The following is a 111,073-nucleotide window of genomic DNA, read 5'->3' as shown; positions in this document are numbered from 1 at the left end:
GGCCCTGACTCGTCGATCGACGACCGGCTGCAGCATCCGGTCGTCCACATCGCGTTCGAAGACGCCGTCGCCTACGCCGACTGGGTGGGGATGCGGCTGCCCACCGAGGCCGAACACGAATACGCGGCGCGCGGCGGACTCGAGGGCGCGGCCTTCGCCTGGGGTGACGAGGCATACCCCGACGGTGTCGCGCAGGCGAACTCCTGGCTCGGCCGCTTCCCCTACGACAATCAGGGCGTCGGCGGCACGGCGCCCGTCGGCTCGTACCCGCCCAACGGCTACGGCCTCTACGACATGATCGCGAACGTCTGGGAGTGGACGACCGACTTCTACACCCCGCGTCACCTGCGCCTCTCGGACACCCCGGTCGATGCCGGCAAGCGCACGAATCTGCTCGCGACGGCCAGTGCGCAAGAGGGCTTCCCCGGCATCCCCCGCCGCGTGCTCAAGGGCGGTTCGCACCTCTGCTCGCCGGACTACTGCCTGCGGTTCCGGCCCGCCGCGCGCTCGCCGCAGGCCGAGGACACCGGCATGTCGCACATCGGATTCCGCCTCACCCGCTCCGAGTGAGGACCCCTGGGCGCAGGCCCGGGAGACTGCTTGGCTACGACCGAGGGCACGCGCCCGCCTCACCGGTCGAAGCTAGGAGTCACTCATGGCTGAGAAGCCCAACATCCTCATCATCTGGGGCGATGACATCGGCATCAGCAACCTCAGCACGTACTCCGACGGTCTCATGGGCTATCGGACCCCGAACATCGATCGCATCGCCGACGAGGGCGTGAAGTTCACCGACTACTACGGCGAGCAGAGCTGCACCGCGGGGCGGGCCGCCTTCATCACCGGCCAGAACCCGTACCGCACCGGCCTGACGAAGGTGGGGATGCCGGGGGCCCCGCTGGGCCTCCAGCCCGAGGACCCGACCATCGCCGACGCGCTCAAGCACCACGGCTACGCCACCGGGCAGTTCGGGAAGAACCACCTCGGCGACCGGGACGAGCACCTGCCGACCGCCCACGGTTTCGACGAGTTCTTCGGCAATCTCTATCACCTCAACGCGGAGGAGGAGCCGGAGCACCCGGACTACCCGACCGACGAGGAGTACCCCGGGTTCAGCGAGAAGTTCCGTCCGCGCGGGGTGCTGCACACCTGGGCGAACGGCGACGGCACGCAGCGCATCGAAGACACCGGTCCGCTGACGAAGAAGCGCATGGAGACGGTCGACGAGGAGTTTCGCGACGCCGCAGCCGATTTCATCCGCACGCAGGCGGCCGACGATACCCCGTTCTTCGTCTGGTTCAACTCGACGCACATGCACTTCCGCACGCACACCAAGGAAGAGAGCAAGGGGCGAGCGGGGCGCTGGCAGTCGAATTACCACGACACGATGCTCGATCACGACGATGTCGTGGGCAGTCTGCTCGACCTGCTCGACGAGCTCGGGCTGGCCGAGAACACCATCGTCATGTACTCCACCGACAACGGTCCGCACATGAACAGCTGGCCGGATGCGGGCATGACCCCCTTCCGCAACGAGAAGAACTCGAACTGGGAGGGTGCCTACCGGGTGCCCGCGATGGTCCGTTGGCCCGGGCACATCCCCGCGGGGACGACGCTCAACGGGATCGTGAGCCACAACGACTGGTTCGTCACGCTGCTCGCCGCCGTCGGCGACGACGACGTGGCCGAGCGGTTGAGGGCGGGCACCGAATTGCACGGCACCGAGTACAAGGTGCATCTCGACGGACACAACCAGCTCGACTACATCACGGGTGCGGTCGAGCACAGTCCGCGACGCCACTTCTTCTACGTCTCGGACGACGGCGACCTCACGGCGCTGCGCTTCGAGAACTGGAAGCTCGTGTTCCTCGAGCAGCGCGCCGCGGGAACCCTGCTGGTGTGGCAGGAGCCGTACATCGAGCTGCGTTTCCCGAAGCTGTTCAACCTGCGCACCGATCCGTTCGAGCGGGCCGACATCACGTCGAACACCTACTGGGACTGGGTGATCGACCGCATCTTCCTGTTCGTGCCGGCCCAGGCGTACGTGGCGCGGATGCTGCAGTCGCTCGCCGAGTTCCCGGCGCGGCAGGAGTCGGCGTCGTTCACGATCAACCAGGTCATGAAGAAGCTGAACACCACCGCCGGCAACTCCTGAGCACCGGGCCGTGGGCCCGTCGTCGCGTGCGGCGGGGTCACGGTCGCTCGGTCAGCCGCGGGGCGGCCCGGACGACTGACGGATGATGAGCTCGTGCGCGGTCTCGATCGTCCGCGCCTCATCGCTCGCGGGTCGGAGGATGAGCGAGACGGCGTGCTGTCCCATCTCGAACATCGGGATGCGCGCGGTGGTGAGGGCGGGGGCCACATCGGGGGCGACGGAGATGTCGTCGAAGCCGACGACCGACATCTCCTCCGGCACGCGGGTGCCGTGCTGTCGCAACTCGCTGAGGATGCCGATGGCCATGGCGTCGTTGAGGCCGACGATGGCGGTGACGTCGCGGTCGAGCAGCTCGCGGGCCCCGGCGATGCCGCCCTCGCGGGTGAACTCGTGCGAGACGATGACGAGTTCCAGGTCCGGATCGCTCGTGCCCTCTCGCAGCCCGGCGATGCGGTCGGCGACCGTGTTGAGGTCGAGCGGGCCGGCGACGACGCCGATCCGGCGGTGCCCCAGCTCGGCCAGGTGGCGTCCGACCGAGATGCCCGCCCGATGGTTGTCGGGCAGCACCGCGTCGACGGGAAGGTGGTGGCGGCCGATGACCGCGGCGCGGCCTCCGGACAGGGTGAAGTCGAGCAGTGCCTCGGTCATGCCCTGCTCGCGTCCGGGATCGGCGTACCCGGAGCCGGCGATGATGATCGAGCCGACGCGCTGGCGCAGCAGCGACTTCACCTGCGCGAGTTCGCTGTCGGGGGTGCGGTCGGCCTGGGCGATCTGCACGGATCGGTTCTCGAGCGTGGCACTGCGGATCACGCCGCTGGCGATGTCGGAGAAGTAGGGGTCGCCGATCTCGTGCACCACGAGGCCGATCGTCGGCACGAGCCCGCCGGCGAGTCCGCGCGCGTGCATGTTGGGTTCGTAGCCGAGCTGCTTCGCGATGACGCGCACGTGCGCCGCCACTTCGGGAGAGATGCCGGATCCGCCGCTCATCGCCCGCGACGCGCTCGCCAGGGAGACCCCTGCGGTTTCGGCCACATCGATGAGTCGTGGCGCGCCTTCACGCTTCACGAAACCTCCCCCTTGTGGAGCAAGATCAACGCTGATTGCGAGGTAGGTTGCTCTTCGTTCTTCGGTCCCACTATAGTGGCGGAAGCGCTTACGAAAGCGCTTTCGCTACGATGACGTAGGAGACTCGGATGACTGCACCCAGACACGGTCGACGGATCGCGGCAGCGATCGGAACGCTGTCGATCGCCGCGCTCACGGTTTCGGCCTGCTCGGCCCCCGGCGATGAGGCGGAGGGGGGTGGCTCCGACGATCCGATCGTCATCGGCATCTCGCTGCCGCTCACCGGCGACTTCTCCGAACCCGGCAAGGGCGTCGAGCGAGGCTATGAGGCCTGGCGCGACATCGTCAACGAGAACGGCGGCCTCCTCGGACGCCAGGTCGAGCTCAAGATCCTCGACGACCAGTCCAACGCCGACCGCGTCGTCTCCGACTACGAGTCGCTGATCGCGCAGGACGGCGTCGACCTCGTCTTCGGTCCGTTCTCGACCCGCCTCGTCGTTCCCTCGGCGCGCGTCGCCCAGGAATACGGCATGCTCTTCGTCGAGCCGGCCGGTGCGGCGGAAGAGGTCTTCGAGCAGGGTTTCGACAACCTCTTCTACGCGGCCCCCGCGATCGCGAACGACCACTACAACAACCTCGCCGACTACCTGCTCGCGCTTCCCGAGGAGGAGCGGCCCGAGACGGTCGCCGTCGCCGCGATGGACGACCCCTTCGCGCAGGGCACCGCCTACGGCCTCCGGGACAAGCTCGAAGAGGGCGGGGTCGAGGTCGTCGTGAACGAGGTCTACCCGCCGAACACGACCGACTTCTCCACGATCGCGGCCAAGATCGCGCAGTCGGATGCCGACATGGTCATCGGCGGCACGCAGTATCAGGATGCCGTCAACCTGATCATCGCCCTCCAGCAGCTGAACTATCAGCCCGAGCTCGCGGCGTTCTCGACCGCACCGACCAACCCCGAGTTCGCCGCCGCGATCGGCGGTGCGACCGAGGGCATCCTCGCCCCCACCGGTTACTCGCCGAAGTCGCAGTTCCCCAGCAACATCGAGTTCGTCGAGAAGTACACCGAGATGCACGGCAACCCGCCGTCCGAGGACGAGGCCAACGCCTACACGACCGGTCAGGTCGTCGCCGCTGCGGTCGAGGCTGCGGGCTGCGCCGAGCAGGGCGAGTGCCAGCAGGAGCTCATCGACTGGCTGCGCGACAACTCCGTCGACACCGTCGTCGGAGAGCTCAGCTGGGACGAGACGGGCAAGCCCACCGGCGCGCACCTCATCCAGCAGTGGATCGACGGCGAGATCCTGATCGTCCTCCCGGACGACGTCAAGGAAGCCGACTTCCTGTTCCCGAAGCCGACGTGGTGATCCGCACATCGTGAGTGGAGCACTGCTGCTGCAAAGCCTGATCCTCGGCATCCTGCTGGGAGGGCTCTACGCCCTCCTGGCGGCCGGGCTCACGCTGTACTTCGGAATCATGCGCGTCGTCATGATCGCGCACTCCGCCTTCCTCATCCTGGCCGCGTACCTCGCGTGGTGGTTCAACCGGGAGACCGGCATCGACCCCCTCGTGTCGCTCGTCGTCACGGTGCCCCTGTTCTTCCTGACGGGTGTCGTGATGCAGCGACTGCTCGTCTCGAGGCTCAAGCCCCTGACCCTGACCATGATGTCGGTGCTGCTCACGTTCGCCGTGGCGCTGATCATCGAGGGGGCGCTCGGGTTCTTCTTCACCGGGACCCAGCGCCGCATCCCGCTTCCTTATGCGAGTGCGAGCCTCGACTTCTTCGGCGCCCAGGTGCCGGTGGTCAAGCTCATCGCGTTTGGTCTGGCGGCGGTGGCCCTCGCGCTCCTGTTCGTGCTGCTGAAGTACACGAAGTTCGGGCAGGCGCTGCGGGCGACCATCCAGCACCCCGAGGCCGCGCGACTGGTCGGCATCAACACCGACCGGGTCGCCGGCTACGGGTTCGGACTCGGGCTCGCCACGGCGGCGATCGGCGGCACCGCGCTCTCGCTCGACGCCACGATCTACCCGTCGCTGCACTGGCACTGGATCGGCCCGCTCATGGCGATCATCGTCGTCGGCGGACTCGGCAGCATCCCGGGTGCGGCCATCGCGGCTCTCGTCCTCGGGATCGCGCAGAGCCTGCTCCAGCTCCCGCTGGGGCCGACGTGGGCGCAGACGGTGTTCTACGTCGCCCTGTTCGCCACGCTCATGTTCCGTCCGCAAGGATTCTTCGGAGGTCGTCTTGCCCAGCGTTTCTAGCAGAGAGCCGATCCCCACCGAAACGGTCGTGATCGCTCCCCCCGCCCCCGTGCGGCGCTCGTCGTCGAAGTGGGTGCGGATCGTCCTCCTCGTCGTGGGCGCAGCCCTCGTCCTCTCGTTCCCGACCATCGCCCCGAACCCGTACATCCTGTCGGCGGGCGTCGTCATCCTCAACTACGCCGTGCTGTCGACGGGGTGGAACTTCATGGGCGGGTTCACGGGCTACATCTCCCTCGGACATGCCGCCTACTTCGGGCTCGGCGCCTACGGCACCGGCCTCCTCATCAAGTACCTGGCGCTGCCCGGCTTCGTCGCCTGGATCCTCGCGGCCGTACTCGTCTCGATCATCGCGATCCCGATCGGCATCGCCGCCCTCCGGGTGCGCGGCGCCTCGTTCGTGATCGTCTCGATCGCCTTCGTGCTCATCATGCTGCTGGTGTTCCAGAGCTGGCGCGACGTCACCGGCGGCTCCGAGGGACTCAACGTCCCGCGTCCGTTCGACGTGCTGCGGCCCGAGCACCACCGCATCTTCTACTACCTGTTCGCGGGCCTCCTGGCCTTCGCACTCGTGGTCTGGTGGATCATCGACCGGTCCAAGTTCGGCACCGCGCTCAAGTCGGTGCGTGAAGACGAGGACAAGGCGCAGGCCCTCGGCGTGCCCACCACGCGGTACAAGCTGATCGCCTACGTGCTGTCGGCACTCTTCGTGTCGCTCGGCGGCGGACTCTACGCGCTGTGGTTCGGAGACCTGGATCCCATCTTCCAGTTCTCGATCCTCATCGGCTCGTACATGGTGCTGATGGCGCTGCTCGGCGGGGTGCGCAACCTCTTCGGTCCGCTGCTCGGCGCCGTCGTCGTCGGCCTCGCGCTCGAGTACTTCAAGCTCGAGTTCGGCGACACCCAGTTCCACCTCATCGCCACCGGCATCCTGCTCGGCATCGTCGTCCTGTTCATGCCCGACGGCATCATCCCCGCCGTGAAGGGACTGTTCACGCGGTCGTCGAACGAGGCATCGATCCGCGAGTTGACCGCCGGGCAGCTGCTCGAGCAGAACGAGAAGCGGGCAGCGGATGCTTCGGCCCGAACAGCGGATGCCTCGACGAAGGAGACGTCGTCATGAACGCCCCCACGGCACAGCCCACAACGCTGGAGAGTCTGAGCACGGTCGAGATGACCAAGTCGTTCGGCGGCGTCACCGCCGTCGACGGTGCGACGGTCAACTTCCAGGAGGGCAAGGTCAACGGTCTGATCGGGCCGAACGGCTCGGGTAAGACCACCTTCTTCAACTGCGTGACCGGCATGATCAAGCCCGACTCGGGCGAGGTGCGATACCGGGGGCAGGCGATCACCCGCAAGTCGCCCGACCGCATCGCCCGCGCCGGCATCGGCCGCAGCTTCCAGCTGTGCCGGGTCTTCCCTCGCATGACCGTGATGGAGAACCTGCTCGTGGCGGTGCGCAGCACGAGCATCCGCCAGCAGCTGCGCTCGGCGCACGATCCGGAGGAGCTGGAGCGGGCGCGCGGCTGGCTGCGGCGCGTCGGCATCGACCACCTCGAGCACGCCGAGGCCCGCAACCTCAGCTACGGCCAGCAGAAGCTGCTGGAGCTGGCGGGTGTGCTCATGGGCGAGCCCGACACGATCATGCTCGACGAGCCTGCCGGTGGCGTGAACCCCGCTCTCATCGGACGCATCGCCACCCTGGTGCGCGAGCTCAACGAAGAGGGCAAGACGTTCATCATCGTCGAGCACAACATGGAGATGGTCATGAGCCTGTGCGACCACGTCGTGGTGTTCGACCGCGGGCGCCAGATCGCCGAGGGAACGCCTGAGATCATCCAGCAAGACCCGCGAGTCCTGGAGGCCTACCTTGGAGTCTGAAGCGAAGAACCTGCTCGAGCTGCGCGACATCGAGGCCGGCTACGGCCGGGCGGCGCTCGTGCTCCGTGGGCTCACCGTCGAGGTGCCGCCCGGATCGGTGGTCTGTCTCGTCGGGCCCAACGGCGCCGGCAAGTCGACCGTGCTCAAGGTGGCCAGCGGCATGCTCAAGCCCCGCTCGGGCAGCATCCGCGTCGATGGTCGTGACATCACCGGCGAGGGACCGCAGTCGATGCTGCGGCACGGGCTCGCGCACGTGCTGCAGGGGCACAGTGTGTTCCGCGAGATGACGGTCGGCGAGAACGTGATGCTCGGCGCCTTCACCCTCAAGGATCAGAAGGTCATCCAGGAGCGCGTCGATTTCGTGCAGAACCTCTTCCCCATCGTGGGGGAGCGGTGGAAGCAGCTCGCCGGCCTGCTCTCGGGCGGTCAGCAGAAGCAGGTCGAGTTCGCGCGGTCGCTCATGGTGAGCCCGAAGGTCGTGCTCCTCGACGAGCCGTCGATGGGTCTCGACCCCAAGACGACCGAGAAGGTGTTCGAGCAGATCGTGCGTATGCGCGACGCGGGCACCGCCGTGCTGCTCGTCGAGCAGAACGCGCGACGGGCGCTCGAGACCGCTGATATCGGGTGCGTGCTCGACCTCGGCCGGGTGCACATCTCGGGTCCGGCATCCGAGCTCCTTGCGGATCCGACCCTCGCCGCGCTGTATCTCGGCGGCAAGCCCACCGTCCCCGACGCGGGATGAACCTCCGGCGGGAGGAGGCAGCGACTGCCTCCTCCCGCCTTTCTCGTCCATCCGACGAAAGCGCTTGCGAAAGCGTTTCCGCCCCCGACCGCAGTACCGTTCCACGCCTTCTCCGCTGCAGTGCCGCCCCGGAGAAGGCGGCACGACCCATCGGCACGACACCACACGACGACGACGTTGAGAGGTTTCTGATGCACGAACGATCCATGCGACCCGCGAGCTCGAGCACTCGATCGGCAGCACCTCCTCCTCGATCGGTCGGGGTGCGACGAACGGGTGCGCTGGTCGCCGCCGCGGCCGTCGTCGGAGCCTTGCTCACCGCGACCCCCGCTGCCGCGGCGGAACCCTTCACCGAGCTGGTCGACTTCGAGGCGTACGAGCGCGTCGCGCTGAACGGGCAGGACGGCTGGACGTCATCCGCGGCTCCGCGTGTGATCGCCGACCCGCTCAACGGCAACAACCAGGTCGTCGAGTCCGTGGGTGGCGGGCAGCAGTCGTATCGCGCGATCCCGGCCATCGCCGAGGGTGACACCGGCACGCTGTTCTTCCGCTTCCTGCGCACCGGCAGCGTCGACACCTCGTTCGGCCTCACCGATGTGGATGCTCCGAACGATTACGTGAACAGCCGCGCCTACGTGAACAACCAGAACGACGACGTGCTGCGCGTGCGCGACGGCGGAGCCTTCAAGCCCGCGGGCGTGTGGTCGAAGGACGCCTGGCAGTGCGTGTGGATCGTCGCCGACAACGCGACCGACAAGGTCACCGTGTACAGCCAGGGCGGCGCGTACGAGGAGCAGACCCGCCTCCCGGAGGGGACCGAGCAGCAGTTCGGCTTCCGCCAGGCGGTGAACGGCGCGCTCGACCGGTTCTTCTGGAAGAACGGCGCCACCAGCACAGGACGCCTGCTGCTCGATGACGTGGCCGTCGACAACACGGGGGAGAACCTCGCGATCGCGACGGGCAACCCCGGCGACTGCGCACCGGGAGGCACGGCGAACGAGCCGCTGCTCAACCCGCTGCCCGACCCCGCGCTCGCCGACCTCGGCATCGAGGTGACCGAGCTCGCTCAGCTTCCGAAGTCGCAGACGACCCCGGCCACGCAGGATCAGCGTCTGGTGCGGCACAACCGCATCACGCACCTCGACGAGGTGCCCGACGACTCCGGCCGGCTGATGGTCCCCGACAACAACGACATCCTCTATCTGGTCGACAAGGAATCGGGCGAGTACGTGCCGTACCTCAACGTCCGGAACGAGTTCATCGACAACTTCCACAACAGCGCAGGGCTCGGCACGGGTCTCGGGTCCGCCGAGTTCCACCCGGACTTCGCCGAGAACGGGCTGTTCTACACCGTGCACACCGAGGGCGGCACGGCGCTGACCGAAGACACCCCGGACTTCCCGGCCTTCGGCACCACCGCGTTCCACAGTGTGATCACCGAGTGGAAGGCCGACGACCCCTCGGCGGCGACCTTCGCCGGCACGCACCGCGAGGTCATGCGCATCCCGTTCGCGGGCCGCGTGCACACCGTGCAGCAGATCGCGTTCAACCCCACGGTGTCGGAGGGCGATACCGACTACGGCAACCTCTACGTCCTCGTCGGCGACGGCGGGAACGGTGTCGGCAACGGCAACCCGCAGGATCTGGCGACACCCCAGGGCAAGATCCTGCGCGTGAACCCCACGGGAGACGACAGCGAGAACGGAGAGTACGGCGTTCCTGCCGACAACCCGTTCGTCGATGACGCGGATGCGCTGCCGGAGATCTACGCCGTCGGCATGCGCGACCCGCACCGCATCAGCTGGGACACCGAGGGCGACCACACCATGTACCTCGCGCACATCGGCGAGTGGCAGGTCGAGTCGGTCTATGCCGTCGAGCCGGGAGACAACTTCGGCTGGTCGGTGCGCGAGGGCTCGTTCCTCGCCGAGAACCGGCAGATCTTCCCGCTGCCGAAGGACGATGCCGAGAACGGCTTCACCTACCCGGTGGCCGCCTACGATCACAACCGCGACCCCGGTCAGACCGGCGATGCGGGAGTGGCCGTGAACGGCGGATTCGTCTACCGCGGCGACATCCCCGAACTCCAGGGCCGTTACCTCTTCACCGATCTGGTGCGCGGCTGGGTGCTGTCCACGGATGCCGAGGAGATGGTGCGCAACGACGGCGACATCGACGACCTCGCCACCATCGAGGAGCTGCGTGTCTTCGCCGACGGCGAGGAGACCACGTTCCAGGAGCTGGTCGGCGACAAGCGCGTCGACCTGCGGTTCGGCTCCGACGCCGACGGCGAGCTCTACCTCGTCTCCAAGGCGAACGGCAAGATCTGGAAGGTGACGGGGGCGCGTTCGGTCGATGAGCCGAGCAACCCGTTCGTGCTCCCGGCGCTCGCGCCGAACCTCGTCACGCACCACGACTTCGACCACCCGGATGCGGCGAAGCCGACGGTCGAGGTCGATCAGGGCCGTTCCGGCACCGACATCTCGCTGATCAACGGCGGGGTCGAGATGCGGGTCGCCGACCGGGCCTACCCCGGTGCGGGCGAGGCGCTGCAGACGCAGCAGATGAGTCCGCGGACCGCGTCGAATGACGACTGGAAGGCCGGCATCTACAACGCGAAGGGCGTCGAGTCGCTGGACGCGTTCGCCGGCACGGACAAGGCCTCCGTCATGGGCTGGTTCAAGCCGACCGGCGATCACCCGGCCCTGAACTCGGGGACCGCGAACCCGGACGACGTGTACAACGCGATCGGTCTCGCGGGAGTGCTCACCGGCACCTCCGACGGACACGCCGTGCGGGCGCTGCTCGAGGTCATCACGGTCGACGGCGAGCTCAAGCTCGTGGCGCTCGGGCGTCGCGTCGACGGTGCCGGCTCCTGGACGTTCGCGGCCGACCTGCCGTGGAACGAGATCCTCAAGAAGGGGCAGTGGGTGCATCTCGCCGCGACCTTCGATTTCGCGGCGGGCGAGATGAAGCTGTTCATGAACGGCGAGCCGCTGGCGGGCAAGTACACCGCGGCGAACCCGTGGGGTGAAGGATCCACGTCCGACACCGCACCGGCCGGCATCAAGATCGGCGGCAGCTTCCCGCAGAACACGAAGGAGGCCAACCCGTTCAACGGGCGGATGGACGACATCATGCTGCTCGACACCGTGCCGACGGCCGAGCAGGTCGCCGCACAGTACGCGCTGTACGCCGTGCCGCCGGTCGAACCGCCGACGCCGCCCACCTGCACGCCCGACGGCGAGGTCATCACCGATGTGATGGCGGAGGGCGACTGGGCACCGCGGACCCCGGCCAAGTGGGACTTCCCCGGCGACGAGGTCGTGCTCACCGAGGCCGGCACCAACCCGAACGACGGCATCCGCCGACCGTTCGAGTACGCCGTCCTCACCGAAGGACCGGAGCTCGGATCGTTCGACCTCACCGGCCAGGTGCGTCTCGACGAGAAGGCATCCGTGAACAACCGCGACGTCATCATCGTCTTCGGCTGGAAGTCGGACACGGAGTACTACTACGCGCACCTCTCGCAGGACAACTCGATCTACCCGCACAACGGCATCTTCAAGGTGAACAAGGCCGACCGCGAGCGGATCGACGACCAGTGGGACGGCGCGGTCGGTGCCCCGCCGGCGGTCACCGATGAGGAGTGGCACGACGTGCGCGTGGTCCGCTGCGTGGACAGCGGCGACATCGCCGTCTACGTCGACGGACTCGACACCCCGCTGATGACCGCGAACGACAAGACGTTCCCCGAGGGTCGGGTGGGCTTCGGCTCGTTCGACAACTTCGGGCGTCTCCGCGACCTCTCGGTCACGGCGGCGGCGACGGACACCACGGCTCCCGTGGCAACCGTCAAGAGCGGCGCGGAGTTCACGGTCGGTCGTGACGGCGTCTACAGCAGGGTGTCGTTCAAGCTCCAGGACGAGGGGAAGATCGATCGGCTGACCCTCAACGGGGTCGAGAAGGATCTGACCGACAACGTCTGGTCCGACCTGAACCACGTGAAGCCGGGAGTGTTCGGCGCCGTGGCCGGGGCGAACACGCTGGTCGTGTACGACGTGGCGGGCAACGCCACCACGGTCACCTTCACGCTCGACGTCACGGCTCCCGCCGTCACGGTCAAGGAGGGTGGCCAGTACACCGTCGGTGCGAACGGCTCCTACAGCCTGGTGTCGTACAAGCTCAACGATGCAGGCAAGGTCGATCGGCTGACGGTCAACGGAGTGGCGAAGGATCTGACCGACAACGTCTGGTCCGACCTCAACTTCGTGAAGCCGGGAGCCTTCGGCGCCAAGGTCGGGGCGAACACGCTGGTCGTGTACGACGTAGCGGGTAACGCCACGACGGTGCCGTTCACGCTGACCGGCGCGGGCGGGTAGTCGCGATCTCGGACGGCGCGGCCTCGGGGACGGATCACCGTTCCCGAGGCCGCGCTGTGTAGGTGCGTCAGACGACGGCCGAGCTCGCGCGGGCGAAGAGCGTGGGCGTCATCGTGATCGTGCGGTGCGTGTGGTCGGCGGGGTCGGAGATCTCCTCGTAGAGCACCTGGGCGGCGGTGCGGCCCATCTCGTGTCCCGGCTGGCCCACGCTGGTGATCGGGATCGAGCTGTCCTGCGCGAAATGGTTGTTGTCGTAGCCGACCACCGCGATGTCCGAGGGCACATGCATGCCGGCCAACTGCATGGTCTGGATCGCGCCCGCGGCCAGGGCGTCTGCGGCGGCGAAGAGCCCCTCGGGGCGCTCGCCGACGGGTCGGGAGCTGAGCATCTCGCCGAGCGCATAGCCGCCGCGCACGGTGATGCTGCGCGTCTCGATCGTCTCGAGGTGGGCGTCGGCGACCTCGGCCACCGCCCGCTGCGCCCCGATGTGACGCTGGGCGATCGCGGAGAGCGAGAACGGGCCTCCGGCGAAGGCCAGGCGTCGTAGCCCCTGGTCGAGCAGATGCCTGGTCGCGAGGTAGCCGCCGAGCTCCTCGTCGACGACCACGCCGCAGGCGTCGTCATCTCCCGGCCAGTTCACGTGCACGACGGGCATGCCGCGGTGGCGGGCGGCGCGAGCGGCATCGAGCGGTGCGTCGAGGGGCGCGAGGAGGATGCCGGCCACCTTCGCCTCCTCGAACACGCTGATGTAGGAGTCCTGCTTCGCGAGGTTCACGTCGCTGTTGGCGAGGAGAAGTCGGATGTTGTGCGCGTCGAGCTCTTCCTCGACGCCGCGCGCCATGTCGACGAAGAACGAGTTGCCGACATCGACGACCACGAACCCGACGGTGTCCGCTCGCCCGGTGACGAGGGAGCGCGCGGCGTTGTTGCGCACGAACCCGAGTTCGTCGATGGCGTTCAGCACGCGCTCGCGCGTCTCCTGGGCGACGATCTGCGGATTGTTCAGCACGTTCGACACCGTGCCGAGGGCGACACCCGCGTGCCGGGCGACGTCTGCCATCACCGGGCGGGGCCGACTCGCGTCGGGGGAGGTGTTCATGTGTTCGTCGTCCGTTCGTCACGAATTGCCATTTGCATCTTGGAGCGCTTCAAGCGTACTATCTGAAGCGCTTCAAGTGTGTGATCAATGCGGCTCGCCCGTTTCAAGGAGGAAATCATGAAGCTGACCACAGCACGGCTCTGGAGACGCGGTGCGATCACCGCCATCGCCGGAGCATCGGCCCTCGCACTCACCGCATGCGGGGGCGGCGGGGGATCGACGGCGGGCACGGACTCGCTGTCCCTGTTCGTGAACGTCGAGAACACCGAAGTACCCGCCATCCTGGAGACGCTCGCCGGTAAGGCGTGCTCCGCCGAGGCCGACACCCTGCCGCTCGATGTCGAGACGGTGCCGCAGTCGAACCTCGACCAGCAGCTGCAGCTCAAGGCCGGCCAGGGCGACCTGCCGGTGCTCTTCAGCGCGGGCAACGCCCCTGCACTGACCAAGACCCTCGCCGATTCGGGCAACGTCGCCGACTTCGAGGAGATCCTCACCGACCTCGACGTGATCGACAACATCGAGCCCGCGGCGATCTCGACCATCGAGAACCTCTACGGCGGCTTCCGTGTGCTGCCCTTCGAATACAACGTCGAGGGCATCTGGTACAACAAGGCGATCTTCGCCGAGCAGGGCATCGACGAGCCGCAGACCTTCGACGAGCTCACCGCCGCCGCCGCGAAGCTCGAGGCGGCCGGCATCCAGCCGTTCTCCGCGAGTGGCGAGCAGGGCTGGCCGATCACCCGCCTCATCTCCGGCTACCTCTTCCGCGACCTCGGTCCGGACGCACTGCAGAAGGTCGCCGACGGCGAGGCGAAGCTCACCGACCCCGAGTACGTGGCCGCCGCGCAGGCGATCGCCGACCTCGGCGCCGAGGGCTACTTCGGCAAGGGAGTCGGCTCCATCGACATGGCCACCAGCGAGAACCAGTTCCTCAACGGCTCCGCGGCGATGTTCTACATGGGCTCGTGGTTCCTGAGCCAGGCGAACGACCCCGAGGTGAACCAGATCGGCGCCGAGAACGTCGGCTTCATGCCGTTCCCGGGTGTCGAGGGCGGTGCGGGCGACCGTTCGCAGCTCGCCGCCAACGTGGGCCTGCCCATCACGATGAACGCCAAGGCCGTGAACGACGACACCGAGGCGTGGCTGTCCTGCATCACCGAGAACTACGGCTCCGTGGCGCTCGAGCAGGAGAACCGCGTGTCCGGCTTCGCGCTGAACACCGAGGTCACCGATGTGCCGCCGCTCACGCAGCTCATCCAGGAGCAGGTCGCCGACACCGAGACAACCGTCCTCTGGTTCGAGGCGCTGTTCTCTGCGGAGGCCACGACCACGAGCCAGCGCAACGCTGCACCGCTGATCACCGGCAGTGTCTCCGCCGAGGAGTTCATGTCGATGATCCAGGCGGACCTCGACTAGCGAGAAAAAGAGAGGGGGCGGCGTCCCCGCGCGCCGCCCCCTCATCCTTCAGGAGAACGAATGCAGAACGTGCTGGGCGACCGCAAGGCGATCGCCATCCTTCTAGGCCCCGCCTTGCTCATCTACTCGGTGGTGATGCTCATCCCCGTGTTCTGGTCGCTGGGCTACACGCTGTTCGAGGGCAACGCCATCGTCGGCTTCGAGTTCGTCGGCCTCGACAACTTCGTCCGACTGGTCGGCGACTCCGAGGTGCACGCTGCGCTGCTGTTCACCCTGAAGTACGCCGCCGTCGTGACGATCGGGCAGGTCCTGCTCGGGTACCTGCTCTCGCTCCTCTACGTCTTCGCGCTCAAGCGCGCGTCCGGCCTCGTCCGGACGCTGGTCTTCTTCCCCGTCGTGATGCCGACGGTCGCCGTCGCGCTGCTCTTCCAGCAGCTGTTCTCGATCGCGCCGACCGAGGGTGTCGTCAACTCGATGCTGTCGGGTCTCGGCGGAGTCCCCGTCGACTGGTTCGGTGACGGCGCGAGCGCATTCATCGTGATTGCAATCATGGACATCTGGCGATCCATGGGCTTCTACGGTGTGCTGCTCTACGCCGGGCTGATCGACATCCCCGAGGATGTGCTGGAGTCGGCCCGCCTCGACGGCGCCAGCGGATGGAAGCTCGTCCGCCACGTGGTGCTGCCGCTCTCCGCCCCGGTGCTGATCTCGTCGCTGATCTTCTCGGTCAACGGAACCCTGAAGGTGTTCGACAGCGTGCTCGCCCTGACCAACGGCGGTCCGGGCACCTCGACCAGCCCGCTCACGATCTCCATGTTCGACAACGCCTTCACCTACGGCAACTACGGCTACGGCTCGACCATCGCGATGCTGCTCACCATCATCTGCCTCGTCGTGACCGTGTTCATCTTCCGTGCCAATGCCCGCACGGCGAAGAAGGGAGGCGTGGCATGAGCGCGTCGACACCCGTATCCCGCCGTGCGACGAGGATGCTGCGCCGCACACCCATCTGGCTGCTCGTCGCCGTGCTCCTGGTCATCGTCGGCTACCCGCTGATCTGGCTGCTGCTGGGCTCGTTCAAGAGCCAGCGGGAGTTCCTGGAGTCACCCACCTGGGCGCTGCCCGAGCAGTGGAACTTCGACAACTACATCGTCGCCTGGGACACGGCGGGTCTCGGCCAGTCCCTCTTCAACAGCGCCATCACGGTGCTGCCGTCGCTCTTCCTCATGCTGCTCCTGGGCACCGCGGCGGCGTTCGCCCTCGAGGTTCTCGTATGGAAGGGCCGCAACGGGGTGCTCATCATCTTCCTCGCCGGCATCATGGTGCCGACGCAGATGATCCTGCTCCCGCTGTTCAGCACCTACTTCCAACTCGGGCTCACCGGCTCGCTGTGGCCGCTGATCATCACGTACACGGCCACCGGTCTGCCGTTGACGGTCTTCCTGATGGCGACGTACTTCCGGGCGATCCCGCGGGAGGTGTTCGAGGCGGCGACGCTCGACGGCGCCAGCATCTACCGGCAGTTCTTCTCCATTGCGCTGCCGATGATGAAGAACGGGCTCTTCACGGTCGGTCTCGTGCAGTTCTTCTTCTTCTGGAACGACCTGCTCATCGCGCTGACCTTCGCCAACTCCGGCGACCTGCGCACCCTGCAGGTCGGGCTGCTCAACTTCAACGGCCAGTTCGGCACGACCCAGTACGGTCCGCTGTTCGCCGCCATCAGCATCAACGTGTTCGCCCTCCTGATCATCTACCTGGTGCTCAACCAGCGCATCCAGAAGGGCCTGACGGCCGGAGCGGTCAAGGGATGAGCGCGCCCACCTCTGAAAGGACGTTCGTGAAGGTCTCCGCTCCCCGGTTCGAGCACATCGACGACACCCTCGGGATGGGGGCTCGCACGCCGCGGCTCTCCTGGAAGACCGAAGCCCCGGAGGGCTGGACCCAGCACGGGTGGCAGCTCGAGTGCGAGCGCGCGGACGGCACGGTCATCGCCTCCGGTAGCACTCCCGATCAGGTGCTCGTGGCGTGGCCGTTCGAGCCGCTGGCTTCCCGCGAACAGGTGCGCGTGCGCGTGCGTGTCCGTGACGAGGATCAGCGCTGGACCTCGTGGAGTGAGCAGACGACCGCCGAGGCGGGGCTGTTGGATGCCGCCGACTGGATTGCCGCTCCGGTCGGTGCGGCGTGGCCCGAGACGCCCGACACCGATCGCCGACCGGCGCTCGTGCGGCGGACCTTCCGGCTCGACCGCCCGGTCTCCCGTGCGCGCCTGTACGTCACGGCGCACGGACTCTACGAGGCGGAGATCAACGGTGCGCGCATCGGCGACCACGAGTTCTCGCCGGGATGGACCAAGTACGACGAGCGTCTCGTGTACTGGACCTTCGACGTCACCGACGAGCTCGTCGAGGGCGAGAACACCCTGGGCGCGTGGCTCGGCGACGGCTGGTACCGCGGCCGCCTCGGCTTCAACGGTGGTTACCGCGACCTCTACGGCACGGACCAGGCCCTCATCGCCCAGCTGGAGGTCACGCACGACGACGGGACCACGACGGTCGTCGCGACCGACGAGAGCTGGTCGGCCGCGCCGAGCCCGATCCTGGTATCGGGCCTGTACGACGGCGAGAAGCACGATGCCCGCGAAGAGCAGCCCGGGTGGTCGCGCCCCGGAGCCGGTGACGACGGATGGAGCCCCGTGCGTGTCGGACATCGCGACACGGCGACGCTGGTCGCCCCGGCACTGCCGCCGGTGCGCTGCACCGAGGAGCTCGCGCCGGTCACCGTCACCCGCGTCGACGACACGACTCACCTGCTCGACTTCGGGCAGAACCTCGTCGGGCGATTGCGCGTCCGTGTGCAGGGGCCGGCCGGGCACGTGGTCGCGCTGCGCCATGCCGAGGTGCTGGAGCACGGCGAGCTCGGCATCCGTCCGCTGCGCCTGGCCGACGCGCAGGATCTGATCACGCTCGACGGTGGCGAGCCGCGCTTCTGGGAGCCGAAGTTCACCTTCCACGGCTTCCGCTACGCGACGGTCACCGGTCTCGACGAGATCGGGGACGGCGACGTGGTCGCCCGCGTCATCCACAGCGACATGCGCCGCACCGGATGGCTGGAGACGTCGAACCCCGACCTGAACCGCCTGCACGAGAACGTGCGGTGGGGCATGCGCGGCAACTTCCTCAGCATCCCCACCGACTGCCCGCAGCGCGACGAGCGCCTCGGCTGGACCGGCGATGTGCAGGTCTTCGCGCCCACGGCATCCTTCCTCTACGACTCGGCCGGCTTCCTCGAGAACTGGCTCACCGACGTCGCCTTGGAGCAGCTGCCCGACGGCACCATCCCGTGGTTCGTCCCGGTGATTCCCGGCGGCCCCACCTGGAACCCGATCCGGACCGGGGCAGTGTGGGGAGATGTCTCGGTGCTCACGCCGTGGACCCTCCACGAGCGATTCGGCGACCTCGACGTGCTGCGCCGCCAGTACGACAGCGGCCGCAAGTGGGTCGAGCGGATGATCACGCAGTCCGGACCGTCACGGCTCTGGCGCGACGGTCATCAGCTCGGTGACTGGCTCGACCCGGCGGCACCGCCGCACGATCCGGCCGACGCGCGCACCGACAGGTACCTGGTCGCCTCCGCGTACTTCGCCTTCTCGACGCGGCGGCTGGCCGACACCGCCAGGCTCCTCGGTCTGGCGGCCGACGCCGATCGCTACGCGCGGATCGCCGAGGAGGCGCGCGATGCCTTCCGCGCCGAGTACGTGCGCGGGGACGGGACACTCACGTCCGACGCGCAGACGGCCTACGCGCTCGCGATCCGATTCGGACTCCTGAGCGTGACCGAGGAGGCTGTCGCGGGTCGGCGTCTCGCCGCGCTCGTCCGCGAGGCCGGCAACCGCATCGCGACGGGCTTCGCAGGGACCCCGGTCATCAGCGATGCGCTGTCGCAGACCGGGCACGTCGACACGGCGTACGACCTGATCCTCGAGACCGAGTGCCCGTCGTGGCTGTACACCGTGCGCATGGGCGGGACGACGATCTGGGAGCGCTGGGACTCGATGCTCCCGGACGGATCGATCAATCCGGGCGAGATGACCAGCTTCAACCACTTCGCTCTCGGAAGCGTCGCGGACTGGATGCACCGCGTCATCGGGGGGCTCTCGCCGGCCGCACCCGGATACCGTCGCATCGAGTGGGCACCGCAGCCCGGGGGTGATCTCGAACATGCCCGGGTGGCATTCGAGTCGCCGTACGGACTCATCGAAGGGTCATGGGAGCGTGTGGCCGAAGGAATCCGGTACTCGCTCTCCGTCCCCACCGGTGTCGAGGGCACGATCCGCGTGCCGGGTCTCGACGAGCAGTACGTCGTCTCGGGCGGACGGTTCGAGACGGTCGTCGCGACAATCGACACGGTCGCCGCATGACCGGCCACGTCGAGGCGACGCGGCGTACGCCGTCCTGAGCGCGCTCAGTCACCGCCCGCGGTGGCCGCGATGCGCCGGTTGTGCAGGGCGAGCGCCACGAAGGCGATCCCGGAACGACGAGCACAATCAGCACCGGCCACCGCCAGCCCTCAGCGGTGAGCATCACGGCTCCGAAGACCAGGAGACCCGCGCCGATCGAACGCATCGCGACCGAGCCGACGGGGGTCTCGGCCGGGTTGCGCCAGAACGGCACCGTGCTCGTCGCATTCGCACGCAGCGTCATCGCCAGGGCGGTCAGGAAGAGGATCGAGCCGGCCAGGGAGAGGAGCACGCCGAACACATGCATGCCTCGAACGTATCAAGGACGTCACTCGTCCCGTGGAGCGACGATCGCCGCTGGGGGAGCCATCGCTCTGGTCGTGCTCAACGCGCGGGTGCCGCTCGGCGCGCCGCCCCGCGCCCGCTGACCGCTAGCCCCCGTAGGGGCGCACGCAGGTGTCCTGCGCCGCGCTCTGGCCATCGAGGTTCTCGGGGAGTGGGGCGGCGTCGGCCGGTGGTTCCTCCTCGGTCGCACCATCGTCGGGTTCCGAGCTCGGCGGGGCGGTGTCGTCGGACAACTCGCTGCCACGGCCCGTGCGGTCGGCGCTGATGTTCACCGTTTCGCCGGCCTTCACCCGGTCCATCAGCTCGGCAGCGGCGTGCTCGTCGGGGACCACGCGGTCGCCCGCGGGCAGGTGCGGGTACGACACGAACGCGATGTTCTCGAGGGGGAGGTCGCTGAAGACTTTCGCCATCGAGGTCAGCGTGCCCAGGTCGGCCAGCTGCGTCGACAGGGTCATGTTCCGCGTCGCCGCATCGGCGATGCCGTAGAGCTTCACCGGATCGGTGAGGGTCGACTGGTCGCGCAGCGTGCGCACGAGAGAGGAGAGGAAGACCTGCTGGGTGGAGATGCGGGCGAGGTCGCTGCCGTCGCCGACGCCGTAGCGGGAGCGCAGGAGCGCCAGGGCCTGCTCGCCGCTCAGGTCGTACGTCCCCGCGGCGGGGATATCCAGTCCGGAGTGCCGATCGTGGATGGGCCCGGCGAAGCAGATGGGGACGCCGCCGACGGCGTTCGAGGCCTCGATGACGCCCGTGAAGCTGATCTCCGCCGCGTAGGCGAGGTCGATGCCGGTCAGTGCGGTGACGGTGGAGGTGACGCAGCCCAGTCCGCCGCGGGCGAGCGATTCGTTGAACTGCACCCGCCAGCCCGCGTTCCAGGTGCTTCCCACCTCGGGATCGGTGCACGCGGGGATGTCGACGAGCAGATCGCGCGGGAAGGAGATGACGGTGGCGGCGTCGTGCGCCTCGTTCACGTGCAGCAGGAGGGTGACGTCGTTCCGGCTGCCTTCGACATCGCCGCCCTCCCCGTACTGGACGCCCTGCCCGGCGCGGCCGTCCGATCCGACGAGCAGCACGTCGAACTCCCCGTCGAAGTCGGCCACGGCGGGAGGCTCCTCGCTGTCGCGTACCGGCTGCAGCTCGACCGTGGTCACGTTATGGGACAGCCGGATCGCCGCGATCGCGACCGTGCCGCCGGTGATGACCAGGATCGCGACCGCAGTCAGTGTGAGGAAGCGCCGCAGGCGTCTCCGGCGTCGTCGGCTCGGAGAAGGGGGAGGGAGGAGACTCATGGGAAGACCTCTCGACGTGGGCGAGCAGCCATCGTCGAGGACGAATGTCACGCGAGTGTCACAGGCGAGGGAGAGTCACGCGGAACGTCGCGCCGGGGGATCGGGGGAGCAGCACGAGCTCCCCGCCGAGGAGCCGCGCGTTGTCGCGGGCGATCGCGAGCCCGAGCCCAGTGCCCACACCATCGGAGCGCGAACGGTCGGTGGTGACGAAGCGGTCGAACACCCGTTCGGCATCGGGCTCGCCGATGCCGGGGCCGTGGTCGCCGATGTCGATGTGCAGCATGTCGCCGTCTTCGTGCACGCGGACCGTGACGGGCGGGCGACCGTGCCGGGACGCGTTGGTGAGCAGATTCGCCACCACGGTGTGCAGCCGCGACGAGTCGGTGCGGATCCGAAGGTCCGGGGCGACCGACAGTTCGGCGACGTCGACTCCGGTCGCATCCACGACGTCGGTCAGCAGCTCCGCGAGCACGACGGTCGTGCGGTGCACGCGCGCGACCCCGGCATCGAGGCGGGAGAGTTCGAGCAGGTGCTCGATCAGGGAGTGTAGGCGGCGCGTTCCGGCGCGCACGACCGCAGCGGCGACCGCCCGCTCCTCCGCGGTCGCCTGCTCGTCGTCGTCGAGGAGCTCGTCGACCGCCAGCATCGAGGTGAGCGGTGTGCGCAGCTCGTGGGCGACGTCGCTGACCAACTGCCGGGACTCCGCCTCACGGCGCTGCAGCTGCCCGATGGTGTCGCCCAGACGCTCCGAGGAGAGGTGGAGGGCATCGGCCACGCGGTCGACGTCGTCGAACGACGGCTTCCATTCCGGCGGGCCTTCGCCGGATCCGACCGCATGGGCGGTGTCGACCAGGCGTCGAAGCGGGCGCGTCAACGCACCGCCGAGCAGACGCTCGAGCAGGACGACGAGGACCACGACGCCGCCGCTGAGGAGCGCGCCCGAGACGATGAGCTCTCGCACCTGATCCTGCTGCGGCTGCATCGAGTACGCCGTGACGACGGCGAGGCGAGCGCTCGGATCCTGGGGGAGATCGTCCCGGACTGTCGAGACGAAGAACACTTCACGACCGTCGAGCGTGGTCATCAGCGAGGTCAGATCGCCGGAGCGACGGCTGTCGTCGATGCCCAGCGTGTCCGGCACCTGGCCCGGACGGAGCTCTCCGGCGCTGCGGCCGCTGTCGAGGTCGATGATGACGGTCTCGCCGGGGAGGATCTCGGCGTAGTACTTCCACGTGTCCTTCGGGGACACGGTGGAGATGGAGGTGAAGAGGGCGTCAGCGGTCGTGGAGAACTCGTCGAGCAGACCTTCCTGCCGCGACTCGTACACGATGCGCCCCGCCGTGAACACGACGACACCGGTGACGAGCACCGAGACCGCGATCGTGCTGCCGACGAGAGCGAGGGCGATGGCCGTGCGGAGGGTGGGGCGACGACGACGTGCGGTCATCGCAGCCGGTATCCGATCCCCCGCATGGTCTCCAGCTGTGGCGTCGCGACGTTCGCCGCGGTCAGCTTCGCACGCAGCCGCTGGATGGCGGTGTCGACCACCCGCGGAGTGTCGGGTGGCGACTGCGCCCAGACCGCGTCGATCAGGCGCGAGCGGCTCAGGGCATGACCGTCGTTCAGTGCCAGCTCATGCAGCAGGCGGAACTCGGTGGGGCTCAGTGGCAGGGCCTCGCCGTCGGCCAGTGCCTCCGCGGAGTCCTCATGCAGCTCGAGTGTGCCGACCCGGAGCGGCTCCGCGGTGAGGCGGGAGCTGCGGCGCAGGACCGTCCGCAGGCGCGCTTCGAGCACGGCCACACTGACCGGCTTCGTGATGTAGTCGTCTGCTCCGGCGTCGAGGCCGATGACGACGTCCGCATCCTCATCGCGCGCCGTGAGCATGACGGTCGGGAAGCCCCATCGGGTGCGGATCTCGCGGCACAGCGAGAACCCGTCGCCGTCGGGGAGCATGACGTCGATGATCGCGACGTCCGGAGCGATCCGTTCGGCGAGCACGCGGGCAGAGGCGACATCCTCGGCGGTGTCGACGGTGTGACCGCGGCGCCGCAGGGCGGTCGTGAAGCCGAGGCGGATCTCCGCATCGTCATCCACGAGCATGACCTTCATCAGGCGCCCACCTCCTCGGCCATCGCGCGCTTGCGATGTTAGACGCCTGCGCCCGTGGAAGTGCTCCATACGGCGACCGGCATGGGTCGCAGGAAGGCGCCAGGTCGAGCCGCTACCCTCGGGGCATGCGCCGATTCCTCGTCCTCCCGCTCGTGCTCGCCGCCGGCCTCATCCTGGCGGGCTGCTCGCAGGTGACGCAGATGGCGGGCGATGCTCTCGGCGTCGACGTGCAGGCTGCCTGCACCAGCATCGACGACGCGTACGGGCAGTACCAGACGCTGCTCGATCAGGGGGAGCTGTCGGCCGAGCAGGCGGATGCCGCGCGCGACGACCTGGTCGCCTCCCTCAACGGGCTGGCCGAGAACACCGACGGTCAGCTGGGCGACCTCATCCACTCGGGTGCGGAGAAGATCGGCGGGATGACAGACCTGCAGGCGCCCGCGACGGTCGAGGCGATCGAGCAGCTCAAGAACTCCGCCTCTGCCTTCTGCGGCTGACCGCGAGAGGTGCTCGCCGATCGCATCGGTGTCAAGGGGCGTGCCACTGCGCCTGCACCGTCGTAGCGTCGGACCGACATGGACGCCGTCCCGCATTCGCGGAGCCTGCGGCGTCTGCCCACGGGAAGGAACGCACATGAGTGGTGGAAGCGACGACATCCGCACCGACCGGAACGACATCAGCACGGAGCCGGGCCCGGGTGCAGAGGAGAACGACAACCTCGGCGCCGAGGACGGCAAGGGGAACCCGCCCACGGTGGTCCCGAGCGACGGAGGCGACACCGACGACGCCGATGTCCTCGCGGAAGACCCCGAAGACGGCTGACCGCGCTCCTGGCCGACGCCTCAGTTGAGACGTTCGGTCAGGTGGACGGTGACCTCGTCGCCGTCCGTTCGTCCGATGCGCCGGCGGATCGCGGCGGTGACAGGCAGCTTGTGCGTGCCGTCGCCGAGAGCCATGAACGCCCCGCGGAACGGCTCACCGTCGACGGTCCCGGCGACCTTGACGAGTCCGCGAGTCCCGAAGATCGTCGCCGACTCGGGGAGTTGGACGCAGGTCCAGGTGTCGCCTTCGCGCACCTTGCCGAGGACGGCGGTGAAAGTGATGTCGAGTGGCGTGCTCATGGCGTTCTCCTGTTCCCCGAGTTCAGACGAAGAGGCCGATGATGGCCCCGATGACGGTGAGCTTGATCACCCAGTCGAGCAGGTGGACGGCCGCCACGGAAGGCGCGGTGTTCTCGTGCACGACGCCGCCCAGGAGCAGGATCAGTGGCAGCACCGAGAGTGCGAGGCCGAGCAGCGCGCCGGCGGCGGCACCGTGCCAGGACGCGGCGACCATCAGCCCGGCGACGAGGCCGGACGCGAGAAGGCTGCGCAGCACGACCGAACCCATCTGGGCGGCGACCGACAGACCGGGCCGCGGGGTGCTCGTGCGAGTGACCAGAGCCGAGACCGGCGGGAGAGCGTAGAGGACGGCGCTGGCGATGAACGAGACGACGGTGGCGATGGCGATGCCCCAGATGATCATGGCCGCTCCTTCTTTAGTACTGGTTAGTACTGCTGATGTTCAGGGTAGATCGTGGTTTTAGGACTGTCAAGTACTAAACTCGGGTCATGAGCACCGACCTCCCCACCCGCGGGCGTCCGTCCGGCCTCACCGGTGCGGAGCTGATCGCCGTCGCGCGCGATGTCTTCCTCCAACACGGCTACCGGGGGGCATCCATGGACGAGGTCGCCAAGCGTGCTCGCATCTCGAAGGCGTCGCTCTACCGCGAGCACGCCTCGAAGAGCGCGCTGTACGCCGCCGTCGTGCACCACTGGACGCTGGCCGGTCGCGATGCGATGCGCCCCGCCCTCGATCGGCTGCGCGGGAGCGAAGACCTCCGCGCGGGTCTCATCGAACTCGCCGAGACGATGCAGGCCGGCATCCTGAGCCCCCCGGTGGTGGCGATGCGCAGGCTCGTGACGGCCGAGGCGCGCGAGCAGGCGCAGGTGGCGGCCACTTACCTGGAGGAGAGCTGGAACACCAACATTCAGAACCTCGCCGATGCGCTGAGCGCGCTCGCGGCCGAGGGGCGGCTCCGCCTCGCCGATCCCCGCGCCGCCGCTGAACAGTTCACCTGGCTGGTGATCGGTGCACCGCTGAACGCCCGCATGCTCGGCGATGAGCGGCGGCCCGGTGCCGTGGACGGAGCCGTCGACCTGTTCCTCGCAGGCTTTGGCGCCCCGGACCGTCGCGACGGATCCGAGGCGCCGACCGGCTAGGCCGTGACCTGCGAGGCGGGGGAGCCCGCCCGCCGCGCGACCGTCGGCGTCGCCCGCCGCATCGCATAGGCCCAGGTGGCGAGGCCCAGGAGCGGACCCCAGAGCCAGAACGGGAACATCAGAAGCACGTACACGGAGTTCTCCACGTTCCCCACCCCTTCCAACGCGAACTGGATGCCGGCGGCCGTGAACAGGACGCTGACGAGGCTCGCCGGGACGACCGCCAGCCCGGGCGGCACCGATCGCCCGCCGAGTCCCGCGAGGAAGCGGGGGAACCGCTCGCCCCAGGGCAGGATCAGGCCCAGGGTGAGCACGCCTCCGGTGAGCATGGCCGCGCCGAGCGCAAGACCGAGCACGCGGACCGAGGGGTCTGCGGCGAACATCTCCGCGCTTCCGCCGAACAGCGGCCAGGGCGTCAACCAGCTCGCGCGGGCGAACGCGTAGGGGAGAGCGCACGCGGCCGCCACGATCGTGATTGCGCGGCGGTGCCGGAGCACCTCGCGCGCGAATCGGCTTCGTCTGGATGACGGGTCGGCGATCATCCAGATCAGCAGCCCGGCGGCCGCGGCGACATGGGCGAGCGCGAGACCGGCCTGCGGGAGGATCATGCCGTAGCTGCCCAGGATCTGGGGGACGAGCGGCCCGGCCCCGAGCCCGATGGCGGCGTAGGCGAGGGCGCCGACGACCACAGCGGCGACCAGGAGGCCGACCAGCGGACGGCGCAGCACTGTGAGGATGATGAGGACCAGGGCGCCGACGATGACCATCATCGCGAAGGTATAACCCGCCGCGGCGATCACGCCTCCGGGCATCGTGACGGCGAGGAGCCCCCCGGCCACGAGACCGACCGTGTGCAGGAGCCACTGCGGCACGGCGCGGTTCGCGAGGTCACGAGTCGCCAGTGCGGACACGGATACGAGGAGCGCAGCGAGCGCCCCCGTGAGGGCGAGCGCGAGTTCGACCCCGTGGCCGAGGTTGCCGATCAGGCTCGAGGGCAGTGCGTCGGTGCCGGGGGTGAGCATCCTCACGAGGCTGGTGACGGTCACGGCCAGGGCGCCGACAGCGGCGGCGAGGAGGACGATGATGCGTGTGGGAATGGACATGCTTCCACGCTAGGAACGCGTTCCGCCGCCGACTTCAACCGCAGGGGTCATCCTCCTCACCCGCAGGAGTGAACCTGCCGGCGCAGAGCGGTCAGCGTCCCGGGCGGAGCAGACCGTTCTCGTACGCCCAGATGACGACGTGCACCCGATCGGGAACGCCGAGCTTCGCGAGCACGGCCTTCACATGCGTCTTCACCGTGTTCGCTGAGAGGAACAGCTTGCGCGCGATGTCGTCGTTCGAGGCGCCGGTGGCGAGAGCGCGGGCGACCTCCTGCTCGCGAGGGCTGAGGGCGGCGAGAGCCGATGCCGGATCCGTTCCGGGGGCGCCGTCACGGACGAAGCCGATCAGTGCTTCGGTGGCGCGCGGCGACATCACCGACTCGCCGGCAGCCACCGCGACCGCGGCATCCGCGAGTTCCGCCGGGCTGGCGTCCTTGGTGAGGAAGCCACTCGCCCCCTCGCGGATCGCGGCATACACGTACTCGTCCAGGTCGAAGGTGGTGAGGATTAGCACCCGGGTGGCCGGGCGGAGCCGCAGCACCTCCCGGGTGGCGGCGATGCCGTCCATCCCCGGCATCCGGATGTCCATCAGAACCACGTCGACGGTATGGGCCCGCACATGCTCGATCGCTGCTTCGCCGGACGAGGCGGTGGTGACGTCCGACAGGCGCGGATCGCGCGAGAGCATCAGCGCGATGGCGGTGCGGAACAACTCCTGGTCATCGACGATGAGTACGCGGAGGGTCATCCGTTGCTCCTCTCGGTCGGAAGATCCACCGTGACGATCCATCCCCGCGGATCCCGTCCGTGCGCGGTGAGCGTGCCGCCGGCGAGCCGCACCCGCTCGGTGATCCCGACCAGCCCCACACCGCTGCCGAGATCGGTCACGACCGGCCCCGACCCGCCGTCATCGCGCACCGCGGCATGCACGGAGTCGGGTCGCCAGTCGAGGCTCACCTCGATCTTCACCGGGGAGGCGTTGTGTCGGACGGAGTTCGTGAGCGCCTCGCGCACCGCATGATGCAGTGCCAGCGCGGCGTCGGCGCGAAGCGGAACCCTGGTGCCCGATTCCGTCAGCCGCACGTCGGTCGAGGGAGTGCGCACGCCCTCGACGAGCTCCTCCAGGGAGTCGATCGTGGGCAACGGCTGGCGCGGGGCATCGTCGGCGACGACCGAACGCATTCCGCGCAGAGCCTCGCGGCCGGTGTCCACGACGATCCCGAGAGCAGCGTCGCTCCGGTCGGGGTCCTCGGCGCGCACCGCACGGGCGACCTCGGCCTGCGCGATCATCACCGTCATCGAGTGGGCGACGAGGTCGTGCAGGTCGCGGTTGATCCGTCCGCGCTCGTCCGCGATCGCCTGCGAGACGCGCGCCGCCATCCGCTCCTCGGCCTGGTCGCGCCGCACCCGCAGGACCAGTCCCAGCGCCCAGGCCGCCGCGATCGCGCCGCTGAGTCCGAGGAACGCACCGAGGCGGAGTTCCGGATCGTCGAGGCGCAGTTCCGTGAAGGCTATGAGGCCCGCGCCGAAGATGCCGCCCGCCAACGCCGCGATCCGCACGGTCGTACGCGTCTGCGCGGCGACCTGGCCGATGACCAGCAGGTAGGCCGCGGCCGATGGCAGGAACGCCCCCGACGCCGCACGCATGCCCGGCACCAGGACGAGAGCGCACATGACCGCGTTCGCGATCACGAGGGCGACGACCGGATGCCGCACGGCGAGCAGCGTCGTGAGGTGCAGCACCACGTACAGGGCGATCATGAGCGCGAGGACCCAGGGCTCGGGTCGGGTGGCGGGTTCGGTGAGGATCGCGATGCTCGACGGCAGCAGGATCACGAGGGCGATGAGCGCCACGATGACGTCGACACGCAGCCAGGCGTGCCGACGGGGACTCGCGACAGAGGCCTCGGACCGCATCGCCCTCATGCTCTCACGCGGCTTCCCGCGGCCGGATCACCCGTCCGGGTGAGGTGAGAGGGGACTGTTACGAGGATCGGGAGGGCGCTACCATCGGCAACCACCGGCGGAGGGCCGGTCCCGGTTCGGCGCGAGGGGGCCACATGAACCGCATTACTGCTGCACCTCGGCACCGCCCGCTGCTCGTGGCGGTGGTGCTCGCTGCGGTCCTCGGAGCCGGTGCGATCGCCTCGTCACCGGCCGTGGCGGCACCGAGCATCCGGGGCCCCGTTCCCGCGCTGCTGGCGCCGACCGACCTGGAGACAGGCGATCCGGAGCCGCCGGACGACACTCCGGTTCCGGACGGCCTGGACGAACCGTCGCCTGTTCCGGATGAGACCGTCGTCGAGTTCCCACCCCCTCCTGGTCCGAATCTGATTCCGAACGCCAACACCGTGCGGATGGCGTGGGTCGGGACGCCCGCCCAGAGACCGGCCGACAGCGCGCTGCTCACACTTCAGGCGGCGATCAACGCGGCACCGGCGGGCGGGGTCGTCTCCTTCGACCCGAGCGACTACGCCTTCACCGGAGCGCTCACGGTCACGCGCGCGGTGACGCTCGACACCAGCGCCGCTTCCACGCTGTACACCCGGTTCACCGTCAGCGCCGGGGGACTGCAACTCGCCGACGATGTCACGGTGGGGGTCGCATCGACAGGGGCCACCATCTCGGTCACGGGCGCCGATGTCGCGATCCGAGAGGTGACCGTGCGGAATCCGAATGCGGTCGCGAGGCCCACCGGCATCCAGGTGGGGGCGGGGCTGACGGGCATCGTCATCGACGGTTTCACGATGGATGGCGGCGGGGTCGTCTCGTCGTACGGCATCAATCTGACGACGGGATCGGCCACGATCACGGATGCCGAGGTCAGCGGTGTGGCGACCGGCGTCGCGGTGACCGCGGCATCGACCGCCGGCGGGATCGTCGTCACCGGGGGCAGCTTCACCTCCGCGACCGCGGGTATCTCACTGGGGGCTGCGACGGCTCCGCAGGTCTCGGGAGTCGAGGTCACCGGCACCGCCGGCACCGGTACCGGGATCGATCTGGCGAACTCGAACGGAGCACGCGTCGAACTCGTGAGCGTGGACGGCTTCGCCCGCGGCATCGGCACCGCCACGACCAACGCATCGGCCGGTGCGACCATCACCGACGCGACCATCACCGGGGCCAGCCGCGAGGGCATCGCGCTCGGTGCCACTACGGGCGCGAGCATCGTCCGCGCGGACATCACGGGCACGGGTGCCGTCCAGTCGACGGGCATCCTGACCCTCCGCTCGACGAGCGTCAGGATCGACGCACCGACGATCACCGGGATGATGTACGGCATCACGACGCACGTGGACAACGACGGTGAGGGCCCGGAGATCATCGCCCCGCGGATCACCGCGTTCGGCGGGATCACTCTCGGTTCGACGCAGCGGGCCTCGGTCACGGATCCTGTGCTCGACGCCGCAACGTGGGGCGAGAGCGGCACCGGGATCAACCTCGTCAACGCCGGTCGCGTGACGGTGACAGGCGTGCAGGCGACCGGGTTCCTCTACGCGATCGGTTCGCAGTCGTCGTTCACCCCGGAGTCCGATCGCGCGGACATCAGGATCTCCGATGTCCGCGCCGACGGCGCGCCCGATGCCTCGAGCGGCATCTACCTGCTCGGTGTGACGAACGCGACGATCTCGGATGTCGATGCCGAACTGACCGGCGCGGCGCTCGTCATCCACCAGTCCATCGGTGTGCGCGCGCAGGACATCGTCGTCCACGGCCGCTCCGGTCTGACCCCGGTGACCGGTGCGGCGATCCTCCGGGCATACGGCTCGCAGGATGTCCACGTCGATCGCGCATCCATCGACGCCGGCTCGTACGGGTTCTTCTACTCGGCGACCTCCGGAGCGACGGTGCAGAACGCCACGGTTGCCGGTGTGGTGGAGCGCGCGCTCTACGGTCGCAGCGTTTCGAACCTCGATGTGGGTTCCTCCACCTTCACGGGCAACGCCGCGGTCGGGGCATTCGTGGTGACGACACCCGAGAACGGCATCAGCCACGACATCGTCATCCACGACAACGTCATGACCGACAACGACGGCGGGATCCACGTGCTCCAGGGGACGACGGCCACCCAGGTCGTGCGCAACACGGTGAGCGGCCAGTCCGACGTGGTGACGGCCGGAGGAGCGCACGATCTGCTCGTCGCGGAGAACGACATCGACCACGCGGCCGACAGCGTCGGGGTGCGGGTCGCACCGCTCTGGGAGGACGGCGCGGAGCCGGGTTCATACTCGTCCTCCGAGGTCCGCGTGCGCGACAACGTCTTCGCCGGAGTCGGCACATCCGTGGTCGTCGGCACCGCGGATCCGGCCAGTCCCGAAGGGGAGCGGCGGACCCTGCGGGATCCGGTCCTCGTCGTCGGCAACACCTTCGATCCGGACTCCACGGCGGTGCGGACGTTCCCCAATGCCGTCGTCGGTGCGGATGCGGCAGCGGGTGTCGAGCGCTCGCTGCCCGGAGATGGCCCCGTGGCGGTGGATGCCCGCAACCACGACGACCCCAACGACTGGGGCTCCGAGTGCCTGGCGACCGGATACCTCGATGACGCGCTGTTCTACGACGGGGGCGGGGCCGCCGTCTACGAGCTGACGGAGGCGCCGGTCCTCTACCCGATGAACTGCATCGACCTCTCACTCCAGCAGACCCTCGAACTCGACGACGATCAGGTCCTCGCAGCGGGCGACACCCTCACCTGGACTCTCACGCCGCAGAACATCGGACCGCGGGCGGCGCCGGCCGGGTGGTCGATCACCCAGCTGCTGCCCGACGGAGTGGAACTCGTGTCGATGTCGGGCGACGGGTACACGGTCGACGGACTCACGGCGACGGCCGCCGAAGAGCTGCCTGCGGGCGCCGACGGGCCGGTGCTGTCGGTCGTCGTCCGGATCGTCTCCGTGCCCGCCGGCACCGAGACGATGCGCAACGTCGCCTACGTCGCACCGGCGGGGATCACCGACCTCGACGGCGATGGGTTCGACGACGTCGTCTTCGAGCAGCTGAACCCGCTCGAGGTGCCGACGATCGACACCGACACCGAGGCATCCGCCACGGACAACGATGCGCAAGGGGTCTGGGCTGTGCGTGCGGGCTCGGATCCGTCGGGAGGTGGAGGCGGCGGTGGTTCCGGTGGCGGAACCGGCGGTGGGCTGGCGTTCACCGGGGCGGATGCGGCACCGGGTCTGGCTGCGGGAGTGCTGCTGCTCCTCGCGGGACTGACGCTGGCGATGCGCCGGAGGCCTCGCGTCTGAGGTCGGGAGCTGTCGGCGCTCGCGTGCCGACTACTCCGCCGACTTCCCCGGGATCTGGAGGGTCTCGGCGACCGTCTCGGCGACGATCCCGCTCGCGCGGACATCGAGGTGGATGCCGTCCGGATGCCGTGTGACGGATCGGCGGGTGACGTCGAACACGTCGATCAGGTCGACCCCCAGCCTGCTCGCGACGGTGCGCACGATCGGGGCCACCTCGTCGGCGATGATCCGCTCGTGGACCCCGCGGCGATTCGGGAACGCGACAGGCGGAGTCAGCAGGAACACGGTCGCTCCGCGCGTGCGGTAGCGCTCCACGAACGCAGCGAGCTGGGTCTCGTAGCGCTCCGCGTTCCAGTTGTCTCCGCGGGCATCGTTCGAGCCGAGCATGACGAGCACGATGTCCGCTCCGGCCTGCAGAGATGCCGCGGCCTGGGGAGTCGCGTCGTACGGCCAGTCGCCTTCCTGTTGCAGCGTGCACCGATTCACGCCGTAGTTGAGCACCTGGTATCCGTCGCCGAGGATCCGCTCGAGCTGCGCAGGATACGAGTTGCGCTGGCGGCCACGGAGCAGTGCGCCGGCCCCGTAGGTGTTGCTGTCGCCCACGGCGGCGATGGTGATCCGTGCCTCGCGTCGACGCGGGAGCGGCGGAAACATGATGCGGCGGTAGACCACCGTGCCGACGCCGACCAGCACGGCGAGCGACGCGGCGAACGCTCGCGCGACCCCCGCGCGGGATCGTCGTTCCCGGGTCACTTCGCTTCCTCGAAGACTTCGCGCGCGGGGCGACCGATCCCCACCCCCGCCGCGATCAGCTGCGCACGCAGGTCGTCCACTCCCGCGAAGAGGTTAGTGTGCATCGACAGGCTCTCCGCTCCGACCAGCTTGCCCGCGGAGTCGTCGGTGAAGAACACCTCCGTTGCCGAGACCTCGAGCGCACCGAGCACATGCTGGAACGCGCGCGCATCGGGTTTAGCGAAGCCGATATCGGCGGAGTTGAAGACGGCGTCGAACCGGTCGGAGATGCCGTGGGCAGCGAGCTCGGCGGGGAGGGTGTCGGTGCCGTTCGTGAGCACTGCTGTGCGGAGCCCGGCGGCGCGGAGCTCGTCGGACAGATCGAGCACGTCCCCGTCGACCATGGCCGGGTGGGCGCCCCACTCCGTGGCAGCCGCCGCGTTACCGATCCGTTCGCCGATCCGGCGCACCCACTCCGCGCGGGTGATCCGCCCGGTGGTGACCTCGTCGATCAGGGGAGCGGCAAACGCGGTGCCCGCGATGATTCCCGAGTCGAGGCCGTGGCGGCGCTCGATCTCGGCGACGTGGGCAGGATCGAAGTGACGGATCACGCCGTCGAGGTCGAACAGCACAACACGGATCATCCGTCCATCCTCTCTCAATCGCCGTCTGACGGGGCTGCACGCGGGAGACTGTCTCCGACCCCCACACGCACGACAGGAGAACGATGACGACCGTCTTCCCCCGCTCCGTCTCCGTGGTCATCCCGGTGCGGAACGACGCCGTCCTTCTGGAGCACTGCCTCCGCGCTCTTGAGCGGCAGACCCGCCGACCCGACGAGGTCGTGGTCGTCGACAACGGCAGCACGGATGACACGGTGGCCGTCGCCGAGCGGTTCGGTGCACGCGTGGTGACCGAGCCCGTGCAGGGCATTCCTCGGGCCTCGGCGGCGGGCTACGACGCGGCGACCGGCGACATCATCGCGCGATTGGATGCCGATTCGCGCCCGAGGCCCGACTGGATCGAGCGGATCGAGCGGACGTTCCGAAGCCGCGACGGCCTCGACTTCCTCACCGGCGATCCGAGCTTCTACGGCTCCACACCGCTGGTGCATTGGATGGGGGAGCACCTCTACATCGGCGGCATGTACACGGTGCTCACCCCGCTGCTCGGGCATGCACCGCTGTTCGGCTCGAACATGGCGATGCGCGCCGAGACCTGGCGGATGCTGAGCGGCGAGGTGCACCGCGAGGAGCAGAACATCCACGACGACTTCGACCTGTCGTTCCACGTGCGCCCCGAGATGACCGTGCTGCGGGACCGGAGTCTGGTCGTCGAGGTGTCGGCGCGCCCGTTCCGGGACTGGGCGTCACTCCGGCGTCGGCTGAGCTATGTGCTCCCCACGGTCCGGCTGCATCTGTCGCACGAGCCGCTGCGCGTGCGGCGACGGGCGCGGCGTGAGGCTGATGCGGAGGCCCTCCGCGGTTGAGTCAGCCGTCGGCGCGCGTGTAGAGATCGAGCAGGTCGGCCGTGAGTTGATGCGGAGTGGTCTCGCTCGGGCTGTGCCCGGTCGCGTAAGCGCGGAAGTCGGCGCCGATGTCCTGGGCGTAGCGTTCATGGGCGGCGAGCGGCCACAGGTCATGCGAGCCGGCGACGACCAGCTTCGGCATGTCCAGTGCCCCCACGCGGCCGCGCACATCGGGTGCGGTCATCATGAGCCCGACGATCTCGTCGACGCTGCGCCTGCTCGTGAGCGCGAACCGGGAGCGGACGAACTCGAGCCTCCGGGGTGGGACGCGGTTCTTGTTCGTCACGATCCCCCAGATCATGAGTCCGGCGCCCCGGCGAGGGCTTGCTATCGGGGCGATCGGGCCCAGCCACTTCATGGTCGCGAAGACGTTGCCGACGCCGGGGGGAGTGGTCAGGAGCGCCAGGGAGAGCACGAGGTCGGGGCGACGGACGGCGACCAGCTGCGCGACCGTGCCGGCGAAGGAGTAGCCCAGCAGATGAGCGGGGGTGCCGGCTTCGAGGAAGGCGATGAGGTCGCCGATGAACAGCTCGTATGTGTAGCTCGTGTGCGCCCCGGCGGCATGTGATTCGTACTGTCCGGCGAGGTCGAACGACTGCACGAAGAAGCCCGCCTCCGCCAGGAGTGGCAGCATCAGTGCGAAGTCCTCCTTGGAACCGGTCGCCCCCGGTACCAGGACCACGCGCGGATGCGCGGGATCGCCCAGCGACACCACGGCCAGCTCGCCGCTCGGCGCCGAGAATCGCGAGGCCGTCGACTCGGGCGGCGGCACCGTCCAGTCGACGTCGCCGAGCGCCGCGTCGAGGTCTGCCGGGGCGATGTGCGCCCGTTCACTCCGCGAATCCGTCGACACGCTGAAAAGCTACTCCCCGATGGACCTGCGCAGAAGGATCACGCGCGGGATGAGGCGGATCAGCGGGACGGTGAGAGAAACCCCCGGTCCTGCATCAGCATCGTCCCGGCCAGTGCGCGTGCCGTTTCCCACGGCGTGCCGAACGTCTCCATGCCGACGGTGACGATGGCACCCTCGTAGAGCAGCATCAGGGCCTTCGACATCAGGTCGGGGTCCGCGGCGCCTGCCTCTCGGCACAGCTCGGCGAAGAGGTCGAGCAGCCAGGCCTTCTGACGGGCCACTTCGGGGAAGACCGGGTGGCCGTCGTGGCCGTCGCCGATCTCGGCGCGCGCGTTGATCGCGCTGCACCCCTTGGGGCTGTTCTCGTCCGACCAGGTGATCGCCGCGTCGAACACGGCGAGCACGCGCTCGATGCCGGGCTCGGGCACGCGCGAGAGGTGCTCGGCGACGTGTGTCCGCCATCGTGCATCGCGGTGCTGGAGGTAGGAGACGACCAGCGCCTCCTTGGAGCCGAAGCGGTCGTAGAGGGTCTTCTTGGTGACGCCAGCGGCCTCGGCGATCGTGTCGACGCCCACCGCGTGGATGCCGCGCTCGTAGAAGAGCAGCGACGCCGCGTCGAGCACGCGGGAGGCGCCAGGGGTGAGCGGGGCGAGGTCGGGAACGGGGACGGCCATGACGCCGAGTATACCAACCTGTATAGTCGGAGGAATGGGTATACAGATCGGTATAGTTCGTGTCGGCGTGACGATCGCGGCATCCGTGGCCTTCGTCGTCACCTGGAGCTCCGGATTCCTCGTGCCGGCGATCGCCGCCGTCGAGGTGCCGCCGCTGACGCTGCTCGTCTGGCGCTTCGTTCCCCTCGCTGCGATCCTGCTCGCGATCGTGCTTTTCGCCGGTGCTGCTCGCGGCGTCACGCGGCGCGACCTGGGCCGACAGGCGGTCATCGGACTCTTCGCCCAGTTCGGCTACTGCACGGCGGTGTACATGGCCATCGCCTCGGGCGTCGCCACCGGCACCACGGCGCTGATCGATGCCGTGCAGCCCCTCGTTGTCGCAGCGCTGGTCGGGCCGCTGCTCGGGCTCCGCGTGCGCGCGGCGCAGTGGGCTGGACTCCTGCTCGGGGCCGTGGGGGTCCTGCTGGTCGTGTGCTCGCAGCTCGAAGGTTCCGCGGCGCACCCGATCGCCTACCTGTGGCCTGCCCTCGCGATGGCGTCCCTGATCGTCGCCACGTTCCTCCAGCGCCGCTCCGAACCGCGGACGAGCACCCTGGTGACGCTGACCATCCACGTCACGGTGACCGCTGCCGCCCTCGTGCCGGTCGCCGCAGTCTTCGGTGCGCTCGCGCCGCCGGCATCCGCATCGTTCTGGATCGCCGCCGGATTCGCCGCTGTCTTCCCGACGCTCGCCGCGTACGGGCTCTACTGGTGGTTGCTGCGCCGGGTCGGCATCACGGCTCTGAACGCGCTGCTCTTCTTGATCGCTCCGACGACCGCGCTGGCCGGAGCGCTGCTGCTGGGTGAGCCGCTCACGGTGCTCACCGTCCTCGGCTTCGCCCTCTGCGCGGGCGGTGTGGCCGCGGTGCTCGTGAGCGAGACGCGCGCCGTGCATAACTCCTCAGAATCGTCGGGAGATTCGCGATCTGGGGCTCTGGGGGCGGTTTCGCGCGCGTTCATCGAGGAGTTGTGAACATACTCCGATAGTTGCGCTTTCGCAACTATCGGAGTATGGTTGACCTCGATCAACTTTCTACGCAGGAGCGTTACCCCCGTGACAAACACCACATCCTCAGCACCCGAAGCCACCCGCTCGGCCCGCGAGGTCTTCACCGCGATCTCCGGACTCGTCGTCGGCATGTTCGTCGCCGTGCTCTCGGGCACCGTCGTGTCGACCTCGATGCCGGTCATCATCGCCGACCTCGGCGGCACCCAGTCCCAGTACACCTGGGTCATCACCGCGAGCCTGCTGGCCACCGCCGTCTCGACCCCCATCTGGGGCAAGCTCGCCGACCTCGTCGACCGCAAGGTCCTCGTGCAGATCTCGCTCATCCTCTTCACAGTTGGCACCGTGATCGCCGGCTTCTCGACCGACACGAACATGCTCATCGCGGTTCGCGTCATCCAGGGCATCGGCGTCGGCGGCCTGATGTCGCTCGTCATGATCGCCGTGGCCCTCATCATCTCCCCGCGTGAGCGCGGCAAGTACATGGGCGTCGTCGGCGGCATCATGGCCCTCGGCACCATCGGCGGCCCGCTGCTCGGCGGACTCCTCACCGACGTGTGGGGCTGGCGCTCCAACTTCTTCGTCGGCGTGCCGTTCGCGATCCTCGCCCTCGTCCTGCTGCAGTTCACGCTGCACCTGCCCAAGCCGCAGCGCGACAGCAAGGTCTCGATCGACTACTTCGGCATCGTGCTCCTCGCGGTCGGCGTCTCGACCCTGCTCATCTGGGTCTCGATGGGCGGCAGCCAGTTCGACTGGGACTCCTCGACGAGCATCATGCTCGCCGTCATCGCCGGAGTCGCGATCGCCGCCTTCATCACGGTCGAGTTCTTCGTCAAGGAACCGATCGTGCCGATGTCGCTGTTCCGCAACCGCACCTTCACCCTCTCGGTCATCGCGTCGATCGCCATCGGCGTCTCGATGTTCGCGACCTCGGTGTTCCTCGCGCAGTACTTCCAGCTGGCTCGTGGCGCCACGCCCACCGAGTCGGGCCTGATGACCATCCCGATGATCATCGGCCAGATGGGCGCGTCGATCATCATCGGCCAGCTCGTGAGCCGCTTCGGCAAGTGGAAGGGCTGGATGCTGACGGGCTCGGTCCTCGCCACCATCGGCGTCAGTCTGATGGCCACCCTGCGCTACGACACCCCGTTCCCGCTGGTCGCGGTGTACATGTTCATCCTCGGCGCGGGTCTCGGCATGGTCATGCAGAACCTCACGCTCATCGTGCAGAACGACACCGCGCCGCAGCAGCTGGGCGCCGCGTCGTCGAACGTGAACTTCTTCCGCACGATCGCCGGCACCATCGGCGTCACGGTCATGGGTGCGATGCTGTCGACCAGCGTCGCGTCGTACATCACCGACTCGCTCAAGGGCTTCACGCCGACGACCCCCGCCGAGGTCGATGCACTCAAGCACCTCGCCTCGGGTGACGTGCCGAAGGTCGGGCAGCTGCCCGACACGATCCGCACGATCGTCGAGGGCGCTTACGGCCACGGCATCGCCGACTCGTTCATCATCGCCATCCCGCTCGCGGTGATCGCCATCATCGCGATCGCGTTCATCAAGAACAAGCCGCTGTCGACGAAGAACGCCGCCGAGCAGATGCTCGAGCAGGCGGAGGAGTCGATCATCGAGGTCTCCGAGGCCGAGGTCGGCGCGTCGCTCTCCACCGGGGCCATCCGGCTCGGAGGTGCGGAGTCCGCGTCGCCCGCGACCGGTTCGGTGCGCGTCCTCGAACGCGAAGATCGGGACCAGGAGCGCTGAGATGCTCGCCCCCGAAGCGGTCGAGCCGGCAGATGTCGACAGCGCGCTCGGTGACCTCCAGGCGCACCTGAACCTCATCTTCGCGAGGACCAGGTCGCTGTGGAAGGAGTCTGCAGCTCGGGTGCACCCCGAGCTGCAGGTGGCCGGGTACAAGCTGCTGACGTTCATCGCTCGGGCGGGCACCGCGAACGCGCATGAGTTGGCCGAGCGGTTCGAGATGGACAAGTCGGTCATCAGCCGTCAGGTGCGGATGCTGGAGGAGGCAGAGCTTCTCGAGTCCCGGCCGGACGAGCGGGACGGGCGACTGCGGGTGCTGAGCGCGACCCCGTCGGCCTGCGCAGTGCTCGCCGAGGTCCGCCGCGAGTACGGCACCCGCCTGCAGGCCGTCGTCGACGAGCTGACGCCCGACGAGATCCAGGCCGCGTCCAAGGTGTTCCGACTCCTCGCAGAGGTCTGAGTGAAGCCCCGCTGTCGCGTTCGACAGTGGGGCTTCGCCGTACACTGGCGAGCATGAGCGCCTCGTCCGACGCCCCCGCCGACACCCCCGCATCTCCCTCTGAAGAGGGTCGTCTGAGCGGGGCGGATCTCGACCAGGCCGTCACCAGGGTCGAGCAGGAACTCGGTCGTCTCTTCGCGCGCATCCGCATCAGCTGGCGCGAGGCCGCCGCGACCGTCCACCCCGAACTGCAGCCTCTCGGATACCAGGTGCTCACCTCGATCGCGACCGGCAAGGCGACCTCGGCCGGCGCGATCATCGAGCACCTGCAGACCGACAAGTCAGCGGTGAGCCGTCAGGTGCGCCAGCTCGAGCAGCTCGGACTCGTCGAGAGCGTGCACGATCCAGAGGATCGCCGCGCGCGTGTCCTCGTCGCGACCGACCTGGCGCAGGAGCGCATCGCCGTCGCCCGCTCCCGCTACGAGGGCCGCATCGGCGAGCGGCTGCGCAAGTGGACGGCCGCCGACCTCGACCACTTCGCCGACCTTCTGTCCGCCCTCGGTGGCAACTGAGGGGGAATACGAGGCTCGTCCCGAGCCTTACCTCCCTCTGTGACTCTCTTCGATCCGGCCGTCTTCGGCGCCCTGCAGCTGTCCAATCGCGTCGTCATGGCGCCGCTCACCCGCACCCGCGCGGATGACGACGGCGTGCCCACCGAGGTGATGGTGGAGTACTACCGGCAGCGCGCAGGGCAGGGCCTCATCGTCTCCGAGGGCACGTGGCCCGCGGCCGAGGGCAAGTCCTACGCGGGCCAGCCGGGCATCGTCACGCCCGCGCAGATCGAGGGCTGGCGGCCCATCGCCGATGCCGTCCACGAGGCCGGCGGCACCATCGTGATGCAGCTGATGCACGGCGGACGCGTGGGGCACCCGGAGATCTCCGGGCAGCCGCGCGTGGTCGCCCCGAGCGCGCTCGCCGCACCGGGCCAGACGCACACGCCCGTGGGCAAAGCCGACCTTCCCGTCGCCCACGCGCTCACCTTCGATGAGATCCCCGAGGTCGTCGAGCAGTTCGCGCAGGCCGCACGCAACGCGATCGTCGCCGGCTTCGACGGCGTCGAGGTGCACGGTGCGAACGGCTACCTGGTCCACGAGTTCCTGTCGCCCGTGTCGAACATCCGCGACGACAGCCACGGCGGTTCGCCCGAGAACCGCGCCCGCTTCGCGATCGAGGTCACGGCCGCCGTCGCCGCCGCGGTGGGAGCCGACCGCACCGGCATCCGGCTGTCGCCGCAGCACAACATCCAGGGCGTGCTCGAAGAGCATGACGCAGACGTCCACGCGACCTACGCCGCTGTCGCCCAGGGGCTCGCCCCGCTCGGTCTCGCCTTCATCGACGTGCTCAGCGCCACGCCGACGAGCGAGCTCGTGCAGCACATTCGGCGCACGGCAGGCGCTCCGCTGATCGTCAACACCGGCTTCGGCGTCGCCACGACGCGGGAGGATTCCGAGGCCCTGGTCGCTGACGGATGGGCGGATGCCGTCGCCGCGGGACGCCCCGTGATCGCCAACCCCGACCTGGTCGAGCGCTGGCGTGAGGGGGCGGAGCTCAACGATCCGCGCCCGCAGCTGTTCTACGGGCGCACGGCCGAGGGGTACACCGACTACCCGTCGTTGGAGAGCGTGCGCGCCGGGGTCTGAGGGCTCACCGAGACGCGCCCTCCTCGGCGGCTGCCGCCGAGGCGACCCGGAGACTGACGGCCGTCCACGAGACGGGCGGCAGCTCGACGACCGCGACGCCATCGGCGATGACCAGTGTCTCGTTCTGTCGAAGAGTCACGCGCTCCGGATCGTCGAGCGTGTTCACGGCGTACACATCATCGTCGCTGAGGGTCCGCGCGGACGCTTCCAGTACCGTGCCGAATTCCGCGACGTCGAAGGAGAGGGTCACCGGGTCGGTCTGCGAGCGGTTGACCATGAACAGGCCGACGCTGCCCGTGGGGGAGTCGAACGTCGTCACGGCATCGACGACCGGCACGCTCCCGTAGGTGTCGGTCTCATACCGGTCGCACTCGATATGAGTGGGGATCGACAGCCCGGTCGCGAGTTCGGAGGTGACGGCGAACGGGAAGAAGGTCGTCTGCTTCCAGGCGATCCCGCCCGGCTCCGTCATGATCGGGGCGATGACGTTGACCAGCTGAGCGAGCGAAGCGCTCGTCACCCTGTCTGCCCGGCGCAGCAGCGAGATGAGGAGGCTGCCCACGACCACGGCGTCCGCCACGGAGTAGGCATCTTCGAGGAGTCTCGGCGCCGTGGGCCAGTTCTGCGCACCGGTGATCTTGTCCACGGTCTCGAACCGGGTGTTGTACCAGACGTTCCACTCGTCGAAGGAGAGGTTCACGACATGGTCGCTGCGCTTCGTCGCTTTGACGTGGTCGACGGTCGCGATCACCGACGAGATGAACTCGTCCATGTCGACGGATGAGGCGAGGAAGCTCCCGAGATCGCCGCCCTTCTCCTCGTAGTACGCGTGGCAGGAGATGTAGTCGATGTCGTCGTACGTGTGGGAGAGGACGACGCGCTCCCATTCGCCGAAGGTGGGCATCGAGCGACTGGAGGAGCCGCAGACGACCAGCTCGAGTGAGGGATCGAACATCCGCATCGCGCGAGCGGTCTGCGCGGCGAGCTTGCCGTAGTCGTCCGCCGAGCGGTGCCCGAGCTGCCACGGGCCGTCCATCTCGTTCCCGAGACACCACATCCGCACGTCGAACGGCTCGGTCCGGCCGTTCGCGGCGCGCTCCGCCGCCCGTGCCGAGCCAGATCGCAGGTTCGTGTACTCCAGGAGATCGAGTGCCTCCAGCGTGCCGCGTGTACCCAGGTTCACGGCGAGCATGAGCTCACTGCCGACGGACTCCAGCCACGAAGCGAACTCGTGCAGCCCCACCTCGTTCGATTCCGTCGAATGCCAGGCGAGGTCGAGCCGGGCGGGACGCTGCGAGCGCGGACCCACACTGTCCTCCCAACGGAACCCGGAGACGAAGTTCCCACCGGGGTAACGGATCGCGCTCACCCCGAGCTCGGACACCAGCGCCTTCACGTCGGAGCGAAATCCCTCGGCGTCGGCGCTCGGGTGCCCGGGCTCGTAGATGCCGTCGTAGACGGATCGGCCCAGATGCTCCACGAAGGAGCCGAAGACACGGCGGTTCACAGCCCCGACCGGAAGCTGAGTGTCGAAGGTCAATCGTGCGGCGGTCATTTCTGCCTTTCGGTCAGGTCTTCACGGTGCTCACGAGCGGGTCGCGGCCGACGTGCGGATGGTCGGTCTACTTGAGCCCGGTGCTCGCGACGCTCTCGATGAAGCGTCGTTGGACGAAGAGGAACATGATCGCGAGCGGCACCACGGCGATCAGGGAGCCGGCCATCATGACGCCGTAGGGGATGATCCCGCTGGGCCCCGTGAGCAATGTGAGCCCGGAGGTGATGGTCCCCATCTCCTGCTCCGTCGTGAAGACGAGCGGCCACAGCAGATCGTTCCAGTTGTTGACGAACGTGTAGATGCCCAGTGTGAGAAGGGCGGGGACGGCGTTGGGGAGCACGACGCTGCGGAAGATCCGGAACTCCGAAGCCCCGTCTATGCGGGCGGCGTTGTCGAGATCGCGCGGGAGGGAGAGGAAGAACTGGCGGAGGAAGAAGATCCCGAAGGCGTCTGCCGCGCGGGGGATGATGAGGCCCCAGAACGTGTTCACCCAGCCGAAGTCCGAGACGAGTTGGTAGATCGGGATGAGGGTCGCCTGGAACGGGATCATCAGGCTCGCCACGATCACGACGAGGAGTACGCGACTTCCGCGGAAGTCGATGCGGGCGAGCACGTATGCGGCCAGAGAATCGAAGACGAGCGCACAGATCGTGACTCCGCCCGCGAAGACGAAGCTGTTGAATATCAGCCGGGCGAACGGCAGATCCGTGAAGATCCGCTCGAAGTTGTCGAGTGTCCACGTCCCCGGAACGAGCGAGGGTGGGAAGGCGTTGACCTCGGACACCGGCTTGAAGGCGGTGAAGACGATGATGAGGATCGGCAGCAGGATCAGGAGTGTGACGAACAGCATCGCCAGGAAGTAGAGTCCGCGACCGACGCGCAGTCGTGTCGGGCGGCGTCGGGAGAGGGCGATGTCGGTCATGCGGCGTCCTTCGCTCGACGGCCCGAGAGGGCGAACTGGACGAGGCTCAGGACGAGCGTCGCGATGAGCAGCACGTACGACACCGCGGAGGCGAAGCCGAGTTCGAGGTCACGGAATCCGGACTGGTAGATCTGCATGACGATCGTCTGCGTGCTGCGATACGGTCCACCGCCGGTGAGCACATAGATCTGGTCGAAGGCCTGGAGCGCGGCGATCGTCGCGATGATGAGCACGAATCCCGTGGTGTTGCCCAGCAGGGGGAGGGTGACGTTGCGGAAGCGGGCTATGGGGCCGGCGCCGTCCATGTTGGCCGCCTCGTACAGGCTCTTCGGTATCTCCTGGAGCCCGGCGAGGAAGACGATCATGTAGAACGCGAAGTTCTTCCACACGGCGACCAGGACAACGGTCGGCATCGCGAGTACCGGATCCTGGAGCACGTTGCCGATGCGGATGCCGAAGGCCTGCAGCCAGTAGTTCAGGAGGCCCACCTGCGGGTCGAGCAGATACTGCCAGGCGAACGCGGCGACGGCGAGGGAGACGATGAACGGCAGGAACAGCCACGTGCGGAACATGCCTCGCAGTGGCAGATTCGGGCTGTTGAGCGCGAGGGCGAGCAGGAGCGCGAGCACCACGGCCACCGGCGTGAAGAGGACGGTGTACAGCACCGTGTTGCTCATCGCCTGGAGCATCTCGGGGTCGGTGAAGACCTCGACGTAGTTCGCGAAGCCCACGTACTCCTCGAGTCCGAAGCCGCTCGCATCGGTGAACGAGAGCCTGAGCGCAGACAGCATCGGCCAGAAGACGAACAGAGCGAGGATCGTCAGAGCCGGCACGAGGAAGGCCAGGATCGTCAGGCGACGCTTCGCTGCGCCTCCGATCGGGCCGCGCCCGCCGAGCTGCGCCGGCGGACGGCGGCGACGGGTGGGTGGGGAAGTCGTGGCAGTCATCGTCACTCTCTCTACAACGTTGTAACCCACACAGTAAGGACCTCGGGGGCGGCTCGTCAACTCGTCGCCCCGGTGTCGGATGATCGCGAGCGGGCGACCATGGGGGCGGTCGACTGAACAGCTTGACTTTTTGCGGGACATCGAGAACCATAACCTCTATAACGTTTACTTACAACGTTGTAAAGCGATGATGAGGACACCCGTCCTCCGCGCCGACAGAGTGGTCGAACAGTGGAGGTTCCCCTGATGAAGAAAGCACTACCCGCAGCGTTCGCGAGCGTCCTTCTGCTCGCCCTGGCCGGCTGCTCGTCGGCCGGCACCCCCTCCGAGGAGGGCGGAGTGATCGAGCTCGACTTCTGGCACGGCTACACGGAAGCGGATGGCGAGGTGCTGAACGACCTCGTCGCCGAGTTCAACAAGTCGCAGGATGAGGTCAAGATCACGCCGTCGGTCAAGCCCTGGGCGACACTCCTGGACTCGGCTCTGCCGGCGCTGACCGCGAAGAAGGGGCCGCAGCTCATGGCGATCCCTCCCGAGAACATCCCGGTCTTCGCGTCGAAAGGTGCACTCCAGCCCCTCGACGACTGGTACGAGAGCGACAGTGCCTCGGACGTTCTCAACCCCGGTGCGGTCGATACCGGCATCGTCGACGGCGAGCGCTTCGGGGCTCCGCTGAGCTTCACCCCGCTGACGATGTTCTACAACACCGCGATGTTCGAAGCGGCCGGCGTCTCCGTTCCGACGACGTGGGACGAGTGGGTCGCTGCCGCGACCGCGCTCACCGTCGACGCGAACGGAGACGGTGAGCCCGAGCAGTATGGACTCGCCCTCCAGGACAACGCGACCGTGGGCAACGGCGTCTGGCCGTCTCTGTTCAAGAGCGGCGGTGGCGATGTCGTGACCGCCGACGGCGACGTCGTGGTCGATTCGCCGGAGAACGTCGAGACCCTCACGTATTGGTCCGATGCCGTCGCCGCCGGGAAGTTCTCGCCGACCGGCATCACGGGCGCCGACGCCGATGGACTCTTCAGTGCGGGGAAGGTCGCGATGACCCTCGGGGGTCCGTGGCTCGCCACCGTCTCCGAGGAATCGGGCATCGAGTACGGCATCGCTCCGCTCCCGGCCGGGCCTGATGGGATCGTGGCCTCCGCTCTCGCCGTCGACATGAGCATCACCGCTCAGGCATCGGCGGAGGAGAAGGCGGCGGCCGAGAAGTTCTTCACGTGGTTCTATCAGAAGGAGAACATGGTCACGTGGTCGCTGGCTTCCGGCTGGCCCCCGCTCACGTCGGAGGTTTCGGCTGAGGATGTCGCGGAGAATCCGGTCGTGTCTGCCCTCACCGAGCAGTCCCAGTACGGTGCCGCACTCCTGCCGGGTGTCATCCCGTCCACGGATGTGCTCACCGCGCTCGACACCGCCACGCAGAAAGCGCTCGCCGGCGGCGACCCCGCGGAGTTGCTCCGCACGGCGGAGCAAGAGATGGAGGCGGCCCTGGCGGGCTGACTCCGTTGCACGACCACCCGCACCGACGCTCCCGATCGGTGCGGGTTGCCGTGTGTCGGGCGCCCGACACCCGGCTGAGAGAGCCAAACGGATCCTCGGATCCGAGAAAGAGGACGACGACGTGAACTGGTTCGAGGACGGACGCCTGCGATTCGCGATGGGAGTGGAGGACACCTTCATCCCTCAGACACGGCCGGGTGAGCGTGCGCTGGATGAGTACGAACTCATGCAGCACTACCGCTTCTGGTCGGAGGATCTCGGCTACTGCGCCGAAGTCGGAAGCGAGATGGTGCGGTGGGGGATCCCCTGGTATCGCGTCAACCCGGCGCCGGGAGAGTGGGACTGGGAGTGGCTCGATGGAGTCATCGACCGCTTCGACGAGCTGGGGATCGAGCTCATCGCCGATCTCGTCCACTACGGGACACCGCTCTGGCTCGAGGATCAGTTCGTCAATCCGGAGTACCCGGAGCGCGTCGCCGAATACGCGGCCGCCGTCGCAGAAAGGTATCGAGGTCGGATCCGGCACTACACACCGCTCAACGAGCCGCTTCTGAACATCATGTACTGCGGCGAGTTCGCGCAGTGGCCGCCGTACCGCTCCGGGGATCGCGGCTTCGTCGGGGTTCTTCGAGGGATCTCACGCGGGATCGTCACAACGCAGCGGGCGATCGCTGCCGTCGATCCGGATGCCGACTTCGTGCACGTCGAGGCCTCCTTCCGGTTCGCGGGCGACACCGCCGCGCACAGCGACACTCATGAGCACCTGCGGCATCGCGCATACATCGTGCAGGACCTCGTGATGGGACGCGTCGGCGGCGATCACCCGCTCGTGCCGTACCTGCGGGAGAACGGGTTCACCGACGAGGACTTCGCCTGGGCCAGCGAGAACACGGCGATCCCCGACGTGGTCGGCGTCAACTACTACCCGCAGCACTCCACGGAGGTCTTCGAAGCAGGGGTGGTGCACACCGGGGGTCCCCGCGACCTCCGGCCGCGCCTCGACGCCGGCACCGAAGGGCTGGCCGACGTCATCGAGTCGTTCGCCGCGCGCTACGAGCGGCCCGTCTTCCTGACCGAGACGAGTTACACCGGCACCGTCGAAGAGCGGATCGCCTGGATGGATGCGTCGATCGCAGCGGTGGAGGATCTTCGTGCGACGGGTGTCGACGTCATCGGATACACATGGTGGTGCATCACGGACATGGTCGAGTGGTCCTATCGCCCGGGAGACGGCAAGCCGATGGACTACCGCCTCTCCATGGGACTGTGGGCGCTCGAAGAGGACGGCGATGGTGTGCTCCAGCGGTATCGCACACCGGTGGCGGACGCGTTCCTGCGGCATACCCGGGCCTGATCGTCGCGGCTCTTGACTGATTTACAACGTTGTGCAATTCTCCATTTACAACGATGTAAATCCTGATGGGGATCTCCGCGTCAGGACCCCAACCTCGGAGGACGCAATGAAGCGGTTATCGGAACAGAGATCTCGCGGGAGGCTGGCAGGACTGTCCGCCATCGCCGCGACGCTGGCACTCGTGGCGACGGGATTCGTCGCGACATCGGCTCAGGCGGTGACGACGGGCAACGGATCGCTCGTGTACGCCCCGCCGAACGGTTCGTCGTTCAACGATGAGGGCGGAGACGCGACCGGCACGGCCTACGCCAAGATCATCGCCCTCAAGCACAACGGAACCTCCAATGGGACGCTCCTGAACACGTTCGACGACGGGCGTCTGATCAAGGACGTCAACCCGAGCTCCAACCCCACGACCGACACGCAGGCATGCCTCGCGAACCCCGCCCTGGCATGCCACCAGGAGTGGCCGATCTTCCGCAGCACCAACGACGGCACGAGTTGGCAGAAGATCTCGGCGGTCAACCCGGGGCTGCAGTTCCCCGGGACCGCCGGACAGGAGAGCACGACGCAGCTCGACCGCCTTGCACAGCCGTTCCTCTTCGAGGTTCCGCAGACGACCGGAAACCTCGCGGCCGGCACGATCCTGCTCACCGGCCAGATCAGACCCGCTGACCGCAACGCCGCGTCGTCGGTGACGAAGCTCGTCGTCTACAAGAGCACCGACCGAGGGGCCTCGTGGAGCTACGTGAGCACGATCGACACGGGTGGGCCGGCGATCTACGACCCCTCCTCGACCTCCACGACCACGACCGTCTGGGAGCCGACGCTGGCGATCGATGGCGGGGGCGGTCTCGTCGCCTACTTCTCGGATGAACGGCAGAAGGCGAACGGCGTTCTCCAGGCCGTCTCCTACCGGCGCTCGCTCGACGGCGGTCAGACATGGGGCGCGCTCTCGAACGTGTCCGCACCGACCGACTCCACGCATCGCCCAGGGATGATCACGGTGGACAAGCTGCCCGACGGCTCCTACATCGCGACCTACGAAGTGGTGAATGCTCAGGGATACGCGTTCTCGAACGCCTCGCCCGTGTTCTTCAAGAAGTCGCCCGATGGCCTCAACTGGGGAACGACGACGAGTCTGGGAACGCCGGTCGAACTCGCCGACGGTCGCGGAATCGGATCGTCCCCGACGGTGAAGTGGGTGCCCACCGGAGGACCGAAGGGAATGATCGTCGTCGCCTCGAAGTGGGGACTCGACGCCGCCGGCAACCTCGACGGGGGCCAGAACTTCTTCGTCAACTACAACCTCGGCGCCGGACCGTGGGAGCGACTGCCCTTCGCCGTGACGTTCAACGGGCCGAGCTCGATCACCGGCTTCGCGCAGGGGATCGACTACAGCCCGGATGGTCGCACGCTGTACCAGGCGGTGAACGTCGACAACTACCGCGCGAATCCGTCGAACCCCAGCCAGACCTACCTCTACAACGACATCCGGGTCGGGACGATCCCGCTCACGGCGACCGCCTACGAGGCGGAGAACGCCGCGCGGACGAACACCACTCTCGTGACGCACGGCGACGCCTCGAACGGGAGCAAGGTCGGCAACATCAACTTCGCGGACAGCACGGTGACCTTCACCGTCGATGCTCCGCAGGCGGGTACATACGACCTCAATGTCCGGTACGCCAACGGGATGGGGTCCACGAGCGGTCATGCGGTGTCGGTGAACGGAGGGACGGCGACGAACATCAGCTATCCCGCCACGGCTGATTGGGGGCGCTACCTCTGGGCGCAGAAGTCCGTCACCCTCAATGCCGGGTCGAACACCGTGCGGTTCGCGTACTCGGGCACCTTCGCCGAGCTCGACCAGATCCAGCTCCACAAGAGTGGAACCACCCTGCCGGCGACATTCCAGGTGCTGAACCGCAACAGCGGCAAGGTTCTCGAGATCCTGTCCGCGCTCACGACCGACGGTGCCCCCGCCGGGCAGTGGGGGCCGACAGCGAACGCCACGCAGATCTGGAAGGTGCAGCCCGCGACGGGGGGAACGTTCGAACTCGTGAACAAGAACAGCCGGAAGCTCCTCGAGATCCCCGGCGCCTCCACCGCTGACGGCACCGACGCGGTCCAGCGGTCGGCGAGTGGCACCGCCACGCAGCGCTGGAACCTGGCGCCCAACAGCGCGGGCTACTGGACCATCGCCAACGCGAACAGTGCGAAGCTCCTCGAGATCGGCTCGTGCTCGACGGCCGACGGGGCGGTCGCGCAGCAGTGGGGTCCGACCGGGGCGGCGTGCCAGGAGTGGCGCCTCATCAAGGAGGGCATCCAGTGATGAAGGCGTGATGCGGGGCGCGGGGCGGTCGGAGACATCGGCCGCTCCGCTCCTGTGTCCCGGCCCGGGTCAGTCCGACGGGACGGCGGACTCGCGGACGACCACCTCGAAGTCGACCAGCACCTCGCGGGGGTCCGACGGCCGACCGCCGCCGTCACGGATGCGGGTGAGGAGCAGCTCCACGGCGAGAGCGGCGATCTGCTCCCGACCGGGGTTGATCGTCGACAGGCTCGGGAGCGTGTACTGGGCCTCGTCGATGTCGTCGAAGCCCACGACCGAGACGTCGTCGGGAATGCGGAGGCCTGCCTCCTGGAGGGCGCGCATCGCGCCGAGCGCGAGCGCGTCGTTGAGCCCGAACACGGCATCGAACTCGACGCCGTCATTCAGAAGGTCGCGGATCGCCTCGGCTCCGTTCGACCGGTGCCAGAGCGTCGTGTACCGCACGAGCGACTGATCGACCTCGATGCCGGCGGCGGCGAGTGCCTGCTCGTAGCCCTGGGTGCGGAGGGCTGCGGATCCCACATCCTCATCGACGTGTGCGCCGACGAGAGCGATGCGTCGTCGACCGGCCTGAAGGAGCAGTTCCGTCGCCGCCTGCGCAGCTTCGACGTTGCGCATGGTGACGTGATCGACAGGTCCCCCGAAGATGCGCTCGCCGAGCAGCACCACCGGGAAGTCGACCTCGAAGTGCTGAGCATCCGCCTGACCCATGCCGAGGGGGCTGAAGATGAGCCCGTCGGTGAGCTGCATGCGTGGGCTCGTCAGGACGGCGATCTCGCGGTCACGGTCGGCGCCGGTCTTCTCGATGAGCACCACGAGACCGTGTCTCTCCGCCTCGGCGATGACCGCGTCGGCGAGTTCCCCGAAGTAGCTGAGGCTCAACTCGGGAAGCACCAGCCCGATCACGCCGCTCCGTCCGGAGCGGAGAGAGCGTGCCGAAAGGTTCGGCTGGTAATTGAGCTCTTCGATCGCCTGGCGTACGCGGGTCCTCGTCGACTCCTTGACATGCGGGTAGTCGTTGACGACGTTGGAGACGGTCTTGATCGAGACGCCGGCGAGATTCGCCACGTCGTGGAGGGTGGCTGCCATACGACCTCCCAGACGTCATCACCGTCCTTGATGATACAACGTCGTAATCACCTCGCAGCCTCAGGGGTGAGGCTCCTGGGGTGGCGTCGAGAGGCGCGTGAAGGAGAGGTCGACGAGGGGCAGGGCGTCCCGCGGCACCACCGCCGTGCACACCACATGCTCGTCGACGCGGAAGCCGATGCTGTAGACGAACGGGTCGGTGTCGATCTGCAGCCCGGGGCGGTGTTCTCCGTCGACGTCGAGCGAGGTGTCCGATACCGCGGTGATCGTGGCGGTCCACGCATCGTCGTCGTCGCGCGGATCCCGGGACAGGCCGAGCTCCTCGCGGAATCGGTTGCGCAGGATGTGGTTGGTGTGCGCGACGAGCTGATCGGAGAGGGTGCTGCCCTCGCGAGCGCGGGAAGCGCGCCAGGTGGTGCGCACCGCTTCCCACAGCATCGGATACCGGAAAGCCTGTACCTGCTCGATCAGCCAGGCCGGACGCCCCCATGGCGGTTCGTCTTCGAGGGAACGCCTCGTCGCCTCGTCCAGCTCGATCTCATTGCGGGGATCGGTGTGATCGTCGGGGTACCGCCACAACGTGTAGCTGAACTCCGCTGACACCTCGTCGGTGCCCGCCGGGCCGCCGATCTCCGTGAAGCCGGTGATCGACATGCGCGTGAGCGCGGGCTGCGACCGCAGCTCGAAGACGGGGAAGGGAAGACTCCGCAGCCGGGCCTCCGCCTCGATGCTCGGGTCTGGCGCGTCCGTCGGGACCACTCCGCTGAACTCCATCGGTCCAGTGTGCCTCCTCAGCCCGCATCACAACAGGATGTCGTCCGCAGCGCCCAGACTCCGCCACCCCGTCTCGCGGGCTCCGGGCCGCTCCTGCACATCCGCTTCCGGCAGTGGTCCCAGGTCGATGCCGGTCAGGGTGGCGATGTCGGCGACCGGCACCTGGAACGTGCGGAAGGCGCCCAGCGGCGGTACGGCGAGAATGCCCTCGCGGGTGTCGACGAGCTCGGACTGATCGAGAACGAAACCAGCGGCGGCGAGACCGTCCGGCCCCTGCCAGGCGGCGATCTTCCAGAATCGCAGCGGGATCCGGATGCCGCGGTACGGCGGGTCGTCCGCGGCGAGGATCGGCGCGGTGAAGACCGAGACCCGCTGATCCGTGGTCTCGGCATACGCGAGCACGTGGTCTTCGAGGCCGAGCCAGAGCTCCTTCGACTGGTTGAAGCCGGCGGCCTGCGGTGCGGCGTTCGGGTAGAAGAAGGTCGCCTCGGTGGCGGCGCGAGCCACGTCGACCGGCCCCCATCCGGGATCGCGGCGGCGCACGAGGTGCCCGCGGTCGAGGTCGTTGTGGGCATACACCTCCGGCCCGGTCTGCTCGGCGGCCGGCACGCGCTCGTCGAGGCGCCAGTCGCCGGTGCGCGGGAGTTCCTGCAGAGAGCCGCCGTCGATGTTCACCGCGGTCACCGCGGCGAGCTGCCGCACGGGATCGAGCAGCACCGTGAAGCGTGGATAGGGGAGTGGGCGCACTGTTTGCGCGGGGCGCGGGAGGGGGAGAGTCGCTCCGAGGAACTCCGGATCGTAGCCGTCGGTCATGCCCTCATCGTGCCCGGTGCCACCGACGCGCGCACGGGTCAGGTCGACTCAGCCCACGATCACATCGAGCGCGACGGTGGGGCAGGCGACCCGCGGCAGGTCGGCGAGACCGCTGCCCCGCACCGAGTCGCCGGTCGCCCATCGCGGATCGGTCGACACGACCACGCGTCCGACGCCGTTCGTCAGCGTGACCTCGCTGCCCAGCGCGGCGAACCGGTGGGTCAGGTCCCGCTCGACCGCCGACACGAGCAGGTCGAGTCCGGCGACGCCGATCCGCTGTCCGTCCACGTCGGCGGGCACGGCGATCGTGATCGTGTACTCGTCGCTGCAGAGGTAGTCGACGTAAGGGCCGGCCACATGCGGCTCGCCGGTGGTCATCGGCACGCGGTACCACTCGAGCGCGCTGTAGTCGATGTTCTCCTTGTTGAGCGACTGCGAGGCGAGCACGAGCTGCCGCCGGTCGTCGCCCTGCCACCACGCCAGGTGGCTGTGGGCGTCGGCGAGCAGATCGATCGCCGCGATGAACCCGGCGCCGTAGACGGGCACGCCGCGCAGGTCGAGTGTCTTCAGGGCATGCGGGCGCACCAGGGCATCGATCTTCGAGCGGGTGAGCGGCCCGGTGGCCCTGGCCTCGGCGACCTGGGTGGCGAACGGGCCCACCCAGTCGACCAGGGCCCGCACGGGCGCGGAGAAGTAGTCCTCCACGATCGCGGCCGCGGCCTGGGTGGCGGTGTCGGTTGCTGTGTTCATCGCGTCCTCCTGTGCACGTCGATGCGGGTCTTCGGAACTAACCGTTCGCGGCCTGGAGCCGGATCAGCGCGTCGATGGTCTCGGCGGCCATGAGCTCGGTCCTCGCCCCGGCGGCGTCGGGGTCTCCGGCCTCCACGGCGTCGATGACGGCGGCGAGGTGCGCGCCCTGCCGTCGAAGATTCTCGGTCTCGTGCGCGACGAGACGCAGGTACGGCGAGAGCTCTGCCTGGAGCTTCATCTGCTCGCGAGTCAATCGCGCCGACTGGCTGAGCGCGACGATCTCGATCTGCACGTCGTCGAGCAGCCGGCGCTGCGCCTCGGTGTCGAGTTCGTCGATACGGTCCATCCGACGACGGACCCGCTGGGTCTCGCTGGGGTCGGCGCGCCTCGCCGCGAGGCGGACGCAGGCACCGGTGATGGCGGCGTAGTGCGCGCCGAGATCGCGCAGGGCGACGCGCGAGGTGCGACGCACTGCTTCCCGCGCGAACGTCAGGGGATCGGCGTGTGCGGCGACGAAGCTGCCGCCGTTGCGCCCGCGTCTGGTGACGACGAGACCGCGACCGCGCAACGCGAGAAGCGCCTCGCGCACGGTCACCGGAGCGACGCCGAGGCTCTTGCTGAGGTCGGCCTCGGAGGGGAGGCGCTCGCCGGCACGGAGGTGGCCGCGGGTGATCGCGTCGACCAGGCGGCGCTCGACGAGCTCGGCCCTGCCCTCGTCGCCGATGGGCTGGAACAGCGCGCCCTGAAGGCGGTGCGGTTGCTCGTGCTCCGCGTCGGGGGAGGGGTCGGCAGGGGCGTGCGTCGGATGCGTCGTCGAGCTCGATGCCATTCTGCGATTCTCCCTTCCGCGCTCACCATACCCAAGAAACTCGCTGTTGACATATTACCTCTGGGTTTATATGTTTTGGGAATCTTCCGAGTTCGACGATGACCGAGGAGCGCGAGATGATCGCCACGGCACCCGCAGCACCCGCAGCCTCAGAGGCCGCCCGTCCCGACGGGACGGTGACCCTGAGCGGCGTCACGAAGTCGTTCGGCGAGTTCACCGCCGTCCGGGACCTCGACCTCGAGGTCGCCTCGGGGGAGTTCCTCTCGATGCTCGGTCCGTCGGGCTCGGGCAAGACGACGGTGCTGCGCATGATCGCCGGCTTCGAAGACACCACCTCCGGCAGCATCCGCCTCTCCGGCGTCGACGTGACCAGGACCCCTCCGCACGCCCGTCCGGTCAACACCGTCTTCCAGGACTACGCGCTGTTCCCGCACCTGACCATCGCCGACAACGTCGGCTACGGATTGCGCGTCCGCGGCGAGGGCAAGAGCGCCAGGGCCGCTCGGGTGCAGACCTCGCTGGAGCAGGTGCGGCTCGACCACGTCGCCGACCGTCTGCCGCACCAGCTCTCCGGCGGGCAGAGGCAGCGGATCGCCCTGGCCCGCGCCCTCATCCTGCGCCCCCAGGTGCTGCTGCTCGACGAACCGCTCGGCGCGCTCGACAAGCAGCTCCGCGAGCAGATGCAGATCGAGCTCAAGCAGATCCAGCGCGAGGTCGGCATCACCTTCATCTTCGTCACCCATGACCAGGAGGAGGCCCTCACCCTGAGCGACCGCGTCGCGGTGTTCAACGGCGGCCGGATCGAGCAGGTCGGCACCGCGCGGGATGTGTACGAGCGCCCGGAGACCGAATTCGTCGCACGCTTCCTCGGGCTCTCGAACCTCATCGGCGGAGAGCTGGCTGAGAGCCTGACCGGCGACCGGCGGACCATGAGCGTGCGTCCGGAGCGGATGCGGCTGACCGGACCGGATGCGGCGCTCGCCGCGGGCGAGGTCTCGCTCACCGGCACGATCAGCGAGATCGTCTACACGGGCCCCGCCACCCGCTACCTCGTGACGACCGACGCGGGCCTCGACCTCATCGCCGAACGCCCGAACGCGCGCCACTCCGCCGACGACGATCTCGCCCGCGGACACCACGTCCGTGCCGTCTGGTCACCCGACCACGCGGCCCGGCTTCCCTGAAGAACCGCACCTGAAACACCGCAACACCCGAACACCTGAGAACACAGCAGCACCGATCACGAAGGAGCGATCCATGCGTAAGAAGATCCTGGCCGCCGCGGCGATGACCGCGGTCGCCGCCCTAGCCCTGTCCGGCTGTTCCACCGGCGGAGAGGAGACGCCGGCCGAAGGGGGCGGCGGACTCCAGATCGACGTTCCCGACATCGCCATGCAGGAGGAGCTCGGCGACTACGAGGGCGAGGTCAACATCGTCGCCTGGAGTGGATTCGTCGAGCCCGCCTGGAGCGATGCCTTCACCACCGAGACCGGCTGCGTCGTGAACCGCCGCGTCGCCGGCACCAGCGACGAGATGGTCCAGCTCATGCGCACCGGCGACTATGACCTGGTCTCCGCCTCGGGCGACGCGAGCCTGCGCCTGATCGCGGGTGGCGACGTGCAGCCGTTGAACCTCGAGCTCATCCCGAACTTCGGCGACGACATCGTCGAGGGCATGAAGGGCCAGATCTACGACACCATCAACGGCAAGTCCTACGGCATCCCGATCGGCCGCGGCGCGAACATCCTGCAGTACAACAGCGATGTCGTGACCGAGGAGCCCACCAGCTGGGACATCGCGTGGGAGAAGGACAGCCCCTACGCGGGCAAGGTCATCGCCTACGACGCCCCGATCTACATCGCCGACGCCGCGGTGTACCTGATGGCGCACGAGCCCGACCTCGGCATCACGAACCCGTACGCGCTCGACCAGAAACAGCTGGATGCGGCGATCGACCTGCTCAAGCAGCAGAACGACATCGTCTCCGAGTACTGGTCCGACCCCGCGGCGCAGATCACCTCGTTCGCGGGCGGCACCACGGTGCTCGGCACGTCGTGGGAGGTGCTGCGCAAGCTGACCGAGGATGACAAGTTCAAGAGCGTGCTCCCGGAAGAGGGCTCGACCGGGTGGTCGGACGCCTGGATGATGGCGACCGAGTCGAAGAACCCGAACTGCGCTTACGCGTGGATGGACTACTCGTCTTCGCCGGAGGTGAACGGCGCGATCGCGATGAACTTCGGCATGGCGCCCGCGAACGCCGCCTTCTGTGACACCAGCGATGAGGCGAAGGCGCACTGCGACTACTTCAACGCCACCGACGAGGAGTACTTCAAGAACGTCTGGTTCTGGACGACTCCGATCGAGCAGTGCATCGACGGCCGCACCGACGTCACCTGCACGAACTTCCAGCAGTGGACGGACGCCTGGCTCTCGGTCAAGGGCTGAGCCGCATCGAGGGGCGGGTCGTCCGGCCCGCCCCTCACCTCCGCAGATCTTCCGCCACCACGAACGGGATCGACATGAAGCGCCGCCTCCGCATCGCCGGGCTCCTCGCTCTTCCGATGAGCTGGCTCATCGGGATCTACATCTTCTCGCTGGTCATGCTCCTCGTGACCGCCTTCTGGATCACCGACCCCTTCACCTCGAAGGTGAAGCCCGGTTTCACGCTGCGCAACTTCGAGCAGCTCTTCGTCAATCCGGCCTACCTGTCGACCTCGCTGCGCACCCTCGGGATCGCGCTCGCCGTGACGGTGCTCGCCGTGCTCATCTCCGTCCCCCTCGGCATCTTCATGGCGAAGGTGGCCTCGCCCTGGCTGCGGGCACTCCTCGCGGTCTCGATCACCCTGCCGCTCTGGGCCGGCTACCTGGTCAAGGTGCTCGCGATGCGGATCACCTTCACCGAGCAGGGCTTCGCGAACTGGCTGCTCGCACCCCTCGGGCTCTCCGGCCCCGGCTTCAGCATCCTGACCGTCGTGCTGACCCTCACGTACCTGTGGCTGCCGTACATGGCGGTCCCGGTGTACACCGCGATCCGACAACTGCCGCCCAACCTCTTCGACGCCTCCGCCGACCTCGGTGCCGGATCCTGGCGCACGATCGTCTCGGTCGTGCTCCCGCTCATCAAGCCCGCCCTCATCGCGGGTTCGGTGTTCACGTTCTCCCTGAGCCTCGGCGACTACCTCGTCGCCCGGTTCGTCGGCGGCGACACGCAGATGATCGGCAGCGTGATCGCGTCGAACATCAACCTGAACCCGCCGCTGGCGGCCGCGTACTCGCTCGTGCCGATCGCCTTCGTCGTCGTCTACCTGGTGAGCGTGCAGCGCACCGGTGCTCTGGAAAGGATGTGAGTCGCGCATGCTGAGACTGTCCCGCACCTCCAAGGTCGTGCTCGGAATCATCGTCGCGATCGTGCTCGCGTTCATGTACATCCCGCTCGCGCTCGTCGTGCTCAACTCGTTCAACTCCGCGCGCATCGTGAGCTGGCCGGTCACCGGGTTCTCGCTCGAATGGTGGGGCAAGGCGTTCACCAGCGAGCCGGTGCGCGCGGCTCTGCTGAACTCGGTCCTCGTCGCCTCCGGTGCCACCGTGATCGCCGTGATCCTCGGAACGCTCGTGGCCTTCGCGCTGCAGCGGTACTCGTTCTTCGGTCAGCGCGCCGTGAACCTCCTCGTGGTGCTGCCGATCGCCCTTCCGGGCATCGTCACCGGTGTCGCCCTGAACAACACGTACAACCAGATCCTGGAGCCCATCGGCATCCAGGTCGGGTTCTACGGCATGATCATCGCGCACGGCACCTTCTGCATCGTCATGGTGTTCAACAACGTGCTCGCGCGGCTGCGACGGATGAACCCCGGCATCGAGGAGGCGTCGAAGGACCTCGGGGCGAGCCCGTGGCAGACATTCGTGCTGGTGACGCTTCCGCAGTTCCGCAGCGCGCTCATCGCCGGCGCCATCCTCGCCTTCGCCCTCAGCTTCGACGAGGTGTACGTGACGATCTTCACGGCTCCTCCCGGCGTCGACACCCTGCCGCTGTGGATCATGAACCAGATGGCGCGGCCCAATGAGGCCAACGTCGTCAACGTCGTCGCGACGGTCGTCATCGTCGCGTCCTTCATCCCGGTGTGGATCTCACAGCGGCTCGGGAAGGAGGTCGACGAGCGCGACTGACGCGGACGCGGGCGTCGCCGGATGCGACGCTCACTCAGATCTGGGGGACTGCAGGGGGCTGCAGTCAGGCACACAGCAGTTTTCGGTCTTCCACGATCAAAGGAGTTCGTTGATGGAAAAGCGCATGAGTGACGTCGTCTTCTCGCGGCGTGCAGTGCTGGGCGGGATGCTCGGGGCGGGCGCGATCATGCTCGTCGGGTGCGGGCCGGATGAGGCATCGCCCTCGCCGTCCGCAGGGAGCGGAGGAGGGTCGTACGACGTCATCGTCATCGGGGCGGGCTCCGCCGGCATGGCCGCCGCGCGGGAGCTGATCGACGCCGGCAAGAAGGTGATCGTGCTCGAGGCGCGCGACCGCGTGGGCGGACGCCTGTGGACCGACCGCACCCTGATGAGCATCCCGCACGAGCGCGGCGCATCGCTGTGTCACGGCGGCCCGGACACCGAGACCTGGGCCTGGGCGCAGAAGCTCGGGATCGAGGGGCGGAAGTTCGAGAACAAGTTCTCCCGCTACAGCCCGAGCACGCCGTGGGTCGGCTGGGACACCCCCGACTTCTACGCCTTCCCCGAGGGCACGCCTGCGCTCGCGGTGCCGCTGCCGGAGCCGACGGCGAAGGAGTCGGCGCTGCAGTACCTGGAGCGCCTCGGCATCGCGCCGACGAACTACCCGCTCGCGCTGTTGGGCATCCAGGTCGACACCGAGCAGTTCGCCGTCTACCCGGCCTACGGTGTCGTCGACACGCTGACCGCCTGCCTGACGGTGTCGAAGACCGGGGTGATCGAGCCCGACGGGTACGCCGGTGACTACAAGCTGCTCGCGCCGTACGTCGACATCCTGAACGCCGTGGGGGAAGGCGTGGAGGTGCGGTTGGAGACGCCGATCGAGATGATCGACTACTCCGGATCCGGAGTGAGCGTGCAGGCGGGATCCGAGACGTTCGAGGCGGATGCCTGCGTCGTCACGGTGCCCATCGGGGTGCTGCAGAAGAAGTCGATCACCTTCTCGCCGCCGCTGGAGGACGACCGGATGGCGGCCATCGACGCGGTGAAGCAGACCGTCGCGTACAAGACCATCCTCGAGTTCGACCACCCGGTGCGCCCGGAGAGCTTCGACATGGTGAACCAGCACGACGAGGGGCCCTGCCAGTTCTGGGACGAGTCCACCGGGATGCCCGGCTACGACGGCCAGCTCATCGTGGCCTGGGACACCGGGGATCGCGCGCGGGAGCTGCTCGCGCTTCCGGAGAAGGAGCGGTTCGACGCGGCGCTCGCCGGAGTGCGCAAGCTCGCCGGCGACCAGGGGCTGAACTACGTGAACGCGTCGAACTACGACTGGCGCGACGACGAGTTCGCCCTCGGGGCGTATGCGACCGGCGAGCGGGATCAGGACACGATCTACCGGCCGGCGAAGGACACGCTGTTCTGGGCCGGGGCGATCAAGAGCTCGGTCGCGAGCGCGCACTCCAGCGGGCTCGAAGCGGCGCAGGCGGTGCTGGTCGCGTCGTAGCGGCGCGGGAGTAGGGGAGGAGCGGGGCCGGTGGAGCAGGTCCCGCTCCTCTGCCGCCTCGGTGCCACTTTGACATAGGTCAAAATCTCGAATAGCGTCGAGCCATGGCTCAGGCACGCGATCGCGACGACGTCTCCGACCGCATCGCGGGCGCCACCGCCGCCGAGATCTCGGAGAGCGTGCGCGATCTCGTCGATCGCGGCGAGCTCGCCCCCGGCGATCACCTCCCCTCGGTCCGGGCCCTCGCCGCCCGCCTCGGCGTCAACCGCAACACGGTGCTCGCGGCCTACCGCTCGCTGGTCACCGCGCGCGTCGCGATCACGGGCGGCCGCACCGGCACGACGGTGCTCGGTCCCGCGCAGAACCCCGACGAGGGTTACACCGCGGGGACGGTGCTGCGCGACATCGGCAGCGGCAACCCCGATGCCGCGCATCTTCCCGACCTCGCCGCCGCCTTCGCCGGTGTCGAGCCCGCCCACGTGCTCTACGGCGAGTCCGTGATCGACCCCGCACTGGCCGAATGGGCCACGGAGTGGATCGCCGCCGACCACCCTCGTCCGTTCCGTCTGTCGATCACCGCCGGGGCCGTGGACGCCGTCGAGCGCCTGCTCGCCCAGAGCCTGGTGCAGGGCGACCGTGTCGGTCTCGAAGACCCGTGCTTCCTCTCCAGCATCCACACCGCACGCCTCGCCGGGTACGCGCCCGTCGCGATCCCCGTCGACCGCGAGGGGATGACCGTCGAGGGCCTGCGCACCGCCCTGGAAAGCGGCGCCCGCGCGATCGTCTGCACGCCGCGCGCGCACAACCCGACCGGGGTCGGCATCACCGCGGCACGGGCGATGGCGCTTCGCGAGGTTCTCGCCGAGCACCCGCACGTGCTGGTCATCGAAGACGACCACTTCTCGTTGCTCTCGACCACGCCGTACTCCAGCATCATCGCGCCCACCCATCAACGATGGGCGCTCGTGCGCTCGGTGTCGAAGTTCCTCGGACCCGACATGCGCCTCGCGGTCACGGCATCCGATCCGGTCACCGCGAACCGGCTCGCCCTGCGACTCAGCCCCGGCACGATGTGGGTCAGTCACGTGATGCAGAGGCTCGCCGCCGGGATGCTGCGCGATGCCGCCACGCAGAGCCTGATCGCCGACGCCGGCACACACTATGCGGCACGCAACCGCGCGTTCGTCGCGCAGCTGGCCGCACGGGGAGTGCACGCGCAGGGCGACGACGGGCTCAACGTCTGGGTCGACGTCCAGGGCGATACCGCCGAGGTGTCCCGTCGTCTCGCGTTGCGGGGCTGGCTCGCCCGCTCCGGTGCGGAGTTCGCGCTCGATCCTGACGGCTCGTCCGGTGACACGCACCTGCGTCTGACCGTGCACGACCTCGACGAGGCCGACACGCAGCGCCTCGTCGACGACCTCGCCGGTGCCATCGCCGGCACCCGCGGGACGGGAGCGGAGTCATGAGGGCGGGTGGGATGGCCGAAGCCGAGTATCGAATCGGACGCTCCTCCCGGCTGGAGGGTGTGCTGTACGACCTCCGCGGCCCCGTCGCGGCACGCGCAGCCGAACTCGAGCGCAGCGGTGAGTCCATCCTGCGGCTCGACATCGGCAACCCGGCGCCCTTCGGATTCGAGGCTCCGCCGGCCATCGTCGAGGCACTGCGCTCCGCGCTCCCGCACGCGCACGGGTACTCGGAATCGGCCGGCCTGCCCGAGACCCGCGAGGCGATCGCTGCGCACTACGCCCGCCGCCGCGGTTTCCCCGCTCTTTCGATCGACGACATCACGGTCGGCAACGGCGTCTCCGAGCTTGTCGGACTCACTCTGCAGGCCTTGCTGGAGCCGGGCGACGAGGTGCTGATCCCGAGCCCGGACTATCCGCTGTGGACCGCATCGACCGTGCTCTCCGGAGGGCAGCCGGTGCACTACCCCTGTGTCGAGTCCGAAGGCTGGATGCCCGACCTCGCGGCGATGGAGTCGCTGATCGGCCCGCACACCGCGGCGATCGTCCTCATCAACCCGAACAACCCGACGGGGGCGGTGTACGGGCGCGAGGTGCTCGAGCAGATCGCCGAGCTCGCGCGACGACACGGGCTGCTGCTGCTCTCCGATGAGATCTACGACCGGGTCGTCTATCCCGGGTTCGAGCACCTCTCCACCGCCCAGATCGCGCCGGATGTCCCCTGCGTCACGTTCGCCGGGCTGTCCAAGACCCACCGCGTCGCGGGCTACCGTGCCGCCTGGATGACGGTCACCGGGTTCCATGCCGATGACCAGTTCCTCTCCGGCGTGCGCCTGCTGGCGTCCATGCGGATGTGCGCATCGGTTCCCGCGCAGCACGCGATCACGGCCGCGCTGACGCAGGATGACTCGCTCGACGCACTGGTCGCATCCGATGGCCGGCTCACGCGGCAACGGGATGCGGCGCTCGACGCGCTCGACGCGATTCCGGGTGTCCGCACCCAGGCCGCGGGTGGGGGGCTGTATCTCTTCCCGCGACTCGATCCGGAGCTGCACCGCATCGACGACGACGAACGGCTGGTCCTCGACCTCCTCGACGCGGAGCGCATCCTCCTCGTGCACGGGAGGGCGTTCCATCTGCGTACCCCCGATCATGTGCGGATCGCCTTCCTCCCCCAGACCGACGTGCTCGCCGACGCGCTCCGACGCTTCGGCTCCTTTCTGAGCGGATACTCTCCGCCAGGGCGCTGAGCGCCTCCGACCCGGTGGAGTGACCGAGTGGCCAGGTCGCGGTCCGCAAGACCGTGCACGCAGGTTCGATTCCTGCCTCCACCTCAGACCGGGCTCACGAGAGCCGACGCCGACGAAGGGCCTTCCGCCATGGACAGCGCATTCATCCCCGCAGCCAAACCGCTCATCGGTGACGAGGACGTGGCGGCCGTCGAACGCGTGCTGCGCAGCGGGATGCTCGCCCAGGGCCCGGAGGTCGCCGCGTTCGAGGCGGAGTTCGCCGAGCAGTTCCTGCAGGGCCGCACCGCGGTGGCCGTCAACTCCGGCACGAGCGGGCAGCTGCTGGGCCTGATCGCGTCGGGGGTCGGGGCGGGCGACGAGGTGATCGTGCCATCGTTCACGTTCGCTGCGGTGGCGAACTCCGTCGTCCTCGCGGGCGCGACCCCGGTCTTCGTCGATATCGAGCCGGTGCACTTCACCCTCGATCCGGCACGGGTGCGCGCGGCGATCACTCCGCGGACGAAGGGCATCATGCCGGTGCATCTGTATGGGCACCCCTTCCTCGTCGACGAGATAGAAGCGGTGGCGGCCGAGCACGGCCTGGCGATCTACGAGGATGCGGCGCAGGCGCACGGGGCTGCCTGGCGCGGTCGTCCGTCCGGCACCATCGGCGCGTTCGGGATGTTCAGCCTGTATCCGACCAAGAACATGACGGCCATCGAAGGCGGCATCGTCGCGTGCGCCGACGAGGACATGGCTCGCACCATGCGGCTGCTGCGAAACCAGGGGATGGAGACGCAGTACGCGAACGAGATCGTCGGGTACAACAACCGCATGAGCGAGGTGCACGCCGCGGTGGGTCGCGTGCAGCTGCGGAAGGTGGGGGAGTGGACTCGGCAGCGTCAGCGGAATGCGGCGCTGTTGGATGAGGCGCTCGCCGGCATCGACGGGCTCACGATTCCGCGGGTCGCCGACGGCGCCGAGCACGTGTATCACCAGTACACGGTGCGCATCGCCGGGGGCGAGCGCGACCGGGTGCGGGATGCCCTGCGCGATGAACACGCTGTCGGAGCGGGCGTCTACTACCCGATCCCCAACCACCGGCTGCCCTCGCTGCAGCGGTACGCCCCCGAGGTCGACCTGCCCGAGACCGAGCGGGCGGCACAGGAGGTGCTCTCGATCCCGGTGCACCCGTCGCTCTCGCGTGAAGACCTCGACCGGGTCATCAACGGTCTCGAGGCCGTGATGTCGGCCGGCGGGTGACCGCCGGGCTCGCGCTGCGTGGTCAGGCGGCCAGGGCGAGCCACACGCGCGGCGAATGGCCGATGCGCTGGGCGAAGACCCGCGAGAACGCCGAGGCGCTGGCGTAGCCGAGCTCCGCGGCGACGGTGCTGACCGACATCCCGGCGCGCAACTGCTCCTGCGCGACGGTGAGACGCCATTCGGTGAGGTGGTCACCGGGCGATCGCCCGAGGACGTCCTTGAACCGTGCGGCGAAGGCGCTCCGCGACATGTTCGACCTGCGCGCCAGCGACTCCAGGTTCCACGGATCGCCCGGCGCCTCGTGCATCGCGACCAGTGCCGGAGCGAGCCGCTCGTCGGCGAGACCGGGAAGCAGGCCCGGGGGGAGGTCGAGCCGACCGCTGTTGTCGAGCATCCATCGCAGCAGCTGGATCAGGACCACTTCGAACATGCGGTCGGCCACGAGCGGGCGTCCGCAGCGGACGTTGTCGACCTCGGAGAACAGCAGGTCGAGGGCCGGGGCGAGGGCGGCGACCTCGTCGAGGGGCAGCACGATCACCGACGGCAGCGTGCGCACGAGCGGATGGGTGGCACCGCCGTCGAAGTCCAGCGTCGCGCACGCGAAGTCCGACTCGTCGGTCGGCGCGTTGAGGAAGGTGTGGTCGAGCGGACGCGGGAAGAACAGCAGGCTCGGCCGCGTGATGACCTCGCGCTCGGTGCGGCCGTCGGGGCGACGGTGGGTCACCTCCATCTCTCCGCGACGCAGCACGTGCAGGTAGCCGTGACCGCTGCTCGCCGGGAAGACCGTCGTGCCGCACAGGGGGCCCGTGTGGAACAGGCGCGTGCGCACGCGGAAGCGCTTGAGCAGCGGAGTGAGGCGGTCGACAGAGGGCATGGTTCCAGTATCTGGACGATCGGTCATGAATGCAAGACGTTCTGGTGCGCATCGTGCGGTGATTCCCGGAAGACTCGAGGGGAGGCCGATCGGCCTCATCCTGCTAACGAAGGAGCATCACATGCCCAACGTCTCTCTCATCGAACGCGAATCGGCCACCGGACCCGTCAAGGAGCAGCTCGACCAGATCGCCGGCGCCTTCGGAACCGTGCCGGCGATGTTCCGCGCCGTCGCCCACTCTCCGGCTGCCCTGACGAGCATGTGGAGCGCATTCGGCGCGTACGGGGGCGGCACCCTCGGTGCTGCGCTCAGTGAGCAGATCGCCGTGGCGGTCGCCGACCGCAACTCGTGCAACTACTGCCTCGCGGCGCACACCGCACTCGGCAAGAAGGCCGGTCTGACGCGCGAGACGCTCGCCGCAGCACAGGTCGGCGAGTCCGACGATCCGCGCACGGCCGCGTTGCTGGCATTCGCGCTGAAGCTCGTCGACGCCCGCGGACAGGTGTCCTCGGCCGATGTCGACGCGGTCCGCGCGCAGGGGTGGAACGACGAGCAGATCGTCGAGACCATCGGTCAGGTGGCGCTGAACCTGTTCACGAACTACGTGAACATCGCCCTCGATGTGCCGGTGGACTTCCCGAGCGTGGCACTGCGCCGCGCGAGCTGAACCGCCACCGACGAAGGGCCGGGACCATCAGGTCCCGGCCCTTCGTCGTGCCGTCTCAGTTCGCGTCGGCGTGGTGTGCGGGGCTGTCGACCTCGTCCAGCCACGCGGCGATCGTGGTGCGAGCGGCGGTCTCGAGCCGCGGGCCGTGGAGCCTGGCCTGCTCGCGGATCGTGCGCGGGTCGATGCCGTGGTGGTGCAGCTCGTGCGCGTGCCCGATGAGCCAATTGCCGATCGTGCGATGGTCGGCCTCCAGGTGGAACTGCAGCGCGAGCACGGTGTCGGTAGCGAACGCCTGGTTCGGGAAGTCCGGAGTGCGGGCGAGATGGCGGGCGCCCTCAGGGATGGCGAAGGCATCGCCGTGCCAGTGCAGGACGGGCAGCCCGTCGAGGGAGCGCAGGGGAGAATCGAGCCCCTCGGCCGTGAGCTCGAGCGGCGCGTAGCCGATCTCCACGGACCCGGTCGGAGCGACCACTGCTCCCATCTCCTCGGCGATCAGCTGTGCGCCCAGGCAGATGCCCAGCATCGCCCGGCCCTGGCGCAGTCGGTGCGCGATCGCCTCCTTCGACGCGTGCAGGAACGGATAGTGCACGGTGTCGTACACCCCGATGGGACCGCCCAGCACGATCAGCAGATCCGCTTCGTCGACCCGCTCGATGTCGATCGCCCGCACGCCGAGGTCGACATACTCCACGTGATACCCGCGCTCGATCAGGAGCGGCTCGAGGATTCCCAGATCCTCGAAGCGGACGTGCCGGAATGCGAGGGCGATGCGCGACCGCGAGGAATCGATCGTCATGGTGTCCGTCCTTCTGCGACGTGCGCGACGAGCTCGGTGAGGCGGTGCGAGTATCCCCACTCGTCGTCGTACCAGGCCGAGATCTTCACCTGGGAGCCGGTCGCGCGGATCAGCGTGGTGTCGAGTATCGACGAGTGCGGGTCGATGACCGAGTCCGAGACGGCGATCTCATCGTCGGCGCAGCGCAGGACCCCTTTGAGTCTTCCCTCCGAAGCCGTCTGGAAGGCCACCCTCACCTCGTCGGCCGTCACGGTCTGCGTCGCCGTGACGGTGAGATGCGTGATCGACCCCCTGAGCGTGGGAGCCCGCAGCGCCGTGCCCTCGAGTCGGCCGTCGAGGTGCGGGAGGACGCGGGTGACGGCCTCGGCGGCGCCGAGGCTGCTCGCGCTGATCCTCGCGTCTCGGGTTCCCGCGGGCAGCAGGTCGGCGTGCGGGATGTCCTGGAGGCAGTCGTCGACGGAGCCTGCGTGGACCGTCGTCATCAGCGCCGCGTCGATCCCGAACGCGTCGTCGAACACCTGCAGCACCGGCGCCAGACAGAGCGTGGTGCACGACCCGCTGGAGACGACGTGGTGTCGGTCGGGATCGTACGACCCCTCGTTCACTCCGAGGACCAGAGTCCCGTCATCGCCGGCGGCGGGCGAGGTCATGATCACCTTCTCGGCTCCGGCGGCGAGATGCTCCCTCGCGGCGTCGGCGCGGATCGCCTGGCCGGTCGACTCGATCACGATGTCGACGCCGAGTTCGTCCCACGGCAGGGATCGGCGGTCGTGTTCGGAGTACACCCGGATCGCGTGACCGTTGACGAAGAGATGCCTGTCGTCATGCCGCGCCCCGCCCGCAGGCCGGCCGCCTGCCCGGTCGCTCTCGAGGAGCTCGGCGACCGCGCGTGCGCCGCGCGGGTCGTTCAGCGCGACCAGCTCCAGGTCGGACCTGCGCGCCATCAGAAGGCGGAGCTGGTTGCGCCCGATCCGCCCGAGTCCGTTGATGGCGATCTTGGCGGGCATGGAGCTCCTTCAGGGGGTGGTGAGGATCCGGAGTGGTCTGTGAGGATGTTCGGTCGAACGCAGATCAGGCGAGAGCCGTCAATGCGCGATCGATCACATCCATCGCGATGTCGAGCTGCTGGTCCGTGGTGGTGAGCGTCGGCAGGAAACGGATCACGTTCGCGTCGCTGCCCGCGGTGAGAAGCAGGATCCCCTCCTGCGCCGCGAAAGCCGCGACGGCCGAGGCCGCGCCGGCCGCCGGACGTGACGTACCGGGTTCCGTCAGCTCGAACGCATACATCGCACCTCTTCCGCGCACATCGCCGATCAGCGGATGCCGCGCGGCGAGGTCGTTCAGCTGCTGCTCGAGCCTGTCGCCGATGCGCAACGCCTCGGCGAAGAAGTCACCGTGCTCGAGCTCATCGAAGACGGCCAGGGCTGCGGCGATGGATACCGGGTTGCCGCCGAACGTGCCGCCGAGAGTGCCGGGGTCGGCGGCATCCATGATCTCGGCACGACCGGTGACCCCGGCGAGCGGGAGGCCGGCCGCGATGCCCTTGGCGGTGAGCACGAGATCGGGCACGACGCCGAACTGCTCGCTCGCGAACCAGGTCCCCGTGCGGCCGAGGCCGGTCTGGATCTCGTCTGCGATGAACACGACGCCGTTGCGGGTACACCACTCCTGCAGCGTGGGCAGGTAACCGTCTGCGGGCACGACGAAGCCGCCCTCGCCCTGGATGGGCTCCGCGATCACGGCCGCGAGGTCGGTGACGCCGATGCGCTGCTCGAGGTGCGCGATCGTCCGCTGCGCCGCCTGCTCGCCGCTGAGGCCGTCCCGGTACGGGTACGAGTTCGGTACGCGGTGGACGTCCGGTGCGAAGGGACCGAAACCGGTGCCGTACGCCGCCTTGTGGTTCATGGCGAGCGTAAGGTTCGTGCGCCCGTGGAAAGCGTGGTCGAGCGCGGCGACCGCGCGGCGGCCGGTGTGCCTGCGGGCGATCTTGACCGCGTTCTCCACGGCCTCTGCACCGGAGTTGGCGAAGAAGGAGCGTTTCTCGTGGTCCCCGGGAGTCTTCTCGGCGAGGCGCTCCGCGAGCCGCACGTATCCCTCGTAGGGGGTCACGGTGAAGAGGGTGTGCGCGACCTGTTCCATCTGCGCGGCCGCTGCGGCGATGGCGGCGGGGTTCCCATGGCCGATCGTGGTCACGCCGATGCCGCTCCCCAGGTCGAGGAAGCGGTTGCCGTCGACGTCGGTCACCCACGGGCCGTCCGCGTGGTCGATGTAGATCGGGAGCACGCTGCCGACCCCGCGGGCCACGGATCTCTGACGCCGCTCGTGGATCGCGCGGCTCCGCGGCCCCGGCACCTCGGTGCGCAGGGAAGGGGCGGATGAGCGGTCGGGAAGCACGTCGAGCGGGGACATGGTGGCTCCTGTCGGGTGTGGCGCGAGGCGATCCAGCCTCGCATCAGATCGGCCTAAGACTATGTTAGCCTTTGACCTATGTCAAAACCAGAGCAGCCGAGCGGGGTCGACGATCGATACCCCACGGCGTTCACCGTCGACGACTTCCACCACAACGTCGCAGCCGTCCGCACACGCATCGACGAGGCGGCCCGTCGCGCCGGGCGTCACCCGCACGACGTCACGCTGCTTCCGGTGAGCAAGACCGTCCCCACCGAGCGCGTCAGGGTCGCCATCGAGTCGGGCATGCGGGTGCTTGGAGAGAACAAGGTGCAAGAGGCGGTGCGCAAGCACGGCGAGACGAGCGACCTCGACGTGTCCTGGTCGATCATCGGGCATCTGCAGACCAACAAGGCACGGGACGTCGCCACCTTCGCCACGGAATTCCAGGCCCTCGACCGGTTGCGTGTCGCCGAGGCGCTCGATCGGCGCCTGCAGGCGGCAGGACGCAGCCTCGACGTCTTCGTGCAGGTGAACACCTCTGCCGAGGATTCCAAGTTCGGGATGCCGCCGGCGGAACTCCCCGCCTTCCTCGAGGCGCTGCCCTCGTATCAGAGCCTTCGCGTGCGCGGACTCATGACGCTCGCCATCCTGACGCCCGACGACCAGCGGGTGCGCGAGTGCTTCTCCCTCCTTCGCACGCTGCGAGACCAGGCCAGGGAAGACGCCCCCGACCTCATCGGCTCCGGCGAGCTCTCGATGGGGATGTCGGGGGACTACGAGATCGCGGTCGAGGAGGGGGCGACCTGCGTGCGTGTCGGTCAGGCGATCTTCGGCGCCCGCGCCCTCCCCGACAGCTACTACTGGCCCGAGGCCTGAACCGCGACGACGTCGGCGCGGCGATCAGTCGTCGGTGCGGAAACCCGCCGCCTTGTGGGTGCCGTCGCAGAACGGCTTGAGGGTCGAGAGCCCGCAGCGGCACAGGGCCACGGTGCGGCGATGCGGCTCGATCGGCTCACCGTCGGCGGTGCGCAGTTCGACGGCGCCGCGCACGAGCAGCGGTCCGTCGGGATACGGCGTGATCGACGGCGGCTCGGTCCGGGCGCTCATGACGCCACCCGCGGCCGGAGCGACGAGGTGCCCGCCTGCCAGGACTCCAGGATGTGTTCGCCGCCCCAGCCGTCCATGGTCAGGCACGCCGCCGCGCCGAACAGGATGTCGGGCAGCAGCTCGGGGTGGTCCTCGGCGAGGCTGCCGGCCAGGTCTCGCGCGGCGATCTGCTCGTGCACCGCATCCGCCTCGACGTGCTCCTCGAAATAGGCCGCCACATCCGGGTCGAACCCCAGACGATGCAGGCCGTCGGCATACAGGCGGCAGGGGATGGACGAGGTCATCTCGAATGCGGCCAGGTGCCCGACGATCGCGCCGACGAGGCGGCGGTTGAGCCCGAACATCGACATCATGTTGTGCGAGGCGAGAGTGATCGCCGGCACATCGTCGACGTACGCTCCATAGGTGGCATCGAGGCCCGCGGCACGCATCGCGCGGGCGAAGAGCTCGGCATGCACGCGCTGCGGTCGCCCGCCGCCGTACTCGTCCGACTGGATCTCGACGAGGGCGGCCTTGGCGCGTCCTTCCAGGCGCGGGATGGCCCAGGAATGCGGATCCGCCTCGCGCAGCGTGTATACCGAGCGCTGGATGAGGGTCTCCTCCGCCTGCTCCCTGGTGGCCTTCTTCGCGATGTGCCGCGAGAGGCTCGGTCCCGTGTCGGCGGCGGCCAGGGCGAAGAGCGCGCGGCCGACGGCATCCACGGTCGGCTCGGGGGACTCCGGCATCGGCACCCTCGCCCGCAGCGCGCTCTCGAACGCCTCCTCGAGGATCCGGCGTGTGGTGAGAAGGGCGGGGTCCCACTCCAGGTCGGCATCGAGCTGCGGGAGCGATCCGTAGGACGAGGCGTAGAGGACGAAGAGCGCGAGCTGGATGTCGTCGTCGCGCACCACGTCAGCGCTCGCCGCCACGGCAGCGGTCGCGAGGCCCGTGTGGTCGGAGGCAGCGGCGTCGTCGCCCGTCAGGTGCGACATGACGGCGTGACTCAGCGGCCCTCTGTCGGTGAAGGGGAGGGTTGCGGCCGGGGCGGATGCCGGGGCGGATACGGTCATGAACAGGGCTCCCATCGGTGCGATGCTTCGCATCCTGCCGCGTGTGGATCATCCGCTCCAGGGACTTGACGCAGACGGGCGTGCGGGGCATACGCGCCGCGGCGCGGGCGGGGTGTCGACATCCGCTCCGCAGGGGCGGTCAGCGAACCGGTACCGTGGGGGCATGATCCCGGCCGTGCGCACCTTCGGGCGCCTCCTCGCACGGCACGGCCTCGCGCTGGCGGCCTGGTATCTCGCCGGCGAGGCACTTCACGAGATCTTCGTGCAGCTCGCGGGTTTCATAGGCGGACTCACCACGCTCGGCGGGCTCCTGCTCCTGCCGCTCGCCGTGGCCGCGCGCCTGGTGTCGTACGTCGCCATGTACCTCACGGTGCAGCGGTCGCTGCCGCACAGTGCATCCGACCACCGCCCGGGCTACCGGCAGTTCGCGCAGACGACGCTGGTCGCCATCCTGCCGTTCTTCGCGTTCTATGCCGCCTGGGGAATGCTCGACGTCGACATCAAGGCGTTCTTCAACATCGCGAGCGGCATCGCCCTGCGCGACGCCAGCTACGACGCCGCCCAGCTCGGTGACCGCGGCGGCCTCATCGCGGTGGGCGTGCTGCCGGTCGCCGTGCTGGTCATCGCGCTCGTCGTGCGCGTGCTCCTCGCGCGAATCGGCGGGAGACTGCCGACATGGACGCTCGCGCTCGCCGCGTACGCCGAGGTGGTCTGGACCTTCATGCTCTTCACCCTGGTGGGCCAGTGGTGGGCGCAGGCCAAGGAGTGGATCGCCGATCGAGCGGGCGTCGCCTGGTTCGAGGGCATCGGCGACTGGTTCGGGGCCCACGTGCTCCCGGTGGCGGCGCTGTGGGAGACGGTGCTGTGGCTGGTCGGGCTGGTGGTCGCCGCGGTGGTCGTGCCCGCGGCATGGTTGACCGTGGCCGGCGTCATCTACGGCACGACCTTCGACGCGACTCCGGCGGTGCTGGGGCGTATCGAGCAGGCGCCCCCTGGTGCGGTGTCGAACCTCGCGCGAAACCTCGCACTCCGCCTCGAGGGGCTGTGGGCGGCACTGGCCCTGATCTGGCGCGGCGGCCCCGTCGTGTTCGGCTGCACGGCACTGGCGTATGCCGTGTGGTCGTGGGCCGAGCAGGTCGGTTCGCGCGGTCTGCTCCAGCTCGTCGGCGCGCACGACACCGCGTTCTGGTCGGGCTTCTTCCCGCTTCTCCTCGTCGCCGTGGCCGCCGTGGCCGAGCCGCTGCGCGTCGCGATCGTGGCGACCGCCTTCGACACCGTGGTGGGTCGCCCGGAAGCGAGGATGGGCACGCGCGAATCAGGGTTCGATGGGGAAGCGCGCGATCTCGTCGGTGCCGGGGATGTCGAGCGCGAACGGCCCGTCGGCGTCGTCGGGGAGCAGGAACACCGCGAGGATGGCATAGGAGCCTGACTCCTTCTGGCAGCCCGACTCGCCCTCGTCATACGGCACGTCGAGCGCGGACCGGGCGTTGGTCCAGACGCGCGCGCCCTCGGTCTCGGCGAGGGTGAACATCCCGCATCCGGCGGACTCGCCCTCCGCCCTGGCATCGATCCGGATGCTGAGCGTGCGCGATCCCGCCGGTGCCTCGAACTCATCCCAGCGGGCGGAGTCCAGACGGAGTTTCTGCCCGGCGACCTCGGCCCTCCCGTCCTCCGCATCCTGCACCTGCGTACTCTTCGGGGCGGCGGGCAGCACATCGAACCAGACGTGCACGGCGATCGCGGCGGCCGCGGCCACCACGAGCGCCACCAGTGCGAAGCGCTGTGTCCGCCACCAGGTCATGGCGCCCCCAATCGCGGCTCGTCGAGTTCCCTGTCGGTCTCCTGCGGCACCTCATCGAGCGAGAGCGGGAAGGTGATGACGTCGTCGAGACGCGGCGTCGGGTACTCACCGGTGAGTCGCAGCTCTCCGTTCCCGGTCCGTAGGCCCTCCGGAAGCTCGAACGCCAGTGTCCCGACGGTGTCGGTGCCCACTCGCAGCTTGGCCCGGAGCAGCGATGTCGGCGGACGCTCGCTCGCCAGGAAGACCTGCCCGTCGATCACGAGGCTCGCGACGCCGATCACGGCATCCTCCTCGGTCGTCGGTGCGGACGCGGCGAGTTCGATCACGAGCCAGTTCCCCTCGGCCTCCCACTTGTCCGCCACCGTCAGCCGGTCGGCGAACGAGGCCTCCTGCACCGCGGCGATGAGAGTACGGGAAGTGGCCGTGTCGGCGACGGCCGCCCTCGTGAAGAAGGGATCGGTCAGCGCATCCTCGGGCGGTGTGACCGCCGTCACCACGCCGGCCGCGAGGACGAGCGCGATACCCGCGGCCCACGGAATCCATCCGCCGCGCGCGCTCACGGACCGACCTCCACGGGGGTGCGGGCGATCAGGTCGGTCCGTCGCCACGTGATCGCCGACGACGAGAGGATGACCTGGCCGGACTGCTCCCTGGCGTCGTACACATCGAGGTGGGCCTCGTGCTCGTCGAGAGCATCGTCGGCGACGGGGAAGGCGATGCGCACATCGGCGGGGACGCCGGGTTGCAGCACCACCGCGCGCAGCGAACCGTCCGCCCGCCAGGAGCGCGCGGTGTCGGTCACGGCCACGCCCGAGAGTTCGAGAAGCGGTGCGCTCGAGGAGAGCAGCCGTGAGGCGACCTGGTCGGCCGTGCCCTCCACCCCGACCGCGCGGTCGGAGAGGTTCTCCAGTCGCACCGTGACGATGAGCAGGGTCTCACCCGGCTCCGCCTCCAGATACTGCTCCTCGACCTCGTCGGTGACCTCGGCATCCATCACGGTCACGGCGTACAGCGAGGTGCGCGCCTCGCTGCCGGCGGGGACGAGCGACGGCTGCGTCGTCGCCGGGGCGAGGCCGCCGAATGCCACGAACGCTCCCAGCAGGCCGACGATCGCGACCACGGCGGCCCAGAGCGGCACCGCCGCACGGCTGAAGGCACCCGAGGCGGCCTGGCGTACGGAATCGACCACTCCGCCTGTCCTCGTCACGCAGTCAGCCTAGCGACAGGTCTCGAACACGTAGTCGTCGTCGGTCGGGGTGACCAGGTCGCGGTCGCGGAGCACCATCGATGCCGGGGAGTCGTCGTCCGCACACATCTCGGCGAACGGGCGGGGCAGCTCGTCGGCGTATTCGATGTCGATGACGTGATCGCCGTAGACCGCGGTGTAGGCGCCGCACTCGGCGTAGACCGCGCACTCCTCGGTGACCGCGAAGTCGAACCCGGCCTGGTCGTGCAGCACCGCCGCATCCTCGGCAGTGTTCTTCTGCCCGGCCGCGAGGCCGGCCGTATGGGCCGCATCGACCAAAAGTGTGGCCAGCGCCAGGTTGTCGTCGAAGGAGAGCGCCCCGTCAGACCGGGTGTACGAGTCGAGGTTGTCGAACTCGACGGCGTCGAAGCCGTCATCCCCGCACCCCTCGATCCACGGGATCACCGTGGCGGCGATCCGGTCGCGGCGCTCGGCTGTCGACGTGTCGAGCAGTGCCTCGTCGGGCCAATCCGGGTCGAAGACCACCTCGCCGTCACTCTGCAGCAGCAGGTCGCGGGGCCAGGAGTCGAGTTCGTCGGGCTGCGTCTGGAATCCGTTGACGTAGCAGATCGAGTACACGCCCTCGGCCGGCTCCGCGCTCCGGTCCCGGCCGACGATCCCGACCTCGGACGCCGGTTCGTACGCACCGCCGAGCTGGTAGTCGGGGGTCGCGCCGGACGGCGGAAGGCTGAACGACGCGGCGGGTGCCGACGATTCGCCGGACGCGGGGGGAGCGGCGGGCGCCGCGCATCCGCCGAGCGCCAGCACCAGCATGGCGGCGGCGAGCGGCGTTCCGCCCCGGCGCGTCCTCGTGGGCATGGTCACTGCGGGGCGCCGGACGCGGCGACGTCGGCCGGTGCCGGTTCGGCCGGGTTGCGGCGGATGCCGATCCACGACACCACGCCGCCCACGACGAGCAACGCCGCCGTGACCCAGGCCGCATTGTGGAACCCGTCGAGGTCGAGCGTGCCGCCGACGATCGTCGAGAGCATCGCGACGACGAGCAGACCGGCGACGCGGGAGATCGCGTTGTTCACCGCCGAGGCGATGCCGGAGTGGTTCTCATCGATCGCCCCGAGGATCGCCGCGGTCAGCGGCGCCACGGTGAGCGAGAGGCCGAGACCCATCACGATCATCGCGGGCAGCACCTGCCACCAGTAGTCGAAGTCGTCTCCGACGAGCAGCAGCATGAGTGCGCCGACCGCCATGATCAGCGGACCGATGGTCATGAAGATCCGTGGCCCCCACCGGCCGGCCCATTGTCCCGCGCGGGAGGAGATCAGGATCATCAGGATCGTCATCGGGAGGCTCGCGAGCCCGGCCGCCGTGGCGCTGAGACCCGCGCCCTGCTGCAAGTACACGCCGACGACGAAGCCGTTGAGCGACAGCGCCGCGTACACGAAGAGGGTGGCGAGGTTGCCCCAGCCGAAGTCGCGCACCCGGAACAGCCACAGCGGCATGAGCGGCGAGGCCGAGTGCTGCTGACGCCACAGGAACAGGGCGAACAGGGCAGCGCCCACGACGGCGGGGATCCAGATCGCCGGGGACTGCCACCCCATGTTGGGCTGCTCGATCAGGGCGAACACCACTGCGCCGAGGCCGAGCGCGCACAGCGCACCGCTCCACCAGTCGACCTTGATGCCGCGCGGGTGCTCCGGAAGCTTCAGGCGGGCGAGCAGCAGCAGGGTGATGCCGATGGGGATCACGTTGATGAGGAAGACGAAGCGCCAGGACAGGTAGTCGACGAACAGGCCGCCGAGCAGCGGGCCGACGAGCTGGGCTCCGGTCGTGAAGGCGGTCCACACACCGATCGCCCGGGACTGCACGTCGGCGCGCATGGTCGCGGTGATGAGCGCGAGCGAGCTCGGCACCAGCAGCGCGCCGGCCGCACCCTGCGCGGCCCGGGCGATGATCAGCATGAGCGGATCGAAGGCCGCGGCCACCGCGATGGAGGCGATTCCGAACGCGATCAGGCCGATGCGCATCACCAGCACGCGGCCGTAGGCGTCGGACACCGATCCGGCGAGCAGGATCAGCGCGCTCAGCGTGATCAGGTACGCGTCGACCACCCACTGCTGAGTGGTGATGCCGCCGCCGAGTTCGCGGCTGATCGCGGGCAGGGCGACGTTCACGACGGTGCCGTCGAGGAACGTCACGAACGAGGCGAGCACGGCGATCGAGATCACGAGCCGCTGGAGAGGGGCGAAGGAGGAGGCCACAGGCCGACATTACTCCCGGCGGTGGACACCCGGGCGGCGGCGGTCAGGCTGCGGGCGCGGGCGCGGGCTCCTGTCGTTCCCCGTGCGGATCGGGTCGAGGCGCAGCTGGTGCCGGGTGAGGTGCCGGCGTTCCGGCGCGGAGGAGTCGCGCGAGCCCGGCCGTCCCGTCCTGCTCGACGCTGCGGCGCTGCCGAGTGGCGCCGGTGCCGTCGGTGCGCAGCCGGTTGAGCCCGTCGTGCACCCACTCCTCGTCACCGAGTTCACGAAGCGCCGGGGCGATCACGGCCTGCATCCGCTCGGCGACGGTCCGCGCGTCGTCGATCTCCCCGGTCGTCGGGTCGATCACGCGCGCGTCCATGCCGCGGCGAGCAGCGGTCCACAGCGACGCGTCGATCACATCCGCGCCGATCGCGGCGGGAGGCTGGTCGTCGGTCAGCACGATCGCGCGGCTGAGCAGCGCGGCGAGCACCGATTCCTCCGGAGTCAACTGCGCGTCGAAGACCCGCACCTCGACCGTCGGGTAGCGCTCCGAGATGCGCACCGCCCAGGAGAGCGACGCGGCATCGGCGATGGCCCGCAGATCGATGAGTCGCTGCACCCCCGAGCGGTAGTCGGTGAGATCGCGGAAGTGCGGCGGGCTCCACGAGCCGGGCAGACGACGGATCAGGATGCTGCGCCAGCTGGCGAAGGAGGTGTCGCGGCCCTCCACGAACGGGCTGTTCCCGGTGAGGGCCAGCAGCACCGGCAACCAGCCGCGCACCCGGTCGAGTGCGCGCACCCGCTCTTCGTCGTCGAGCACCTCGACGTGCACGTGCAGGCCGTTGACCTCGTGATCGTGGGTGAGATGGCCGAGCTGCTCGGCCACCACGTCGTAGTGCGGGGACGGGGAGACGCCGGAGGAGCGCGTCGTGGCGAACGGCGTTCCCGACGAGGCCGCGATCGCCTGCTGCTCCTGCGCATGCCAGCCGATCAGCTCGCGCAGGTGTCGCAGCTGTGCCTCGGCATCCGCGCCGGTCGAGACGGGCTCGGTGAGGCACTCGATCTGCGAGGTCAGATACTCCTTCGTGACCTCGCCGCCGGTGCGGAGCCGCGTGATGCGCTCGCGCGTGCCGGAGGCCAGAGCCACGGGCACCAACGAGTGCTCATCGAGGAAGAGGAACTCCTCCTCGATGCCGAAGCGGGTCATCCCCGGCCTCAGTGATTCCTGAGGGCGGAGATCAACTCGGACTTCCGCTTGTGGCTGTAGCCGGTGAGTCCCAGTTCCTTCGCGCGTTTGCGCAGCTCCGGAACGGTCCAGTCGTCGTAGTCGCCGTGTTCTCCGCCACGGCGACCGACGGCGCTGCGGCCTTCCTTCGCGGCCGCGTTCGAGATGCGCGCCGCCTTCTCCTTGGACGCCCCGTCGTCCCTGAGCTCTTCGTACAGCTCGGGGTCCTTGAGCGAATTGTTCCGTCGTCCTGGCATGGGCTCATCCTTTCGCGCACTCGGAGGGTGGAAGTCAACCCCCTCTGGAAGATGGCTCCTGAGAGCTAGCGTGGTGTCACCGCAGTCGGGCGTTCGCGCCCCGAAAGAAGGGAAAGACCGATGAACATCCTCCTGATCATCGTCATCGTCGTCGCAGTGATCCTCGCGATCACCGGAGGACTGGTGCAGTCGCTCCAGTTCCTCCTGTGGGTCGGACTCGTCCTCCTCGCGATCGCTGTGATCGCCTGGTTGATCCGAGCGATCAGCGGCAGCCGCAAGGTCTGACCGAGGTCTGATCCCGAAGAGGTGGGGCCCGCCCGATGGCGGGCCCCACCTCTTTGCCGTTTCCGGGCGACTCTCGTCCTACTTCTTGTCGAACGCGTCGCGCACGCTGTCGCCGGTCTTCTCGGCGGCGTCCTTCACGTTCTGACCGGCCTGCTTGGTCGATGCCTTGACCTGATCTGCCTGGCCCTCGGCCTCGAGACGCTCGTTGTCGGTGAGCTTGCCGACGCCCTCTTTGACCTTTCCTGCGGCCTTCTCGGCGGCGTTCTTGACGTCATCTGCAGCACTCATGTTCTGCTCCTCTCCTAGGGCGGATTCGATTGATGCCGACCTTTCCACGCGGGCGCGGAACGGGCCACGGGATTGACAATCCGGCTCGCTCATGTCAGCGTTCCGCCCCATCGACGCGGGGTCCCCGAGGGACTAGCCTGGCGCCAGGCGGGTGGTCCTGCCCGCGGACCTCGAAGGAAGCGGTGAGCGATGGACTCGATGATGATGGGCGCCATGTCGAAGAACATGGAGTCGATGCCCGACATGGGCATGATGGACATGTCCGTCATGCAGGCGTGCATGGATGCGTGTGCCGCGTGCGAGCAGGCGTGCACGGTGTGCTCGACGCAGATGATGGACTGTTCGCCGGCGTGCATGAACTGCGCCGACATGGCGAACACCATGATGCGCTCGATGATGCGGATGCAGGGCATGACGCCGGCCTCGATGATGGCCATGCTCAACGCGTGCATCGCGATGTGCCAGGTCTGCATGGACGAGTGCATGCGGCATGCCGACGACAGCGACGTGTGCCGCATGTGCGCTCAGGCGTGCCAGGCGTGCATGGATGCCTGCATGGCCATGAAAGACATGATGATGGCGAGCGCCTGACGGGCGATCGCTCTCGACGGCCCGTCGGTGACGGGCCGCGTCAGACGGTGGCGACGTTGAACTGCGTGCGCCCGACGGCGAGTACGCCGTAGCGGGCATGCAGTGCGACCGGTGTGCCCGGTGCTGCTTCGAGCGCCGCGCCGGATCCGTTCCACAGCTCGTGGACCTCGCCGTCCAGTGTGCGCACGACGAGGTCGCCGGCGACGGCATCCGTCGTCACGACCAGCGCGTCGACCCACCCCGCGGGCGTCGCCGAGGCGATGCGCGCCTGGATCAGATGCAGCGCGTGGCCGGGTGCGAACGAGGAGCACCGGTCGCCGTGGCTGCACATGCACGCTGCACGCTCACGCACCGGGAGGGGCGAAAGGCGGTTCAGCGGCGTGGACACGGTGGTCTCCTTCAGGATCGACGTTCCGGAAAGACTAAGTCGGGTTCCGGGTCGGAGCCAGGCGGGCCGACACGGAGTGAAACAAACGGGTGTAGTCTCTCGGGGTGCTGTCGTCGATGAGCGCCCCTCGGGCGCAGAGCGGAGCTGCAGGCGCCTTCCGCGCCGCAGGCAGAGGCTGAAGACCGGCCGGAGGCGGAACTCCCGTCCCCGGTGCTGCGTCATACCCCGGCATCCGTCCCGGGCACCTCATCCGATCGACTCGCCCTCTGCGGCGACCACTCCTGAAAGCACTCTCATGCGTCCCATCGACGAGCGCGGCATCCGCGCCTCCTTCCTCAATGCCTCCCGCAAGGAGGTCTCCGACCTGACCCTCCCGCCCGGCTTCGCCGAGATCGACTTCGACCGGCTCGACTTCCTCGGCTGGGTGGATCCGAAGATGCCCCGCCGCGCGTACGTCGTCACGTGGGTCGACGACGCCCCGGTCGGTGTGTTCCTGCAGCGCGCCGAGCAGCGCGTGATCGCCCGGGCGCAGTGCTCCTGGTGCGAAGACGTCACGCTCCGCAACGACGTGCAGCTGTTCGTGGCACGCAAGGCCGGTGCTGCCGGACGCAAGGGCGACTCGGTCGGCGTGCTCACGTGTGCCGAGTTCGGCTGCAACCGCAACGTGCGCATCCTCCCGCCGCTGGCCTACCAGGGCTTCGACCGCGAGTTCGCGCGCGATCTGCGCATCCTGCGTCTGCAGGAGCACGTCGCCGGCTTCCTCGCCGAGGTGGCGGGGCCGACGGCCTAGCCGACGCGTGCGCGTCCGGTCGTCCGGGCGCGCACGTGCTCGCGGGCGGGAGCGGCCAGCTCAACCGAGAGCCGCGCGAACTCCTCGAAGCTGCGTCGTCCGGGCCAGTCGGCCGGCAGCATCGACGGCGGAAGCCCGGGGTCGGTGTAGGGCAGCACCCGCCAGCGGTCGATCAAGTGCACGTACGCGGCGAACGGCTCGGAAGGCAGCGCGGTGAGCTGGTCCTGGAAGTCGAGGTGCTCGGCGCGCAGGGCCGCGAGATCCCACCACTGCGCGGCAGCTTCGACGAGCGTGCCGGCCGGCGCGGGGGCGGATGCCTGGAACAGGGTCGCCCGACTCCGGGCGTCGAGCTCTTCGAGGATCTGCTCCACCTCGTCGTGGAGGTGCCCCGGACAGATCCACAGCGCGGGGGACACGACGCCGGCGCCGATCCACTGCAGGCGGCGGCGCAGCTGGTGGCGGATGCTGCGTGCGCTCTCGGGAATCGAGAACGAGATCAGGCACCAGGGGTCGGCATCCGTCATCTCGCGCATCTCGAAGATGCGGCGGTCACCGCGCTCGAGCATCCCGACGGCGGCCGGGTTGAGGCGATAGCCGATCCCGGCATCGCGCTCCGCGAGCAGGAGCCCCTTCTGCTTCAGACGTGTGATGCCGGTGCGGGCGGGGCCTGCCTCGATCCCGAGGTCGCCCGCGAGCGCGACGAGGTCGGCCGCCGAGATCCAGCCGCCGAGCGGGCGCAGGAACACCCCGACGAGTGTCCGCAGCAGCGAGGCGGTACTGCCGGGGCGTGCGTCGATGTCATCGAGCACGGGCGCGGCGGCGAGGTCAGAAGTCACCGGACTCCAGGGCGTCGCGCACGGCCAGGACCCCCGTGATCGTCTCGACGTGCGAGGTGCTCAGTGGGGAGAGCCCGAGGCGGATGCCGTCGGGGAAGCGGAAGTCGGGGATGATGCCGTCGGCCCACAGCCGCCGCGTGACTTCGCGGAAGTCCGGGTGGCCGATCGTCACGTGGCCGCCGCGGAGGTCGGCGTCGCGCGGGCTCAGCAGCCGCACGCCGAGAGGTGCGAGCACCTCGTCGTATGCGCGCACCGCGAGGTCGGTCAGCGACTGCGACTTCGCCCGGACTCCGGCGATCGTGGACTGCTCGATGAGGTCGAGCATCCCCTGCATCGCGAGCATCGACGTCACCGGCGGGGTGCCGCTCAGCAGCTGACGGATGTCGCCCGCCGGCACGTACTCCGGCCCCATCGCGAAGATGTCGGCCGCGCTCCACCAGCCCTGGATCGGCTGACGCAGCACACCCTGGAGTCCGTGACGCAGGTAGGCGAACGCGGGGGAGCCCGGTCCGCCGTTGAGGTACTTGTAGGTGCAGCCGACGGCCAGGTCGACGCCCCACTCGTCGAGCTGCATCGGAATCACGCCGGCCGAGTGGCAGAGGTCCCACATCATGAGCGCGCCCGCGTCGTGCGCTGCGGCGGTGATGCCGGGCATGTCCGCGAGGGCGCCGGAGCGGTAGTCGACGTGGCTCAGCGAGACCAGGGCCGTGCGTTCCGACACGACGGCCTCGACGTCGGCGACGGTCACGCCGTGCACGGGATCGGGTTCGAGCCAGCGCAGGGTCATGCCGGTCTCGGCCGCGACGCCCTCGGCGAGGAACCGATCGGTGGGGAAGTTGCCGGCCTCGATGACGAGCTCGGTGCGGTCCGGGTCGGCTGCTGCGGCGGCGCGCATGAGCTTGTAGATCAGCACGCTCGTCGAGTCGGCCACGACGGTCTGGCCGGCCGCGGCGCCGAGCGCGACCCGGCCGATGCGGTCTCCGAGCTCCATCGGCAGCGCCATCCACTGCTCGTCCCAGGAGCGGATGAGCCGCGTGCCCCAGTCTTCCCGCACGAACGCGGCGAGCTTCTCCGGGATGTCGCGCAGCGGGCGGCCGAGCGAGTTGCCGTCGAGGTAGGCCGTGACACCCGGCGCCTCGGCGAACGCGTCGAGGTGGGCACGCAGCGGGTCGGCGGCGTCGAGGGCGCGGGCGGCGTCGAGCAGGTCGGTGTCGCGGGGGTCGGTCATGGTCACACCTTCAGGTCGGCGGGGGTGAGGGGTCGGGCGTCGAGCGGGTCGGCGGTCGCGGGGGTGCCCCCGGGGAGGAGCAGGAGAGTCGAGAGGGGGGCGAGCGGGTCGACCGAGGAGAGTGCTCGCCAGAGGGCGGCGTCGTCGAGCCCGGCCTCGCGGAGGGCGGCGATCTCGCGCGGGTTCAGGTCGACCGGCATCGGACCGTTGCCCAGGTCGGTGCCGTAGAGCACGGTGCCGCCCGCCGCGTGGAAGCGGCGGACGTTGTCGATCGCGGCCTCGCGCTCGGGGCCGTCGTGGATCGCGAGGGTCGAGATCCAGGAGGCACTCGCCGCCTGCCGCTCGATCACGGAATCGTCGAGGCGTTCGGTGAAGGGCGCGTGCGCGAGTCGGGCGGCACCGAGACCGACGACCCGCTCCGCTTCGCCCGCGCCCTCGGCATGTGCGACGACGAGGAGCCCGCGGTCGGCAGCGAGCCCGACGATGGTGCGCAGGAGCGAGTCCGAGAACACCGGTCCGGCGGTGCTGTTGCTGGTGACCTTGATGCACGAGGCTCCGGCCGCGGCCATCTCGGACACGGCTGCGGCGGCGGCATCCGCATCGGCGATCTCTCGCACCGACCCGGCCGGCGCCCACGAGCGGTCGGACGGGTAGCCGCCCGGCGCGGTGAGGAACGCGCCGGCGAACTCGATACGGACGTGGTGCTCAGCGAGCCGCCGAACCACGTCGGGATTCCCGCCGAGGTCGACCACCCGGCCGAGGCGCGACCCCGCCAGCCGGGCGTGCTCCACCAGCTGCAGGTGCACGTGGTGGTCGGTGAACCCGCCGACGACGACACCGTCGAGGCGGGGGAGCCCGGCGGTCGGAACCGCATCCTGCAGCCGCATGCGCCCGTCGGTGAGTTCGACGACGCCCTCGCGCCAGCCGATCCCGTCGAAGAACGTGGCGGCGTGCATCAGCGACCGATCTCGGTGCGCACGGTGTAGAGCTCGGGGAAGAAGGTCAGATCCAGGGCGCGCTGCAGGAAGCCGACACCACTGGAGCCGCCGGTGCCGACCTTCATGCCGATCGTGCGCGCGACCGTCTTGAGGTGCCGGAACCGCCAGAACTGGAAGTTGTCCTCGAGGTCGACCAGGTCCTCGCACGCCTCGTACAGGTCCCAGTACCGGCTCGGGTCCTGGTAGATCTCGCGGATCGCGGGTACGAGCTCCGGCGTCTCGCGGTAGGGCTCGCGCACGTCGCGCTCGAGGATCGCGGTCGGGATGGGCAGTCCACGACGCGCGGCGAAGCGCAGGAACTCGTCGTACAGCGTCGGCTTCTCCCACTCGGCCGTGAGCAGCGCGAGGTTGGCGGGGTGGTCGGCGAAGACGGTCAGCATCTTCTCGTTCTTGTTCCCCAGGGCGAACTCCACCGCGCGGTACTGCACGGACTGGAAGCCCGAGGAGTTGCCGAGCGCTCCACGGAACTGCGCGTACTCGGTCGGGGTCAGGGTGGCGAGCACCGACCACTGCTGCGTCATCACGTCCTGGATGCGCTTGACGCGGGCGATGCGCTTGAGGGCCTCGCGCAGGTCGTCGCGGGCGAGCAGCTCACGGGCGGAGGAGAGCTCGTGCAGCAGCTGCTTGAGCCAGAGCTCGGTGGTCTGGTGCTGGATGATGAACAGCATCTCGTCGTGGTGCTGCGGTTCGCTCACCGGATGCTGCGCGGTGAGCAGCTGGTCCAGCGCCAGGTACGACCCGTAGGTCATCCGCCCGGACAGGTCGGTGACGATCCCGGATTCGAGGGCGCGTTCGTTCTCGGTGTGCATGCGCCGAACATATCACTTCTGCGGCGATCGTCACAGAAGTGAAATGTCTGTGCGACTCCCGGTGGGGCGCGTCAGCGGGTGGTGTTCGCGTCCAGGAAGTCGATCGTCTTCTGCAGGGCGGTCCGCGCATCCGGCAGGTCGAGGTGGAACTGATACTCGTGCGGGAGCTGCGGCTCGTGCGGAGCGGGCCAGAACTGCGTCGTCACGTCGACACCGAGTTCGTCCAGGCGCTGGGCCATCGGGATCGACTGCAGCCACGTGAGCCCGTCGCCGTTGCCGCCGGAGATGTAGGTCGTGGGGAAGTCGGCGGTGACCCAGTCGATGGTCGACATCGTGGCGCCGGTGGAGTCCTCCGCCCAGGTCTTCGTGCCCGAATATGCCCACATGGCCGACTTGAGTCCCCAGCCGGCCAGCCCGTCGAGCTGGGCGAGCGCCGACAGGTCGTACACGCCGCAGTTGAGCACGGTCGCGACGAGTTGGTCGGGCGCGAGCGACGGGGTGATGCCCATGATCTCGGCGTAGTCCTTGCTGGTGATCAGCGTCGCCATCTGGCTGGCGAGCTGTCCGCCGGCGGAGTCGCCGGCGAGGACGATCTGGTCTGCGTCGACGCCCAGCTCCTCGGCGTGCTCGTCGATGTAGGCGAGGGCCGCGTCGAGCTGGTGGACGGCGAGCGGATACACGCCCTCCGGGCCGATCGTGTAGTTCACGGCGATGGTCGTGTATCCCTCGGCGGCGAGGATGCGCATGTAGGGGTCGACGTTCTCCTTCGCCCCCGAGATCCAGGCGCCGCCGTGGATCCAGACGACCGTCGGCAGGGGGCCGTCGGCGGATGCCGGGCGGAAGACGTCCATCGTGGTGTCGGCGCCGTCGTCACCGTAGGCGACATCCTTCTGCTCCGACAGCTTCGTGTCGGGGACGTGCTTGTCCATCTCGGCGGCCGTCTCCTCGCCGCCCTGGGTGAACACGGCGCGGATGACCATGGCCGACGGCCAGGGCGTGATCGTTCCGACGATCGCGACCACGGCGACCACCGCGACGATGATGCCGAGGGCGATCTTCGTCCGATGCCACGGCTTGCGGGCCTTCGTCGGGCGTGCGGGTTCTTCGGTGTGCGCGTCGATGCTCATGGACCCCTCCACCGATCAGTGTGCCAGTAGTCCGGGGCGCGATTCGAACGCCGGCGGATGGAGGTCAGTCGGCCAGCCCGGCGAGGAGTCGACTCAGGCCGTATTCGAACGCACGGTCGACGTCGCCGCCCAGGCGGAAGGCGCCCGAGAGCTCCATCTGCAGGAACCCCGTCGCCCAGGCGGTGAAGAGACGGGCGGCATCGAGCGCGTCGTCCTCGCCGACCAGTGCAGCTGTCGCACGGATCAGCGGCGCGGCCGAGCGATCGAGTGCATCGTGTGGCGCGGCGACGGTGAACATGATCCGGAAGCCCTCCGGATGCGCGTGGGCGAACGAGCGGTAGGCATGGGCGAGCGGGGTGAGATCGTCGCCCGCGGCCTCGAGCCGAGCCGTGAGCGCCTCGATGGACGCGGTCGCCACCGCGGCGTGCAGTGCGTCTCGGTCCCGGATCCGCTTGTACAGCGACGGGGCGCGCACGCCCACGCGTTCGGCGACGGCCTGCATCGTGAGGCCCGCGGGTCCTGCGACCTCGAGGATCTCGCGGCCCGCGGCGACGATCTCCTCGACGGATGTGCGTTCGGGTGTCGGCATCGCGTCCTCCTGCATGGCTATTGACAATAGCCATGATAGCTACGTAACGTAGCCATCGCAAACATTCCGAGAGGATCCGCCATGAAGCTCGCACCCCACCTGCACCGCATCGGCAACGACATCGTCGCCGCGTACCTCGTCGACCTGCCCGAGGGCATCACCCTGATCGACGCGGGCCTCCCCGGGCACTGGCACGACCTTCAGCGCGAGCTCGACGACATCGGTCGTCCGCTCTCCGATATCCGCGGCCTCGTCCTGACCCACGGCGACGGCGACCACATCGGGTTCGCCGAGCGGTTGCGGCAGGAGGCGGGCGTCCCGGTGTTCATCCACGCGGCCGACAGCCACCGGGTGCGCACGGGGGAGAAGCCGAAGACGCCCATGGGGCCGGCCCGGGTCGGCCCGACGCTGGGCTTCTTCGCCTACGGCATCCGCAAGAATGCGCTGCGCACCCGCCACGTCGCCGAGGTGATCGAGGTCGCCGACGGCGATGTGCTCGAGCTGCCGGGTGCCCCTCTCGTGATCGGCATGCCGGGGCACTCGCCGGGCAGCATCGCCGTGCACGTCCCGGCCGTGGATGCCGTCTTCGTCGGCGATGCGCTGACCACGCGTCACGTGCTGACCGGGCGCACCGGTGCGCAGCCTGCGCCATTCACGGACGAGCCGGCAGAGGCCCTCGCCTCGCTCGACCGGCTCGGCTCCCTCTCGGCGTCCTGGGTGCTGCCGGGGCACGGAGCTCCTTGGCACGGCTCGCCCGCCGACATCGCCGCTGCGGTCCGCGCTTCGGCCTGACGACGCATCAGGCGAGAATGGTCGCCGTATCGCTGATCGTGATCTGCGGCGGATAGAGCCCCATGACCTGCAGGGCGGCCGCGTGGTTCTCAGCCGTCGACCCGGCGCAGGCGTCCGCGGCGATCGTGACGTGGGTGCCGGCATCGGCCGCGGCCAGCGCCGTCGAGATGACGCAGCAGTCGGTCGAGACACCTGCCAGCACGACGTGAGCGCCGCGACCGACGACGGCCTCGATCTCGGGACCCCACTTGCCGAACGTCGGCAGGTCGATCGTCGGATGCGGCGACAGCCCCGCAGCCTCAGGGACGAGGTCGAAAAGCGGATCGCCGGGCGGCTGGTCGGCGAAGGGCCAGGTGGCGAAGTAGTCGCCCCACGAGGTCGACCGGTCGGCGGTCGGCATCCACCGCGTGACCAGCACCCGGTCGCCGAACGCATCGGCCAGTTCGCGGATGCGCGGCATCACCTCCGCGAAGAACGGCGAGCCCCAGACGGAGTCCGCAGAGGCGAAGATCGCCTGCGGATCGATCACCACGAGCCAGGCGTCGTCGAGCGCCCGAGCGGTCACGCGTTCTCCTGCCGCCGGATCTTGCCGGCCCGCGCGAAGTACGTCACGACGAACGACAGCACCAGCGCGAAGAACACTCCGAGGTTCGCGTACGCCCAGTCGCCGTCGGGTCCGCCGACGAGGAACAGCAGGTAGCCCTGCCAGTTGTTCCACGGGGCGTCGTCGGCGAAGCCGTTGAGCACCAGACCCCAGCCGATCGCGCTCGTCACGACCATGGTGCCGATCGAGGTCCAGTCCCAGGCGCCGTAGCGGCCGCGGCTGTCGAACAGCGCCTCCTCGTCGTAGTCCTTCTTCCGGCGCAGGATGTCGGCGATCAGGATGCCCGCCCACGAGGCGAGGGGCACGCCGAGCGTGATCAGGAAGCTCTGGAACGGCCCGAGGAAGTCGGTCGCGAAGAACACCACATAGATGGTGCCGATCGTGAGGATCACTCCGTCGATCGCGGCGGCAGAGGGGCGCGGGATGCGGATGCCGAGGCTGAGCAGCGTCAGCCCGGAGGAGTAGATGCCGAGCACCGCGCCGGAGACGAGCGCGAGCACAGCCGTGAGCAGGAACGGCACGAGCACCCAGACCGGCAGGATCGAGGCGAGCGCACCGATCGGGTCGAACTGCACCGCGTTGAAGAGTTCTTCGTCGGAACCGGCGAGCAGCACACCGAAGACGACCAGGATCACCGGGGCCACCGATCCACCGATGGTGTTCCAGGCGACGATCGACCCGTCGGATGCCGTGCGCTTCTGGTACCTCGACCAGTCGGCGGCGATGTTGATCCAGCCGAGCCCGAACCCGGTCATCACCATGACCAGGGCGCCGATCACCTGGCCGATGCCGCCGTCGGGGCGGGCCAGGACGGCGGCGAGGTCGATGCTGGGCGCCGCGAGGATGATGTAGAGCACGGTGACGATGCCGGTGACCCAGGTGAGCACCGACTGCAGCTTCATGATCGTGTGATAGCCGAGCACGGATGCCGTGACGATCAGCGCCGCGACGATCACGGTGGCGATGATCTTGAGCGCGATGCTGTCGCCGTCGCCGCCCAGCTGCGTGATCACGGTGGCCGTCGCGAGCACCGCCATGATCGCGAGGAACGTCTCCCACCCGATCGAGGTCAGCCACGAGACGATGCCCGGCACCTTCTGGCCGTGCACGCCGAACGCCGCACGCGAGAGCACCATGGTCGGCGCCGATCCGCGCTTGCCGGCGATCGCGATGAGTCCGCAGAGCAGGAAAGAAACCACGATGCCGATGACCGAGACGAGCGTCGCCTGCCAGAACGAGATGCCGAAGCCCAGGACGAATGAGCCGTACGACATGCCGAACACGGAGACGTTCGCCGCGAACCAGGGCCAGAAGAGGTCGCGCGGCTTCGCGGTCCGCTCGGACTCGGGGATGATCTCGATGCCCGCACGCTCGATCAGGGCCGGCTTGATGTCCGTCATGCTGACATCCTGGCACTGCCGGGACGGCGCCGCGCGGACTTCGCGGCGCGGATCGCCCCGCGGCTCAGCCCGCGAAGAATGACTGCGCGGTGCGCGTGAGGTCGTGCAGGTCCGAGACCCCGGCGAGCTCGCGTGCGGAGTGCATCGAGAGGATCGGGATGCCGACGTCGACCGTGCGGATGCCGAGCCGTGTCGCGGTGATCGGACCGATCGTCGATCCGCAGGGCACGCCGTTGTTCGACACGAACTCCTGGCCGGCCACGCCGGCGCGCTCGCACCAGGCCGCCCAGGATGCCGCGCCGACGGCATCCGTCGCATACCGCTGGTTCGCGTTGATCTTCAGGATCGGGCCCGAGCCGAGCACCGGCTGCACCACCGGGTCGTGCTTGGCGGCGTAGTTCGGGTGTACCGAGTGGCCGACGTCGCTCGACAGGCACCACGACGAGGCGTAGGCCTGGCGGCGTGCGGACCCATCGGCGCCGAGACCCGCGTACACGCGTTCGAGCACGTCTTCGAGGAACGGGCCGGCGGCGCCGGAGCGCGACGCGGAGCCCAGCTCTTCGTGATCGAAGGCGGCCAGCACGGCGATCGGTCCGCCTGCTGCGGGGTCGTGCGCCTCGAGGGCGACCACTCCGGCGTGCACCGAGGCCAGGTCGTCGAGGCGGCCGGATGCGAAGAACGCGCTGTCCTTGCCGAAGACGGCTCCGCGCGCGGTGTCGGCGACCACGACGTCGTAGCCGCGGATGTCGGCGGCCGACACATCGGCGGATGCGGCGAGCTCGGCGAGGATGTCGGCTTCGCTCGGGTCGCCGAGTCCCCACACCGGCTGCGTCTCGGTCTGCTTGTCGAGGGCCAGTCCGTTGTTGACGCCCCGGTCGAGATGGATCGCGAGCTGCGGAAGGCGCAGCAGCGGTCCGGTGTCGGCGAGCACCACGCGACCGTCCGCCAGCGCCAGGCGTCCGGCGAGGCGCAGCTCACGGTCGAGCCAGGAGTTCAGCAGCGGCCCGCCGTACACCTCGACGGCGGCCTGCAACCAGCCGCGCGAACCCGTGGTCGGCTGCGGCTTGAGCTTGAAGCCGGGGGAGTCGGTGTGCGCACCGAAGATCTGCACGGGAGTCGTCGCGGTGGCATCCGCCGGCACGGTCCAGGCGATCGCGGCGCCGTCGCGCACGACGACGTGCCGGCCGCCCGCCTCGGTCGGCCAGGGGTCCTCCTCGCGCAGCGGCGTGAACCCGGCTGCTTCCAGCCGTCGAGCGACCTCCGCCGCCGCGTGGTAGCTCGAGGGCGAGGCGGCGACGAAGTCGGCGAGGTCCTCGGCGTGGGCGAGTGCGACCGGGGTGACGGGCATGGCGGGCCTTCCTGGAGACGAGCGGTCCTTCGAGCGTAGCCGGGGTGATGCGCGGGTCCGCTTCCTGCCACGGGCCGTCGTTTGCCTGGTGTTCATCCCGCCGGGTTAGGCTCGTCTCGATAGCGCCTAGGGTTCCGGGGTCCACACCCGTCTGGTCCGAGCGGCGCCACGGTTCTCCTCCGCAGGAGGGCCGTCATCTGACAGGACAAAAGCCCGGAGGACCCTGTTCGTCGCGCCGCGCGCCGGACGGAAGGGTCTCGTCGTGTCCTCTCTCGCGTTCGTCCTCGTCTTCGGGGCGGCCATCGCCCACGCCGCGTGGAACATCATCGCCCACGGCGTCAGCAGAGCGGGGTCGCCGTTCCTCTGGTGGGGCGCGGTCGGCAGCACGCTCGTCTGGATCGGCGTCGTGCCCTTCACGGGCGGTCTGGGAACGGATGACCTCGGCTCCTTCGCGCTGGGCGTGACCGTCTCGGCGGTGCTGCACGTGGCCTACATGACGGTGCTGCAGCGCGGCTACCGCGAGGGGAACCTCTCCACCGTGTACGCGACCGCGCGGGGAACCGGACCGTTCCTGTCGGTGATCGTGGCGGTGCTGCTGCTCGGGGAGCGACCCTCGGTGGTGGCGCTGATCGGGGTGGCGGCCGTGATCGTCGGCGTCGTGGCGATCGGTCTCGTCGACCGGGGGACCGGAGGTCGCTCGCGGCGCATCGATCCCGGCATCCTGTTCGGCCTGCTCACCGGGGTCGCGATCGCGGTCTACACGATCTGGGACGCGCACGCGGTGCGCACCTGGAACCTCTCGCCCGTCGCGTTCATGGTCGGCACGAGCCTGCTGCAGGTGCCGTTCTACTCGTTCGCGGTGCGCCGCCGATGGGATGCCGTCTGGGCGCTCGGTCGCGCGCAGTGGCGACGGATCCTCGTCTTCGGCATCCTGTCGCCGCTGTCGTACATCCTCGTGCTGACCGCGATCCAGATCGCCCCGGTGGCGCTGGTGGCGCCGCTGCGCGAGGTGAGCGTCGTGCTGGTGAGCCTGTTCGGAGTGTTCGTGCTGCGCGAGTCGCGTCCGGGCTGGCGGATCGCGGCTTCGCTCGTCGTTGTCGCGGGGATCGTCCTGCTGGCCCTGTGATCAGCGGAAGCTGACGAGCCCGGCGTGCGCGGCCGTGACGAGGATCTGCACGCGGTCGCGCAGGTGCCACTTCGACATCATGCGTCCGAGGTGCGCCTTCACCGTGCCCTCGGAGACGATCAGTGCCTTTGCGATCTCGGCGTTGGACATGCCCTTCGCGAGGCAGTTCAGCACCTCGGTCTCGCGGTCGGTGAGAGGTTCGAGGGCATCGGCGTCTGCGGCGACGGGCGTGGAGTCGCGCACGTGCTTGATCAGCATCGAGGCGATCCGCGGGGAGAGCGAGCTGGCGCCGCTGTGCACCTCGCGAACGCCCGTGACGATCTCTTCGGCGCTCGAGTCCTTGAGGAGGTACCCGGAGGCGCCGGCACTCAGCATCGGGAGCACCGTGTCGCTGCCGTCGAGAGTCGTCACAGCGAGCACGCGGACGTGCGGCCAGCGCTCGGCGATCACGCCGGTGGCCTCGATGCCGTCCATCTCGGGCATCTGCACGTCCATCATCACGACGTCGGGCTGCTCGCGCTCAACCGTGGCGATCGCTTCCACGCCGTCCTCCGCCTGGGCGATCACGGTGATCTCGGGGTCGCGGGAGACGAAGTGCGACAGCGCCGAGCGGACCAGGGGATCGTCATCGACGATCACGACACGGATTTCCTGCATGGGGGAAGCCTAACGGCGCGGGCGACAGGTGATGACGATGTAGACCTTTGGCTAAAAACCTCTAGACGAGAGACAGATGTGCGCTCCGCGATTCGCCGAGAAGATGAATACAGACATCGACGAACGACTACATAATGGAGGTGAACGTAATGACTTTCTGGCAGCAGGTTGGCAAGTTTTTTGGTCTCGTCCGCTAGCGTACCTGGCGAATAGGAGATAGTGAACCCATGGCCTTCGACCAATCGACCCGACGATCCACGGATTCGTTTCGGTTGGGTCGGGGCGAGAAGCTCAGCGCGATCGAGCGAATCGTCGTCCTGGTCATCGTCTCCATCACCATCGCCACAGACGTCATAGGCTTTTTCACCACCCCGGGTGTGAACCCGGTGGCACTGTTGGTGAGCGTCGCATGCACAGCAGCGTTCGCTCTCTACCTCTGGAATCCGCTCATCGCGACATGCGCCCTCGGCGTCGTGTTCGCCACTTCATTTCTCGTGGGAACCGAGTCCCAGGTTCTGACCGCCGCCGCTGTCGCGGCAGGCCTGGTCATGAGGCTGGGGTGGACCTCCCTGATCCTGTCGTACACCGGTGCGTTCCTCATCGCTGCAGCAGTCGTCGCCAATGGCGATGCTGACACCGATGTGAACGTCGGTCTCTTCCTCATCTTCGCCACGGTGGCCGGAGCTGTCGGGTTCGCCCTACGGCTCGCGTTCGCCCGTGGCAGCCGTCTCGAACGTGAACTCGAGGCGCGCGCCGAGCAGGAGCGCCAAGCCGTACTCGCCGAGCGACGCTGGATCGCCGGTGAGCTGCACGACAGCATCGCGCACCACCTCACGGTGGTCGCGCTGCACGTGCAGATGCTCGAAGACCCCCAGACGAGTTCCGATTCGCAGGAGGCGATCCGAGTCGCCGCGCGCAAGGCGATGACCGATCTCCGCTTCGTGATCGAACTCGCCGACGACGGTCCGCAGTCGTCGAGCGTGCAGACGGGCGACCTCGCCGCCGCGATCGACGAAGCGGCGGAGGAGTTCGAAGCCGCCGGCCACTCCGTCGCCCGAGAGGGTGATCCTCAGGACGAGCGGATCCCGAGAGCCGTCGAGATCGTCCTCGCGCGCATCACGCGTGAATCCGCCACGAACATCCTCAAATACGCTGGCCCCGGCGAGGTGCAGATCACCCTCGCCGTGGACGATGAGGTCGCGCTCCTCACGTTGCGCAGCCCCCTGCCGACGACGCCGCGCCGCGAGCTCTCGTCGAGCCGCACGGGCCTCGGCCGGATGGCGGAGCGGGTCATGGGCGCGAGCGGTGAGTTCAGCGCCGGCGAAGTCGACGGATTCTGGGTCGTGTCGGCCCGACTTCCGGTCGTCTGATGCTCTAGAGTGTGGAAGCACCCTTTCCGCGATCCGCGAGAACCTAGACGAAAGTCTAGGGAAGTCTCGACGTTCGACAGTGTGGAACGGGTTGCGCGCAGCCGTATCCTGAAGGCTCCCCAGATAAAGCGTCCCCAGCGCTGCGATCGCGGGCGCGGTCTTTCTGGCTTCTGAAAAACTTGCGCGCTCGCGATCGCCTTCTGCGTTAACGGCCTGTTTTTCCGGCCTCCGAGCGGTGTTTCCCGCTTCGCTATCCGCCGACCGCGCGCATGTAGTGCCCGTCGGTCGAGATGCCGGATGCGGCGACCGTGAAGCGCACGACCTCGCTGAGGTAGCGGTCCTCCGAGGCCTCGAAGATCCGCCCCTCCGCGTCACGAGACGTGCGGGTCAGCCGCAGGATAGGCGTGCCGCGTGGCACGCGCAGCAGGGCGGCATCCTGATCGTCGGCCGCCACCGCATCGATCACGTGCTGCAGCGTGACGATCGGGTGGCCCACCGACGACAGGTGCTCGGTGATCGACACCTGGTCGAGATCGACGTCGAAGAGGTGTCTGCCCGCGACCTGGGTGTAGTTGAGGCGCTCGAGCATCGTCGGGCGTCCCTCCAGCAGGCGCAGCCGCACGACGCTGACGATCGTGTCGCTCGGGTCGACATCGAGCGCCGCCGCCAGGTCGCCGGCGCGACGCAGGCTCAGCTCCTGCGTCTCGGCCCCGGGGGAGACGCCCAGCTCGCGCGCCCAGCGTGTGAACGGCACCGACACGTCTACGGCCTGATTCGCCTTGCGGGCCACGACGCGGGCCGGCCGTCCGCGGCTCGTCTCGATCAGGCCCTCGCCGCGCAGCGCCGCCAGCGCGTTGCGGATCGGACCACGGGAGGTGTGCCATCGCTCGGCGAGCTCCGCCTCGGTCGGAACGTCGTCGCCAGGATGCAGCCCGCCGGCAGCGATCTGCGCGCGGAGGTCGTCGGCGATCTGGGTGTATACAGCTTCAGCCACATAGGTACATTACTTGATCACGCTGGCGGGCGCGAGCGTGTTCCTGGGGTGTTCATCCAGAAGAATGCTCGGTAAACGACCTCTGAACAAATCCGAGTTAGGTACATATCTCGACGCGGCACCTGCGAGAGTCTTCCGTGGATCACCCCTCACACCCTGAAAGGTCCTCATGAAGCTTCGCGCTCTCCCCGCCCTCGCCGGCGTCGCGCTCCTCGCCCTCGGTCTCGCCGCCTGTGCCGGCTCCGCCGAGGCGACCGGCACCCCCGGCGCCGACGAGTCGTCCACCGCGAGCGGCTTCGCGGTCGACGAGAACACCCTCGTCTTCGGCGTCGTCCCCGACTCGGTCGACACCGAGACGAACTACCAGCCGCTCATGGACTACATCGCCGACCTCACCGGCAAGACCGTCGAGTACCACGAGTCCACCGACTACGCGGCACTCATCGAGGCCGCCGTCGCCGGCAAGGTCGACGTCGCCTCGTTCTCCGGCTTCACCTACGTCACCGCCACCAACAACGGCGCCAAGCTCACCCCGATCTCCTCCATCGTCACCGACGAGGGCCAGGAGCCCGGCTACTACTCGCAGGCGATCGTGCCCGTCGACAGCGACATCAAGAGTCTCGAGGACTTCAAGGGCAAGAAGGTCTGCTTCGTGGACCCGTCTTCGACCTCGGGCTACCTGTTCCCGTCGTACAACCTGATCGAGGCCGGCATCGACCCGAAGGCCGACATCACTCCGGTCTTCGCGGGCAAGCACGACGTGAGCGTGACCAAGGTCGGCGAAGGCGTCGAGTGCGAGGTCGGCTTCGCCGAGGACTCCGAGGTCGAGAAGTCGGACAAGGTCAAGGTCATCGCCGAGACGATGGTGCCCGGCGCCCCGCTCGTGTACTCGTCGACGCTTCCGGACGAGGTCTCGAAGCAGCTCGTCGACGGACTCTCCGAGGTCACGATCGACGACATCATCGCCGCCGGCATCGACAGCGCCGACAGCGACTCCTTCCGCAGCGTCTTCTACGCCACGAAGCCGGTCGACGACGCCTACTACGACCTGATCCGCGACATCTGCAAGGAGACCGAAGCCGAGCAGTGCCAGGGCTGAGCCCGGCCTGACCGCTTCGCCTCACCCGGTGCCCTCCGCCTCGCCCGCCCCGCGCGGCGAGGCGGAGGGCCCCACCGCATGACACACCACACCACAGGAGTTACGACATGACCGCCTCGGCATCCGACGCCCTCATCTGTCTCGACGGCGTGACGAAGACCTTCGGCACGACCACTGCACTGAAGGGCGCCTCGCTCGAGGTGTCCCGCGGCGAGATCGTCGTGCTCCTCGGCCTCTCCGGCTCGGGGAAGTCGACGCTGCTGCGCCACCTCGACGGCCTCGAGATCCCTACCTCCGGCTCGGTGGAGGTGCTCGGCTCCCAGGTGCCCTCGCTGAAGGGCCGGGCGCTGCGGAATCTCCGCAGCCGCGTGGGCTTCATCTTCCAGCAGTTCGAGCTCGTGCCGTCGCTCACGGTGCTCGAGAACGTGCTCACCGGCTCCCTGTCGGGTGTGCGCGGGCCGCGCCTCGGGCTCTGGGGCTACTCGCGGGCCGCCAAGCTCACCGCACTCGGGCACCTCGATCGCGTCGGCCTGCTCGACCGCGCGTACCAGCGCAGCGACACCCTCTCGGGCGGACAGCAGCAGCGCGTCGCCATCGCCCGCGCCCTCATGCAGAAGCCCGACATCCTCCTCGCCGACGAGCCGGTCGCCTCGCTCGATCCGGAGTCGAGCGAGCAGGTCATGGCACTGATCCGCGAGATCGCCGCCGACGAGGGGCTCACCGTCGTGTGCAGCCTGCACCAGGTCGACCTCGCGATCAGCTGGGCCGACCGCATCGTCGGGCTCCGTCACGGCGAGGTCGTGCTCGACACCCCGACCACCGACCTCACCAAGGCCGAGGTCATGGAGATCTACGGTCGCGTCGCGACCACCACCGCCGAGATCCGCGCCGTGCAGGAAGAGCTCGTCGTGGCGGCCGCACAGGTGGCGGCATCATGACGCTCCTCGCCGACCGTCCGCGCACCGCAGCGGCCTCGACGGTCGCCGAGCGGGCGCCGAAGCGTCGGATCTCGCCGGAGCGCATCGCGGCATCCCTCACGCTGGTCGCGCTCGTCGTGCTCGGCATACTCGCCGTCCGCGAGGTCGACATCTCCATCCCGGCGATGGTGCAGAGCTGGGGCAACGCCGAGAACTTCATGGCTCGCGTCGGCGGCCTGTCGTTCCCCGAGCCCGCCGACCTGGCCTGGCTGATCGCCCTCACCGTCGGCCTCGTGCTCGTCGGCACCCTGCTCGCCGCGGTGCTGTCGGTGCCGATCGCCTACCTCGCCGCATCCAACACGACGCCGGGGAACGGTTGGCGTGCCGCGGCACGCTTCATCGGAGTCCTCACCCGGGCGCTGCCCGACGTCGTCCTGGCCATGGCTTTCGTGCTGATGTTCTCCCTCGGGACGCTCCCGGGCATCCTCGCCATCGGCATCCACTCGATCGGCATGATCTCGAAGATGTTCGCCGACGCGATCGAGCAGATCGACGAAGGCCCCCGTCTCGCGATCCGCGCCGCCGGAGGCTCGAAGATGCAGGAGTTCAGTGCCGGCATCCTGCCGCAGGTGCTGCCCAGCTGGGTGGCGACCGTGCTGCACCGCAACGACATCAACCTGCGTGGCAGCGTCGTGCTCGGCTACGTCGGCGTCGCCGGCCTCGGCCTCGAGATGTCGTACGCGTTCAAGTCGCTCAACTACGGCAAGGGACTCGGCATCGCCCTGGTCATCTTCATCCTCTGCATCGTGATGGAGATCGTCTCCAGCATGGTGCGCGGGGCGATGCTCGGCGCGCAGAAGCACACCCGCTCCTGGATCGACCGGATGCTGCACCCGCGGCTCGGTGCGCACGCCGCAGCGGCACCCGCCGGGCGCCCGGACTGGGCCGCCAGCCCGCAGACCGCGGTGCGGCGACCCTGGACGGCGCAGCGCGTGCGTCACACGATCGCCGGTGTCGTCGCCGTGCTCGTCGTGATCGGCAGCGTCGTGGTGAGCCAGATCAACTGGATGGACTTCTTCACGTTCTGGGCCAAGCTGCCCGAGGTCGCCGCCCGGTTCTGGCCGCCGTCGTTCGGCAACTACGACGCGAGCGCGATGTTCGAGGCCATGCGCGACACGGTCGCGATCGCTCTCGCCGCGACGGTGCTCACCCTGCTCCCGTCGATCCTGCTGGGCTCACTCGCCGCCCGCAACGTCGCTCCGAGCCCAGGGGCGCGGGGAACGGCACGGCTGCTGCTCGTCGGCATCCGCGGCATCCCGGAACTCATCCTCGCGATCGTGCTCGTCGTCATCACGGGCCTCGGTGCGCAGGCGGGTGTCATCGCCCTCGCGATCGGCGGCATCGGACTCCTCGGCAAGCTCATCGCCGACTCGTTCGAAGAGGTGGACCGCGGTCCGGAGCGGGCGCTGCGTGCGGTCGGCGCGACCCGTCTGCAGACCTACACCTCGGCCACCGTGCCGCAGGGGATGCAGGCGCTCATCGGCCACAGCTTCTACATGCTCGACACGAACATCCGCGCGGCGACGATCCTCGGCATCGTCGGCGGCGGAGGAGTGGGGTACTACCTGCTCAATGCCAGCCAGGGCTCGCGCTACGAGACCGTGACCGCGATCGTCCTGATGATCCTCGTCACCGTGCTCGTGGTCGAAGGGCTCGCCATGTGGATGCGGAAGGTGTTCCGATGAACGGCACTCACGACACGGCCGACGTCGTGGTCGTCGGCTCGGGCATCGTCGGCCTCGGTGCGGCCTACGCGGCGGTCCGCCGTGGGCTGCGCGTGGTGGTCGTCGACCGCACCGAGGCCCCGGTCGGCGCCACGATCCGCAACTTCGGGCATCTCTGCATCGGCGCCCAGGGCGGGGAGGCCCGGCGCTACGCCGACGTCTCCCGCGAGCTGTGGCTGCGCCTCGCCAAAGATGCCGGTTTCTGGCTGCGCGAGTCGGGCACACTCGTGGCCGCCCGCCACGACGACGAGATCGCCGTGCTCGAGGCGGCCTCCCGCGAGGGCGGCATCCGCCTGCTCGAGGCCGACGAGCTCCTGCGCCTCGCCCCGCTCCGGGCGGACGGCCTCGTCGGCGGCGCGCACATCGAAGTCGACCTGCAGACCGATCCGCGCACGGCGGCCACGGCGATCGTGCGTCATCTCGCGAGCCTGGGAGTGGAGTTCCGGTTCCGCACCGCGGTCACCGCGGTGGGGGCCGGCCGGGTCGAGACCACCCGAGGCCCGATCGGCTGCGGGAGCGTCGTCGTCGCGGTGAACCACGACATCGACCAGCTGCTTCCCGAGGTCGCCGAGCGGCACGGGATCGCACGCTGCGCCCTCGACATGATGCGGGCGGCGGTGTCGTTCCGGCATCCGCTCGCCGCGCCACTGCTCACCGGCTGGTCGCTCGTGCGCTACGGCCGCTTCGCCGACGGGGTCGAGGCCACAGTGCTGCGGGAACGCCTGCATGTCGAGCGGCCCGACCTCGCGGCCATCGACCTCAACCAGATGTACACGCAGCTGCCGGATGGCACGCTCATCATCGGCGACTCGCACGCGACCGCGGTCGCTCCGGCGCCCTTCCAGCCCGAGGCCGCCTTCACCGCGTTCCTCGCCGAGGCGACGGCGCTGTTCGACGCACCGGCTCCGCGGGTGATCGAGCGGTGGCAGGGCGTCTACGCGAAGGGACCGCAGGAGTTCCTGATCGACCGCGGCGACGACGGCGTGCTCGTGCTCGCCGCGACCACCGGCATCGGGATGACCACGGGCCTCGGCCTGGCCGAAGAGAACCTCGCCGCCGCCTTCGGGTGGACGGCAGCAATGGAAGGAACATCATGACCACTCCTCTCGAACTCGTCGTCCTCGACATGGCGGGAACCACGGTGCTCGACGACGGCGTCGTGGAGCAGGCGTTCCAGCGCGCCGCCGAGCGCACGGGCGTCGCCGACCGGATGCCGTGGGCCGCCGCGCTGGACTACGTGCGCCTGACCATGGGTCAGTCGAAGATCGACGTCTTCACGCACCTCGCCTCGGGCGACCGGGCCGCGGCCGAGCGCGCCACCGTCGCGTTCGAGGGTGCCTATGCCGAGATCGTCGCCGAGCAGGGTGTCTCCGAGATCCCCGGCGCGGCAGACGCGATCCAGGGTCTGAAGGACGCCGGGCTGAAGGTCGCGCTGACGACCGGGTTCGCCCCGGTGACGCGCGAGGCTCTCATCGACGGACTCGGCTGGCGGGACCTCATCGACCTCGCGCTGTCTCCCGTCGACGCGGGTCGCGGTCGCCCGGCACCCGACCTCGTGCTCGCGGCCCTGCTGCGCACGCAGACCTCGTCGGTGCAGGCCGTCGCCGTCGCCGGAGATACCGTCAGCGACGTCGAGTCCGGGCGTCGGGCGGGTGCCGGCTTCGTCGCCGGCGTGCTCACCGGTGCCCACGATCGCCCGGCGCTCAGCGCCGCGGGAGCGGATGCTGTGCTGAGCGACGTGACGGCCCTCCGCGGCGTGCTCGCCCAGCGTGAGCTGCTCCCGTTCGTCACCGCCTCCTGAGAGGGATCGCCATGGGAACGCTGCTGATCCGTCCACCCGGTCACCGCCGAGATGTCGCCCTGCGCCCGGCGGCGACCGCGATGGTCTGGATCGGCGAGGGGCATCCGCACGAGATGATCGCGGTGCCGGGAGTCGCGCTCGCCGACGGCGACGTGCTCGTCGCGGTCGAGATGTCGACGATCTGCGGCTCCGACGTGCATACGGTGCAGGGGCGCCGCTCGGCCCCGACCCCGCTCGTTCTCGGTCACGAGAGCGTCGGGAGGGTGATCGCGACCGGCGACACCGGCGCGAACACGGTCGACGGCACTCCGCTGCGCATCGGCGACCGCGTGGTGTGGTCGGTGACGATCTCGTGCGCGAGCTGCGATCGATGCCTGCGGGGGATGCCGCAGAAGTGCCGCAGCCTCGGCAAGTACGGGCACGACCGGGTCGGTGCGCACGGCGACCTGACCGGTGCGTTCGCGAGCCATGTGCAGCTGCGGGAGGGCACCGCCATCGTGCGCGTGCCCGAGGCGCTGCCGGCATCCGTGCTCGCCCCGGCGGGGTGTGCGACTGCGACGGCCTGGGCGGCCGTGGCCAGGGCCGCGCGAGACCACGACCTCGACGGGGCCAGCGTACGGATCCATGGGGCGGGCCTCGTAGGGCTCTCCGCGGCCGCGATCGCCGCGGAGCAGGGTGCGAGGGTCGAGGTTCTCGACCCCAACCCGGATCGTCGTGCGCTCGCCGCGCGGTTCGGCGCGACGAGTCTGGACCGCGATCCCGACGTCGTGATCGAGGCCTCGGGGCACGCCGTGGGCGAGGCGCTCGCCGGCGTGACCGTCGGTGGCACGGTGGTGCTGGTCGGCAGCGTTTTCCCCGCCGATCCCGTCCCGCTCGACGCCGAGAGCATCGTGCGGCGCCTGGTCACGGTCGCCGGCATCCACAATTACACGGGAGCCGAACTCGCCGAGGCCGTCGCGTTCCTGGCCGGGCGCGGGCGCGCCTATCCGTTCGGCGATGCGGTCGGCGCGGTGCGCGGGCTCCCGGAGATCGATGCAGCCCTCGAAGAAGCGGCGGCACCCGGCGCACCGCTGCGGATCGGACTGCTCCCGGGGCACTGACCCTTCGGGGACCGGCGGTCGATCTACGCGTTCTGCTGCGGGGTTCGGCGGGGGCCGGCGGGTCGCAGGCCCTCGGCATGGAAGGCCAGCAGCCGGACGGCGGCCTCGACCGTCGCCGCCAGGACCTCTTCGGGATCTCCCGTCAGCGCAAGGCGGCGGTGTCCGACCGCGTCGGCGGTGGCCCACCCGAGGTAGACCGTCCCCGGCTCATGCGCCCCCTCGGGATCGGGCCCGCCGACTCCGGTCGTCGACACGCAGAGGTCGGCGTCGAGCAGATCGCGCGCTCCGAGGGCGAGCTGTTCGGCGCACGCCGCCGAACAGGGGTCCGTGCCGGGGACCAGCCCGAGCACGCGCTCCTTCACATCCGTCAGATAGGCCACGACGCCGCCCGCGAACCACTCGGATGCCTCGGCTCCGGACCCGACCGTGTTCGCCAACCGACCCGAGGTGAGGGACTCCGCCACGGCCACACGCAGCCCTCGTTCGCGCGCGAGGTCGCTCAGTCGTTCGATGTCGTCGGTCACTGCGAGATGCTCTCCACCGTCTTGCCGGTCGTCGCCGCCGACAGCGAGCGGGCGATGTCGGCCTGGCTGACGATTCCCACCAGCCGATGCTCTGCGATCACGGGCAGCCGCCGTATCTGGTGCTCCTCCATGCGGTCCAGCGCGACCCGGATGTCGTCGTCCGCGTCGACCGTGATGGGCTTTCCGTTGGCGAGCGCCTCCGCAGGGGTGGTCTCCGGATCCATCCCGAGCGCGATGGCACCGACGACGATGTCGCGGTCGGTGAGCATCCCCTTGAGGCGGCTGTCCTCACCGCAGATGGGCAGGGCTCCGACGTTCAGATCCGCCATGACCGATGCGGCGATGCGCAGTGAGTCGTTCACGCCGATGCAGCGCGGGCTCGGAGTCATGAGGTCGCGTGTGGTGGTCATCGTCTTCCCTCTCGTGTTCGTCGAAGCGCGTCGGCGCCCGGCATCACCGCTGCGCGGGCGGGGCGGACTCCGCGGCGTCGCCGTCGTAGTCCGGACGCGGGGGCTGCAGCGGCTGATCCGAGTACTCGCCACCCGCGCGTCCGCCGTAGGGGCGGCCGTGGTCGGCGAACTCCTCGCGGGCGAACACCAGCGTCCAGGGTCCGGCCGTGAAGTGCGCGCCGGTGCGGAGCGTCTCGCTGTCGTCACCCGGGTGCGTGGCATCCGCGCCGGCGTTGGCGTTCATCTCGCCCTCGCCGTGCAGCGTCAGCACGTACTCGTCGCGGTCGTCGTGCGTGATCGTGGCATGCAGGGGATCGGTGTCGGGCAGGCGCAGCTCGTTGCCCTCGGCGGAGCCGATCCGCACCTCATCCGCCTCGAGCGCGAATTCGGTGCGCTCGTCGTCGCGCGTGATGCGCAGCCGGGGGTTCCCCGCGCCCCACTCGGCGTGGGTGGTCCCGGGGGTGTATCCCTCGTCGGGGCGGTCGTCGATGTGTCGTGCGTTCATGGAAATGCCCTCCTCGAGCTGGGGAATCCGACATTAGGAGGGCTTCTCCGTTCTGCCGAGGGGGTTGACTTCGCGATGGCGGACGCGCAGCCGCCCTCGCGCAGAACAGAGGCGGAATACTGTCGCCGCGTGAGCGAGAATAGGGTGAGCCGTCGTCTCGGCCAGACTGCGACCAAGGAGCACACGATATGGGCAAGTTCGTCTATGAAGGTGGAGTGAAGACCGAGATCGAAGATCGCGCTCTCACGCATCTGCAACTGGTCATCACCGCGAAGCTGCGGCGCGGAGAGCCGTTCCCGTTCAGCTGGCGTGAAGATGCGAGCGTCGGCGGCGGACGCACGACCGTGTGGATCCAGCCGGGCAGCTCCCTGGTGTTCAAGTACTTCGGCAGCCGCCAGCCCTCCATCAACCGGGCGTGGATCGAGGCTCTCGCCTTCACCGCCAACGCGCCGAGTGGCCTGTATCTGGTTCCCGAGCCCGCCGAGGCCGGCGTGGAGCCGGGCACCGAAGAGATCCCCGTCACGCCTCAGCTCTGACTCGGCCGCACGTCTCCTCTCGAGGCGGCGCTCCTCGCCGCCTCCATGCACGGCTGTCAACCCCCTGCACTCGCGGCGGTCGATCCGGAAGAGTCGGTCCGACACATCGAGACGAGGAGGATCGGCCATGACCGACAACGCTTCCGACCCCCGGCACGCGCATCGCGAGGAGGGCTTCCCCGCGCAGCAGCAGGACCAGCCCGGACTCACGGAGCTGACGCGCCCCGACCCCGACCACGGTGAGGAGAGCTACGTCGGCCATGGCCGCCTGGCGGGGCGTCGAGCGCTCATCACGGGCGGCGACTCCGGCATCGGGCGGGCGGTCGCGATCGCCTTCGCACGCGAGGGCGCCGATGTCGCGATCGCGCACATGCCGGAGGAGCAGGACGACGCGGAAGACACTCTGGCGCTGGTCCGCGAGGCGGGGCGCACGGGTGTGAGCTTCGCGGGAGACCTGCGTGACGAGACCTTCGCGACCGACATCGTGGCCCGCACGCGGAGTGAACTCGGCGGGCTCGACACCCTCGTGCTCAACGCCGCCTACCAGCACGACATCGACGGCTTCGAGAACCTCGAGACCGACCGGATGCGGCGCGTGTTCGACACGAACCTCGTGGGCCTGCTGTTCTCGGCCCGCGCGGCGTACCCCGACCTCGAGCCGGGTGCGAGCATCATCGTGACGGCATCCGTCCAGGCATTCAACCCGTCGCCCGGACTCATCGACTACGCGATGACGAAGGCCGCCCAGGTGGCGTTCGTGAAGGCGCTCGCGGAAGAGGCAGGGCCCAAGGGCATCCGAGTCAACGCCGTGGCGCCCGGCCCGATCTGGACGCCGCTGATCCCCGCGACCGGCTGGGATGCCGAGCGGCTCGCGACCTTCGGACAGGACACGCCCCTCGGACGCGCGGGGCAGCCGGCGGAGCTCGCAGGCGCCTACGTCTACCTCGCCTCGGCGGAGTCGTCGTACACGTCCGGCTCGGTGATCGCGGTGACGGGCGGCAAGCCGCTCTGATCTGACCGGCGGCCGAGGGCCGCCCGCCTAAGCTTGTCTGGTGCAGAAGCCCGCCGCGTCCGGCCCCCTCGTGGGCGTCGCACTCGTCATCGGCTCGTGCCTCTCACTGCCCTTCGGTGCGGCCGTCGCGGCGCAGCTGTTCCCGGTGCTCGGGCCCTGGGGCGTGACCTCGCTGCGGGTCGCGATCGCCGCCATCCTGCTCGTCGTCATCGTGCGGCCGCGCCCGGGCAAGTGGACGCGCCCGCAGTGGCTCGCCGCCGTGCTCTTCGGCGTCTCGCTGGCCGCGATGAACGGGTTCTTCTACGCCGCGATCGACCGCATCCCGCTCGGCCCCGCCGTCGCGATCGAGTTCCTCGGTCCGCTCGTGCTCGCCGCCGTGCTGACCCGTCGTCTCGCGGACGCCGCCTGGGTCGGTGTCGCCCTCCTCGGCATGGTCGCACTGGGCATCGACGGCCTGATCGGGGCCGAGCCGCTCGACCCGCTCGGGCTCGTGTTCATCCTCATCGCGGCCGGGTTCTGGGTGATGTACATCCGCATGAGCGCCCGCGTCGGCGCGCTCATCCCCGGCAGCAGCGGCCTGGCGATGGGGCTCGTCGTGGCGGCCGTGCTCCTCATCCCGGTCGGCATCCCGGCGGCATCGACGGTCGCGATGGACCCGCAGCTGCTGCTGCTGGCCGCCATCACCGCGGTGCTGTCATCGGTGATCCCGTACAGCTTCGAGCTGGCCGCGCTGCGCCGTCTGCCGCAGCGCGTGTTCGGCGTGCTGCTGAGCCTCGAACCGGCGTTCGCAACGCTGGCCGGTTGGCTGATCCTCGGCCAGGATGCGACTCCGCTGCGGATGCTGGCAGTCGTCCTCGTGATCGCCGCCAGCGTCGGTGCGACGCTCGGCGTGCGGAAGGACCGCCGAGACGGCGGCCCCTCCGGCCCGTTCACCGCCCCGATACCGCTGCCCGACTGACCGCGGGGGTCGGGAGCGGGAACCGTCGGCGCAGGATGACGCGCTGCACGAGCGTCCACACCACCGTGACCGTGAGGTACAGCGCAGCCGCGAGGGGTACGAAGGCCGCGAAGACCGCCGTCAGGTAGTGCAGCGACGACATCACGCGCAGCATCGTGGGGGAGTTCAGCGGCGAGTCGTCGCCCTCGACCGGCGTCGGACGGAACACCCGGCGGGTGACCTCGGCGACGGCGATCATGATGGCGAGCAGCACCCCGAAGACGAGGAAAGTCGTGGGCGTGGCCGTGCCCCCGAACAGCGCCGAGACCAGGCTCGTCCCCAGCGGAGCGCCGAACAGGTCGTGGGAGAGCAGCTCGTTCGGGTGTCCGGCGATCTCCGGCCGCAGGAACAGTGTGTACAGGATGCCGACGACGGGGGCCTGCGCCAGCACCGGGAGCATGCCCGCGAACGGCGAGGTGTTCTCGGCCTTGTACAGCGCCATCATCTCCTTCTGCAGGCGCTCGGGGTTCTTCTTGTGGCGGCGCTGCAGCTCGCGCAGCTTCGGGGCGAGGCGCGCCCTGGTCTGCTCGGCCTTAGCCTGCGAGATGCCGACGGGGATGAGCAGGGCCCGCACCAGCAGAGTGACGAGCACGACCGCGAGGGCTGCGGCCGAGGCTCCGGCGATCGGGGTGAGGAGGTCGGAGAGCCCGGTCAGTGCGCCGTAGGCGGCGTTGAGGAGGGCGGCGAGAGGGGGAAAGGCAAAGGGGTCCATGGAGTTGTCCGTTCGTGGCGTCGGGAAGGGTCGGCGAAAGCCGCGTCATCCCGTCGTGTGGACGGACTACGCGGCGGTCGCGACCCCCGGCGCGCGCGGGCGCGGATGGCCGGCAGCGTCAGGATCGCTCTGCGTGAGCAGGGTTCCGATGTCGATCGCCCGCAGCGGATGCGGGGCGTCGGAGGTGGCCTCGGGGCGCACGCTCAGCACGATCGCGAGCGTCAGCGCCGTGACGGCGAGCAGTGCGATGGCGAGACCGAGGGCGGCGGCATCCGGCATCGAGACGAGTCCGAGCGCGGTCGCGACGAAGCTCAGCATCTGCCCGAACCACTCGCTCATGCGCACTCCCCTCTGCAGCGAGGGTAGCACCGGGGACCGCGAGACCGGCCGTCACGGTCGACCGTCTCCCTCCGCCGCGGGCGTAACGTCGAAGCATGAGTGACCTTCGCGCCCTGCTCGGGATCGAGCATCCGATCATCCTCGGCCCGTTCGGCGGGCTCTCCTCGATCGCACTCACCGCGGCGGTGAGCAACGCCGGCGGGCTCGGCTCGTTCGGCCTGTACGGCTACGACGGCGACCGCATCCGCACGACCGGGGCCGACCTTCGGGCAGCGACCGACCGGCCGTTCGCGGTGAACATCTGGCTGCCCACGGGCGACGAGGTCGAGCCGAACCCACAGCACACGGTCTTCGCGCAGGCGCTGCAGCCGTTCTACGAGGCGGTCGGCGTCGACGTGCCCGCCCGGCCGGAGCGTTACAACCCGCCGCTCGAGGAACAGCTGGAGGCGATCTGGGAGATCGCGCCCGCGGTGCTCAGCGTGGTGTTCGGCGTGCCGTCTGCGGACATGGTCGATGAGGCCCGCCGCCGCAGCATCCGCATCGTCGGCACGGCGACCACGGTGGCCGAGGCGGTCGCCCTCGCCGAGGCGGGCGTGGATGCCGTAGTCGCGACCGGTGCGGAGGCGGCCGGCCACCGGGTGTCGTTCCTGCGCCCGGCCGAGGAGTCGCTGGTGGGGACGTTCGCGCTGGTGCCGCAGGTCGTCGATGCGGTCGACGTTCCCGTGATCGCGGCGGGAGGCATCGCCGACCGGCGGGGGGTGGCCGCGGCCTTCGCGCTGGGCGCCTCCGGAGTGCAGGTGGGGACGGCGTTCCTCGCGACCGCCGAGTCTGCAGCGAACCAGGCCCACCGTGAGGCGATCCAGTCCACTGCCGCCGACGAGACCGTGCTCACGCGCGCGATGAGCGGGCGACTGGCTCGCGGTGCGCGCAACCGCGTCGTGCGGGCGATCGAGGCGAGCGGCACGATCGCTCCATTCCCGATGCAGAACTGGCTCACCGGCCGCTTCCGCACCGCGGCGGGGGAACAGAACCTGGGCGCGCTGCAGTCGCTGTGGATGGGCCAGGCCGCCCCACTCGTGCGCCACGACACCGCCGCTGAGGTGTTCGCCGAGCTGGCGGCAGGCGTTCCGGCGGCCGACCGCTAGAGGATGACCGTGGACTTGCCGTGCACGATCACGCGGTCCTCGGCATGCCACTGCACGGCGCGGGCCAGCACCAGGCGCTCCACGTCGGCACCGCGGCTCTGCAGCTGAGCCGCCGACTCGGAGTGGGTCACGCGCGTGACGTCCTGCTCGATGATCGGGCCCTCGTCGAGGTCGGCCGTCGCGTAGTGCGCGGTCGCGCCGATGAGCTTGACGCCGCGGTCTTTGGCACGCGCGTACGGGTTCGCACCGATGAACGCGGGCAGGAACGAGTGGTGGATGTTGATCACCGGCACCTCGAGACGGGTGATGAAGTCGTCGGTGAGGATCTGCATGTAGCGGGCGAGCACGACGAGGTCGACGTTTCCGTGCAGCAGCTCGAGCTGACGCTCCTCCATGGCGGCCTTGTCGCCGGAGGGGATGTGCACGAACGGCACACCGAACGAGCGCACCGACTGGGCCAGATCGGGGTGGTTGGAGACGACCATCGTGATGTCGATGTCGAGCTGGCCGCGCTGCGTGCGCCACAGCAGCTCCATCAGGCAGTGGTCGTACTTGGACACGAAGATCGCGACGCGCTTGCGGCGGGCCACGTCGTGCAGCGACCATTCCATGCCGAAGCGCTCGGCAACGGCGGCGATGTCGGCTTCGAGGGCCGGGCGCGCGGCGGAGAGTCCGTCGAGGTGGATCACGGTGCGCTGGAAGAAGCGTCCGCCCTCGGAATCGGTGGAGTGCTGGTCGAGCGAGATGATGTTCGCGCCGTGCTGGGCGAGCACACCGGCGACAGCGGCGACGATGCCGGGCTGGTCGTCGCAGGCGATCAGCAGGCGGGCGGTATCGGGCTGAGACATGGGGGCTCCTCGAGGGTGTGCATCGATTCTGCCGTGGATGCAGAGCGGGGGCGAATCGCGGGAGGCGACTCGCTACTCTGAGTCTCGTGGAAGCGAGTGACCTCGGCCTGGTGCTGATCCCCCTGCTGGCCGTTGCGGCGCCCCTGCTCGCCCGCGGCGTGCGTCCCGTGGTGCGGGTGCCCATCGTCGTGTTCGAGCTCGTGCTCGGCATCCTCGTCGGACCGGCGGTGCTCGGCTGGGTCGAGCCCGGTCCGCTGCTGGAGAAGCTCAGCGACTTCGGCCTGGCGCTGCTGTTCTTCGTCGCCGGCACCGAGATCGACTTCAAGATGGTGGCCGGAAAGCCGCTCGCGCGGGCATCGGCCGGCTGGCTCCTGAGCGTGCTGCTGGGCATCGGCCTCGGCTTCTTCTTCGCGCCGGGCGAGGGGATGGTCGTCGTCGGCATCGCACTCAGCTCCACGGCGCTGGGCACGCTCATGCCGATCCTGCGCGACGCCCGCGAGCTCGACACGCCCTTCGGCCGAGCGATCAGCACGATCGGGGCCGTCGGGGAGTTCCTGCCCCTGATCGCGATCTCGATCTTCCTGAGCACGCGGACCACGCCTATCGCCACGGCCGTCCTGCTGACCTTCGTGGTGCTCGCCGGACTCGCGGTGCTGCTCGCGCATCGCGTGCCGCACGGGCGTCTGCATCGCATCGTCCTGGCGACACTGCACACGTCCGACCAGTTCGGGGTTCGTTTCGTGATCCTGCTCATCGCCGCCCTCGTCGGTCTGAGCGTGATGCTCGACCTCGACATGCTGCTGGGCGCGTTCGTGGCCGGTGCGGTCTGGCGCATCATCATGACGCGTGCGCCGAAGGAGTCCGCCGAGCAGATCGAGAGCAAGATCGAGGCCATCGCGTTCGGCTTCCTGGTGCCGATCTTCTTCCTCTACACCGGTGTGACCTTCGACCTGCAGGCGTTGCTCACATCGCCGACCGCGCTGGCGCTGGTGCCGATCTTCCTGATCGCCCTGCTCGTGATCCGCGGTGCGGCCGCGCAGCTCTCGGCTCCCGCGGGGATGAGCGTCCGCGACCGTGCCGCGCTCGGTCTGCTGGCCGCCACTGGTCTGCCGATCATCGTCGCGGTCACCGCGATCGGTGTGGATCAGGACATGCTCGACACCGGCACGGCCGCCGCGCTGGTCGGGGCCGGCATGCTCTCGGTGCTGCTGTATCCGCTGATCGGGATGACGCTGCGCGGCGATCGCGCGGAGGTCGTCGGACCGGCACGCGCGGGCGAGGCTGTGCAGGGGGAGCTGTGACCACCGCATCGGCGCTGCTGACCGCGGCTGTGGCCGCCCTCGACGGCGCCCCGAAAGAGGGGCTGGGCGAGCAGCGCGACTCCCGATGGCGCGGGCGTCGCATCGTGCGTGTCGGCGAGGCCTGGCATCTCGGAGTGCTGCTGCTGACCGACACGCATGCGCTGGCGACCGCCGAGGTGCTGCGGGCCGCCGATCCCGGCCGCCGCGGCTACACGGCCGAGTCGGCGCGCGAGCGGGCCGAGCGCCGGGCCGAGGCGCTGCGCGGGGGCTTCGACGAGGGCGACGTCGTGCACGTGGGGTGGAGCGTGATCGACGTGGATGCGGTGGATGCCGGTGGCTCCTCCGGTCCGCTCGCCCTGGTCGACGGGGTGCCGTCGGTGCGCTGGAGCGCCGCCGGGGGCTTCATGCCGCTGGAGGCATACCTGCGGGAGCGCGTGGCTCTGCTGCGCGACGGCGCGGCCGGCTGACCCGAGCGGGCCGACTCAACCGGGCTGACTCAGCTGAACGTCTCGGCGAATCGCCGGAGGAGCGCCGCGCCCTCGGTGACGGATGCCGCCAGCACCTGTTGCTGCACCGCGTCGAACTCGTCGGGGTCGAAGTAGCCGGTGGTGCGGTAGAACGTCATCCGGTCGGCGAAGTCGCGGGGCGTGGGCTCGGGGTGGAACTGCGCCGCGTACAGATGCGTGCCCACCCGGTAGGCCTGCACGGGGCACACCTCGTTCGTCGCGAGCAGCACGGCGCCGGGCGGGGTATGCGCGGCGCTCTCCTTGTGCGCCGTGAAGACCGTGAGCGCCGGGCCGCTGGGGCCGAACACCGGGTCGGCCGTGCCCTCGGGAGTCACGTCGATCACAGTGGCACTCGCGGGCTCCGGGGTGTCGGTGACGACCTCTCCGCCGAGCATGCGGGTCACGACACCGATGCTGAAGCACGTGAAGAACACGGCGACCTCGGCGGCGATGGCCGCATCGGCCAGAGTGCGCAGATCGGCCTCGACGCGCAGCTGCTCCGGGGACTTCACGGTGTCGGAGACGTTGTACGGCGAACCTCCGACGACGATTCCCTGGTAGCCCCGCGCACGCTCGATGTCGAGCGGCGTCTGCAGCAGGTCGAGCCGGTCGACCACGTCGGCGCCGAGCGCCCGCCGGAACGAGGCGTGCTCGGCATCCGCCGCCCCGAGCTCGGGACGCACGCAGACGTAGAGGAGCGAGGCCATCAGGAGATTCTAACGAGCGCGACGAGCGTCGCCGGTCACCGGGAGGAGTTCGCGGTGCGCCCGCGGACGATGCCGACGAAGGTCTCGACGTCGGGCGTGGTCCGGTCGCGCGGCCAGACGAGGGCGACGGTCGAGGTCGGCCCATTCGCCAGGACGCGGTGGTCGGCATCCTTGCGATGATGCATGCGGGCGAGCGACATCGGGACGACCACGATGCCGACGCCGGATGCGGCGGTCGCGATCGCCTCGTCGGTCGGCAGGGCGGCGAAGCTCGCCGGTGTCGCGCCCGGCAGATCGAGCGGGCCGAGCACGTCGTCGGTGAGGCCGATCACGACCTCGCCCTCGAGGTCGGCGGCGGTGAGCTCTTCGACCGCCATCAGGTGCGAGTCGGCCGCGGCGACGACGACCGGGACCTCGTCGTACAGGGGGATGATGTGCAGTGACTCGTCGGTGAGGGGGAGCCGCACCAGCGCGGCATCCACCTCGTCGAGCGCGGCGCGCTGTGTGGCCGCCTCGATCGGCACGAGCTCGAGCGGCACACGCGGCATCCGCTGTTTCCACGCGCCGATCCACTTGCCCGGAGTCGCACCGGGCACCGCGCCCAGTCGAAAGGTGCGCGGTGCCTCGGGTTCGGGCTGCGGGGCGTCGAAGACGACCTTGGCGGTCTTCTTCTTGGGCTTCTGCGGGGGGAATCGCTCGGCAGGGGCGGCCTTGTTCCGGCGTACGGGCGTGCCGCGGCTTGCGCCCTTCGCGGGCCGTCTTCCCTGATTCGCCATGGGGTCAAGGCTACTCGGCGACGGGCGCGGCCACTTCCTGCTGGGAGTGAGATGCGGCCGCCAGCTTGCGCTGAGCACGGCGGATGAGCCCGGCAGCCCCGCCGACGAGCAGCAGCACGCCGGCGGTGAGCAGGACGATCGCGGTGATCGTCGTGGGTGTCATGGTCATCAGCGCATCCGCGATCGTCTCACGACGGGCGGCGTCGGCGAGCTGGCCGAGCGATACGGCGGCGATGGCCGCGAACAGCAGTCCCCAGATGATGGCGGCCCAGCGGGTGCGCGGCGCGGTGGTCGGCTCGGTGGTCGTGGGAGTGCTCATCACTGGTCTTCCTTCTTCGGCTCGACGACGGTGATGGAGATCTCGCCGCTGTTCTGATCGATGGTGACGGGTTGGATGGTGGTGGTCGACACGTTCTCCGCGGAGATGTTCTCGGCGACGACCGACTCCCCGTCGCGCCGCGTGCCCGCCCAGGTGCCGGAATCGATGATGTTGTAGTACTCGGCGTCGACGCGGGTCCAGGTGATATCCGCCGTGTCGACGGTCGCACGCAGCTGCAGCTGGACACCCGGATCGACGTAGATGTTGGTCGCGCCGGAGCCCTTCTCGATCACGATCGGCCGGGGCGCGTCGTCGTGCTGATTCAGCGAGACGTTGAGCTCGCCGAACGGCTGCCGGACATGTTCCGCGCGGTAGTTCGTGACCGACGCCCAGCCGAGGCTGAAGCCCTGCAGGGAGGAGAACCCGCCGACCACGAGGCCGCCCACCAGCGTGAGCACGGTGATGAACGCCAGGAAGCCGCTGCGTCGGCGGAACGCTCCGGCGACGATCATGCCGAGCGCCAGGATGAGGGCGGCGGCGAGCAACCCGAGGGCTGTGCCGACCACTTCGCCACCCGCGACGAGACCGACAGCGGCCCCGGTGATGATCGCGAGACCGAGGATGGTCGCGGCGAATGCGAAGCCTGCGCGCGGGTTCGATGCGCGGCGGATGCGTCGACGCTCGGCTGCCTCGGAGGCGAAGACGGCGGCCTCGGCCTGGCGCTCACGGCGCAGCTGATCGCGGGCGGCGCGCTCGACATCCTGCTGCTGACGTCGCCACGCCTGGTCCTGTTCCTGTCTCTTATACACATCTGACGCTGCCGACGAACGCGCC

General features: G+C 69.1%; 112 protein-coding genes, 1 tRNA gene and 1 pseudogene (1 of these 114 cut by a window edge). 56 read left to right on the top strand and 58 right to left on the bottom strand.

Annotated elements, in window-relative coordinates; translation table 11 throughout:
* Together HCX50_RS12615 and HCX50_RS12610 are read left to right on the top strand one after the other, a co-directional pair.
* Window positions 1–570 carry the 3' portion of a formylglycine-generating enzyme family protein gene (locus HCX50_RS12615; protein ID WP_167634636.1) on the top strand. The gene continues 324 nt to the left of window position 1, outside the view, so the window shows 570 of its 894 coding nt (coding positions 325–894); the start codon falls outside the window, past its left edge; it ends in the stop codon at window positions 568–570.
* Window positions 571–655: 85 nt separating this feature from the next.
* Window positions 656–2,155, top strand: a complete 1,500-nt coding sequence (locus tag HCX50_RS12610) for an arylsulfatase (protein ID WP_091028655.1) — start codon at window positions 656–658, stop codon at window positions 2,153–2,155.
* Between the two features lie 51 nt (window positions 2,156–2,206).
* Here the strand turns inward: HCX50_RS12610 and HCX50_RS12605 are convergent, their stop codons facing one another.
* The gene (locus HCX50_RS12605) at window positions 2,207–3,220 is read right to left on the bottom strand and encodes a LacI family DNA-binding transcriptional regulator (RefSeq protein WP_091028652.1); all 1,014 of its coding nucleotides are present in this window, start codon (window positions 3,218–3,220) and stop codon (window positions 2,207–2,209) included.
* A 128-nt stretch (window positions 3,221–3,348) separates the two neighbouring features.
* Here HCX50_RS12605 and HCX50_RS12600 point away from each other — a divergent pair, with 128 nt between their 5' ends.
* The 6 genes from HCX50_RS12600 (at window position 3,349) to HCX50_RS12575 (ending at window position 12,481) form a co-directional block, all read left to right on the top strand.
* Window positions 3,349–4,584 carry an amino acid ABC transporter substrate-binding protein gene (locus HCX50_RS12600; protein WP_205829074.1) on the top strand — a complete coding sequence of 412 codons (1,236 nt, stop codon included), beginning with the start codon at window positions 3,349–3,351 and terminating at the stop codon, window positions 4,582–4,584.
* Window positions 4,585–4,594: 10 nt separating this feature from the next.
* The gene (locus HCX50_RS12595; RefSeq protein ID WP_091028649.1) at window positions 4,595–5,479 is read left to right on the top strand and encodes a branched-chain amino acid ABC transporter permease; all 885 of its coding nucleotides are present in this window, start codon (window positions 4,595–4,597) and stop codon (window positions 5,477–5,479) included.
* 28 nt (window positions 5,480–5,507) lie between these two features.
* Window positions 5,508–6,599: a branched-chain amino acid ABC transporter permease gene (locus tag HCX50_RS12590; RefSeq protein WP_337749595.1), complete on the top strand. Its 1,092-nt coding sequence runs from the start codon at window positions 5,508–5,510 to the stop codon at window positions 6,597–6,599.
* Entirely contained in the window at window positions 6,596–7,357 is a 762-nt protein-coding gene (locus HCX50_RS12585) for an ABC transporter ATP-binding protein (protein WP_091028647.1), read from the top strand. Before HCX50_RS12590 ends, HCX50_RS12585 begins: the two co-directional genes overlap by 4 nt.
* A complete protein-coding gene (locus HCX50_RS12580; RefSeq protein ID WP_029262176.1) occupies window positions 7,347–8,099 on the top strand; it encodes an ABC transporter ATP-binding protein in 753 nt (250 codons plus the stop codon). Before HCX50_RS12585 ends, HCX50_RS12580 begins: the two co-directional genes overlap by 11 nt.
* A 263-nt stretch (window positions 8,100–8,362) precedes the next feature.
* Entirely contained in the window at window positions 8,363–12,481 is a 4,119-nt protein-coding gene (locus tag HCX50_RS12575; RefSeq protein WP_337749592.1) for a PQQ-dependent sugar dehydrogenase, read from the top strand.
* 67 nt (window positions 12,482–12,548) lie between these two features.
* Here the strand turns inward: HCX50_RS12575 and HCX50_RS12570 are convergent, their stop codons facing one another.
* Window positions 12,549–13,580: a LacI family DNA-binding transcriptional regulator gene (locus tag HCX50_RS12570; protein ID WP_167634615.1), complete on the bottom strand. Its 1,032-nt coding sequence runs from the start codon at window positions 13,578–13,580 to the stop codon at window positions 12,549–12,551.
* Window positions 13,581–13,697: 117 nt separating this feature from the next.
* On the opposite strand from HCX50_RS12570, the gene HCX50_RS12565 reads away from it, so the two are divergent.
* The 5 genes from HCX50_RS12565 to HCX50_RS12545 all read left to right on the top strand — a co-directional run bounded on the left by HCX50_RS12565 (window position 13,698) and on the right by HCX50_RS12545 (window position 19,880).
* Window positions 13,698–14,996: an ABC transporter substrate-binding protein gene (locus HCX50_RS12565; protein WP_167634614.1), complete on the top strand. Its 1,299-nt coding sequence runs from the start codon at window positions 13,698–13,700 to the stop codon at window positions 14,994–14,996.
* Window positions 14,997–15,056: 60 nt separating this feature from the next.
* Complete coding sequence (locus HCX50_RS12560; protein ID WP_167634613.1) at window positions 15,057–15,950, top strand: carbohydrate ABC transporter permease; 894 nt, start codon at window positions 15,057–15,059, stop codon at window positions 15,948–15,950.
* Window positions 15,947–16,807, top strand: coding sequence for a carbohydrate ABC transporter permease (locus HCX50_RS12555; RefSeq protein WP_167634612.1), 861 nt, complete (start codon window positions 15,947–15,949; stop codon window positions 16,805–16,807). Before HCX50_RS12560 ends, HCX50_RS12555 begins: the two co-directional genes overlap by 4 nt.
* Complete coding sequence (locus tag HCX50_RS12550; protein ID WP_167634611.1) at window positions 16,804–19,413, top strand: alpha-L-rhamnosidase; 2,610 nt, start codon at window positions 16,804–16,806, stop codon at window positions 19,411–19,413. The genes HCX50_RS12555 and HCX50_RS12550 overlap by 4 nt, the downstream gene beginning before the upstream one ends.
* Window positions 19,414–19,568: 155 nt before the next feature.
* The gene (locus HCX50_RS12545) at window positions 19,569–19,880 is read left to right on the top strand and encodes a hypothetical protein (RefSeq protein ID WP_167634610.1); all 312 of its coding nucleotides are present in this window, start codon (window positions 19,569–19,571) and stop codon (window positions 19,878–19,880) included.
* A gap of 3 nt (window positions 19,881–19,883) precedes the next feature.
* On the opposite strand, the gene HCX50_RS12540 is transcribed toward HCX50_RS12545, so the two are convergent.
* Genes HCX50_RS12540 through HCX50_RS12530 form a run of 3 tightly spaced genes read right to left on the bottom strand, consistent with a single transcriptional unit; the run spans window position 19,884 to window position 23,192 of the window.
* The gene (locus HCX50_RS12540) at window positions 19,884–21,083 is read right to left on the bottom strand and encodes an LCP family protein (protein WP_167634609.1); all 1,200 of its coding nucleotides are present in this window, start codon (window positions 21,081–21,083) and stop codon (window positions 19,884–19,886) included.
* 58 nt (window positions 21,084–21,141) lie between these two features.
* Window positions 21,142–22,530: a sensor histidine kinase gene (locus HCX50_RS12535; RefSeq protein ID WP_167634608.1), complete on the bottom strand. Its 1,389-nt coding sequence runs from the start codon at window positions 22,528–22,530 to the stop codon at window positions 21,142–21,144.
* Window positions 22,527–23,192 (bottom strand): response regulator transcription factor, encoded by a 666-nt coding sequence (locus tag HCX50_RS12530; RefSeq protein WP_167634607.1) that lies wholly within the window; start codon window positions 23,190–23,192, stop codon window positions 22,527–22,529. The genes HCX50_RS12535 and HCX50_RS12530 overlap by 4 nt, the downstream gene beginning before the upstream one ends.
* Before the next feature lie 125 nt (window positions 23,193–23,317).
* On the opposite strand from HCX50_RS12530, the gene HCX50_RS12525 reads away from it, so the two are divergent.
* On the top strand, window positions 23,318–23,689 hold the full coding sequence (locus HCX50_RS12525) for a hypothetical protein (RefSeq protein ID WP_167634606.1): 372 nt from the start codon (window positions 23,318–23,320) through the stop codon (window positions 23,687–23,689).
* 136 nt (window positions 23,690–23,825) lie between these two features.
* A complete protein-coding gene (locus HCX50_RS12520; protein ID WP_091028620.1) occupies window positions 23,826–24,014 on the top strand; it encodes a hypothetical protein in 189 nt (62 codons plus the stop codon).
* A gap of 20 nt (window positions 24,015–24,034) precedes the next feature.
* Here HCX50_RS12520 and HCX50_RS12515 read toward each other — a convergent pair whose 3' ends face one another.
* Together HCX50_RS12515 and HCX50_RS12510 are read right to left on the bottom strand one after the other, a co-directional pair.
* A complete protein-coding gene (locus HCX50_RS12515) occupies window positions 24,035–24,313 on the bottom strand; it encodes a DUF1905 domain-containing protein (protein WP_167634605.1) in 279 nt (92 codons plus the stop codon).
* Between the two features lie 22 nt (window positions 24,314–24,335).
* Window positions 24,336–24,716 carry a DUF1761 family protein gene (locus tag HCX50_RS12510; RefSeq protein WP_167634604.1) on the bottom strand — a complete coding sequence of 127 codons (381 nt, stop codon included), beginning with the start codon at window positions 24,714–24,716 and terminating at the stop codon, window positions 24,336–24,338.
* Window positions 24,717–24,802: 86 nt separating this feature from the next.
* Here HCX50_RS12510 and HCX50_RS12505 point away from each other — a divergent pair, with 86 nt between their 5' ends.
* Window positions 24,803–25,453: a TetR/AcrR family transcriptional regulator gene (locus HCX50_RS12505; protein WP_167634603.1), complete on the top strand. Its 651-nt coding sequence runs from the start codon at window positions 24,803–24,805 to the stop codon at window positions 25,451–25,453.
* Here HCX50_RS12505 and HCX50_RS12500 read toward each other — a convergent pair.
* The 3 genes from HCX50_RS12500 to HCX50_RS12490 form a co-directional block, all read right to left on the bottom strand.
* A complete protein-coding gene (locus HCX50_RS12500; protein ID WP_167634602.1) occupies window positions 25,450–26,556 on the bottom strand; it encodes a hypothetical protein in 1,107 nt (368 codons plus the stop codon). The two genes, HCX50_RS12505 and HCX50_RS12500, sit on opposite strands and share 4 nt — an antisense overlap.
* 91 nt (window positions 26,557–26,647) lie before the next feature.
* Complete coding sequence (locus HCX50_RS12495) at window positions 26,648–27,304, bottom strand: response regulator (protein ID WP_167634601.1); 657 nt, start codon at window positions 27,302–27,304, stop codon at window positions 26,648–26,650.
* Window positions 27,301–28,473: a sensor histidine kinase gene (locus HCX50_RS12490; RefSeq protein WP_167634600.1), complete on the bottom strand. Its 1,173-nt coding sequence runs from the start codon at window positions 28,471–28,473 to the stop codon at window positions 27,301–27,303. The genes HCX50_RS12495 and HCX50_RS12490 overlap by 4 nt, the downstream gene beginning before the upstream one ends.
* Window positions 28,474–28,616: 143 nt before the next feature.
* Here HCX50_RS12490 and HCX50_RS12485 point away from each other — a divergent pair, with 143 nt between their 5' ends.
* Window positions 28,617–31,802, top strand: coding sequence for a right-handed parallel beta-helix repeat-containing protein (locus HCX50_RS12485; RefSeq protein ID WP_167634599.1), 3,186 nt, complete (start codon window positions 28,617–28,619; stop codon window positions 31,800–31,802).
* 30 nt (window positions 31,803–31,832) lie between these two features.
* Here HCX50_RS12485 and HCX50_RS12480 read toward each other — a convergent pair whose 3' ends face one another.
* Both HCX50_RS12480 and HCX50_RS12475 read right to left on the bottom strand, forming a co-directional pair.
* Complete coding sequence (locus HCX50_RS12480; RefSeq protein ID WP_167634598.1) at window positions 31,833–32,555, bottom strand: GDSL-type esterase/lipase family protein; 723 nt, start codon at window positions 32,553–32,555, stop codon at window positions 31,833–31,835.
* Window positions 32,552–33,178, bottom strand: a complete 627-nt coding sequence (locus HCX50_RS12475; RefSeq protein ID WP_167634597.1) for an HAD family hydrolase — start codon at window positions 33,176–33,178, stop codon at window positions 32,552–32,554. The genes HCX50_RS12480 and HCX50_RS12475 overlap by 4 nt, the downstream gene beginning before the upstream one ends.
* 83 nt (window positions 33,179–33,261) lie before the next feature.
* Between HCX50_RS12475 and HCX50_RS12470 the strand changes: the two genes are divergently transcribed.
* Complete coding sequence (locus HCX50_RS12470; RefSeq protein ID WP_167634596.1) at window positions 33,262–34,023, top strand: glycosyltransferase family 2 protein; 762 nt, start codon at window positions 33,262–33,264, stop codon at window positions 34,021–34,023.
* A 1-nt stretch (window position 34,024) separates the two neighbouring features.
* Here the strand turns inward: HCX50_RS12470 and HCX50_RS12465 are convergent, their stop codons facing one another.
* Together HCX50_RS12465 and HCX50_RS12460 are read right to left on the bottom strand one after the other, a co-directional pair.
* A complete protein-coding gene (locus HCX50_RS12465; RefSeq protein WP_167634595.1) occupies window positions 34,025–34,915 on the bottom strand; it encodes an alpha/beta fold hydrolase in 891 nt (296 codons plus the stop codon).
* Between the two features lie 59 nt (window positions 34,916–34,974).
* Entirely contained in the window at window positions 34,975–35,589 is a 615-nt protein-coding gene (locus HCX50_RS12460; RefSeq protein ID WP_091028575.1) for a TetR/AcrR family transcriptional regulator, read from the bottom strand.
* 34 nt (window positions 35,590–35,623) lie between these two features.
* Here HCX50_RS12460 and HCX50_RS12455 point away from each other — a divergent pair, with 34 nt between their 5' ends.
* Genes HCX50_RS12455 through HCX50_RS12435 form a run of 5 tightly spaced genes read left to right on the top strand, consistent with a single transcriptional unit; the run spans window position 35,624 to window position 40,534 of the window.
* Window positions 35,624–36,601, top strand: a complete 978-nt coding sequence (locus HCX50_RS12455; RefSeq protein ID WP_205829073.1) for a DMT family transporter — start codon at window positions 35,624–35,626, stop codon at window positions 36,599–36,601.
* Between the two features lie 30 nt (window positions 36,602–36,631).
* On the top strand, window positions 36,632–38,398 hold the full coding sequence (locus tag HCX50_RS12450; RefSeq protein ID WP_167634631.1) for an MDR family MFS transporter: 1,767 nt from the start codon (window positions 36,632–36,634) through the stop codon (window positions 38,396–38,398).
* A gap of 1 nt (window position 38,399) precedes the next feature.
* On the top strand, window positions 38,400–38,855 hold the full coding sequence (locus HCX50_RS12445) for a MarR family winged helix-turn-helix transcriptional regulator (RefSeq protein ID WP_167634594.1): 456 nt from the start codon (window positions 38,400–38,402) through the stop codon (window positions 38,853–38,855).
* A 53-nt stretch (window positions 38,856–38,908) separates the two neighbouring features.
* Window positions 38,909–39,406 carry a MarR family winged helix-turn-helix transcriptional regulator gene (locus HCX50_RS12440; RefSeq protein ID WP_167634593.1) on the top strand — a complete coding sequence of 166 codons (498 nt, stop codon included), beginning with the start codon at window positions 38,909–38,911 and terminating at the stop codon, window positions 39,404–39,406.
* Window positions 39,407–39,445: 39 nt separating this feature from the next.
* On the top strand, window positions 39,446–40,534 hold the full coding sequence (locus HCX50_RS12435) for an oxidoreductase (RefSeq protein ID WP_167634592.1): 1,089 nt from the start codon (window positions 39,446–39,448) through the stop codon (window positions 40,532–40,534).
* Window positions 40,535–40,538: 4 nt separating this feature from the next.
* On the opposite strand, the gene arfA is transcribed toward HCX50_RS12435, so the two are convergent.
* The 3 genes from arfA to HCX50_RS12420 all read right to left on the bottom strand — a co-directional run bounded on the left by arfA (window position 40,539) and on the right by HCX50_RS12420 (window position 43,958).
* Window positions 40,539–42,089 (bottom strand): arabinosylfuranosidase ArfA, encoded by a 1,551-nt coding sequence (gene arfA / locus HCX50_RS12430; protein ID WP_091028557.1) that lies wholly within the window; start codon window positions 42,087–42,089, stop codon window positions 40,539–40,541.
* Window positions 42,090–42,156: 67 nt separating this feature from the next.
* Window positions 42,157–43,011, bottom strand: coding sequence for a carbohydrate ABC transporter permease (locus HCX50_RS12425; RefSeq protein ID WP_091028551.1), 855 nt, complete (start codon window positions 43,009–43,011; stop codon window positions 42,157–42,159).
* Complete coding sequence (locus HCX50_RS12420; RefSeq protein ID WP_091028547.1) at window positions 43,008–43,958, bottom strand: carbohydrate ABC transporter permease; 951 nt, start codon at window positions 43,956–43,958, stop codon at window positions 43,008–43,010. The genes HCX50_RS12425 and HCX50_RS12420 overlap by 4 nt, the downstream gene beginning before the upstream one ends.
* Window positions 43,959–44,204: 246 nt before the next feature.
* Between HCX50_RS12420 and HCX50_RS12415 the strand changes: the two genes are divergently transcribed.
* The 3 genes from HCX50_RS12415 (at window position 44,205) to HCX50_RS20200 (ending at window position 49,150) form a co-directional block, all read left to right on the top strand.
* Window positions 44,205–45,461, top strand: coding sequence for an ABC transporter substrate-binding protein (locus HCX50_RS12415; RefSeq protein WP_167634591.1), 1,257 nt, complete (start codon window positions 44,205–44,207; stop codon window positions 45,459–45,461).
* A 121-nt stretch (window positions 45,462–45,582) separates the two neighbouring features.
* On the top strand, window positions 45,583–46,815 hold the full coding sequence (locus tag HCX50_RS12410; RefSeq protein WP_337749589.1) for a family 1 glycosylhydrolase: 1,233 nt from the start codon (window positions 45,583–45,585) through the stop codon (window positions 46,813–46,815).
* Between the two features lie 181 nt (window positions 46,816–46,996).
* Window positions 46,997–49,150, top strand: a complete 2,154-nt coding sequence (locus HCX50_RS20200) for an RICIN domain-containing protein (protein ID WP_337749588.1) — start codon at window positions 46,997–46,999, stop codon at window positions 49,148–49,150.
* A 69-nt stretch (window positions 49,151–49,219) separates the two neighbouring features.
* Here the strand turns inward: HCX50_RS20200 and HCX50_RS12400 are convergent, their stop codons facing one another.
* From HCX50_RS12400 to HCX50_RS12380, 5 genes are read right to left on the bottom strand one after another with little or no spacing between them, the layout of a single operon-like run.
* Entirely contained in the window at window positions 49,220–50,239 is a 1,020-nt protein-coding gene (locus HCX50_RS12400; protein ID WP_091028537.1) for a LacI family DNA-binding transcriptional regulator, read from the bottom strand.
* Window positions 50,240–50,299: 60 nt separating this feature from the next.
* A complete protein-coding gene (locus HCX50_RS12395) occupies window positions 50,300–51,013 on the bottom strand; it encodes a hypothetical protein (protein WP_091028534.1) in 714 nt (237 codons plus the stop codon).
* A gap of 27 nt (window positions 51,014–51,040) precedes the next feature.
* Window positions 51,041–51,826, bottom strand: a complete 786-nt coding sequence (locus HCX50_RS12390) for a DNA/RNA non-specific endonuclease (RefSeq protein WP_167634589.1) — start codon at window positions 51,824–51,826, stop codon at window positions 51,041–51,043.
* 48 nt (window positions 51,827–51,874) lie between these two features.
* Entirely contained in the window at window positions 51,875–52,576 is a 702-nt protein-coding gene (locus tag HCX50_RS12385) for a cache domain-containing protein (RefSeq protein WP_091028527.1), read from the bottom strand.
* A gap of 37 nt (window positions 52,577–52,613) precedes the next feature.
* Window positions 52,614–53,405, bottom strand: coding sequence for a FadR/GntR family transcriptional regulator (locus HCX50_RS12380; protein ID WP_029273944.1), 792 nt, complete (start codon window positions 53,403–53,405; stop codon window positions 52,614–52,616).
* A 116-nt stretch (window positions 53,406–53,521) separates the two neighbouring features.
* On the opposite strand from HCX50_RS12380, the gene HCX50_RS12375 reads away from it, so the two are divergent.
* The 9 genes from HCX50_RS12375 (at window position 53,522) to HCX50_RS12335 (ending at window position 63,031) form a co-directional block, all read left to right on the top strand.
* Window positions 53,522–54,589: an ABC transporter ATP-binding protein gene (locus HCX50_RS12375; protein ID WP_167634588.1), complete on the top strand. Its 1,068-nt coding sequence runs from the start codon at window positions 53,522–53,524 to the stop codon at window positions 54,587–54,589.
* A gap of 73 nt (window positions 54,590–54,662) precedes the next feature.
* Window positions 54,663–55,850, top strand: coding sequence for an extracellular solute-binding protein (locus HCX50_RS12370; RefSeq protein WP_167634587.1), 1,188 nt, complete (start codon window positions 54,663–54,665; stop codon window positions 55,848–55,850).
* A gap of 74 nt (window positions 55,851–55,924) precedes the next feature.
* On the top strand, window positions 55,925–56,752 hold the full coding sequence (locus HCX50_RS12365) for an ABC transporter permease (RefSeq protein WP_029262205.1): 828 nt from the start codon (window positions 55,925–55,927) through the stop codon (window positions 56,750–56,752).
* Between the two features lie 7 nt (window positions 56,753–56,759).
* Entirely contained in the window at window positions 56,760–57,572 is an 813-nt protein-coding gene (locus HCX50_RS12360; protein ID WP_105710546.1) for an ABC transporter permease, read from the top strand.
* Window positions 57,573–57,696: 124 nt separating this feature from the next.
* On the top strand, window positions 57,697–59,076 hold the full coding sequence (locus HCX50_RS12355; protein ID WP_272953105.1) for a flavin monoamine oxidase family protein: 1,380 nt from the start codon (window positions 57,697–57,699) through the stop codon (window positions 59,074–59,076).
* A gap of 104 nt (window positions 59,077–59,180) precedes the next feature.
* The gene (locus HCX50_RS12350) at window positions 59,181–60,542 is read left to right on the top strand and encodes an aminotransferase class I/II-fold pyridoxal phosphate-dependent enzyme (RefSeq protein ID WP_167634585.1); all 1,362 of its coding nucleotides are present in this window, start codon (window positions 59,181–59,183) and stop codon (window positions 60,540–60,542) included.
* A gap of 11 nt (window positions 60,543–60,553) precedes the next feature.
* Window positions 60,554–61,789 carry a pyridoxal phosphate-dependent aminotransferase gene (locus HCX50_RS12345; protein WP_167634584.1) on the top strand — a complete coding sequence of 412 codons (1,236 nt, stop codon included), beginning with the start codon at window positions 60,554–60,556 and terminating at the stop codon, window positions 61,787–61,789.
* A 13-nt stretch (window positions 61,790–61,802) separates the two neighbouring features.
* A tRNA-Cys gene (locus HCX50_RS12340) sits at window positions 61,803–61,873 on the top strand.
* A 45-nt stretch (window positions 61,874–61,918) separates the two neighbouring features.
* Window positions 61,919–63,031 (top strand): DegT/DnrJ/EryC1/StrS family aminotransferase, encoded by a 1,113-nt coding sequence (locus HCX50_RS12335; RefSeq protein WP_167634583.1) that lies wholly within the window; start codon window positions 61,919–61,921, stop codon window positions 63,029–63,031.
* Window positions 63,032–63,053: 22 nt separating this feature from the next.
* Here HCX50_RS12335 and HCX50_RS12330 read toward each other — a convergent pair whose 3' ends face one another.
* Complete coding sequence (locus tag HCX50_RS12330; protein WP_167634582.1) at window positions 63,054–63,905, bottom strand: AraC family transcriptional regulator; 852 nt, start codon at window positions 63,903–63,905, stop codon at window positions 63,054–63,056.
* Between the two features lie 121 nt (window positions 63,906–64,026).
* Between HCX50_RS12330 and HCX50_RS12325 the strand changes: the two genes are divergently transcribed.
* Window positions 64,027–64,572, top strand: a complete 546-nt coding sequence (locus HCX50_RS12325) for a carboxymuconolactone decarboxylase family protein (protein ID WP_091028716.1) — start codon at window positions 64,027–64,029, stop codon at window positions 64,570–64,572.
* A 55-nt stretch (window positions 64,573–64,627) separates the two neighbouring features.
* Here HCX50_RS12325 and HCX50_RS12320 read toward each other — a convergent pair whose 3' ends face one another.
* The 3 genes from HCX50_RS12320 to gabT all read right to left on the bottom strand — a co-directional run bounded on the left by HCX50_RS12320 (window position 64,628) and on the right by gabT (window position 67,777).
* A complete protein-coding gene (locus HCX50_RS12320; protein ID WP_167634581.1) occupies window positions 64,628–65,368 on the bottom strand; it encodes a glutamine amidotransferase in 741 nt (246 codons plus the stop codon).
* On the bottom strand, window positions 65,365–66,375 hold the full coding sequence (locus HCX50_RS12315) for a type I glyceraldehyde-3-phosphate dehydrogenase (protein ID WP_167634580.1): 1,011 nt from the start codon (window positions 66,373–66,375) through the stop codon (window positions 65,365–65,367). The genes HCX50_RS12320 and HCX50_RS12315 overlap by 4 nt, the downstream gene beginning before the upstream one ends.
* Before the next feature lie 64 nt (window positions 66,376–66,439).
* Entirely contained in the window at window positions 66,440–67,777 is a 1,338-nt protein-coding gene (gene gabT / locus HCX50_RS12310; RefSeq protein ID WP_167634579.1) for a 4-aminobutyrate--2-oxoglutarate transaminase, read from the bottom strand.
* Window positions 67,778–67,855: 78 nt separating this feature from the next.
* Here gabT and HCX50_RS12305 point away from each other — a divergent pair, with 78 nt between their 5' ends.
* Window positions 67,856–68,635 (top strand): YggS family pyridoxal phosphate-dependent enzyme, encoded by a 780-nt coding sequence (locus HCX50_RS12305; protein WP_167634578.1) that lies wholly within the window; start codon window positions 67,856–67,858, stop codon window positions 68,633–68,635.
* Between the two features lie 24 nt (window positions 68,636–68,659).
* Here HCX50_RS12305 and HCX50_RS12300 read toward each other — a convergent pair whose 3' ends face one another.
* Together HCX50_RS12300 and HCX50_RS12295 are read right to left on the bottom strand one after the other, a co-directional pair.
* The gene (locus HCX50_RS12300) at window positions 68,660–68,866 is read right to left on the bottom strand and encodes a CDGSH iron-sulfur domain-containing protein (protein WP_167634577.1); all 207 of its coding nucleotides are present in this window, start codon (window positions 68,864–68,866) and stop codon (window positions 68,660–68,662) included.
* Window positions 68,863–69,915, bottom strand: a complete 1,053-nt coding sequence (locus tag HCX50_RS12295) for an iron-containing redox enzyme family protein (RefSeq protein ID WP_205829071.1) — start codon at window positions 69,913–69,915, stop codon at window positions 68,863–68,865. Before HCX50_RS12295 ends, HCX50_RS12300 begins: the two co-directional genes overlap by 4 nt.
* A gap of 163 nt (window positions 69,916–70,078) precedes the next feature.
* Between HCX50_RS12295 and HCX50_RS12290 the strand changes: the two genes are divergently transcribed.
* On the top strand, window positions 70,079–71,344 hold the full coding sequence (locus tag HCX50_RS12290) for a hypothetical protein (RefSeq protein WP_091028435.1): 1,266 nt from the start codon (window positions 70,079–70,081) through the stop codon (window positions 71,342–71,344).
* Here the strand turns inward: HCX50_RS12290 and HCX50_RS12285 are convergent.
* Genes HCX50_RS12285 through HCX50_RS12255 form a run of 7 tightly spaced genes read right to left on the bottom strand, consistent with a single transcriptional unit; the run spans window position 71,231 to window position 76,642 of the window.
* Window positions 71,231–71,716, bottom strand: coding sequence for a hypothetical protein (locus tag HCX50_RS12285; protein WP_167634576.1), 486 nt, complete (start codon window positions 71,714–71,716; stop codon window positions 71,231–71,233). The two genes, HCX50_RS12290 and HCX50_RS12285, sit on opposite strands and share 114 nt — an antisense overlap.
* Window positions 71,713–72,276, bottom strand: a complete 564-nt coding sequence (locus HCX50_RS12280) for a hypothetical protein (RefSeq protein WP_091028432.1) — start codon at window positions 72,274–72,276, stop codon at window positions 71,713–71,715. The genes HCX50_RS12285 and HCX50_RS12280 overlap by 4 nt, the downstream gene beginning before the upstream one ends.
* Window positions 72,273–72,923, bottom strand: coding sequence for a DUF4352 domain-containing protein (locus HCX50_RS12275; protein ID WP_140403287.1), 651 nt, complete (start codon window positions 72,921–72,923; stop codon window positions 72,273–72,275). The genes HCX50_RS12280 and HCX50_RS12275 overlap by 4 nt, the downstream gene beginning before the upstream one ends.
* A gap of 9 nt (window positions 72,924–72,932) precedes the next feature.
* Window positions 72,933–73,781 (bottom strand): endo alpha-1,4 polygalactosaminidase, encoded by an 849-nt coding sequence (locus HCX50_RS12270; RefSeq protein WP_237682478.1) that lies wholly within the window; start codon window positions 73,779–73,781, stop codon window positions 72,933–72,935.
* 2 nt (window positions 73,782–73,783) lie between these two features.
* Window positions 73,784–75,181: an MFS transporter gene (locus HCX50_RS12265; protein ID WP_167634575.1), complete on the bottom strand. Its 1,398-nt coding sequence runs from the start codon at window positions 75,179–75,181 to the stop codon at window positions 73,784–73,786.
* A 43-nt stretch (window positions 75,182–75,224) separates the two neighbouring features.
* Window positions 75,225–76,367 carry a carboxylate-amine ligase gene (locus HCX50_RS12260; protein ID WP_167634574.1) on the bottom strand — a complete coding sequence of 381 codons (1,143 nt, stop codon included), beginning with the start codon at window positions 76,365–76,367 and terminating at the stop codon, window positions 75,225–75,227.
* Window positions 76,368–76,375: 8 nt separating this feature from the next.
* Entirely contained in the window at window positions 76,376–76,642 is a 267-nt protein-coding gene (locus HCX50_RS12255) for a DUF7218 family protein (protein ID WP_167634573.1), read from the bottom strand.
* 120 nt (window positions 76,643–76,762) lie between these two features.
* Between HCX50_RS12255 and HCX50_RS12250 the strand changes: the two genes are divergently transcribed.
* Window positions 76,763–76,927: a hypothetical protein gene (locus tag HCX50_RS12250; RefSeq protein ID WP_017201713.1), complete on the top strand. Its 165-nt coding sequence runs from the start codon at window positions 76,763–76,765 to the stop codon at window positions 76,925–76,927.
* 78 nt (window positions 76,928–77,005) lie between these two features.
* On the opposite strand, the gene HCX50_RS12245 is transcribed toward HCX50_RS12250, so the two are convergent.
* Window positions 77,006–77,215, bottom strand: coding sequence for a CsbD family protein (locus tag HCX50_RS12245; protein ID WP_029261061.1), 210 nt, complete (start codon window positions 77,213–77,215; stop codon window positions 77,006–77,008).
* Between the two features lie 189 nt (window positions 77,216–77,404).
* Here HCX50_RS12245 and HCX50_RS12240 point away from each other — a divergent pair, with 189 nt between their 5' ends.
* Window positions 77,405–77,806 (top strand): hypothetical protein, encoded by a 402-nt coding sequence (locus HCX50_RS12240; protein ID WP_167634572.1) that lies wholly within the window; start codon window positions 77,405–77,407, stop codon window positions 77,804–77,806.
* A 40-nt stretch (window positions 77,807–77,846) separates the two neighbouring features.
* Here the strand turns inward: HCX50_RS12240 and HCX50_RS12235 are convergent, their stop codons facing one another.
* Window positions 77,847–78,194 carry a hypothetical protein gene (locus tag HCX50_RS12235; RefSeq protein WP_091028407.1) on the bottom strand — a complete coding sequence of 116 codons (348 nt, stop codon included), beginning with the start codon at window positions 78,192–78,194 and terminating at the stop codon, window positions 77,847–77,849.
* A 295-nt stretch (window positions 78,195–78,489) separates the two neighbouring features.
* Between HCX50_RS12235 and HCX50_RS12230 the strand changes: the two genes are divergently transcribed.
* On the top strand, window positions 78,490–78,984 hold the full coding sequence (locus tag HCX50_RS12230; RefSeq protein WP_091028404.1) for an FBP domain-containing protein: 495 nt from the start codon (window positions 78,490–78,492) through the stop codon (window positions 78,982–78,984).
* On the opposite strand, the gene HCX50_RS12225 is transcribed toward HCX50_RS12230, so the two are convergent.
* The 6 genes from HCX50_RS12225 to HCX50_RS12200 form a co-directional block, all read right to left on the bottom strand.
* Window positions 78,981–79,820 carry a PaaX family transcriptional regulator C-terminal domain-containing protein gene (locus HCX50_RS12225; RefSeq protein WP_167634571.1) on the bottom strand — a complete coding sequence of 280 codons (840 nt, stop codon included), beginning with the start codon at window positions 79,818–79,820 and terminating at the stop codon, window positions 78,981–78,983. The two genes, HCX50_RS12230 and HCX50_RS12225, sit on opposite strands and share 4 nt — an antisense overlap.
* Entirely contained in the window at window positions 79,810–81,048 is a 1,239-nt protein-coding gene (locus tag HCX50_RS12220; RefSeq protein WP_091028398.1) for a kynureninase, read from the bottom strand. Before HCX50_RS12220 ends, HCX50_RS12225 begins: the two co-directional genes overlap by 11 nt.
* Before the next feature lie 2 nt (window positions 81,049–81,050).
* Window positions 81,051–82,004, bottom strand: coding sequence for a hydrolase (locus HCX50_RS12215; RefSeq protein ID WP_167634570.1), 954 nt, complete (start codon window positions 82,002–82,004; stop codon window positions 81,051–81,053).
* Complete coding sequence (locus tag HCX50_RS12210; protein WP_091027490.1) at window positions 82,004–82,855, bottom strand: tryptophan 2,3-dioxygenase; 852 nt, start codon at window positions 82,853–82,855, stop codon at window positions 82,004–82,006. The genes HCX50_RS12215 and HCX50_RS12210 overlap by 1 nt, the downstream gene beginning before the upstream one ends.
* 71 nt (window positions 82,856–82,926) lie before the next feature.
* Window positions 82,927–83,982 carry an alpha/beta hydrolase gene (locus HCX50_RS12205; RefSeq protein ID WP_091027492.1) on the bottom strand — a complete coding sequence of 352 codons (1,056 nt, stop codon included), beginning with the start codon at window positions 83,980–83,982 and terminating at the stop codon, window positions 82,927–82,929.
* Window positions 83,983–84,046: 64 nt separating this feature from the next.
* Window positions 84,047–84,571, bottom strand: coding sequence for a TetR/AcrR family transcriptional regulator (locus tag HCX50_RS12200; RefSeq protein WP_091027537.1), 525 nt, complete (start codon window positions 84,569–84,571; stop codon window positions 84,047–84,049).
* Between the two features lie 81 nt (window positions 84,572–84,652).
* On the opposite strand from HCX50_RS12200, the gene HCX50_RS12195 reads away from it, so the two are divergent.
* Window positions 84,653–85,363 (top strand): MBL fold metallo-hydrolase, encoded by a 711-nt coding sequence (locus HCX50_RS12195; protein ID WP_167634569.1) that lies wholly within the window; start codon window positions 84,653–84,655, stop codon window positions 85,361–85,363.
* Window positions 85,364–85,370: 7 nt separating this feature from the next.
* Here the strand turns inward: HCX50_RS12195 and HCX50_RS12190 are convergent, their stop codons facing one another.
* The 3 genes from HCX50_RS12190 to HCX50_RS12180 all read right to left on the bottom strand — a co-directional run bounded on the left by HCX50_RS12190 (window position 85,371) and on the right by HCX50_RS12180 (window position 88,715).
* A complete protein-coding gene (locus tag HCX50_RS12190; protein ID WP_167634568.1) occupies window positions 85,371–85,928 on the bottom strand; it encodes an isochorismatase family protein in 558 nt (185 codons plus the stop codon).
* Entirely contained in the window at window positions 85,925–87,367 is a 1,443-nt protein-coding gene (locus HCX50_RS12185; RefSeq protein ID WP_167634567.1) for a purine-cytosine permease family protein, read from the bottom strand. The genes HCX50_RS12190 and HCX50_RS12185 overlap by 4 nt, the downstream gene beginning before the upstream one ends.
* Before the next feature lie 64 nt (window positions 87,368–87,431).
* Window positions 87,432–88,715 carry a M18 family aminopeptidase gene (locus HCX50_RS12180; RefSeq protein WP_167634566.1) on the bottom strand — a complete coding sequence of 428 codons (1,284 nt, stop codon included), beginning with the start codon at window positions 88,713–88,715 and terminating at the stop codon, window positions 87,432–87,434.
* A gap of 262 nt (window positions 88,716–88,977) precedes the next feature.
* Here HCX50_RS12180 and HCX50_RS12175 point away from each other — a divergent pair, with 262 nt between their 5' ends.
* Complete coding sequence (locus HCX50_RS12175) at window positions 88,978–89,841, top strand: EamA family transporter (protein ID WP_167634565.1); 864 nt, start codon at window positions 88,978–88,980, stop codon at window positions 89,839–89,841.
* On the opposite strand, the gene HCX50_RS12170 is transcribed toward HCX50_RS12175, so the two are convergent.
* Window positions 89,842–90,498 carry a response regulator gene (locus HCX50_RS12170; protein WP_029261076.1) on the bottom strand — a complete coding sequence of 219 codons (657 nt, stop codon included), beginning with the start codon at window positions 90,496–90,498 and terminating at the stop codon, window positions 89,842–89,844. It abuts the gene before it with no gap.
* Between the two features lie 227 nt (window positions 90,499–90,725).
* Here HCX50_RS12170 and HCX50_RS12165 point away from each other — a divergent pair, with 227 nt between their 5' ends.
* Window positions 90,726–91,868, top strand: coding sequence for a sensor histidine kinase (locus HCX50_RS12165; RefSeq protein WP_167634564.1), 1,143 nt, complete (start codon window positions 90,726–90,728; stop codon window positions 91,866–91,868).
* A 250-nt stretch (window positions 91,869–92,118) separates the two neighbouring features.
* Here the strand turns inward: HCX50_RS12165 and HCX50_RS20195 are convergent, their stop codons facing one another.
* Complete coding sequence (locus tag HCX50_RS20195) at window positions 92,119–92,862, bottom strand: UTRA domain-containing protein (RefSeq protein ID WP_167634563.1); 744 nt, start codon at window positions 92,860–92,862, stop codon at window positions 92,119–92,121.
* A 169-nt stretch (window positions 92,863–93,031) separates the two neighbouring features.
* On the opposite strand from HCX50_RS20195, the gene HCX50_RS12155 reads away from it, so the two are divergent.
* From HCX50_RS12155 to HCX50_RS12130, 6 genes are all read left to right on the top strand, one after another.
* Window positions 93,032–93,961 carry a phosphate/phosphite/phosphonate ABC transporter substrate-binding protein gene (locus tag HCX50_RS12155; protein WP_167634562.1) on the top strand — a complete coding sequence of 310 codons (930 nt, stop codon included), beginning with the start codon at window positions 93,032–93,034 and terminating at the stop codon, window positions 93,959–93,961.
* A 107-nt stretch (window positions 93,962–94,068) separates the two neighbouring features.
* Window positions 94,069–94,899, top strand: a complete 831-nt coding sequence (phnC, locus tag HCX50_RS12150) for a phosphonate ABC transporter ATP-binding protein (RefSeq protein WP_167634561.1) — start codon at window positions 94,069–94,071, stop codon at window positions 94,897–94,899.
* Complete coding sequence (gene phnE, locus HCX50_RS12145) at window positions 94,896–96,623, top strand: phosphonate ABC transporter, permease protein PhnE (protein WP_205829070.1); 1,728 nt, start codon at window positions 94,896–94,898, stop codon at window positions 96,621–96,623. The genes phnC and phnE overlap by 4 nt, the downstream gene beginning before the upstream one ends.
* Window positions 96,620–97,759 (top strand): TIGR03364 family FAD-dependent oxidoreductase, encoded by a 1,140-nt coding sequence (locus tag HCX50_RS12140; RefSeq protein WP_091027504.1) that lies wholly within the window; start codon window positions 96,620–96,622, stop codon window positions 97,757–97,759. The genes phnE and HCX50_RS12140 overlap by 4 nt, the downstream gene beginning before the upstream one ends.
* Window positions 97,756–98,463 carry a phosphonatase-like hydrolase gene (locus HCX50_RS12135; protein WP_167634560.1) on the top strand — a complete coding sequence of 236 codons (708 nt, stop codon included), beginning with the start codon at window positions 97,756–97,758 and terminating at the stop codon, window positions 98,461–98,463. Before HCX50_RS12140 ends, HCX50_RS12135 begins: the two co-directional genes overlap by 4 nt.
* Before the next feature lie 11 nt (window positions 98,464–98,474).
* Window positions 98,475–99,563 carry an alcohol dehydrogenase catalytic domain-containing protein gene (locus HCX50_RS12130; RefSeq protein ID WP_091027506.1) on the top strand — a complete coding sequence of 363 codons (1,089 nt, stop codon included), beginning with the start codon at window positions 98,475–98,477 and terminating at the stop codon, window positions 99,561–99,563.
* 23 nt (window positions 99,564–99,586) lie between these two features.
* Here HCX50_RS12130 and HCX50_RS12125 read toward each other — a convergent pair whose 3' ends face one another.
* The 3 genes from HCX50_RS12125 to HCX50_RS12115 are packed head-to-tail and all read right to left on the bottom strand — an operon-like array spanning window position 99,587 to window position 101,041.
* A complete protein-coding gene (locus HCX50_RS12125; protein ID WP_091027508.1) occupies window positions 99,587–100,087 on the bottom strand; it encodes a CinA family protein in 501 nt (166 codons plus the stop codon).
* Window positions 100,084–100,497: a CBS domain-containing protein gene (locus HCX50_RS12120; protein ID WP_167634559.1), complete on the bottom strand. Its 414-nt coding sequence runs from the start codon at window positions 100,495–100,497 to the stop codon at window positions 100,084–100,086. Before HCX50_RS12120 ends, HCX50_RS12125 begins: the two co-directional genes overlap by 4 nt.
* Window positions 100,498–100,540: 43 nt before the next feature.
* Window positions 100,541–101,041, bottom strand: a complete 501-nt coding sequence (locus HCX50_RS12115; protein ID WP_091027512.1) for an FHA domain-containing protein — start codon at window positions 101,039–101,041, stop codon at window positions 100,541–100,543.
* A 188-nt stretch (window positions 101,042–101,229) separates the two neighbouring features.
* Here HCX50_RS12115 and HCX50_RS12110 point away from each other — a divergent pair, with 188 nt between their 5' ends.
* From HCX50_RS12110 to HCX50_RS20190, 3 genes are all read left to right on the top strand, one after another.
* Complete coding sequence (locus HCX50_RS12110) at window positions 101,230–101,577, top strand: DUF7882 family protein (RefSeq protein WP_091027514.1); 348 nt, start codon at window positions 101,230–101,232, stop codon at window positions 101,575–101,577.
* Between the two features lie 127 nt (window positions 101,578–101,704).
* Window positions 101,705–102,589 (top strand): SDR family oxidoreductase, encoded by an 885-nt coding sequence (locus HCX50_RS12105; protein WP_091027517.1) that lies wholly within the window; start codon window positions 101,705–101,707, stop codon window positions 102,587–102,589.
* A gap of 40 nt (window positions 102,590–102,629) precedes the next feature.
* A complete protein-coding gene (locus HCX50_RS20190; RefSeq protein ID WP_091027519.1) occupies window positions 102,630–103,547 on the top strand; it encodes an EamA family transporter in 918 nt (305 codons plus the stop codon).
* Here HCX50_RS20190 and HCX50_RS12095 read toward each other — a convergent pair.
* Both HCX50_RS12095 and HCX50_RS12090 read right to left on the bottom strand, forming a co-directional pair.
* Window positions 103,519–104,298 carry a YidC/Oxa1 family membrane protein insertase gene (locus tag HCX50_RS12095; protein ID WP_091027521.1) on the bottom strand — a complete coding sequence of 260 codons (780 nt, stop codon included), beginning with the start codon at window positions 104,296–104,298 and terminating at the stop codon, window positions 103,519–103,521. The genes HCX50_RS20190 and HCX50_RS12095 overlap by 29 nt on opposite strands.
* A 66-nt stretch (window positions 104,299–104,364) precedes the next feature.
* On the bottom strand, window positions 104,365–104,637 hold the full coding sequence (locus HCX50_RS12090) for a DUF6412 domain-containing protein (RefSeq protein WP_091027523.1): 273 nt from the start codon (window positions 104,635–104,637) through the stop codon (window positions 104,365–104,367).
* 95 nt (window positions 104,638–104,732) lie between these two features.
* Here HCX50_RS12090 and HCX50_RS12085 point away from each other — a divergent pair, with 95 nt between their 5' ends.
* Window positions 104,733–105,782, top strand: coding sequence for an NAD(P)H-dependent flavin oxidoreductase (locus HCX50_RS12085; RefSeq protein WP_167634558.1), 1,050 nt, complete (start codon window positions 104,733–104,735; stop codon window positions 105,780–105,782).
* Here HCX50_RS12085 and purU read toward each other — a convergent pair.
* Window positions 105,779–106,630 (bottom strand): formyltetrahydrofolate deformylase, encoded by an 852-nt coding sequence (gene purU, locus HCX50_RS12080; RefSeq protein WP_091027524.1) that lies wholly within the window; start codon window positions 106,628–106,630, stop codon window positions 105,779–105,781. The two genes, HCX50_RS12085 and purU, sit on opposite strands and share 4 nt — an antisense overlap.
* A gap of 86 nt (window positions 106,631–106,716) precedes the next feature.
* On the opposite strand from purU, the gene HCX50_RS12075 reads away from it, so the two are divergent.
* Window positions 106,717–107,931 carry a cation:proton antiporter gene (locus HCX50_RS12075; protein WP_036303154.1) on the top strand — a complete coding sequence of 405 codons (1,215 nt, stop codon included), beginning with the start codon at window positions 106,717–106,719 and terminating at the stop codon, window positions 107,929–107,931.
* Window positions 107,928–108,398, top strand: coding sequence for a glutaminase (locus tag HCX50_RS12070; RefSeq protein ID WP_167634557.1), 471 nt, complete (start codon window positions 107,928–107,930; stop codon window positions 108,396–108,398). The genes HCX50_RS12075 and HCX50_RS12070 overlap by 4 nt, the downstream gene beginning before the upstream one ends.
* Window positions 108,399–108,427: 29 nt before the next feature.
* On the opposite strand, the gene HCX50_RS12065 is transcribed toward HCX50_RS12070, so the two are convergent.
* The 4 genes and pseudogenes from HCX50_RS12065 to HCX50_RS12050 all read right to left on the bottom strand — a co-directional run.
* On the bottom strand, window positions 108,428–109,144 hold the full coding sequence (locus HCX50_RS12065; protein ID WP_167634556.1) for a glutamine amidotransferase-related protein: 717 nt from the start codon (window positions 109,142–109,144) through the stop codon (window positions 108,428–108,430).
* A 35-nt stretch (window positions 109,145–109,179) separates the two neighbouring features.
* Entirely contained in the window at window positions 109,180–109,920 is a 741-nt protein-coding gene (locus HCX50_RS12060; protein ID WP_167634555.1) for a substrate-binding domain-containing protein, read from the bottom strand.
* 10 nt (window positions 109,921–109,930) lie between these two features.
* Window positions 109,931–110,239: a hypothetical protein gene (locus HCX50_RS12055; protein ID WP_167634554.1), complete on the bottom strand. Its 309-nt coding sequence runs from the start codon at window positions 110,237–110,239 to the stop codon at window positions 109,931–109,933.
* Window positions 110,239–111,073 (bottom strand): annotated as a pseudogene (locus HCX50_RS12050) (hypothetical protein); the annotation flags it as partial. The gene HCX50_RS12055 and the pseudogene HCX50_RS12050, both read right to left, overlap by 1 nt.

This window comes from Microbacterium sp. B19(2022), from assembly GCF_012030385.1.
GTDB lineage: Bacteria > Actinomycetota > Actinomycetes > Actinomycetales > Microbacteriaceae > Microbacterium > Microbacterium oxydans_B.
The sequence above is the reverse complement of the archived record's forward strand: the minus strand, read 5'-3'. Positions and strand labels throughout refer to the sequence as shown.

Excerpts from the sequence above, each read along its gene's own strand:
- HCX50_RS12610 (WP_091028655.1), top strand. The coding sequence starts at position 656 with ATGGCTGAGAAGCCCAACATCCTCATCATCTGGGGCGATGACATCGGC.
- HCX50_RS12600 (WP_205829074.1), top strand. The coding sequence starts at position 3,349 with ATGACTGCACCCAGACACGGTCGACGGATCGCGGCAGCGATCGGAACG.
- HCX50_RS12585 (WP_091028647.1), top strand. The coding sequence starts at position 6,596 with ATGAACGCCCCCACGGCACAGCCCACAACGCTGGAGAGTCTGAGCACG.
- HCX50_RS12570 (WP_167634615.1), bottom strand. The coding sequence starts at position 13,580 with ATGAACACCTCCCCCGACGCGAGTCGGCCCCGCCCGGTGATGGCAGAC.
- HCX50_RS12565 (WP_167634614.1), top strand. The coding sequence starts at position 13,698 with ATGAAGCTGACCACAGCACGGCTCTGGAGACGCGGTGCGATCACCGCC.
- HCX50_RS12560 (WP_167634613.1), top strand. The coding sequence starts at position 15,057 with ATGCAGAACGTGCTGGGCGACCGCAAGGCGATCGCCATCCTTCTAGGC.
- HCX50_RS12555 (WP_167634612.1), top strand. The coding sequence starts at position 15,947 with ATGAGCGCGTCGACACCCGTATCCCGCCGTGCGACGAGGATGCTGCGC.
- HCX50_RS12550 (WP_167634611.1), top strand. The coding sequence starts at position 16,804 with ATGAGCGCGCCCACCTCTGAAAGGACGTTCGTGAAGGTCTCCGCTCCC.
- HCX50_RS12540 (WP_167634609.1), bottom strand. The coding sequence starts at position 21,083 with ATGAGTCTCCTCCCTCCCCCTTCTCCGAGCCGACGACGCCGGAGACGC.
- HCX50_RS12535 (WP_167634608.1), bottom strand. The coding sequence starts at position 22,530 with ATGACCGCACGTCGTCGTCGCCCCACCCTCCGCACGGCCATCGCCCTC.
- HCX50_RS12530 (WP_167634607.1), bottom strand. The coding sequence starts at position 23,192 with ATGAAGGTCATGCTCGTGGATGACGATGCGGAGATCCGCCTCGGCTTC.
- HCX50_RS12525 (WP_167634606.1), top strand. The coding sequence starts at position 23,318 with ATGCGCCGATTCCTCGTCCTCCCGCTCGTGCTCGCCGCCGGCCTCATC.
- HCX50_RS12520 (WP_091028620.1), top strand. The coding sequence starts at position 23,826 with ATGAGTGGTGGAAGCGACGACATCCGCACCGACCGGAACGACATCAGC.
- HCX50_RS12515 (WP_167634605.1), bottom strand. The coding sequence starts at position 24,313 with ATGAGCACGCCACTCGACATCACTTTCACCGCCGTCCTCGGCAAGGTG.
- HCX50_RS12510 (WP_167634604.1), bottom strand. The coding sequence starts at position 24,716 with ATGATCATCTGGGGCATCGCCATCGCCACCGTCGTCTCGTTCATCGCC.
- HCX50_RS12505 (WP_167634603.1), top strand. The coding sequence starts at position 24,803 with ATGAGCACCGACCTCCCCACCCGCGGGCGTCCGTCCGGCCTCACCGGT.
- HCX50_RS12500 (WP_167634602.1), bottom strand. The coding sequence starts at position 26,556 with ATGTCCATTCCCACACGCATCATCGTCCTCCTCGCCGCCGCTGTCGGC.
- HCX50_RS12495 (WP_167634601.1), bottom strand. The coding sequence starts at position 27,304 with ATGACCCTCCGCGTACTCATCGTCGATGACCAGGAGTTGTTCCGCACC.
- HCX50_RS12490 (WP_167634600.1), bottom strand. The coding sequence starts at position 28,473 with ATGCGGTCCGAGGCCTCTGTCGCGAGTCCCCGTCGGCACGCCTGGCTG.
- HCX50_RS12485 (WP_167634599.1), top strand. The coding sequence starts at position 28,617 with ATGAACCGCATTACTGCTGCACCTCGGCACCGCCCGCTGCTCGTGGCG.
- HCX50_RS12475 (WP_167634597.1), bottom strand. The coding sequence starts at position 33,178 with ATGATCCGTGTTGTGCTGTTCGACCTCGACGGCGTGATCCGTCACTTC.
- HCX50_RS12470 (WP_167634596.1), top strand. The coding sequence starts at position 33,262 with ATGACGACCGTCTTCCCCCGCTCCGTCTCCGTGGTCATCCCGGTGCGG.
- HCX50_RS12460 (WP_091028575.1), bottom strand. The coding sequence starts at position 35,589 with ATGGCCGTCCCCGTTCCCGACCTCGCCCCGCTCACCCCTGGCGCCTCC.
- HCX50_RS12455 (WP_205829073.1), top strand. The coding sequence starts at position 35,624 with ATGGGTATACAGATCGGTATAGTTCGTGTCGGCGTGACGATCGCGGCA.
- HCX50_RS12445 (WP_167634594.1), top strand. The coding sequence starts at position 38,400 with ATGCTCGCCCCCGAAGCGGTCGAGCCGGCAGATGTCGACAGCGCGCTC.
- HCX50_RS12440 (WP_167634593.1), top strand. The coding sequence starts at position 38,909 with ATGAGCGCCTCGTCCGACGCCCCCGCCGACACCCCCGCATCTCCCTCT.
- arfA (WP_091028557.1), bottom strand. The coding sequence starts at position 42,089 with ATGACCGCCGCACGATTGACCTTCGACACTCAGCTTCCGGTCGGGGCT.
- HCX50_RS12425 (WP_091028551.1), bottom strand. The coding sequence starts at position 43,011 with ATGACCGACATCGCCCTCTCCCGACGCCGCCCGACACGACTGCGCGTC.
- HCX50_RS12420 (WP_091028547.1), bottom strand. The coding sequence starts at position 43,958 with ATGACTGCCACGACTTCCCCACCCACCCGTCGCCGCCGTCCGCCGGCG.
- HCX50_RS12415 (WP_167634591.1), top strand. The coding sequence starts at position 44,205 with ATGAAGAAAGCACTACCCGCAGCGTTCGCGAGCGTCCTTCTGCTCGCC.
- HCX50_RS12400 (WP_091028537.1), bottom strand. The coding sequence starts at position 50,239 with ATGGCAGCCACCCTCCACGACGTGGCGAATCTCGCCGGCGTCTCGATC.
- HCX50_RS12395 (WP_091028534.1), bottom strand. The coding sequence starts at position 51,013 with ATGGAGTTCAGCGGAGTGGTCCCGACGGACGCGCCAGACCCGAGCATC.
- HCX50_RS12390 (WP_167634589.1), bottom strand. The coding sequence starts at position 51,826 with ATGACCGACGGCTACGATCCGGAGTTCCTCGGAGCGACTCTCCCCCTC.
- HCX50_RS12385 (WP_091028527.1), bottom strand. The coding sequence starts at position 52,576 with ATGAACACAGCAACCGACACCGCCACCCAGGCCGCGGCCGCGATCGTG.
- HCX50_RS12380 (WP_029273944.1), bottom strand. The coding sequence starts at position 53,405 with ATGGCATCGAGCTCGACGACGCATCCGACGCACGCCCCTGCCGACCCC.
- HCX50_RS12375 (WP_167634588.1), top strand. The coding sequence starts at position 53,522 with ATGATCGCCACGGCACCCGCAGCACCCGCAGCCTCAGAGGCCGCCCGT.
- HCX50_RS12370 (WP_167634587.1), top strand. The coding sequence starts at position 54,663 with ATGCGTAAGAAGATCCTGGCCGCCGCGGCGATGACCGCGGTCGCCGCC.
- HCX50_RS12365 (WP_029262205.1), top strand. The coding sequence starts at position 55,925 with ATGAAGCGCCGCCTCCGCATCGCCGGGCTCCTCGCTCTTCCGATGAGC.
- HCX50_RS12360 (WP_105710546.1), top strand. The coding sequence starts at position 56,760 with ATGCTGAGACTGTCCCGCACCTCCAAGGTCGTGCTCGGAATCATCGTC.
- HCX50_RS12355 (WP_272953105.1), top strand. The coding sequence starts at position 57,697 with ATGAGTGACGTCGTCTTCTCGCGGCGTGCAGTGCTGGGCGGGATGCTC.
- HCX50_RS12350 (WP_167634585.1), top strand. The coding sequence starts at position 59,181 with ATGGCTCAGGCACGCGATCGCGACGACGTCTCCGACCGCATCGCGGGC.
- HCX50_RS12345 (WP_167634584.1), top strand. The coding sequence starts at position 60,554 with ATGGCCGAAGCCGAGTATCGAATCGGACGCTCCTCCCGGCTGGAGGGT.
- HCX50_RS12335 (WP_167634583.1), top strand. The coding sequence starts at position 61,919 with ATGGACAGCGCATTCATCCCCGCAGCCAAACCGCTCATCGGTGACGAG.
- HCX50_RS12330 (WP_167634582.1), bottom strand. The coding sequence starts at position 63,905 with ATGCCCTCTGTCGACCGCCTCACTCCGCTGCTCAAGCGCTTCCGCGTG.
- HCX50_RS12325 (WP_091028716.1), top strand. The coding sequence starts at position 64,027 with ATGCCCAACGTCTCTCTCATCGAACGCGAATCGGCCACCGGACCCGTC.
- HCX50_RS12320 (WP_167634581.1), bottom strand. The coding sequence starts at position 65,368 with ATGACGATCGATTCCTCGCGGTCGCGCATCGCCCTCGCATTCCGGCAC.
- HCX50_RS12315 (WP_167634580.1), bottom strand. The coding sequence starts at position 66,375 with ATGCCCGCCAAGATCGCCATCAACGGACTCGGGCGGATCGGGCGCAAC.
- gabT (WP_167634579.1), bottom strand. The coding sequence starts at position 67,777 with ATGTCCCCGCTCGACGTGCTTCCCGACCGCTCATCCGCCCCTTCCCTG.
- HCX50_RS12305 (WP_167634578.1), top strand. The coding sequence starts at position 67,856 with ATGTCAAAACCAGAGCAGCCGAGCGGGGTCGACGATCGATACCCCACG.
- HCX50_RS12300 (WP_167634577.1), bottom strand. The coding sequence starts at position 68,866 with ATGAGCGCCCGGACCGAGCCGCCGTCGATCACGCCGTATCCCGACGGA.
- HCX50_RS12295 (WP_205829071.1), bottom strand. The coding sequence starts at position 69,915 with ATGACCGTATCCGCCCCGGCATCCGCCCCGGCCGCAACCCTCCCCTTC.
- HCX50_RS12290 (WP_091028435.1), top strand. The coding sequence starts at position 70,079 with ATGATCCCGGCCGTGCGCACCTTCGGGCGCCTCCTCGCACGGCACGGC.
- HCX50_RS12285 (WP_167634576.1), bottom strand. The coding sequence starts at position 71,716 with ATGACCTGGTGGCGGACACAGCGCTTCGCACTGGTGGCGCTCGTGGTG.
- HCX50_RS12270 (WP_237682478.1), bottom strand. The coding sequence starts at position 73,781 with ATGCCCACGAGGACGCGCCGGGGCGGAACGCCGCTCGCCGCCGCCATG.
- HCX50_RS12260 (WP_167634574.1), bottom strand. The coding sequence starts at position 76,367 with ATGACCCGCTTCGGCATCGAGGAGGAGTTCCTCTTCCTCGATGAGCAC.
- HCX50_RS12255 (WP_167634573.1), bottom strand. The coding sequence starts at position 76,642 with ATGCCAGGACGACGGAACAATTCGCTCAAGGACCCCGAGCTGTACGAA.
- HCX50_RS12250 (WP_017201713.1), top strand. The coding sequence starts at position 76,763 with ATGAACATCCTCCTGATCATCGTCATCGTCGTCGCAGTGATCCTCGCG.
- HCX50_RS12245 (WP_029261061.1), bottom strand. The coding sequence starts at position 77,215 with ATGAGTGCTGCAGATGACGTCAAGAACGCCGCCGAGAAGGCCGCAGGA.
- HCX50_RS12240 (WP_167634572.1), top strand. The coding sequence starts at position 77,405 with ATGGACTCGATGATGATGGGCGCCATGTCGAAGAACATGGAGTCGATG.
- HCX50_RS12230 (WP_091028404.1), top strand. The coding sequence starts at position 78,490 with ATGCGTCCCATCGACGAGCGCGGCATCCGCGCCTCCTTCCTCAATGCC.
- HCX50_RS12220 (WP_091028398.1), bottom strand. The coding sequence starts at position 81,048 with ATGACCGACCCCCGCGACACCGACCTGCTCGACGCCGCCCGCGCCCTC.
- HCX50_RS12215 (WP_167634570.1), bottom strand. The coding sequence starts at position 82,004 with ATGCACGCCGCCACGTTCTTCGACGGGATCGGCTGGCGCGAGGGCGTC.
- HCX50_RS12210 (WP_091027490.1), bottom strand. The coding sequence starts at position 82,855 with ATGCACACCGAGAACGAACGCGCCCTCGAATCCGGGATCGTCACCGAC.
- HCX50_RS12205 (WP_091027492.1), bottom strand. The coding sequence starts at position 83,982 with ATGAGCATCGACGCGCACACCGAAGAACCCGCACGCCCGACGAAGGCC.
- HCX50_RS12200 (WP_091027537.1), bottom strand. The coding sequence starts at position 84,571 with ATGCCGACACCCGAACGCACATCCGTCGAGGAGATCGTCGCCGCGGGC.
- HCX50_RS12195 (WP_167634569.1), top strand. The coding sequence starts at position 84,653 with ATGAAGCTCGCACCCCACCTGCACCGCATCGGCAACGACATCGTCGCC.
- HCX50_RS12185 (WP_167634567.1), bottom strand. The coding sequence starts at position 87,367 with ATGACGGACATCAAGCCGGCCCTGATCGAGCGTGCGGGCATCGAGATC.
- HCX50_RS12180 (WP_167634566.1), bottom strand. The coding sequence starts at position 88,715 with ATGCCCGTCACCCCGGTCGCACTCGCCCACGCCGAGGACCTCGCCGAC.
- HCX50_RS12170 (WP_029261076.1), bottom strand. The coding sequence starts at position 90,498 with ATGCAGGAAATCCGTGTCGTGATCGTCGATGACGATCCCCTGGTCCGC.
- HCX50_RS12165 (WP_167634564.1), top strand. The coding sequence starts at position 90,726 with ATGGCCTTCGACCAATCGACCCGACGATCCACGGATTCGTTTCGGTTG.
- HCX50_RS12155 (WP_167634562.1), top strand. The coding sequence starts at position 93,032 with ATGAAGCTTCGCGCTCTCCCCGCCCTCGCCGGCGTCGCGCTCCTCGCC.
- phnC (WP_167634561.1), top strand. The coding sequence starts at position 94,069 with ATGACCGCCTCGGCATCCGACGCCCTCATCTGTCTCGACGGCGTGACG.
- phnE (WP_205829070.1), top strand. The coding sequence starts at position 94,896 with ATGACGCTCCTCGCCGACCGTCCGCGCACCGCAGCGGCCTCGACGGTC.
- HCX50_RS12140 (WP_091027504.1), top strand. The coding sequence starts at position 96,620 with ATGAACGGCACTCACGACACGGCCGACGTCGTGGTCGTCGGCTCGGGC.
- HCX50_RS12135 (WP_167634560.1), top strand. The coding sequence starts at position 97,756 with ATGACCACTCCTCTCGAACTCGTCGTCCTCGACATGGCGGGAACCACG.
- HCX50_RS12130 (WP_091027506.1), top strand. The coding sequence starts at position 98,475 with ATGGGAACGCTGCTGATCCGTCCACCCGGTCACCGCCGAGATGTCGCC.
- HCX50_RS12120 (WP_167634559.1), bottom strand. The coding sequence starts at position 100,497 with ATGACCACCACACGCGACCTCATGACTCCGAGCCCGCGCTGCATCGGC.
- HCX50_RS12115 (WP_091027512.1), bottom strand. The coding sequence starts at position 101,041 with ATGAACGCACGACACATCGACGACCGCCCCGACGAGGGATACACCCCC.
- HCX50_RS12110 (WP_091027514.1), top strand. The coding sequence starts at position 101,230 with ATGGGCAAGTTCGTCTATGAAGGTGGAGTGAAGACCGAGATCGAAGAT.
- HCX50_RS12105 (WP_091027517.1), top strand. The coding sequence starts at position 101,705 with ATGACCGACAACGCTTCCGACCCCCGGCACGCGCATCGCGAGGAGGGC.
- HCX50_RS12095 (WP_091027521.1), bottom strand. The coding sequence starts at position 104,298 with ATGGACCCCTTTGCCTTTCCCCCTCTCGCCGCCCTCCTCAACGCCGCC.
- HCX50_RS12090 (WP_091027523.1), bottom strand. The coding sequence starts at position 104,637 with ATGAGCGAGTGGTTCGGGCAGATGCTGAGCTTCGTCGCGACCGCGCTC.
- HCX50_RS12085 (WP_167634558.1), top strand. The coding sequence starts at position 104,733 with ATGAGTGACCTTCGCGCCCTGCTCGGGATCGAGCATCCGATCATCCTC.
- purU (WP_091027524.1), bottom strand. The coding sequence starts at position 106,630 with ATGTCTCAGCCCGATACCGCCCGCCTGCTGATCGCCTGCGACGACCAG.
- HCX50_RS12065 (WP_167634556.1), bottom strand. The coding sequence starts at position 109,144 with ATGGCCTCGCTCCTCTACGTCTGCGTGCGTCCCGAGCTCGGGGCGGCG.
- HCX50_RS12060 (WP_167634555.1), bottom strand. The coding sequence starts at position 109,920 with ATGGCGAATCAGGGAAGACGGCCCGCGAAGGGCGCAAGCCGCGGCACG.
- HCX50_RS12055 (WP_167634554.1), bottom strand. The coding sequence starts at position 110,239 with ATGAGCACTCCCACGACCACCGAGCCGACCACCGCGCCGCGCACCCGC.